The organism is Streptomyces rimosus subsp. rimosus, assembly GCF_000720725.1.
GTDB lineage: Bacteria > Actinomycetota > Actinomycetes > Streptomycetales > Streptomycetaceae > Streptomyces > Streptomyces rimosus_A.
This window is the reverse complement of sequence record NZ_JOCQ01000031.1, coordinates 1-115,343: the sequence shown is the minus strand read 5'-3', so window position 1 is coordinate 115,343 and position 115,343 is coordinate 1. Positions and strand designations below refer to the sequence as shown.

69 protein-coding genes and 2 pseudogenes (1 of these 71 running past the window's edge) are annotated in these 115,343 nt (G+C 73.5%); 42 read left to right on the top strand and 29 right to left on the bottom strand.

From position 1 onward, the window contains the following. Positions 1 to 504, bottom strand: the 5' portion of a protein-coding gene (locus IH45_RS0118080; RefSeq protein WP_030668810.1) for a TetR/AcrR family transcriptional regulator. Its footprint begins 96 nt before the window's first position; 504 of the gene's 600 nt are visible here — the first part of the coding sequence; the start codon lies at positions 502 to 504; its stop codon lies off the left edge, out of view. Between the two features lie 135 nt (positions 505 to 639). Between IH45_RS0118080 and IH45_RS0118075 the strand changes: the two genes are divergently transcribed. From IH45_RS0118075 to IH45_RS0118065, 3 genes are read left to right on the top strand one after another with little or no spacing between them, the layout of a single operon-like run. Next, positions 640 to 1,338: a hypothetical protein gene (locus IH45_RS0118075; protein ID WP_030668807.1), complete on the top strand. Its 699-nt coding sequence runs from the start codon at positions 640 to 642 to the stop codon at positions 1,336 to 1,338. A 40-nt stretch (positions 1,339 to 1,378) separates the two neighbouring features. Continuing rightward, the gene (locus tag IH45_RS0118070) at positions 1,379 to 2,302 is read left to right on the top strand and encodes a DeoR/GlpR family DNA-binding transcription regulator (RefSeq protein WP_078897632.1); all 924 of its coding nucleotides are present in this window, start codon (positions 1,379 to 1,381) and stop codon (positions 2,300 to 2,302) included. A 39-nt stretch (positions 2,303 to 2,341) separates the two neighbouring features. Next, the gene (locus IH45_RS0118065) at positions 2,342 to 2,773 is read left to right on the top strand and encodes a RidA family protein (protein ID WP_050514954.1); all 432 of its coding nucleotides are present in this window, start codon (positions 2,342 to 2,344) and stop codon (positions 2,771 to 2,773) included. Positions 2,774 to 2,881: 108 nt separating this feature from the next. On the opposite strand, the gene IH45_RS0118060 is transcribed toward IH45_RS0118065, so the two are convergent. The 8 genes from IH45_RS0118060 to IH45_RS0118025 all read right to left on the bottom strand — a co-directional run bounded on the left by IH45_RS0118060 (position 2,882) and on the right by IH45_RS0118025 (position 11,008). Then, positions 2,882 to 3,721, bottom strand: coding sequence for an arylamine N-acetyltransferase family protein (locus tag IH45_RS0118060; protein WP_030668801.1), 840 nt, complete (start codon positions 3,719 to 3,721; stop codon positions 2,882 to 2,884). A 72-nt stretch (positions 3,722 to 3,793) separates the two neighbouring features. Next, positions 3,794 to 5,422: a hypothetical protein gene (locus IH45_RS0118055; RefSeq protein WP_030668798.1), complete on the bottom strand. Its 1,629-nt coding sequence runs from the start codon at positions 5,420 to 5,422 to the stop codon at positions 3,794 to 3,796. A gap of 50 nt (positions 5,423 to 5,472) precedes the next feature. Further along, positions 5,473 to 6,351, bottom strand: coding sequence for an ATP-binding cassette domain-containing protein (locus IH45_RS0118050; protein ID WP_030668795.1), 879 nt, complete (start codon positions 6,349 to 6,351; stop codon positions 5,473 to 5,475). Beyond that, positions 6,348 to 6,827, bottom strand: coding sequence for a hypothetical protein (locus IH45_RS0118045; RefSeq protein WP_050514953.1), 480 nt, complete (start codon positions 6,825 to 6,827; stop codon positions 6,348 to 6,350). The genes IH45_RS0118050 and IH45_RS0118045 overlap by 4 nt, the downstream gene beginning before the upstream one ends. A gap of 137 nt (positions 6,828 to 6,964) precedes the next feature. After that, on the bottom strand, positions 6,965 to 8,290 hold the full coding sequence (locus IH45_RS0118040) for a sensor histidine kinase (RefSeq protein WP_234440577.1): 1,326 nt from the start codon (positions 8,288 to 8,290) through the stop codon (positions 6,965 to 6,967). Next, positions 8,284 to 8,988, bottom strand: a complete 705-nt coding sequence (locus IH45_RS0118035) for a response regulator (protein ID WP_030668789.1) — start codon at positions 8,986 to 8,988, stop codon at positions 8,284 to 8,286. Before IH45_RS0118035 ends, IH45_RS0118040 begins: the two co-directional genes overlap by 7 nt. A gap of 54 nt (positions 8,989 to 9,042) precedes the next feature. After that, a complete protein-coding gene (locus tag IH45_RS0118030) occupies positions 9,043 to 9,936 on the bottom strand; it encodes a glycerophosphodiester phosphodiesterase (protein ID WP_030668788.1) in 894 nt (297 codons plus the stop codon). A 172-nt stretch (positions 9,937 to 10,108) separates the two neighbouring features. Next, positions 10,109 to 11,008 (bottom strand): MBL fold metallo-hydrolase, encoded by a 900-nt coding sequence (locus tag IH45_RS0118025; RefSeq protein WP_030668786.1) that lies wholly within the window; start codon positions 11,006 to 11,008, stop codon positions 10,109 to 10,111. Positions 11,009 to 11,214: 206 nt separating this feature from the next. Between IH45_RS0118025 and IH45_RS01000000143755 the strand changes: the two genes are divergently transcribed. Together IH45_RS01000000143755 and IH45_RS0118015 are read left to right on the top strand one after the other, a co-directional pair. Beyond that, complete coding sequence (locus IH45_RS01000000143755) at positions 11,215 to 11,439, top strand: hypothetical protein (RefSeq protein WP_032917718.1); 225 nt, start codon at positions 11,215 to 11,217, stop codon at positions 11,437 to 11,439. Next, positions 11,436 to 12,869 (top strand): Asp-tRNA(Asn)/Glu-tRNA(Gln) amidotransferase GatCAB subunit A, encoded by a 1,434-nt coding sequence (locus IH45_RS0118015; RefSeq protein WP_030668784.1) that lies wholly within the window; start codon positions 11,436 to 11,438, stop codon positions 12,867 to 12,869. The genes IH45_RS01000000143755 and IH45_RS0118015 overlap by 4 nt, the downstream gene beginning before the upstream one ends. Before the next feature lie 24 nt (positions 12,870 to 12,893). On the opposite strand, the gene IH45_RS0118010 is transcribed toward IH45_RS0118015, so the two are convergent. The 9 genes and pseudogenes from IH45_RS0118010 to IH45_RS01000000143740 form a co-directional block, all read right to left on the bottom strand. Further along, entirely contained in the window at positions 12,894 to 13,418 is a 525-nt protein-coding gene (locus IH45_RS0118010) for a TetR/AcrR family transcriptional regulator (RefSeq protein ID WP_030668782.1), read from the bottom strand. A 99-nt stretch (positions 13,419 to 13,517) separates the two neighbouring features. Continuing rightward, positions 13,518 to 14,330 (bottom strand): NAD(P)-binding domain-containing protein, encoded by an 813-nt coding sequence (locus IH45_RS0118005; protein WP_050514952.1) that lies wholly within the window; start codon positions 14,328 to 14,330, stop codon positions 13,518 to 13,520. A gap of 49 nt (positions 14,331 to 14,379) precedes the next feature. Then, a complete protein-coding gene (locus tag IH45_RS0118000; protein WP_030668778.1) occupies positions 14,380 to 15,402 on the bottom strand; it encodes an SAM-dependent methyltransferase in 1,023 nt (340 codons plus the stop codon). 86 nt (positions 15,403 to 15,488) lie between these two features. Further along, complete coding sequence (locus IH45_RS0117995) at positions 15,489 to 16,181, bottom strand: thioesterase II family protein (RefSeq protein WP_050514951.1); 693 nt, start codon at positions 16,179 to 16,181, stop codon at positions 15,489 to 15,491. 198 nt (positions 16,182 to 16,379) lie between these two features. Then, positions 16,380 to 16,598 (bottom strand): MbtH family protein, encoded by a 219-nt coding sequence (locus IH45_RS0117990; protein WP_030668772.1) that lies wholly within the window; start codon positions 16,596 to 16,598, stop codon positions 16,380 to 16,382. Between the two features lie 46 nt (positions 16,599 to 16,644). Further along, positions 16,645 to 26,007 (bottom strand): annotated as a pseudogene (locus IH45_RS1000000150645) (amino acid adenylation domain-containing protein); the annotation flags it as partial. Then, on the bottom strand, positions 25,946 to 30,463 hold the full coding sequence (locus IH45_RS1000000150640; protein WP_050514949.1) for a condensation domain-containing protein: 4,518 nt from the start codon (positions 30,461 to 30,463) through the stop codon (positions 25,946 to 25,948). The pseudogene IH45_RS1000000150645 and the gene IH45_RS1000000150640, both read right to left, overlap by 62 nt. Positions 30,464 to 30,477: 14 nt before the next feature. After that, positions 30,478 to 32,847: a condensation domain-containing protein gene (locus IH45_RS1000000150635; RefSeq protein ID WP_050514948.1), complete on the bottom strand. Its 2,370-nt coding sequence runs from the start codon at positions 32,845 to 32,847 to the stop codon at positions 30,478 to 30,480. Further along, positions 32,844 to 57,872, bottom strand: coding sequence for a non-ribosomal peptide synthase/polyketide synthase (locus IH45_RS01000000143740; protein WP_078897630.1), 25,029 nt, complete (start codon positions 57,870 to 57,872; stop codon positions 32,844 to 32,846). The genes IH45_RS1000000150635 and IH45_RS01000000143740 overlap by 4 nt, the downstream gene beginning before the upstream one ends. Positions 57,873 to 58,559: 687 nt before the next feature. On the opposite strand from IH45_RS01000000143740, the gene IH45_RS0117970 reads away from it, so the two are divergent. The 9 genes from IH45_RS0117970 (at position 58,560) to IH45_RS0117930 (ending at position 71,574) form a co-directional block, all read left to right on the top strand. Beyond that, complete coding sequence (locus IH45_RS0117970; protein WP_030668767.1) at positions 58,560 to 60,248, top strand: ABC transporter ATP-binding protein; 1,689 nt, start codon at positions 58,560 to 58,562, stop codon at positions 60,246 to 60,248. Beyond that, positions 60,223 to 62,742 (top strand): penicillin acylase family protein, encoded by a 2,520-nt coding sequence (locus IH45_RS0117965; RefSeq protein ID WP_199810682.1) that lies wholly within the window; start codon positions 60,223 to 60,225, stop codon positions 62,740 to 62,742. Before IH45_RS0117970 ends, IH45_RS0117965 begins: the two co-directional genes overlap by 26 nt. Positions 62,743 to 62,848: 106 nt before the next feature. Further along, entirely contained in the window at positions 62,849 to 64,621 is a 1,773-nt protein-coding gene (locus tag IH45_RS0117960; RefSeq protein WP_030668761.1) for an acyl-CoA dehydrogenase, read from the top strand. Then, complete coding sequence (locus IH45_RS0117955) at positions 64,618 to 65,493, top strand: 4'-phosphopantetheinyl transferase family protein (protein WP_050514945.1); 876 nt, start codon at positions 64,618 to 64,620, stop codon at positions 65,491 to 65,493. The genes IH45_RS0117960 and IH45_RS0117955 overlap by 4 nt, the downstream gene beginning before the upstream one ends. Positions 65,494 to 65,623: 130 nt before the next feature. Further along, positions 65,624 to 66,229 (top strand): response regulator transcription factor, encoded by a 606-nt coding sequence (locus IH45_RS0117950; protein WP_030668756.1) that lies wholly within the window; start codon positions 65,624 to 65,626, stop codon positions 66,227 to 66,229. A 118-nt stretch (positions 66,230 to 66,347) separates the two neighbouring features. After that, the gene (locus tag IH45_RS0117945) at positions 66,348 to 67,553 is read left to right on the top strand and encodes a nucleotide disphospho-sugar-binding domain-containing protein (RefSeq protein ID WP_030668754.1); all 1,206 of its coding nucleotides are present in this window, start codon (positions 66,348 to 66,350) and stop codon (positions 67,551 to 67,553) included. Positions 67,554 to 67,613: 60 nt separating this feature from the next. Then, a complete protein-coding gene (locus IH45_RS0117940) occupies positions 67,614 to 69,035 on the top strand; it encodes an NDP-hexose 2,3-dehydratase family protein (RefSeq protein ID WP_030668750.1) in 1,422 nt (473 codons plus the stop codon). A 134-nt stretch (positions 69,036 to 69,169) separates the two neighbouring features. Further along, on the top strand, positions 69,170 to 70,384 hold the full coding sequence (locus tag IH45_RS0117935) for a nucleotide disphospho-sugar-binding domain-containing protein (protein WP_050514944.1): 1,215 nt from the start codon (positions 69,170 to 69,172) through the stop codon (positions 70,382 to 70,384). A gap of 101 nt (positions 70,385 to 70,485) precedes the next feature. Continuing rightward, positions 70,486 to 71,574, top strand: a complete 1,089-nt coding sequence (locus tag IH45_RS0117930) for a polysaccharide pyruvyl transferase family protein (RefSeq protein ID WP_030668744.1) — start codon at positions 70,486 to 70,488, stop codon at positions 71,572 to 71,574. Positions 71,575 to 71,596: 22 nt separating this feature from the next. Here the strand turns inward: IH45_RS0117930 and IH45_RS1000000145855 are convergent, their stop codons facing one another. The 4 genes from IH45_RS1000000145855 to IH45_RS1000000148755 all read right to left on the bottom strand — a co-directional run bounded on the left by IH45_RS1000000145855 (position 71,597) and on the right by IH45_RS1000000148755 (position 77,164). Then, on the bottom strand, positions 71,597 to 73,897 hold the full coding sequence (locus tag IH45_RS1000000145855; RefSeq protein WP_158813135.1) for a sensor histidine kinase: 2,301 nt from the start codon (positions 73,895 to 73,897) through the stop codon (positions 71,597 to 71,599). Between the two features lie 134 nt (positions 73,898 to 74,031). Further along, positions 74,032 to 74,706 (bottom strand): hypothetical protein, encoded by a 675-nt coding sequence (locus IH45_RS1000000147895; protein WP_158813133.1) that lies wholly within the window; start codon positions 74,704 to 74,706, stop codon positions 74,032 to 74,034. Between the two features lie 8 nt (positions 74,707 to 74,714). Next, on the bottom strand, positions 74,715 to 77,009 hold the full coding sequence (locus IH45_RS0117915) for a TOMM precursor leader peptide-binding protein (protein ID WP_030668735.1): 2,295 nt from the start codon (positions 77,007 to 77,009) through the stop codon (positions 74,715 to 74,717). Then, positions 77,009 to 77,164 (bottom strand): hypothetical protein, encoded by a 156-nt coding sequence (locus IH45_RS1000000148755; RefSeq protein ID WP_158813131.1) that lies wholly within the window; start codon positions 77,162 to 77,164, stop codon positions 77,009 to 77,011. Before IH45_RS1000000148755 ends, IH45_RS0117915 begins: the two co-directional genes overlap by 1 nt. A 305-nt stretch (positions 77,165 to 77,469) precedes the next feature. Here IH45_RS1000000148755 and IH45_RS0117905 point away from each other — a divergent pair, with 305 nt between their 5' ends. From IH45_RS0117905 to IH45_RS0117875, 7 genes are all read left to right on the top strand, one after another. Then, the gene (locus IH45_RS0117905) at positions 77,470 to 78,288 is read left to right on the top strand and encodes an AfsR/SARP family transcriptional regulator (protein WP_030668732.1); all 819 of its coding nucleotides are present in this window, start codon (positions 77,470 to 77,472) and stop codon (positions 78,286 to 78,288) included. A gap of 183 nt (positions 78,289 to 78,471) precedes the next feature. Further along, complete coding sequence (locus tag IH45_RS0117900; protein WP_030668728.1) at positions 78,472 to 79,245, top strand: cyclase family protein; 774 nt, start codon at positions 78,472 to 78,474, stop codon at positions 79,243 to 79,245. Beyond that, positions 79,242 to 80,060 (top strand): thioesterase II family protein, encoded by an 819-nt coding sequence (locus IH45_RS0117895; RefSeq protein ID WP_050514943.1) that lies wholly within the window; start codon positions 79,242 to 79,244, stop codon positions 80,058 to 80,060. Before IH45_RS0117900 ends, IH45_RS0117895 begins: the two co-directional genes overlap by 4 nt. A 55-nt stretch (positions 80,061 to 80,115) precedes the next feature. Continuing rightward, positions 80,116 to 81,396, top strand: coding sequence for a beta-ketoacyl-[acyl-carrier-protein] synthase family protein (locus tag IH45_RS0117890; protein WP_030668722.1), 1,281 nt, complete (start codon positions 80,116 to 80,118; stop codon positions 81,394 to 81,396). Further along, entirely contained in the window at positions 81,396 to 82,640 is a 1,245-nt protein-coding gene (locus IH45_RS0117885; RefSeq protein ID WP_050514942.1) for a ketosynthase chain-length factor, read from the top strand. The genes IH45_RS0117890 and IH45_RS0117885 overlap by 1 nt, the downstream gene beginning before the upstream one ends. 60 nt (positions 82,641 to 82,700) lie before the next feature. Then, the gene (locus IH45_RS0117880; protein ID WP_030668717.1) at positions 82,701 to 82,964 is read left to right on the top strand and encodes an acyl carrier protein; all 264 of its coding nucleotides are present in this window, start codon (positions 82,701 to 82,703) and stop codon (positions 82,962 to 82,964) included. Between the two features lie 84 nt (positions 82,965 to 83,048). Next, positions 83,049 to 84,212, top strand: a complete 1,164-nt coding sequence (locus IH45_RS0117875) for a nucleotide disphospho-sugar-binding domain-containing protein (RefSeq protein WP_030668715.1) — start codon at positions 83,049 to 83,051, stop codon at positions 84,210 to 84,212. Between the two features lie 120 nt (positions 84,213 to 84,332). On the opposite strand, the gene IH45_RS0117870 is transcribed toward IH45_RS0117875, so the two are convergent. Continuing rightward, positions 84,333 to 84,782, bottom strand: coding sequence for a nuclear transport factor 2 family protein (locus tag IH45_RS0117870; RefSeq protein WP_030668712.1), 450 nt, complete (start codon positions 84,780 to 84,782; stop codon positions 84,333 to 84,335). Positions 84,783 to 84,948: 166 nt separating this feature from the next. Here IH45_RS0117870 and IH45_RS0117865 point away from each other — a divergent pair, with 166 nt between their 5' ends. From IH45_RS0117865 to IH45_RS0117850, 4 genes are read left to right on the top strand one after another with little or no spacing between them, the layout of a single operon-like run. Continuing rightward, a complete protein-coding gene (locus IH45_RS0117865) occupies positions 84,949 to 85,734 on the top strand; it encodes an SDR family NAD(P)-dependent oxidoreductase (protein WP_030668709.1) in 786 nt (261 codons plus the stop codon). 32 nt (positions 85,735 to 85,766) lie between these two features. Further along, positions 85,767 to 86,726, top strand: coding sequence for an aromatase/cyclase (locus IH45_RS0117860; RefSeq protein WP_030668706.1), 960 nt, complete (start codon positions 85,767 to 85,769; stop codon positions 86,724 to 86,726). Beyond that, on the top strand, positions 86,719 to 88,893 hold the full coding sequence (locus IH45_RS01000000143735) for an AMP-binding protein (RefSeq protein ID WP_063763012.1): 2,175 nt from the start codon (positions 86,719 to 86,721) through the stop codon (positions 88,891 to 88,893). The genes IH45_RS0117860 and IH45_RS01000000143735 overlap by 8 nt, the downstream gene beginning before the upstream one ends. Beyond that, on the top strand, positions 88,890 to 90,152 hold the full coding sequence (locus IH45_RS0117850; RefSeq protein ID WP_050514941.1) for an FAD-dependent monooxygenase: 1,263 nt from the start codon (positions 88,890 to 88,892) through the stop codon (positions 90,150 to 90,152). The genes IH45_RS01000000143735 and IH45_RS0117850 overlap by 4 nt, the downstream gene beginning before the upstream one ends. 66 nt (positions 90,153 to 90,218) lie before the next feature. On the opposite strand, the gene IH45_RS0117845 is transcribed toward IH45_RS0117850, so the two are convergent. The 6 genes from IH45_RS0117845 to IH45_RS0117815 form a co-directional block, all read right to left on the bottom strand. Then, on the bottom strand, positions 90,219 to 91,379 hold the full coding sequence (locus tag IH45_RS0117845; RefSeq protein WP_030668698.1) for a nucleotide disphospho-sugar-binding domain-containing protein: 1,161 nt from the start codon (positions 91,377 to 91,379) through the stop codon (positions 90,219 to 90,221). A gap of 135 nt (positions 91,380 to 91,514) precedes the next feature. After that, positions 91,515 to 93,110: an MFS transporter gene (locus IH45_RS0117840; RefSeq protein WP_050514940.1), complete on the bottom strand. Its 1,596-nt coding sequence runs from the start codon at positions 93,108 to 93,110 to the stop codon at positions 91,515 to 91,517. Further along, positions 93,107 to 94,192, bottom strand: coding sequence for a nucleotide disphospho-sugar-binding domain-containing protein (locus IH45_RS0117835; protein ID WP_030668694.1), 1,086 nt, complete (start codon positions 94,190 to 94,192; stop codon positions 93,107 to 93,109). The genes IH45_RS0117840 and IH45_RS0117835 overlap by 4 nt, the downstream gene beginning before the upstream one ends. A gap of 288 nt (positions 94,193 to 94,480) precedes the next feature. After that, entirely contained in the window at positions 94,481 to 94,756 is a 276-nt protein-coding gene (locus IH45_RS0117825; protein ID WP_030668693.1) for a phosphopantetheine-binding protein, read from the bottom strand. 40 nt (positions 94,757 to 94,796) lie between these two features. Beyond that, positions 94,797 to 96,338, bottom strand: coding sequence for a class I adenylate-forming enzyme family protein (locus IH45_RS0117820; RefSeq protein WP_050514939.1), 1,542 nt, complete (start codon positions 96,336 to 96,338; stop codon positions 94,797 to 94,799). After that, positions 96,332 to 97,360 (bottom strand): ketoacyl-ACP synthase III family protein, encoded by a 1,029-nt coding sequence (locus tag IH45_RS0117815; protein WP_030668689.1) that lies wholly within the window; start codon positions 97,358 to 97,360, stop codon positions 96,332 to 96,334. The genes IH45_RS0117820 and IH45_RS0117815 overlap by 7 nt, the downstream gene beginning before the upstream one ends. A gap of 198 nt (positions 97,361 to 97,558) precedes the next feature. Between IH45_RS0117815 and IH45_RS0117810 the strand changes: the two genes are divergently transcribed. The 17 genes and pseudogenes from IH45_RS0117810 to IH45_RS1000000148750 form a co-directional block, all read left to right on the top strand. Next, positions 97,559 to 98,689 carry a MupA/Atu3671 family FMN-dependent luciferase-like monooxygenase gene (locus tag IH45_RS0117810; RefSeq protein ID WP_050514938.1) on the top strand — a complete coding sequence of 377 codons (1,131 nt, stop codon included), beginning with the start codon at positions 97,559 to 97,561 and terminating at the stop codon, positions 98,687 to 98,689. 65 nt (positions 98,690 to 98,754) lie between these two features. Next, positions 98,755 to 99,327 carry an NADPH-dependent FMN reductase gene (gene ssuE, locus IH45_RS0117805; protein WP_032917714.1) on the top strand — a complete coding sequence of 191 codons (573 nt, stop codon included), beginning with the start codon at positions 98,755 to 98,757 and terminating at the stop codon, positions 99,325 to 99,327. A gap of 206 nt (positions 99,328 to 99,533) precedes the next feature. Beyond that, positions 99,534 to 100,601, top strand: coding sequence for a glucose-1-phosphate thymidylyltransferase (locus IH45_RS0117800; RefSeq protein WP_030668683.1), 1,068 nt, complete (start codon positions 99,534 to 99,536; stop codon positions 100,599 to 100,601). Continuing rightward, a complete protein-coding gene (gene rfbB, locus IH45_RS0117795) occupies positions 100,598 to 101,584 on the top strand; it encodes a dTDP-glucose 4,6-dehydratase (protein ID WP_030668680.1) in 987 nt (328 codons plus the stop codon). Before IH45_RS0117800 ends, rfbB begins: the two co-directional genes overlap by 4 nt. After that, positions 101,581 to 103,326 carry an FAD-dependent oxidoreductase gene (locus IH45_RS0117790; RefSeq protein WP_063763011.1) on the top strand — a complete coding sequence of 582 codons (1,746 nt, stop codon included), beginning with the start codon at positions 101,581 to 101,583 and terminating at the stop codon, positions 103,324 to 103,326. The genes rfbB and IH45_RS0117790 overlap by 4 nt, the downstream gene beginning before the upstream one ends. Positions 103,327 to 103,401: 75 nt before the next feature. Then, positions 103,402 to 104,175 (top strand): NAD-dependent epimerase/dehydratase family protein, encoded by a 774-nt coding sequence (locus IH45_RS0117785; protein WP_030668676.1) that lies wholly within the window; start codon positions 103,402 to 103,404, stop codon positions 104,173 to 104,175. A gap of 79 nt (positions 104,176 to 104,254) precedes the next feature. Continuing rightward, entirely contained in the window at positions 104,255 to 104,983 is a 729-nt protein-coding gene (locus IH45_RS0117780; protein WP_050514937.1) for a VC0807 family protein, read from the top strand. 153 nt (positions 104,984 to 105,136) lie between these two features. Further along, complete coding sequence (locus tag IH45_RS0117775) at positions 105,137 to 106,111, top strand: NAD-dependent epimerase/dehydratase family protein (RefSeq protein ID WP_032917713.1); 975 nt, start codon at positions 105,137 to 105,139, stop codon at positions 106,109 to 106,111. 140 nt (positions 106,112 to 106,251) lie between these two features. Continuing rightward, the gene (rfbH, locus tag IH45_RS0117770; protein WP_030668666.1) at positions 106,252 to 107,556 is read left to right on the top strand and encodes a lipopolysaccharide biosynthesis protein RfbH; all 1,305 of its coding nucleotides are present in this window, start codon (positions 106,252 to 106,254) and stop codon (positions 107,554 to 107,556) included. 45 nt (positions 107,557 to 107,601) lie between these two features. Then, positions 107,602 to 108,363, top strand: coding sequence for an SDR family NAD(P)-dependent oxidoreductase (locus IH45_RS0117765; RefSeq protein WP_030668664.1), 762 nt, complete (start codon positions 107,602 to 107,604; stop codon positions 108,361 to 108,363). Further along, on the top strand, positions 108,360 to 109,781 hold the full coding sequence (locus IH45_RS0117760) for an NDP-hexose 2,3-dehydratase family protein (protein WP_030668661.1): 1,422 nt from the start codon (positions 108,360 to 108,362) through the stop codon (positions 109,779 to 109,781). The genes IH45_RS0117765 and IH45_RS0117760 overlap by 4 nt, the downstream gene beginning before the upstream one ends. After that, positions 109,774 to 110,799: a Gfo/Idh/MocA family protein gene (locus IH45_RS0117755; protein ID WP_050514935.1), complete on the top strand. Its 1,026-nt coding sequence runs from the start codon at positions 109,774 to 109,776 to the stop codon at positions 110,797 to 110,799. The genes IH45_RS0117760 and IH45_RS0117755 overlap by 8 nt, the downstream gene beginning before the upstream one ends. Next, the gene (locus tag IH45_RS0117750) at positions 110,796 to 112,439 is read left to right on the top strand and encodes an acyl-CoA carboxylase subunit beta (RefSeq protein ID WP_030668652.1); all 1,644 of its coding nucleotides are present in this window, start codon (positions 110,796 to 110,798) and stop codon (positions 112,437 to 112,439) included. The genes IH45_RS0117755 and IH45_RS0117750 overlap by 4 nt, the downstream gene beginning before the upstream one ends. Before the next feature lie 16 nt (positions 112,440 to 112,455). Beyond that, a complete protein-coding gene (locus tag IH45_RS1000000146560; RefSeq protein WP_078897624.1) occupies positions 112,456 to 112,680 on the top strand; it encodes an acyl-CoA carboxylase subunit epsilon in 225 nt (74 codons plus the stop codon). Positions 112,681 to 113,092: 412 nt separating this feature from the next. Continuing rightward, positions 113,093 to 113,371: a hypothetical protein gene (locus IH45_RS0117745; protein ID WP_030668649.1), complete on the top strand. Its 279-nt coding sequence runs from the start codon at positions 113,093 to 113,095 to the stop codon at positions 113,369 to 113,371. 204 nt (positions 113,372 to 113,575) lie between these two features. Further along, positions 113,576 to 114,889: a type VII secretion integral membrane protein EccD gene (eccD, locus tag IH45_RS0117740; protein ID WP_394298681.1), complete on the top strand. Its 1,314-nt coding sequence runs from the start codon at positions 113,576 to 113,578 to the stop codon at positions 114,887 to 114,889. Between the two features lie 63 nt (positions 114,890 to 114,952). Continuing rightward, positions 114,953 to 115,343 (top strand): annotated as a pseudogene (locus tag IH45_RS1000000148750) (MinD/ParA family protein); the annotation flags it as partial.

The window sequence follows — 115,343 nt, the reverse complement described above, 5'->3', positions numbered from 1 at the left end:
GGCAAGCCCGTAGAGGGAGCTGCGGATCGCCTCGCCGAGCGGTTCCAGCTCGGCTTCCGGCAGGCCGGGGACGTACTCGCGCAGGAGCGTCACATCGGTGGCGCGCTGGCGGCGTTGCAGTTCGCGGTGGAATTCCTGCACCTCCGGGTCGCCGGTGGTGTCGCGGAACATCATGCGCCAGGTGTACGGGTGGCTCCGCACATGCCCGAACCACGCGTCGTACATCGCCTCCATGCGCGTGAGCAGGTCGCCCTCGCCGTGCAGGAGCTGCTGGACGGGCGCGGCGGCGAGTTCGTCGCGGTGGCGTTCCAGGAGGGCGAGGTGGAGTTCCTTCTTGGAGTCGAAGTGGCGGTAGAGCATCGGTTTGCTCAGGTCCGCCCCGGCGGCGATGTCGCCGATGGTGGTGGCGGCGTAGCCGCGCTCGGCGAAGAGGCGGGCGGCGGTGTCCTCGATGCGCCTGCGGGTCTCGGCGCGGGCCGCGCGCGTCCGGTCGATGTCGCTCATGGGCTCGCCTTCGCGGTGACTTCGGCGGATACTGGGGCGTGTACTCAAGCGTGTAACGATGAGTATACGCAGTAGTAACTACGGCTGAGGGGGATCGGACCAAGGGTCCGGCCGCCCCTGGAACGGGGTACGAAAGTGATCGTTTCCGTGCATCTCGCCGACATCGGCCTCCGCGCCGCCCGCGACGTCCTGCGCTCCCGCCCGCGCCCCGGCGCCCTCCCCGGACTGCGGCACGCGCAGACCGCGCTGACCGGCGACATCGCGGCCGGGCTGCCGCGGCTGCGCCCGGGGCGGGCCGCGCTGATCGCCTCGTGGGACGACGACGCCGCCCTGGACCGCTTCCTGGCGGACCATCCGCTGGCCGGTCACTTCGCCTCCGGGTGCCATGTGCGCCTCGAACCGCTCGGGGTACGGGGTTCCTGGTCCGGCCTGCCCGTCGAGGTCGCGCCCGACACCCGCCCGGCGGACGACGACGAGCAGGTCGTGGTGCTCACCCTGGGCGAGACCCGGCTCCGCCGCCTGGGGCCGTTCCTGCGCGCCAACTCCCGGGCGTCCGGGCCGGCCGCCGCCGACCCGGCCATGACGGTGTCGGCCGCGCTGGCCCGGCCGCCGCGCTTCGTGGGCACCTTCTCCGTATGGCGCAGTCTGCGCGAGATGACGGCGTACGCCTACGGTGACCGGCGTCCGGAGCACCGGGAGACGGTCGCGGCGCACCGGGTACGGCCGTTCCACCACGAGGCGGCGTTCGTCCGCTTCCGCCCGTACGCGGCGCGCGGAACGCTCGACGGCCGGGCCCTGTGCGAGGCGGCGGCCCCGGGCGTGACCACGCCATAGACTCGGCGGACAGCCGAGCACGTACGGAAAGGGATCAGCGTTGGCCGACACCGGAGCAACTCCAGACGCCTCGGCACCGGCCACGGGAGCGGACCGGTCCGCGAAGAGCGACGACAGGGGCGACGGCAAGCCCGTCGGCAAGGCCGGTGACAAGCCCGGCGGGGCCGCGGTTCCCGAGGGGAAGCTGAGCCCCAAGGACCGGCGCAAGCGGATCGCGGACCGGGTGCTGGCCGAGGGGCAGGTCAGCATCGAGGACCTGGTCCAGGAGCTGGGCGTCAGTCAGATGACGGTCCACCGCGACCTGGACTCGCTGGAGCACCAGGGCTGGCTGCGCAAGGTGCGCGGCGGGGCGACCGCCGCGCCCAACGCCCTGTTCGAGTCGAACGCGCGCTGGCGCGGCAATGAGCAGGTGGCGGCGAAGGAGGCGATCTGCGCGGCGGCGCTGGCCATCGCCGAGCCCGGCCAGGCCGTGATCATCGACGATTCCAGTACGGCGCTGCCGCTGGCCCGCTCGCTCGCCTCACGCGGCGCGTACACGGTCATCACCAACTCGCTCCAGGTGATCAACGAGCTGGCCGAGGAGCCGGACATCCGGGTGATCGCGCTGGGCGGCGAGTACCACGCGGCCTTCAACGCCTTCCTCGGCATGTCCACGGCCGACATCGCCCGCAGCTTCCGCGCCGATGTGGCCTTCCTGTCCACCTCCGCCGTCGACAACGGCCACTGCTACCACCAGGCGCAGGAGAACGTGCTGGTCAAGCGGGCGCTGATGGCGGCGGCGCGGCGCCGGGTGCTGCTGGTGGACCACTCCAAGTTCGGCCGCCAGGCGCTGTACGAGCTGGCGCCGCTGGCCGATTTCGACCTCGTCATCTCGGACGAACGGCTTCCGCAGGAAGAGCGGGACGCGCTGCAATCCCTGGGAGTGCGGTACGAGTTGGCCGCGGAGGGCGCACACCGGGCCTGAAGCGCGGAGGGGCACACCGGACATGAAGGGGGCACATCGGTGACGAGTGGGGAACAAGGGCCCGGCGGGACCGGCGGCTTCGAGCGGGTGAATCCGCCTGACCTGTCGCCGCCGACCGGCTTCAGCCACGCCGTACGGGCCACGCCCGGGACGATCGTGTTCCTGGCCGGGCAGACCGCGCTGGACGGGACGGGCCGCATCGTCGGTGACGGCGTCGTCGAGCAGTTCGAGCGAGCGCTGAGCAATCTGCTGACCGCCGCCGGGGCCGCCGGTGCGGGCCCCGGCGACCTGGCCAAGCTGACGGTCTACGCCGTGGACGTGGCCGACTACCGCAGCAACGCGGCGGCCATCGGGCAGGTGTGGAAGCGGCTGGTCGGCGGCGACTACCCGGCGATGGCGGTGATCGGCGCGACGCGGCTGTGGGACGAGGCGGCGCTGGTGGAGATCGAGGGGTTCGCGGTCGTACGGTAACCGCGCCCGGCCGCTCACCGGGGCCTGCCCTCGGCCCGCACCGAGGACCTGCGGGCCGAGGACCTGCGGGCCGAGGACCTGCGGGCCGATGACCCGCATCGGCCTGCCCTACGCCACCGGCTGTTCCCGGTGCAGGGCCACCAGATCGGCCGCGTCCCGCCCGTCCAGTACGAGGCCGAAGTCCGACTCCAGTACGGCCGGCAGTTCCTCGGCCGGGACCTGGCGCACCACCCGGGACCAGTCGGGGCGGGTCAGCGTCAGCTCCGTGCCGATCAGGGTGCGCCGCAGGTCGGGGCCGGGCTGCTGGACCACCAGCCGGCCGGTGAACGGCGAGCGCGGGTGGGTGGAGATGTAGTAGTTGAAGACGCCGTAGTCGGCCGGGTAACGCGCCTCCGTGCCGAAGGCGTACAGGTCGAACCAGCCGTCCTCGTGCCGCGACCGCAGCACCCAGGTGCCGTCCGCGCCTTCCCGTACCAGGCCGAACGTCCAGCCGCCCTGCCGCGCCTCGATGCCCTCGCGCAGCGGGAGCGGCGCCAGCAGCGCCTCGCCGCCGAAGCCGACATCGGTGATCCAGTCCTCGCCGTCCAGCCGCACCCTGAGCAGTGCGTGCGTGACCGGCCGGATCTTGGCATCGCCCATGCGGATACGGGCGCCCAGCCCCGAGACGTCGAAGCCGAGCCGGTCCAGGGCGGCGGCGTACAACAGGTTCTGCTCGTAGCAGTAGCCGCCGCGGCGGCGGCCGACCATCTTCTCCTGGAGGGACTTCAGGTCCAGCAGGACCGGCCGTCCGAGGACGATCTCCAGGTTCTCGAAGCCGAAGGTGGCCGCGTGGCGGGCGTGCAGTTCCCGCAGGGTGGCCTCCGTCGGCGTGCGCTCGCCCGCGTATCCGATGCGTGCCAGGTACGCGTCGAGGTCCAGCTGGTCCCCGCCCCAGACGGTGTCGCTCATGGTCGGTCTCTGCTCCTTAGGTGCCCTGGGGCGGCCGCTTCCGTACGGTCGGCAGCGTGCCGCCCTTCGACCCTACGAGACGGCCGGGGCCCGGCGCAGAGGGCCCGCCGCTGCCACGACCCCGGCCAGCAGCAGGGCGGCGAGCCCGGCGACGAGCAGGGGGGAGAGCGCGGCCGGCCGGCCTTCGGCCCGGGTCGCGCCCATGTAGTCGAGCAGCGGCAGCCCGTTGAAGACGCAGTACCAGAGCGGGAGGTACAGGGCCTGGAAGAGGCGGTGGGTACGGGAGAGCGAGCCCAGCGCCAGGGCCAGCGCTGGAATGAAGAGCGCACCGCCCGCCCAGGAGGCCACGCCCGGCCAGTCCCCCGCCATCGCCAGCCGCAGCAGCGGTACGGACCCGGCTGCCGCCGTGAGGGCGAAGCCCGCGGACCACTCGGCCAGCGCGCGGCGGCGGCCGGCCGGGTAGCTGCCGAGCAGGGCCTGCACCCCGTGCTCGTGGCGCTGGGCGCCGAGCCGGGACCAGATCAGTACGGGCCAGATCCAGGCCAGCGGCAGGACCACCCGGGCCGCGCCCGCCGTGGGCACACACAGGCCCACGATGGAGATCAGGGCGGCGCCGGTCCACCACCACCAGGCGACGCCTTGGAGAAGGATGCGGAGTTCGCCCAGGAGAAGGCCGTGGAAGGTAGCGCCGGGGGGTGTGGCGGAGGCGAAGCTCAGGGACGGAAGAGGCCGGTGGGCAGGGGAGGGGGGTGCCGTGGTGGGGCCGTGGGGCGGGGGCGGCCCCGGGACGATCCCCGGGGCCGCCGCCTGCACCCTCCGGCCGGCCGTCGCGCCGCGCGCTCCCCCGCGCGCCGGATCGAAGCGGCCGAACCAGAGGGCGGGCAGCAGGGCCAGCGCCGCGGCGGCGAGGACAAGGCCCGCCCGGCCCAGCACGAAGCCCTGCTCCGGCGTGAAGCCGTGCCACACGAACGTGCGCAGCGGCTGGTCAAGGTAGGTGAACCCGAGGCTGAACTCGCCTGTCACGTGGGCATGTTGGGCGGCCAGGTCGCCCGCCATCGAGGCCACCGCGCCGTGTACGCCGATGCCGCCGAGCGGGGCGTCCGGCCGCTGGCCGCCCAGGACCAGCACCATCCACACGAAGAACCAGACGACGTTGCCCACCCCGCCGCGCAACACCGGCAGCGACTCGAACAGCAGCGCAGCGGCCCCGGTGACGACCATCAGCGGCAGCGCGACCACCACGAACGGCTTCAGCAGCGCCACCGGATCGATGCGGTACGACTCGCCGCGCGCCAGCTGCATGACCACCGCGGTGACCGCCAGCACGCCCAGCATCGAGACCAGCACCAGCACGTTGCTCAGCAGCTTCGACGCGAAGTAGCCCGTGGTCCGCAGCGGGGTGGCCGCCAGCAGCCGCCCCACACCCGAACGCTCGTCCCTGGCCAGGGCGTTGCGTACGACGTAGAACCCGGCCAGCGGCAGCCACAGCGCCGCGGCGAGGGCGGTGGCGACACCGACATACGCGCTGTTGTACGTGCCCCGGAAATCGCCGATCTGGAGGATGACCCAGTGCGATGCGGGCTGCGGAACGGCGAGGTAGCCCAGGAGGACGGCGGCCAGCAGCGTCACCGCGTACGCAGGGCGACGCACCCGGTCACGGACGTCGCCCAGCGCCAGCCGGCCGAGCCTGCCGATGCCCATCGGAACCGGAAGCCTGCCGATGCCCGTCGAAACCGGAAGCCCGCCGACGCTCATCGGACGCCTCCCGCGCCGACCGTCGCCAGGTACGCGTCCTCCAGGTCGGGTGTCCGCTGCACCGCACCCTCGTACGGCCGGACCGGCGACAGCAGCCGTACCCGTACCCCTTCGGGTGCCCGGACCATCCGGCTGACGACGTGCCGCGCCTGCACCGCCGCCACGTCCTGCGTGCCGACCAGCACCTCCCACACCTGCCCGGCCACCTCGGCGAGCAGTTCCTCCGGCGTGCCGCGGCGCAGCAGCCGGCCGCCCGCGACGACGGCGATGTCCCCGGCGACCGACTCGATGTCGGAGACGATGTGGGTGGAGAGCAGCACGACGCGCTCCATGGCCAGTTCGGCGAGCAGATTGCGCAGCCGGGCCCGCTCCTCGGGGTCCAGGCCCGCGGTCGGCTCGTCTACGATGATCACCTTGGGGTCGGCGAGCAGGGCCTGCGCGATGCCGACGCGGCGCAGCATGCCGCCCGAGTACGCGCCCAGCGGGCGGCGGGCCGCCTCCGTCAGGTTGAGCAGTTCCAGCAGTTCGCCGATGCGGGTGCGGGCCCGGCCCGCGGGTACGCCCTTGGCGGCGGCGAGGTAGGCCAGGAACTCGCGGGCCGTCAGGTTCGGATAGACGCCGAAGTCCTGCGGGAGGTAGCCCAGGGCGGCGCGCAGCGGCCCGGGGCGCCGCACCGCGTCCTCACCGTCGTAGCGGAGCTGTCCGGCGGTGGGCCGGGTGAGGGTGGCGGCGATGCGCATCAGGGAGGACTTGCCGGCGCCGTTCGGGCCGAGCAGGCCCAGCAGGCCGGGGCCCATGCGGAGGGTCAGGCCGTCCACGGCCTGCTTGCCACCGCGGTAGACCTTGCTGACACCGAGGAGTTCGAGGGTGGTCATGCGCGGGTGTGGTCCTTGCCGTGCGAGGTGTTCCGGCCGTCCTGCGGGCCCTTCTTCACGCCGCCGTCCCGTTCCTTCTTCGCTCCGCCGTCCAGCTCCGTCTTCGCGCCGTCGCGCAGGACGGCCACGCCGCGCGGCACCTCGACCTTGAAGCGCGCGTCGCAGATGGCCAGGCCGGTGCACCCGGCCTGGAGGTCGAGGGTGTCCCCCGTCAGCTCCCACCGCAGCGTCTTCGTGCCGCTCTTCGCGTCGAACCAGCGGGTGACCTTGATGTCCTTGCGGTCGGTGGCGACCAGGTCGGCCGGGATCTCGTGGGTCTTCACGTTCAGCGTCCGGCCGGTGAAGGGGAACGTCTTCACCGCGGGTGCGGCGGACTTGGCGTCCACGGAGCAGCCGGTCAGGACGAGGGCGGCCAGCGGGGCGGCGACGGCCGCCGCGAGGCGGAAGCCGGTCGTACGGGTGCTGCGTGGAACCACCGGAATCGCTCCTCCGAGGTGCGGGAATGGGTGCACCTCCGAGGATCGGGGGCCGGCGGCCGGGGCACATCTGCCGTTCGGCAGATATCGCGCGGCGGTCCGGAGAGCGGCCTCGGCGGACCGTCCGGCGTCCCGGTTCAGGCCGTCGGGAGTACGGCGCGCACCCGCCAGCCCGCCCCGTGCCGCCCGTACGCCAGCGTGCCGCCGAGCGCTTCGACGCGTGCGGTGAGGGCGGCGAGGCCGGTGCCGCCGCCGTGCCGAGGGAGGCCCAGCGGTCCCGCCGGACGGCCGCCGCCGTCGTCGGTGACCGTCACCGCCACCCCGCGGCCGTCCCCCGGCCCGTCACCGGCCGGTGCGCCGGTGACCTCCACGCTCACCAGGCCCGCACCGGCCGCGTGCCGCCGGATGTTGGTCAGCGCTTCCAGTACGACCCGGTGTACGGCGTCCTCGGCGGCGCGGGGCAGGGTGCCGGGCAGGGCGTCGTCGAGCGTGAGCGACGCCTGTACGCCGGTCGCCCCGAACCGTTCGACCATCTCGGCCAGGTCCGCCAGCCCGTACAGCCGGGTCGGCGGAAGCTCGCCTCCGTCGGCCGCGCCGCCGTGCCGGTGAGCGTCCGGGCCGTCGGCCGCCGCCTGGCCCTCCGGGTCGCGCAGGGTCCGTACCGTACGGTCCATCGAGTCCAGTGCGCGCAGGCCCGCGTCCTCCAGCCGGGCCAGCAGCTCCGCCGTCTGCTCCCGGTCGTACTCGGCGAAGCGCGCGGCCTGCACCTCCAGCACGATGCCGGTGATCTCGTGCGCCACGAAGTCGTGCAGGTCACCGGCGACTTCGAGGCGCTGGTCGCGGCGGGCCTGCGCCACCGCGCGGTGACGGCGGTCCTCCTGGGCCCGCAGGTACAGCGCGAGGCCGCCCACGCCCACCGCGACGAACAGGGCCAGTGCGCTCACCAGGACGGCCGCCCCGCTCTTCACGGGCGGATCGGCGTGCAGGAACCGCAGCGGCAGCAGGACGAACGCCGCCACCGCCAGGAACCCGCCCACGGCGGCCTGCCGGGCCGGTGCGCGGCGGATCTGCCGGGCGGCCAGCAGGAGCAGCGCCGGAGCCTCGGCGAACTCCCACAGGGCCGCGTAGCTCTTCGGCCCCCGGTAGACGAGGTCGACGGTGAGGGACAGCACGGCCGCGGTGACCACGGCGGCGGTGAGGGTGATCCGGCCCCACGGCCGGCTCCGGCCCCACGGCCGGCGCATCGGCGCGACGAACGCGGCCACGACGGCGGGCAGCGCCGCGACCAGGGCTTCGAGCGGTGCCCCGCCCCGGACCAGCGGCACCGGCAGGAGCAGGCACAGTGCCCCGGCAGCGGACCAGGCCGTCCGCCGCCCCGACACCACGCCGCCGTCCGGCGTCCCGGCCCCCGGCGTCCCGGCCCCCGGTGTTCCGGGCCTGCGTATCCCGCCGAAGCTCACCACCGCGGAGCCTCCCGCCCCGCGTATCCCATCTCCCAGGCGTGCACCGCGATGCCGACCCGGTTCCGTACGCCCAGCTTGCGCTGGATGCTGGCGACGTGGGTCTTGACCGTGCCCGGCGAGATGAACAGTTCACGGGCGATGTCGGCGTTGGTCAGGCCCGCGGCCACCTGCCCGGCGATCTCGGTCTCGCGCTCGGTCAGCGCCTCCAGGGCGCGGGGCGCGGCGGGCCGGGAGCCGGTGACGTGCTTGAGCAGCCGGACCGTGATCGAGGGGCTGATCAGGCTGTCCCCGGCGACCGCGGCGCGCACGGCTTCGACCAGCAGCGTCGGGCCCGAGCGCTTCAGCAGGAAGCCGCAGGCGCCGTGCCGCAGCGCGGGGTACACATACTCGTCCAGGTCGAAGGTGGTCACGACGACGACCCGGACCTTGGGCAGCGGCCCGGCCGTACCGTCCGCCGGGCCGGGGCCCGTTCCGGTACCGCTGCCGGCCAGCCTGCGGGTGACCTCCAGACCGTCCATGCGCGGCATACGGATGTCCACGAGGGCCACGTCGGGCCGCAGGGCGCGGGCCGCCTCCAGGGCCGCCACACCGTCCGCCGCCTCGCCGACCACCTCGATGTCCGGCCGGCTCTCCAGTATCCGCCGCAGCCCCCGGCGGACCATCTCCTGATCGTCCGCGATCAGCACCCGAATCGTCACGACCGGTCATCCTGTCATGACGGCCGTCGGCGGCCCCGGGTAAGCCCCCGCGGATCAGACGATGACCCCGTCGAAGCCGTAAGCCGCGGCGATCCGGTTGTAGTTCCGCGGCGGCACGTCCCAGGCGAAGACCTCCATCCGGTCGCCGTGCACGCCGTGCAGCCGGTGGACGGCGGCCACGTACTGCGCGTTCACCTTGGAGAGCTGGGGATTGATCTGGTCCGCGTAACGCGCGTACGAGGCCAGGGAGTTGACCGGCGGGTTACCGAGGAAGCCCGTGCGGACCTGGGGCACGAGGCCGTGCACCGTGCGCACGCTGCCCGCGCTGAAGCTCTGCACCACCAGCTTGCGGCGTACGTGGCCGCGGTCGAGCCAGCCCGCGCCCGCGAGTTCCCTGACGATGCGGGACTCGATGCCGGGGTACTGCTGCGGGCTCTTGATCTCCAGGAGCAGCCGCAGGTCGCGGTCCTCCATGCGCCGCAGGAACTCCCTGAGCGTCGGCACCCGTTCCCGCGCGAAGCGCTTGCCGAACCAGCTCCCGGCGTCCAGCCGCGCGATCTCGGCGGCCGTGAAGTCCCGTACCCGCCAGGGCGAGCGCTGGGGGAAGACCTGCTCGACGTTGGTGGTGCGGGCCAGCGTGGTGTCGTGCACCACCACCAGCTTCCCGTCCCGGGTCTGCTGTACGTCGTTCTCCACCCACTCGAAGCCCTGGCGCTCCGCCGCGTCCACCGCGGCGAGGGTGTTCTCCGGTGCCGCCCGGGAGGCGCCGCGGTGCGCCACGACGACCGGGCCGCCGAACCAGGGGAACCGCACGGCGTCGGCCAGCGGAGCCGCCACCCGGCCCACCGTCGAACTGGCATTCGCCGTCCCCGTGCTCAGGGGGGTCAGGGCCGCGAGCAGCAGTGCGCATCCGGTGGCCGCCACGACACGGAACGATCTCTGGTTCATCGAAGGGCCTCCCGGGCACGCAACCGCAGTCGGGGAACGACTGCGGCGGACAGCAACGACTGCGACAGCCTTGCCCCGATATGCCCTTAAGCATTCAAAAATGCCGCCATGCGGGGCGCGCACTCCGGGTAGCGCACGCCCCGGCGCGCGAGGCGATCGCGGGGCCGCCCCCTCACCTCTCGCCGGCCACCAACCGGTACGCCCCCTCCTCCGTACCGTCCCGCCGCACCAGGCCGCCGGTCGGCGCGGAGAAGTGGCTGCCGAGCAGCAGGGCCCCGGTGCGCGCCACCTCGTCGAGGAGGCGCCGGCGGGTCCGTACGGCCTCCTCCGGGTCGATGTCCACGCTGCTGCACAGGCCGGGGTGGGCGAGTTGTACGGGGTGGTGCACGCAGTCGCCGGTGATGAGGGCCGACTGCCCCTGGCTGCGCAGGGCGACCGCGCTCTGGCCGGGAGTGTGGCCGGGCGCCGGGACGAGGGTGAGCCCCGGAACGATCTCCGTGCCGGGCCCGTCGACATCGATCAGGTCCAACTGGCCGTGATCTCGTACGGGTTCGACCGAGTCGCGGAACATCTGGCGGCGGCTCTCCTCCATCTCGACGCCGGACCAGTAGGCGTACTCGGCGCGCGCGGTGAGGTAGCGGGCGCGGGGGAACGTCGGGCGCCAGCTGCCGTCGGGGGCGAGGCGGGTGTTCCAGCCGACATGGTCCGCGTGGAGGTGCGTGAGGATCACGTAGTCGACGCTCTCCGGCGGGAAACCGGCGGCGGCCAGCCGGTCGAGATAGGGCGTGTCGAGCTGGTGCCAGGCCGGGTTGGCGCGCGTCTTGCCGTTGCCGATGCCGGTGTCGACCAGGACGCGCAGGCCGCCGATCTCCAGCGCGAAGGTCTGCACGGCGGCGCGGAGGGTGCCGTCGGAGCGCGCGAACGCCGGCGCGAGCCAGGGCACGTCGGTGACGAGATCGGGCGTCGCGCCGGGGAGCAGCCAGGCGCCGGTCTCGGGCGGCAGCGCCACCTCGTCGATGCGGTGCACGACGATGTCGCCGATGTGCCAGGGGGATTGGGGCCGATCGGTCATGGGGGTCTCCGTACGGGCGGGAGCAGGAAAGGGATGAGGCCGAGGCCGGGGAGGCGCGCGACCGGCACCCCGTAAAAGCTAAGCATTTGCGTTTGGCGAGCCTAGCGCCCTACGCTCACCAAACGCAAAGCCTTTGCTTTAGTGCGCCCCGCAAGGGCGCCGCGCGCCGCCCCCTCCCCGCCCCTCCCCCTTCCCACGGAGGCCCCGTGTCCAGCCCCGCACACCCGCCGCTCCCGCCCGACCACCTCGCCCACCTGGCCCGACGCGCCGGACTGCCGCTCCCCTCCGGCCGCCTGGCCGATGTCGCGGCGACCGTGCACGCCATCGACACGGTTCTCGGCTCGCTGCGCGACGTACCGCTGGGCGAGACCCCGCCCGCACCCTCCTTCACCGCCGTGCCCGGCGCCCCCGCCTCCCGGAGGACCTCATGAGCCACCTGCCCTCCGAGCCCTACCGGCTCTCGCTGACCGAAGCCGCCCGCCTCATCGCGAACCGTTCCCTCTCCCCCGTCGAACTCACCGCCTCCGTCCTCGACCGGGCCGAGGCCGTGGAACCGAAGCTCGGCGCCTATGTGTCGGTGGCCCGCGAGGCGGCGCTGCGGTCCGCCGCCGAGGCCGAGCGGGAGATCGCCGCCGGGCAGCTGCGGGGCCCGCTGCACGGCGTCCCGGTGGCGCTGAAGGACCTGATCGACGTCGCGGGCGTACCGACCACGGCCAGTTCCCGGGTACGGGCGGACCACGTACCGGACGCCGATGCCGCCGTGACGGAGCGGCTGCGCGCGGCCGGCGCTGTGCTGACCGGCAAGACCCACACCCACGAGTTCGCGTACGGGCTGACCACCCCGCAGACCCGTAACGCCTGGTCGCCCGAGCACATACCCGGCGGCTCCAGCGGGGGTTCCGCGGCGGCCGTCGCCGCCGGGGCGGCCACCTTCGCCCTCGGTACGGACACCGGCGGCTCGATCCGCGTCCCCGCCGCCCTCAACCACGTCGTCGGACTGAAGCCGACGTACGGCCTGGTCCCCCGGCACGGCGTGACGTCCCTGTCGTGGTCGCTGGACCACGTGGGCCCGCTCACCCGTACGGCGGGGGACGCGGCGCTGGTCCTCCAGGCGCTCGCCGGACCCGACCCGCGTGATCCGGCGTCCCTCGCCCACCCGCGTGAGGACTACACCCGCGCCCTCGGCACGCCGGTCGCCGGACTGCGCGTCGGCATCCCCGCCAACTACTACTTCGAGCGCGTACAGCCGCAGGTCGCGACGGCGGTCCGGGCCGCCGTCGACGCGCTCACCGCACTCGGCGCCACCGCCGTGCCCGTACGCGTACCGCTGACCGAGTACGTGCACGCCGCGCAGTGGGGCCTGATGGTCCCGGAGGCCACCGCGTACCACCAGGACATGCTGCGGGCCGCGCCCGACCTGTACGCCGACGACGTGCGCATCCTCCTGGAGGCGGGCGAGTTCGTCCCGGCGACCGACTACATCCGCGCCCAGCGCACCCGGACGCTCATGCACCAGCGGTGGCTGGCACTGTTCGACGGTACCGACGACGCCGCGGGCCATGGCGGTATCGACGCGATCGTGGCCCCGGCCGTCCCCGCCACCGCCGCCCGTGCCGGGCAGTCGGAGTTCACCTGGCCCGACGGCTCGGCCGAGTCGGTCTCCGACGCCTACGTACGGCTCTCCGCGCCCGCCAACCTCACCGGCTTCCCGGCGCTCTCCGTGCCCGTCGGCCGCGACGCCGATGGCTTGCCGATCGGCATGCAGCTGATCGGCCGTCCACTGTCCGAAGCCACCCTGCTCCAGCTGGCGCACGCCTACGAGACCGCCCACCGGCCGGTGCCGGAACTCGCGCCGCTGTAGCCGTCAGGCGGGCAGCTGTAGCCGTCAGGCGGGCAGCAGCCGCTCCACCAGGCTCCGGGCGTAAGCCGCCGCGCCCGCCCCCGTCTCCGGTCCGGGGCGGAACAGGATGCGGTACATCATCGGCGCCACGAGGTGGTCCATGACCGCCTCCGGCTCCGGTGCCGCCTCGCCCCGGGCGAGCGCCCGGTCCAGGACGATGCGGACCTGATCGGCGGCGTAGCCGGAACACTGCCCGGCGTTGCCGCCGTCCGGGTCGCCGGCCAGCGCGTCCCGGATGTACGCGCGGCCGGCCGCGGACGCCATCTCCTCCAGGAAGCGCTCGGCCCAGTCACCGAGATCGGCCCGCAGCGAGCCGTGGTCCTCCGGCGGCCCCTCCGGCCGCAGCCGCTCCACCGCCACGTCCGACAGCAGTTCCTGGAGGTCGCCCCAGCGCCGGTACACGGTGGACGGCGTCACCCCGGCGCGCGCCGCGATGACCGGCACGGTCAGCCCGTCCCGGCCCCGCTCCGCGATCAGCTCCCGTACGGCCCGGTGCACCGACTCCTGCACCCGCGCGCTGCGGCCACCGGGGCGGGCGGCCTTGCGGGCGCCGCCCTGGGCGCCCGCCGTCCCGCTTCCCGTGTTCTTGCTGGCATTCACCAGCCCACCTTAACGCGAATTATTTGCGTCAAGGCTGTCCGGCGTCCGCTGCCCGGCGCCTCCCAGGTGCGCGAGGAGAGCGTCGAGCGTTTCCTTGAGCGCGTCGGCGTTCTTCTCGTCGAACCAGGTCGTGCGGACGCGCTCGTTGCTCCCGTTCGGCGTCTCGTGGTCGGCCACGAGCCGGGGCAGCGGCCGGGAGCCGTCGCCCAGGGCCCGTCCGACGTCCTGGAACAGACTGCGCAGGTACTGGTCCGCGTCCTCGGCCGGAATGCCCTGGCCCGCGGCCCACTCGGTCAGCGTGGCGAGGTACGCGTAGTGGCTGGTGATGGTTCCCGTAAGGGCGGAGAAGACGTTGAACGACGCCTCGTCCGCCAGCGGCAGTGCGCCACCGAGCGTGCCGAAGAGCGCCGCGGCGGCGGGGTGGTCCGGGCAGACGACGGTGACCGAGGTGCGGCTGCGGACGGCGGGGAGCGGGATCGCCCGTACGACCGGCGCCGCGGTGCCGAGGGTGCGGCGCACTTCGTCGATCGCCACCCCGGCGACCACGCTGACCACGACCCGGTCCGCCGGAACCGTGAGTCCGGCGAGGGCTTCGGCGCACTGGCCGGGGCGGACGGCGAGGACGATCAGCGTGGCGCGGTCGATCACGTCCTGGTTGCCGGAGCAGACCCGCACGGTGGGGTGGCAGCCGGCCAGGTCGGCTGCCGTGCCCGCCCCCCTCGGCGAGAGGAAGATCTCCGGCGGGGCGCCTTCCCCCGCGCACAGCCCCTCCACCATGGCGCGGGCTATCTCGCCCACACCGATGATCCCGATGCGCGCCATCACGGCTCCGTCCTTCGCTCGATCACGGTGGCGGCACGGCCCCCGGCCCTCAGCGCAGCCGCGCGACGACCGTGACCTCGTGGCGGTTGTGGTGCAGCTGCCGGGCGTGCAGGATCTCGTACTTCTTGCGCAGCCGGGCCAGGCACTTGTGCACGACCTCGACGACGTTGCCGTGCGCCAGCTTCAGGGTGACCACGACCGTGCCGCCGGGGCGCAGCCGTTGCGCGGCGGTGAGCATGGTGTCGCAGGTCAGGCGCGGGTCCATCTTCATGTCGTTGACGACGACGTCGAAGCGCGTCCTGTTGGACGCGAAGAAGTTGCCGGCCGTCGTCCTGGCGTGGTGGACGCCGGGGTCGGCGAGCAGCCGGGGGTCGATGTCGCCGGGGTCCACGGCCCAGACCTTCAGGCCGTGGGTGCGCAGGATGCGGGTCCAGCCGCCCGGGCTGGCGCCGAGGTCGGCGGCCACCCCGGCGCGGGGGAGGTCGAGGCCGAAGACCTTGATCGCCTCCTCCAGCTTGAACTCGGCGCGCGAGATGGTGTCGGGGCTGCGCGAGAGCCGCACCCGGCCGCCCGGCCAGTCCGAGAGGCTGTCGGTGGGGTTCCCGATCCCGAGCAGGACGCCCGCACGGGTGATGCACGCGGACAGGACCGCGGGCGCGCCGGAGCGGACGGCCTCGAAGCCCTGCTTCTCCAGGGCGTCGGCCAGGCCGCGGAAGAGCTGCGCCGAGCCGTAGTCGGCGGGGTTCTGGCCGCTCACCCAGGCCTGGACGGCCAGCGGGCCCGGCGGGAGGTCCCGGGGGAGGGCGGCGAGCGCGCGCCGGGTCACGGCGTCGAGGTCCCGTGCCTCGTCGAAGGGGACGCGGTCGATCTCGGCCGTCAGGTGTTTGACGAAGGTCACCGGCCGGGTCCGGCACAGCTCGGACACGTCCCGCAGCGAGGCGTCGGGCACGGTCAGCGCGCCGACGTCCGGACCGAGGCGTTCGACGGACGCGCGCTTGCCCCAGATGTCCGTCAACTCCCGCCGCGCTGCGGGGAGATACTCCTCCGAGGTGGAGAATATGCTGGTGGGCATCGCGTGGTCGCTTTCGAAGGGGCTTCGTCCGGGCGGGCCGGGCAGGCCGGGCCCGGGGCAGTGTACCGAAGCGCCGGTCCGCGGCTTCACATATGCGTACGGTCCCGGAGGGGCGTCCGGTCCGCGATCGCCGTGAGCAGGTCCGCCTGCCGGTCCCGGAGGTAGAAGTGGCCGCCGTCGAACCGTACGCAGTCCGTGTCCGCGGTGGTGGCTTCGGCCCAGGCGGACGCGTGCGACGGGTCCACATACGGGTCCGCGTCCCCGTACAGCACGGTGACGGGGCAGGTCAGCGCGGTGCCCGTACGCGGCCGGTAGGCGTCCACGGCCCGGTAGTCGCTGCGCATGCCGGGCAGCAGCAGTTCCAGGAGTTCGGGGTTCGCCGTGATCGCGTCATCGGTGCCGCCCATCTCCCGCAGTTCCCGTACGAGCGCGTCGTCGGAGGCGTGGACCGGCTCGCCCGTGGGCCGTCGTCCGGGCGCGTTCTGAGCGGACGCGAACAGGCGCGCCGGGGTCCGGCCGGCCCGCTGCATGCGCAGCGCGACCTCGTAGGCCACCAGGGCTCCCATGCTGTGCCCGAACAGCACACAGGGCCGGTCGGCGGTCCGCAGCAGGTCCTCGGCCGCCAGGTCGGCGAGGCGGTGGAGGTCGTGGACGGGGTCGTCCGGCAGGCGGTCCTCACGGGCCGGGTACTGGGCCACCAGGACTTCGATGCGGGCGGGAAAGGCGTGGGCCCAGTCCCGGTAATAGCTCGCGGCTCCCCCGGCGTGCGGGAAACACACGGCCTGGAATTCGGCGTCCGGCCTCGGGGTATATCGGCGGAACCAGGTGGAGTGCGCGACTGATCGGGTGTGCAAAACGGGCGGGTCCGTTCTCTCAGGAGGAGGAGGCTCAGGAGGAAGAGCGGGGGTTCGGCGGGCGGCTGCCGGCTGTACGGGAAGCCGCCCGCCGAATCCCCGTGGGGAACGGTGCCGAAAGGGTCAGGCCGCCTCGCCGTCCATGGCGTCGGCGAGGCTCTTGGGGCGCATGTCCGTCCAGTTCTCGTTCACGTAGTCCACGCACGCCTGGTGGCTCTCCTCGCCGAAGCGGACCTCCCAGCCCTCGGGGATCTCGGCGAAAGCGGGCCACAGGGAGTGCTGGTTCTCCGCGTTGACCAGGACGTAGTAGGTGCCCTCGGGGTTCTCGAACGGGTTCTGCATGGTGGTCTCCTCGTCCTTGTTTCTTCTCGGGTGTTCTCGGGTGTTCTCAGGTGAGCTTTTCGGACAGAACAGCAGTGATCTTCGTGAGAGCGGCCCGCTGTTCGAGCATCTCGGAATGGGCGCAGTCGACGGGATGCACCTCGATGTGCCCCTCGGTGTACGGCCCCCACGCATCGGGGAGCAGGTCGGCGGCGCGGTCCTCGGTGGCCTGGAAGAACACCGGGTCGCCGCGGAAGACGGCGGGGCGGAATTCCCGGCTCGCCCGGACGCCCCGGCCGATGATCCGGCCGATGGCCAGCAGCCGTTCCGTACCCAGCGCCGCATAGGTGGTCGGATCGTCCGCCAGGAGCCGGGCCAATTCCTCCGGAGCGGGGGCCGTCCCGCCGAATTCGGCGGGGTCGATGCCGAGGAATTCCAGCAGGGCCGCCTGTTCCTCTTCCTGGTCGGCGGCGGGCGGTGCCGCTCCCGGCACCGGCGGGTAGCTGTCCAGGAGGGCCAGCAGCGCGACCTCCTCCCCGTCCTCCTGGAGCCGGGTGGCCATCGCGTGCGCGATCAGCCCGCCGAAGGACCAGCCGAGCAGGTGGTACGGGCCCGTCGGCTGTACGTCGCGCAGCCGCGCCACGTACGCACGGGCCATCTCCTCGATCGTGTCCGGCAGGCCGGCCTCCCCGTCCATGCCGCCGGCATCCATGCCGTCGGCCTGGAGCGCGTGGACGGGCCGGTCCGGGGCGAGGCCGCGTAGCAAGCCGAAGTAATCCCAGCCCAGGCCGCCCACGGGGTGGACGCAGAACAGCGGGGCGCGGTCGCCGCCGGTCCGCAGGGGCAGCAGCGGCTCGAACCCGCCCGGCCCGCCGTCCAGGCCGGATTCCGCGAGCCGGGCCACCGTCGGGTGCTCGAAGAGGCTGCGCAGCGGGAGCCGCACGCCGAGCGTCCGCTCGACGCCGTTCACCACCTGGAGCACCAGCAGCGAGTGGCCGCCCAGCTCGAAGAAGTTGTCGTCGACGGTCACCGTGTCGACGCCGAGCGCTTCCGCGAAGACCTCGCACAGGGCGCGTTCGACGGGGGTGCGCGGGGCCCGGCCGCCCGAGGAGACGTAGGCCGGTGCGGGCAGGGCCTTCACGTCCACCTTGCCGCGGGAGGTGACCGGCAGGGCGGGCAGCGCGACGAAGGCCGCGGGGACCATGTAGTCGGGCAGCCGCTCGCCGGCGAACTCCCGCAGGGCGGCGGTGTCGGCGGCGGACGCGCCCACGAGGTAGGCGACGACACGCCGGTCCCCCGGCACGTCCTCGCGGACCGTGACCTTGACCTGCTCGACCGAGGGGTGCCCGGCCAGCACGGTTTCGATCTCGCCCGGCTCGATACGGAAGCCGCGCACCTTCACCTGGTCGTCGGCCCGCCCGACGAACTCCAGCTCGCCCCGGGCGTTCCACCGCACCACGTCACCGGTGTTGTACATCCGCGACCCGGGCGGGCCGTACGGGTCGGCGACGAAGCGCTGGGCGGTCAGCCCGGGGCGCTTCCCGTATCCCCGCGCCAGCCCGGCGCCCGCGACGTGGAGCACTCCGGGCACGCCCGGCGGGACCAGCCGCAGGGCCGGGTCGAGCACGTACAGCCGGGTGTTCACGACCGGTCCGCCGATGGGGACCGTGTCGCGGGGGCCCGGCGCGCAGACCGCGATGCTGGCGTCCACGGTGGTCTCGGTCGGCCCGTAGGAGTTGATCACGCGGTGGTGGGCGGCCCAGCGCGCCACCAGGCCGGGGCCGGACGCCTCACCGGCGACGATCACCGTACGGCCGGACGGCAGCCGTGCCGGGTCCAGCCGGGCGAGTACCGCGGGCGGGATCGTCGCGTGGGTGACGGCCTGCTCGGTGAGCAGGCGGACCAGCGGCTCCCCCGGACCGCGCTCGTCGTCGGACGCGACCACCAGGGCTGCGCCGGTGAGCAGGCCCATGGTGATCTCCCACACCGAGGTGTCGAAGGAGACCGCCGCGAACTGGAGCACCCGGCTGCCCGCACCGGCTTGCAGCCACCGGCGGTGGGTGGCCACGAGGGAGGCGATGCCCGCGTGGGAGACGACCACGCCCTTGGGGCGGCCGGTGGAGCCCGAGGTGTAGATCGTGTAGGCGGCGTGCGACGGCAGCAGCGGGGCGTTCCGGTCGGTGTCCGTGACAGTGTCCGTGATGTCGTGCGCGGACTGCTCCCCCGGCTCCGCCGACTGCTCGTCCTCGTCGAGGAGGACGACGGGGATCGGGCGGCCTGCTCCGTCCAGCACCCCGCTGACCTCGCCGATGCTGACGGCGAGCAGCGGAGCGGTGTCGCGCAGGATGAAGTCGATCCGCTCCTGCGGGTAGGTCAGGTCCAGCGGGAGGTAGGCCGCGCCGGTCTTCAGCACCGCCAGCAGGGCCACGAACAGGTCGGTGCCGCGCGGCAGCGCCAGGGCGACGAACTGTTCCGGTCCGGCTCCCCGGGCGATCAGCAGCCGCGCCAGGCGGTTGGCGCGGGCGTTCAGCTCGCCGTACGACAGCGTGTCGCGACCCCCGCCGTCGCGGGCCGGGGCGACGAGCGCCGGGGCGTCCGGGTCGGCCGCCACCACGCTCTCGAACAGCGCCGGGAACGTCGTGGGCACGGTGCCGGGATCGGCGTGCCGCCCCTGGTCGAGCAGGCGTGCCGTCTCCTGCCCGGACAGCAGGTCGATCTCGCCGACCGGCCGCGCCGGGTCCGCGGTCACCGCGGCGAGCACGCGCGACAGCCGGTCGGCCAGCGACCGGGCCGTGGACTCGTCGAAGAGGTCGGTGGCGTATTCGAGTTCGCCGTCGATGCCGGACGGCTCGCCGCCGGGGTCGTGGCTCTCCGCGAGGTTGAAGGTGAGGTCGAACTTCGCCGCGGTGTTGTCCACGGCGTACGGCTCGGCCTCGGCGCCCGGCCAGTCGGCCGCCGGGTCCGCGGGGCCGCCGTTCTCCATGGCCAGCATGACCTGGAAGAGCGGGTGGCGCGCCATGGAACGGGCCGGTTGCAGCACTTCCACCAGCCGCTCGAAGGGCACGTCCTGGTGGGCGTAGGCGGCGAGGCCGGTCTCCCGCACGCGGCGCAGCAGTTCGGCGAAGGACGGGTTGCCGGTCAGGTCGGTCCGCAGGACCAGGGTGTTGACGAAGAAGCCGACGAGGTCGTCCAGGGCCTGGTCGGTGCGGCCTGCGACGGGGCTGCCGATCGGTACGTCCTCCCCCGCGCCCAGCCGGGACAGCGCCGTGGCCAGCGCCGCCTGGACGACCATGAACACGGTCGCGTCGTGCGCCCGCGCCAGCTCGGCCACCTTGCCGTGCAGCGCGGCGTCGAGACGGACCGCGACGCTGCCGCCCGCATGGCTGCTGACCGCCGGGCGGGGCCGGTCGAAGGGCAGGGCCAGCTCTTCGGGCAGGTCGGCCAAAGCGCGCTGCCAGTAGGCGACCTGCTTGCTGATCGGACTGTCCGGGTCCTGCTCGTCTCCGAGCACGCGCCGCTGCCACAGCGTGTAGTCCGCGTACTGCACCGGGAGCGGAGTGAATGACGGCTCCGTACCGGCGGCCCGTGCCGCGTAGGCGGTTTGCAGGTCGGCGGCCAGCGGGGCCAAGGATTGCCCGTCACCGGCTATGTGGTGCAGTACGAGCGCGAGGACTGCCTCGTCGAGGGCTGCCTCGTCGAGGGCTGCCTCGTCGGGGGCCGCTTCGTCGGGGGCCGCCGTGAACAGGGCGGCGCGCACCGGGAGCTCGGTGGTCAGGTCGAAGGCATGGTCCACGAACCGGTCGACGGCGGCGGGCAGTTCCTCCTCAATGGTGTGGACGACCTGCCAGCCCGGCACATCGTCCACACCGCGGACGGCTTGCTGGGGAGCGCCGTCCACCTCCGGGAAGACCGTACGCAGGCTTTCGTGCCGGACCAGCACGTCCAGCAGCGCCGCGCGCAGGGCCGCCGGGTCGATGCTGCCGCGCAGGCGCACCACGAGCGGCAGGTTGTAGGTGGCGTTCGGGCCGTCGAGGCGGTTGAGGAACCAGAGCCTGCGCTGCGCGAAGGACAGCGGAACGCGCTCCGGCCGCGGCACCGGGACCAGGGCGTCCCGTGCCGCCCCTGCCGGGTCCAGGCGCTGTGCGAGGCCGGCGACGGTCGGCGCCTCGAACAGCGCCCGGATCGGCAGCTCCGCGTCCAGGAGGGTACGCACCCGGCCGATGAGCCGCGTGGCCAGCAGCGAGTGGCCGCCGAGGTGGAAGAAGCTGTCGTCGATGCCGACTTCGGGTACGCCCAGCACCTCGGCGAATGCCTGGCACAGGACGCGTTCGGTGGCGGTGCGGGGGCCGCGCCGGGCCACCCGCGGTGCCCCGGTGTGGCCGGGCGCGGGCAGCGCCTTGTGGTCCAGCTTCCCGTTCACGGTCAGCGGCAGCCGCTCCAGCGGTACGAACGCCGAGGGCACCATGTACTCCGGCAGCCGCCCGGCGGCGCACTCCCGTAGCGCGTCGTGGTCCGCGCCGTCCGCGGCCGGCACGATGTACGCGACCAGCCGGTGGTCCCCGGGATCGTCCTCGCGGGCGACGACCGCCGCCTGTGCGACGGCGGGGTGGGCCTCCAACGTGGCTTCGATCTCGCCCAGTTCGATGCGGAACCCGCGGATCTTGACCTGGGTGTCGGCCCGGCCCAGGTACTCCAGCTCTCCGGCCTCGTTCCACCGCACCACGTCGCCCGTGCGGTACATCCGGGTGCCGGGCGCGCCGAAGGGGTCGGCCACGAAGCGCTGCGCGGTCAGGCCGGGGCGGCCGAGGTAGCCGCGGGCCAGGCCGGCACCGGCGACGTACAGCTCGCCGGCGGCTCCCGGGGCGGCGGGCCGCAGCCCGGCGTCCAGCACGTAGGTACGCAGGTCCGGGATGGCCTCGCCGATGAGGCTGCCCGCTGCCCGCTCGGCCGTCTCCCGGTCGAGCGGCAGGTGGGTGACGTGGACGGTGGTCTCGGTGATGCCGTACATGTTCACCAGGCGGGGCGCGTCGTCGGCGTGCCGGGCGTACCAGCCGGCCAGGCGGCGCAGTTCCAGCGCCTCGCCGCCGAAGACGACGTAGCGCAGCGCGAGCGGTACGTCCGGCTCCTGCGTCTCCTCGTCGGCCTGCATGAGCTGGTAGAAGGCCGACGGGGTCTGGTTGAGGACGGTGACCCGCTCGCGGGACAGCAGCCGCAGGAAGTCGCGCGGCGAACGGCTCACCTCGTGCGGGACCACCACCAGGCGGCCGCCGCTCAGCAGCGGCCCCCACAGCTCCCACACCGAGAAGTCGAAGGCGTAGGAGTGGAACAGCGTCCAGGCGTCGTCGGCGCCGACGTCGAACCAGTGCCGGGTCGCCGAGAAGAGCCGTACGACGTTGGCGTGCGGTACGACCACGCCCTTGGGCCGCCCGGTCGAGCCCGACGTGTAGATCACGTAGGCCGGGTTCTCCGGCAGCGGCCGCACGGCCGGTCCCGCCGCAGGCACCTGGCTGTCGCCTTCCCGGGCCCGCAGCGCGTCGAGCGTCAGCCTGCTGCCGGGCGCGCCGTCCAGGTCCTGCGCGGTCTCGGTGACCGTGACCACCGGTGCGGTGTCGGCGAGCATGTACGCGATGCGGTCCGCCGGATAGCCGGGGTCCACCGGCACGTACGCGGCGCCGGACTTGAGCACCGCGAGCAGGGCGACGACGAGGTCCGCCGAGCGCGGCAGCGCGACCGCGACGAAGGTCTCGGGCCCGGCGCCGTGCGCGGCCAGCGCCCGCGCCCAGCGGTCCGCGCGGGCGTCCAGTTCCGCGTAGGTCAGGCGCTCGTCCTGGTGGACGACGGCGACCGCGTCCGGCACGGCCCGCGCGCGGGCCGCGAACAGCTCGGGCAGCGTCGTGTCCGGGGCCCGGTGCGGCACCGGCGCCGGGATCAGCCGCCGCAGCTCCGCGTCGGAGAGGACCCCGATCCGGCCCACCGGCGCGTCCGGCCGCGCCGTGAACGCCTCCAGCACGCGCAGCAGCCGCCCGAAGAGCCGGTCGATCCACGCCGCGTCGAAGAGGTGCGGCTGATAGTCGGCGCGGAACTCCAGCCGGTCGCCGGGCAGGGCGGCGACGCTGATCGGGTAATGCGCCGCGTCCGAGCCGTGCGCGTCGGCCAGTTCCACGTCGCCGACCGCGGCTTCCAGCGCCTCATGGTCGATCGGGAAGTTCTCGTAGACCAGCAGTGTGTCGAAGAGATCGCCGGTGCCGGCGAGTGCCTGGAGGTCGGCGAGGCCCAGGTAGGCGTGGTCGAGCAGGTCGGACTGCTGGTGCTGGATGCGGGCCAGCAGGTCCGCGACGGATTCGGTGGCATCGAGCGTCACCCGGACCGGCAGGGTGTTGATGAACAGCCCGACCATGTCCTCGATGCCGGGGATCTCCGCGGGGCGCCCGGAGACCGTGGTGCCGAAGACCGCGTCGTCGCGTCCGGTCATCCGGCTGAGCACCAGTGCCCACGCCCCCTGGAGCACGGTGTTGACCGTGACCCCCAACTGCCGTGCCAGCGCGTCCAGTTTGCGCGTCAGCTCGGCGGAGGCGCTGACCGCGTACTGCGCGGGCTGCGCCGGGGGCGCCTGTTCCGCCGTCGGGGGCGCGAGCAGGCAGGGCTCGGCGCCGGACAGCACCTCCCGCCAGACCCGCTCGGACGCCGTGCGGTCGCGTCCCGCCAGCCAGGCGAGGTAGTCGGCGAAGGGGCGGACGGGCGGCAGGGCGGAGGCGTCACCGCGCTTCCCGTACAGCTCGAAGAGTTCGCCGGTGACCAGCGGCACCGACCAGCCGTCGAGCAGGATGTGGTGGCTCGTCCACACCAGGCGGTAGCGGTCGCCGCCGAGCCGGATCAGGGTGAAGCGCATCAGCGGGGGCGCGGCCAGGTCGAAGCGGCGTACCCGGTCGTCCTCGACGAACCGGTCCGCGTCCTCCTCCGAGAGCGTCGTCTCCTGCCACGGGGAGGCCACGGTCCCGGCGATGAACTGCACCGGCTGGTCGAAGCCGTGCTGCCGGAAGCCGGCGCGCAGTACGGGGTGGCGCGCGACCAGCGCCTCCACCGCGGCCCGCAGGGCCGGTACGTCGACCTGTCCGCGCAGCTCGAAGATCTGCTGGGTGTTGTAGACGTCCACGCCGTCGGTGTCGTACCGGGCGTGGAAGAACAGGCCTTGCTGGAGCGGCGACAGCGGCAGTACGTCCGTGACGGTCGGGTGCTCGGAGCGCAGGTCGTCCAGCTGCCGCTGGGTGACGGCGACGAGCGGCGCGTCGGACGGGGTCAGGCCGCCGCTGCCGGGCCGCGCGGCGTGGGCCACCAGCGCCTTGAGCGCTTCGAGCCACGCCTCGGCCAGCTCGCGTACGTCCGCCTCGGGCAGGAGACGGGTGGCCCAGCCCCAGTTCGCGACGAGGTACGGGCCGTCCGGCCGGTCCTCGGTCACCGCGTTGACGTCCACGACGTGCGGCAGGGCCATGTCCGGCTCCGCACCGCCGGCCAGGCCGGTGGCTTCGGGAGCGGCCTCCCAGTAGGACGGCCCGTCCGACGGGTCCTCCCCCGAGGCCGCGAACCGGCCGAGGTAGTTGAAGCCGATCTGCGGCTGCGGCAGTCGCGCCAGGGCGTCGGCCGTCCCGGCGTTGAGGTAGCGGAGCAGCCCGTAGCCGATGCCCCGGTCGGGGACGGCGCGCAGCTGTTCCTTGATCTGCTTGAGGGCGGCTCCCGCCGCGGCGCCGCCCTCGGCGGCGTCGGCCGGATCGATGCCGTCCAGGTCCAGCCGTACCGGGTACAGGCTGGTGAACCAGCCGACCGTACGGGACAGGTCGGCGCCGTCGACCAGCTCCTCCTCGCGGCCGTGGCCTTCGAGATCGACCACCACCGCGGGGATGTCGGGCAGGCCACGGCGCCGCCGCCAGGTCAGGACCGCCAGTGCCAGGCCGGTGAGCAGCACATCGTCCACGCCGGCGCGGAAGGCCGCGGGAACCGAGGTGAGCAGCGGGCCGGTCCACTCGGCGGGCAGGGTCACGGCGAGTTCGCCGCCGGTGGCGACGGTGTCCCGCGCCGGGTCGAGCGCGCGGGAGGTGAGGGCGGACGCGGGTCCGCCGAGCGTCCGCTCCCAGAAGTCCCGCTGCCCGGGGTCGGCGGCGCGCTCGGTCAGCTCCCGGGCCCACGTACGGAACGAGGTGGGTACGGGATCGAGGACGCAGCCGCCATCGCCGTCCGACGCGCTCTGCTCCCAGGCGGAGGCCAGGTCGGGCAGCAGGATGCGCCAGGACACGCCGTCCACGGCGAGGTGGTGGATCACCAGGAGGAGCCGTCCCGTGGCGTGCGGTCCGGCGTCGAACCAGACCAGGCGGACGAGCCGGCCGTCTTCGAGGGACAGGGTGCGCTGTGCCGTGGCGGCCGCGTCCTCCAGGGCGTCCAGGAGCCCGTCGGCGTCGGCCGTGGAGACATCCACCCGCTCGACGCACGCGCCCGCGGGCACCGTGCCCCGCGGCGCGATCTCCCAGCTGTCCCCGCGCAGGCGGGACCGGAGTACGTCATGGTGGTCGAGCACCGCCTGGAGCGCGGCGGTCAGCCGGTCGAGCCCCAGCCCGGCGGGGACCTCGACCAGCATCGACTGGTGGAACCCGGCGTAGTGGCGGGACTCCTGGACCATGGAGGCCACGATCGGGGTGAGCGGCACCGGTCCCGTACCGGCGTCCCGGTCCTCGGCCACGCCCAGCGGGCGGTCGCCGGCGATCTGCGCCAGGGCACGCGGGGTCCGGTGCCGGAAGACGTCCCGGGGGCTGAGCACGAGCCCGGCCTTGCGGGCGCGGCCGACGAGCTGGATGGAGACGATGCTGTCGCCGCCCAGGTCGAAGAAACTGTCGTCGATGCCCACCTCGGGAACGCCCAGCACCTCGGCGAACACCTCGCACAGCGCCCGCTCCGTCGCGTCGCGCGGGCCGGTCAGCGGCCGGTCGCCGGTGGTGTCCTGGGCGGGCGCGGGCAGCGCCTTGCGGTCGATCTTGCCGTTGGCGGTCAGCGGCAGCTCGTCCAGCGCCACGACCACGGCCGGAACCATGTAGTCGGGCAGCCGTCCGCCGAGGAAGGACCGCACCTCGTGCCCGTCCGCCGTCCCGACGACATAGCCGACCAGCCGGGTGACGCCCGGCCGGTCCTCCCGTACGGCCACGGTCGCCCGGCTGACTCCGGGGTGCGCCGCGAGTGCCGCCTCGACCTCGCCGAGTTCGACGCGGAAGCCACGGATCTTGACCTGGTCGTCGGCCCGGCCCACGAACTCCAACTGACCGCGCGCGTTCCAGCGCACCACATCACCGGTGCGGTACATGCGCGTGCCCGGTACGCCGTACGGGTCAGCGACGAACCGTTCCGCCGTCAGCCCCGCACGCCCCAGATATCCGCGCGCCAGACCCATCCGCGAGCGCGGTGGACGTCACATCCACCGTCGCCTCCGTCGGCCCGTAGAAGTTGTGGACGGCCACGCCCTCCAGCGCCGCCAGCCGCTCCCACAGTGCCGCACCCAGCGCCTCACCACCGACCAGCAGGGCTTCCGGCCGATGCCCCGTCCCCGTGAACAGCCCCGAGTCCAGCAGGTGCTGCGCGAACGTCGGCGTCACATCCAGCAGATCCAGCTCTTCGGCCACCGCGTACGCACGGAGCAGCTCCGGGTCCCGGCGCGTGGTCTCGTCGATGAAGTGCAGCTCATGGCCCGCCCACATCCACAGCAGCTCGTCCCAGGCCGTGTCGAACGACAGCGACGCCGTCAACGCCACCCGGAAACGCCGCCCGCCCGACACCGGACCGAAGAACTCCGCCTGATGAGCGCGGAGCAGATTCACCACGCTGCGGTGCTCCACCACGACACCCTTGGGGCGGCCGGTCGAACCCGACGTGTAGATCACGTAAGCCGGGCTGGACGGCGACACCGGCGCCACCCGGTCGGACTGCGCCAGGTCCGTGGCGGGGAGTGCGGCGAGCGCCCGTACGGTCTCGGCGTCGTCCAGCAGCAGACGATCCGCTCCGTACGGCAGCTCCCCGGATGCACACGTGGTCAGGGTCAGTACGGGGCGGGAGTCGGCCAGCATGTACGCGATGCGGTCCGCCGGGTACTCCATGTCGACGGGTACGTAGGCGGCGCCGGACTTGAGCACCGCCAGCAGGCCGACGACGGCCTCGCTCGTCCTCGGCAGCGCCGACGCCACCGAGGTCTCCGGTCCGGCGCCCCGCGCGACCAGCAGGCGCGCCAGCCGGTTGGCCCGGGCGTTCAGCTCGGCGAAGGTGAGCCGGCCGCCGGCGCCCACCAGCGCCGTCGCCTCGGGAGTGGCCGCGGCCTGCTCCTCGAACAGCTCGGCCAGGGTGGCCGGGGCGGTCCGGACCTCGGCGCCGCGCCCGGTCTCCAGCAGGGCGGCCCGCGTGTCCGCCGAGTGGATCTCGATGTCGCCGACCGCTGCCCGCGGGTTGTCGGCCATGGCGTCCAGGACCCGCAGCAGGCTGTCGAGCAGCTGGTCCACGCGCTCGGCGTCGAAGAGGTCGGGCCGGTAGTCGGCGCGCAGTTCCAGCTCGGTGCCCGGGATCGCGGCGAGGCTGACCGGGTAGTGCGCGGCGTCCTCGCCCTCGACGCCCCGGATGGACAGTCCGCCGGTCTGCTCGTCGAGGGCCGTGCCGTCCACGGGGTAGTTCTCGAAGACCAGCAGGGTGTCGAAGAGCGCGCCGGTTCCGGCCAGGGACTGGAGCCGGTTGAGGCCGAGGTACTGGTGCGGCATGAGTTCGGTCTGCTGGTGCTGGAGGCGGGACAGCAGCGTGGCGACCGGCTGTTCCGGGTCCGCCGTGACGCGGACCGGCAGCGTGTTGATGAACAGGCCCACCATGGTCTCGACGCCCGGGACCTCGGGCGGGCGCCCGGAGACGGTGCTGCCGAACACCACGTCGTCGCGGCCGGTCAGCCGGCTCAGCAGCACCGCCCAGGCGCCCTGCACGACGGTGTTCAGGGTCAGGCCGTGCCGCCGTGCGAAGGCGGTCAGCGCCTCGGTGCACTCCGCCGTCGCCCGTACCGAGCGCTGTGCGGGCAGTACCGGCGTGTGCCGGCTGTCGTCCGGTACGAGGAGGCAGGGCTCGACGCCCGCGAGCGCCTGCTGCCAGGCGTTCTCGGCGGACTGCCGGTCCTGCTCCGCCAGCCAGGCAAGGTAGTCCCGGTACGGGCGGACCTTCGGCAGGGCGGTGGCGTCCCCGCCCGATGTGTAGAGCTCGAAGAGCTCGCCCACCAGGAGCGGTGTCGACCAGCCGTCCAGCAGGATGTGGTGGCTGGTGAACAGCACCTTGGCCCGGCCACCCGGCAGTGTGATCACGGTGAAGCGCACCAGCGGCGGCTCGCCGAGGTCGAAGCGGCGCAGCCGGTCGGCCTCGACCGCCTCCCCGGCCCGGGCTTCGGCCTCCTCGGCGGGGAGGTGGCTGAGGTCGAGCTGTTCCCAGGGCAGATCGACCCGCGCCGGGACGATCTGGAGCGGCCGGTCCAGGCCGTCGTGCCGGAAAGCGGCACGCAGGTTGGCGTGCCGGTCCAGCAGGATGTGCGCGGCGGTGCGCAGCGCGTCGGCGTCGAAGTCGCCTTCCAGGTCGAAGACGAGCTGGGTGTTGTAGATGTCGGGGCCCTGCTCCTCGAATACGGCGTGGAAGAGCAGGCCCTGCTGGAGAGGTGCGAGCGGCAGTACGTCGGACAGCTCACCAGGGACGGTCGCGGCGAGCGCGTCCAGCTCCTGCTGGCCTAGTCCCGCCAGGGGTACGTCGGAGGGGGTGAGCCCGCCGGCTCCCGGCTGCGCGGCGTGCGCCGCCAGCGCCTTGAGCGCGTCGAGCCACGCCTCGCCGAGGGCTTTCACGTCCGCCTCGGACAGCACCTCACCGGCCCAGCCGACGGTGGCGACCAGTCGCGGGCCGTCCGCGCGGTCCTCGGTGTGGGCGTTGACCTCGATCAGGTGCGGCAGCGGCATGTCGTCGTTGGTGCCGCCGCCGATGCCGGTGGCCTCGGGCGCGGACACCCAGTACGCGTCCCCGGCGGCGTCCTGCGGGCCGCTCGCCGCGAACCGGCCCAGGTAGTTGAAGCCGATCTGCGGCACGGTGCCGCCCGCCAACTGCTCGGCCGTACGCGGGTCGAGGTGGCGCAGCAGGCCGTAGCCGATGCCGTTGTCCGGTACGGACCGCAGCTGTTCCTTGATCCGCTTGAGGGCGGCCCCCGCCGAGGCGCCGCCCTCGGCGGCGTCGGCCAGGTCGATGCCGCCCAGGTCCAGGCGGACCGGGTACAGGCTGGTGAACCAGCCGACCGTACGGGACAGGTCGGCGCCGGGCACGGCCTGCTCCTCGCGGCCGTGGCCCTCCAGGTCCACCAGGACGGCACGCCCGGCGCTCCCCTGGCCCTGCCGCTCCCGCCAGTTGGCAACGGCGATCGCCAGGCCCGTGAGCAGCACGTCGTTGACCCCGGCCCGAAACGCGGCGGGCACCCGGGTGAGCAACGGCGCGGTCCACTGCGCGGGGAGGCTGAGCGTCAGCTCGGCCCCCGTGGTGACGGTGTCGACGGCCGGGTCGAGCGCGCGGGCGCCGAGGAGCGGCTCGGGCTCGGACACCATGGCGCGCCACAGGCCGAGTTCGCCGGACCGCTCCCCCGCCGCCGTCTCCAGGGCACGCGCCCAAGTGCGGAACGACGTACCGACCGGGTCGAGTTCGATTTCCCCTCCCCCGGCGGTCTGTTCCCATGCGCTGCGCAGGTCGGGTAGCAGGATGCGCCAGGACACGCCGTCCACGACCAGGTGGTGAATGGCCAGGAGCAGGCGTCCGGAGGCGTGCGGGCCGGCGTCGAACCATACGGCCCGCACCAGGTCACCGGTCTTCGGGTTCAGCGAGCGCTGCGCCGCCTCGGCCTCGTCCGCCAGGACCGCCAGTAGTGCGTCGGCGTCCGTTCCGGTCACGTCCACGCGCCGTACGGCAGCCCGCACCGCGCCCCGCGGCGCGATCTCCCACGTACCGCCGTCGAGCCGGGACCGGAGTACGTCATGGTGGTCCAGCACCGCCTGGAGCGCGGCGGTCAGCCGGTCGAGCCCCGGTTCGGCGGGGACCTCGACCAGCATCGACTGGTGGAACTGGCCCCAGGGCCCGGCCTGATCGGTCACGGCCACGATCGGCGTCACCGGCACCGGCCCGATGCCCGCCCCGGCCTCCTCCACCACGACCGCGTCCCGGGCGGTGTCCGCGACCGCGGCAAGCGCCTCGACCGTACGGTGGGTGAAGACCTCGCGGGGGCTGAGCACGAGCCCGGCCTTGCGGGCGCGGCTGACGAGCTGGATGGAGACGATGCTGTCGCCGCCCAGGTCGAAGAAGCTGTCGTCCAAACCGACTTCGGGGACGCCCAGCACCTCGGCGAAGAGTCCGGCCAGCAGCCGTTCGGTCTCCGTACGCGGCGCGCGCCCGGAGCGGGTGGCCGATCCGGCGTAGTCCGGCGCGGGGTGGTCCGCGAGGAGGGCCTTGCGGTCGGTCTTGCCGTTGGCGGTCAGCGGCAGCTCGTCCAGCGGGACGACGGCGGCCGGAACCATGTAGTCGGGCAGGCGGTCGGCGAGTGCCTGCCGCAGCCGCGGCCCGTCCGCGTCCCCGACGACGTAACCGACCAGCCGGGTGACATCGCCGTCGGTACGCACCACGACGGCGGCCCGGTCCACACCCGGCAGTGCGGTCAGGGCCGCCTCGACCTCGCCGAGTTCGACGCGGAAGCCACGGATCTTGACCTGGTCGTCGGCCCGGCCCACGAACTCCAGCCGGCCGTGGGCATTCCAGCGCACCACGTCACCCGTGCGGTACATACGGGCACCCGCCGTACCGTACGGATCGGCCACGAACCGTTCCGCCGTCAGCCCCGCACGCCCCAGGTAACCGCGCGCCAGGCCCTCGCCCGATACATACAGCTATCCGCGAGCGCGGTGGACGTCACATCCACCGTCGCCTCCGTCGGCCCGTAGAAGTTGTGGACGGCCACGCCCTCCAGCGCCGCCAGCCGCTCCCACAGCGCCGCACCCAACGCCTCCCCACCGACCACCAAGACGCTCGGCCGGTGGCCTGAGCCGGTGAGCAGCCCGGAGTCCAGCAAATGCTGGGCGAACGTCGGCGTCACGTCCAGCAGGTCGAGGGACTTGTCGAGGGCGTAATCGCGTAGCGCGTCGGGGTCGCGCCGGGTGCGGTCGTCGATGAAGTGCAGTTCGTGGCCTGCCCACATCCACAGCAGCTCGTCCCAGGCCGTGTCGAAGGACAGCGACGCCGTCAGCGCCACCCGGAAACGCCGCCCACCCGACACCGGACCGAAGAACTCCTCCCGATGGGCACGGAGCAGATTCACCACACTCCGGTGCTCCACCACCACACCCTTGGGACGGCCCGTCGAACCCGACGTGTAGATCACGTATGCCGGGCTGGACGGCGACACCGGCGCCCTGTCCTCGCGCCGCACCGCGTCCGTGGCGGCAAGCGCCTGCACGGTCCCGGCGTCATCCAGGACGAGTTCGGTGACACCGGTACCGGATACGGCCTTACGCGTGGCAGCCGTGGTCAGGGTGAGCACCGGGGCGGCGTCGGTGAGCATGTAGCCGATGCGCTCGGCCGGGTACTCGATGTCCACGGGCACGAACGCGGCGCCGGACTTCAGCACTGCCAGCATCGCCACCAGGGCCGAGGAGTCGCGCGGCAGCACGAGGGCGACGCGGGATTCCTGCCGTACTCCCCGGGCCACGAGGAGAGCGGCCAAGCGGTCGGCCCGGACGTCGAGTTCGGCGAAGGTCAGCTCGCCGTCGGCGCAGACCAGCGCGGTGGCGTCCGGCGTGGCCGCGGCCTGCTCCTCGAACAGCCCGGCCAGGGTGGCCGGGGCGGTCCGGACCTCGCTGCCCCGTCCCAGCGCCAGCAGCCGGGTCCGCTCCGGGGCGGGGAGCACGTCCACCCGGCCGACGTACACGTCCGGGTCCTCGGTGATCGCCACGACCGCCCGGACCAGGCGGTCCAGCACCTCCTGGGCCTGCTCCAGCCGGAAGAGGTCGGGGCGGTAGTCGAAGCGGATCTCCAGGTCGTGGCCGGGGACGACGGAGACGCTCAGCGGGTAGTTGGTCGCGTCGTCCGCCGCGACGGCGGAGACCCGCAGGCTGTCCTCCGTGTCGTCGAAGGCGTCCTCGTCGATCGGGTAGTTCTCGAACACCATCAGGGTGTCGAAGAGTTCGCCGCCCGCGAGGGACTGGAGCTGGTTGAGGCCCAGGTACTGGTGGGCGAGCAGCTGGGCCTGCTCGTGCTGGAGGCGCGTGACAAGCTGGGCCAGCGTTTCGGCCGGGTCCAGGCGCAGCCGGACCGGCAGGGTGTTGATGAACATGCCGACGATGTCCTCGACACCGTCCAGCTCGGGCGGGCGGCCCGAGACCGTGGCGCCGAAGACCACGTCGTCGCGGCCGGTGAGGGAGCCGAGGACCAGCGCCCAGGCCGCCTGCACCACCGTGTTGACGGTGACGCCCAGCCCGCGGGCCCGTTCGCCGAGGGCCTTGGTCTCCGCGGCACTCAGTACGGTCACGCACTTGCCCGGCACCACCGAGTCGCGCAGCGCGCCGGCGGGCGCCACCATGCAGGGCTCGGCGCCCGACAGGGCGTGCCGCCAGGCCGCTTCTGCCTCCGTGCGGTCCTGCGCGGCGAGCCAGGACAGGTAGTCCTTGTACGGGCGGACGCCGGGCAGCCCGGACACGTCGCCGTCGCGTGCGTAGATCTCGAAGACCTCGCCGAACACCAGCGGCATCGACCAGCCGTCGAGCAGGATGTGGTGGTGGGTGAAGACCAGCCGGTGCAGCCCGTCCGCGAGCTTGAGGAGCGTGAAGCGCAGCAGCGGGGGCCGGGTCATGTCGAACCGGCGTGTGCGGTCCGCCTCGGACAGCCGCGCGGCCTCGGCCTCGGCCTGTGCCGCCGGGCGGCCCGAGAGGTCGGCCTCCTGCCACGGCACCCGCACGGCGCGGGCGATGAGCTGTACGGTCTCGCCGCTCTTGTTCTGGCGGAAGGCGGCGCGCAGCGCCGGGTGCCGCCGTACGACGGCCTCCACCGACCTGCGGAGCCGCCCGGCGTCCAGTTCGCCGTGGAAGTCGAGGGTCAGCTGGACCGCGTACAGGTCCGCTTCCCGCTCGTCGTACAGGGCGTGGAAGAGCAGCCCCTCCTGGAGGGGTGACAGCGGAAGGAGGTCTTCGATCTTCGACTGCTGCTTCACTCCGCGGTCCCCCAGTCGTCTTCCATGTCGCTTTCGAACTCATCGATGTCGTCCTGGTCCACCTCGACGAGCGAGACGTCGGACGGGGTGAGGCCGCCCGCGTCGGGGCGCTCGGCGTGGCCGAGGAGGGCGCGCAGGGCCGCGAGCCAGCCGTCGGCGAGCCGCCGGACCTCCGTCTCGGACAGCAGCTCGGCGGCCCAGGTCCAGGTGGCGACCAGGACGGGGCCGTCGGGCCGGTCCTCGGTCATGGCGTTGATGTCGATCACGTGGGCCAGTGGCATGTCCGGTTCGCTGCCGCCGCCGGGTTCGCCGATCCAGTACGCGTCCTCGGGCCGCTCGGCCCCGGCCCCGTCCGCCCCGTCCTCGTCCCCGGCGGCGAACCGGCCGAGGTAGTTGAGGCCGATTTCCGGGCGGGCCCGGTCGGCCAGCTGCTCCCCGGTCGCGGGGTTGAGGTGGCGCAGCAGGCCGTAGCCGACTCCGTGGTCGGGGATGGCCCGCAGCAGTTCCTTGACCTGCTTGAGCGCGGTGCCCGCCGCCGGGCCGCCGGCCAGCGCGTCCGCGATGTCGACGCCGTCCAGGGTGAGGGTTACGGGGAAGAGGCTGGTGAACCAGCCGACGGTGCGCGAGAGGTCGGCGCCGTCGACGATGTGCTCCTCGCGGCCGTGGCCCTCCAGCTCGACCGCCACCCCGCCGGGGCCCCGCCAGTCGGCGACGGCCAGGGCCAGGGCGGCCAGCAGCGCGTCGTTGACGCCCGCGTTGAAGACCGAGGGCACCACCGTCAGCAGGGCTTCCGTCCAGCGGGTGGGCAGGGACAGGGTGAGGTCCCGGCCGGTGGCGGCGGTGTCCACCGCCGCGTCCAGCGGGCGGGCGGCCAGCGGCCGGCCTTCTTCCGCGTACTGCTGCCACAGCGGCAGTTCGGTCTCGACGCGTCGCGGGTCGGCGGCGGCGACCCGCAGCTTGGTCGCCCAGGTGCGGAACGAGGTGCCCACCGGCTCCAACGTCACCGCGCCGTCACCGGCCTCCCCGGCCTGTTCCCAGGCGCTGTGCAGGTCGGGCAGCAGGATGCGCCAGGACACGCCGTCGACCACCAGGTGATGGGCGAGGACGAGCAGCCGCCCGGGCCGGTCGGGCCCGGCGTCGAACCAGACGGCCTGGAGCACGCGGCCGTCGGCGGGCGAGAGGCGGCGCTGTGCCGCCAGGTTCTCCCGCTCCATCGCGGCGGTCAGTGCTGCCGCGTCCAGCCCGGCCACGTCCACGCGCGACACGCATGCGTCGGCCCGTACCGCGCCACGGTCCTGGACGGTCCACCGCCCGTCCTCCGCCAGCCGCGACCGCAGTACGGCGTGGTGGTCGAGCAGCGCGTCCAACGCGCGGGCCAGCCGTGCCGCGCCGAGCCCGCCGGGCACGCTCATCAGCATCGACTGGTGGAATTGGGCGTGCGGGCCGCCGTCCGCAAGCATTCCGGTGACGATGGGCGTCAGCGGTACGTCGCCGATCGCGGCGGCGGGGTCCTCGGCCGTGGCGGCGCGCTCGGCCCGGGCGGCGCGGGCCAGTTCCCGGGGCGTCTTGTGCGTGAAGACGTCCCGCGGCGAGATGCCGATGCCGGCCTTGCGGGCGCGGCTGACCAGCTGAATCGAGACGATGCTGTCCCCGCCCAGGTCGAAGAAGCCGTCGTCGGCCCCGACCTCGGGGAGCTTCAGCACCTCGGCGAACAGATCGCACAGGACCCGCTCGGCCCGGGTGCGCGGCGGTTCGCCGGAGGCCGTGACGGCCCCGGCGGGTTCCGGCGCGGGCAGCGCCCTGCGGTCCACCTTGCCGTTCGGGGTCAGCGGCAGCTCCGGCAGGACCACGACCACCGGGGGCACCATGTAGTCCGGCAGCCGCTCCGCCAGGTACGCGCGCAGCTCGGCGGCCTCGCACGGTCCGCCCGCGTAACCGACCAGCCGCCGCTCCCCCGGGCCGTCCTCGCGGACCACGACAGCCGCGTGGGCCACCTCGGGATGTCCGCTGAGCACCGCCTCGATCTCGCCGAGTTCGATGCGGAAGCCGCGTACCTTCACCTGGTCGTCGACGCGCCCGGCGTACTCCAGCCGCCCGCGGTGCCAGCGGACCAGGTCACCGGTGCGGTACATGCGGGTGCCCGGCGCGCCGTGCGGGTCGGCGACGAAGCGCTGGGCGGTCAGGCCGGACCGGCCCAGGTAGCCGCGGGCCAGCCCGGCACCGGTGAGGTACAGCTCGCCCAGCACGCCTTCCGGCACCAGGCGCAGCCGCTCGTCCAGCACGCGGACGCCGGCGCCGGGGATCGGGCGGCCGATCGGCAGCGCCCCGGGCGCGATCTCCTCGTCGGGTTCGACGCGGTGCACGACGCAGCCGACGGTGGCCTCCGTCGGGCCGTACTCGTTGACGACAGCGGCGCCCGGGTGGGCCGTGCGCCACTGGTCCAGCACCTCGCCCACCAACTGCTCGCCGCCTACGACCAGTTCACCGGTCGGCGAGAACGGCCGGGGCAGCACGGTGAGCAGCGGCAGGTGGGCGGGCGTCGCCTTGACGAAGGTCGCGGCGGGACGCCCTGTCACGCCGTCGGTGTCGTCCAGCGGCCCGACGTGCACCCTGCCCCCGCTGATCAGCGGCCCGAACAGGCTGGTGACGGTGAGGTCGAAGGACACCGAGGAGTGCAGCAGGGCCGTCCCGGCGAGCGAGGGGTAGGCCTCGGCGGCCCAGCGCACGTAAGCGGCGAGGGAGTGGTGTTCGATGACCACGCCCTTGGGGCGGCCGGTCGAGCCCGAGGTGTAGATGGTGTAGGCGGGGTGCGCCGGGTGGGGCGCGGGCCGGTCCAGGGCCGTGCCGTCCAGGCCGTCCGCATCCGCCGGACGGACCGCCGGGGGCGCGCCGTCCGCCGGCGGCGGGGTGCCGTCGTCGGTCACGGCGAGCACCGCGGCGGAGTCGGCGAGCATGTAGGCGATGCGCTCGGCCGGGTAGGTGGTGTCGACCGGTACGTACGCGGCGCCGGTCTTGAGCACCGCCAGCGCGGCGACCACCAGGTCCGCGCCCGGCCGCAGGGCCAGGGCCACGAAGGTCTCCGGCCCGGCGCCGCGCCCGGTGAGCAGCCGCGCGAGCCGGTTGGACCGCGCGTCCAGCTCCGCGTAGGTCAGTGCCGCTTCCGGCGTGGACACCGCGACGGCGTCGGGGGCCGCCGCCACCCGGGCCGCGAACAGCTCGGGCACGGTGGGCCGCCGGTCGGCGGGCTCGGGCAGGGCGGTGCCGGTGCCGTCGGCCAGCAGCCGTCCGCGTTCGGCGTCGCCGAGCACGTCGATCCCGGACAGGGGCCGGTCCGGTGCGTCGGTGACGGCGGTGAGCACCCGCTCCAGGCGGTCCAGGACGCCCTGGACCGTGGCGCGGTCGAAGAGGTCGGTGCTGTATTCCAGTTCGCCTTCGATACCGGCCGGGCCGGTGTCGCCCTGGGTCTCCATGACGTGCAGGGTCAGGTCGAACTTGGCGGTACGGGTGCCGAGATCGACCGGTTCCGCGGTCAGGCCGGGCAGATCGAGGTCGGCCGCACTGTTGTTGTCCATCGACAGCATGACCTGGAACAGCGGGTGCCGGGCCATGGACCGGACCGGTTGCAGCACTTCCACCAGCCGCTCGAACGGCACGTCCTGGTGACCGTGCGCGGCGAGGTCACCCTCCCGCACGCGGGCCAGCAGCTCGGTGAACGTGGGGTCGCCGGACAGGTCGGTCCGCAGCACCAGGGTGTTGACGAAGAAGCCCACGGCGTCGTCCAGGGCCTGGTCGGTGCGGCCGGCCACCGGCGTGCCGATGGTCACGTCCGTACCGGCGCCGAGGCGGGACAGGACAGTGGCCAGGGCGGCCCGCAGCACCATGAACACCGAGGCGCCGTTGGCGCGCGCCAGCTCGCGGAGGGCGCCGTGCAGCTGAGGGCTGATGCGGACCGGGACGGTGGCACCGCGATGGCTGAGCACCGCGGGCCGCTGCCGGTCGAAGGGCAGGGTCAGCTCTTCCGGCAGCCCGGCCAGCGCGCCGCGCCAGTGGGCGACCTGCCGGGCGATCGGGCTGTCCGCATCGTCCTCGCTGCCGAGGGTCCGCTGCTGCCACAGGGTGTAGTCGGCGTACTGGACGGGCAGCGGCCGGAACTCCGGCCGCTCGCCCGCGGCCCGCGCGGTGTAGGCGGTGGCGAGGTCGGCGGCCAGCGGCGTCAGCGACCAGCCGTCCGCGGAGATGTGGTGCAGGACCAGGACGAGGACGCAGGTGTCGGGGCCGGTGGTCAGCACCCGGGCCCGTACGGGGATGTCGGTGGTGAGGTCGAAGGCGTGGCCGGCCGCCTCCTCGGCGTACCGCTCCACCTCGCTCTCCCCGACGTCCAGGAACTCCACCTCGGCCTCCGCCTGTTCGGGCGCGAGGACGAGCTGGTACGGGTTTCCGTCGTCGTCCGGGAAGACGGTGCGCAGGCTCTCGTGGCGGGCCACCACGTCCTGGAGCGCGTCCCGCAGCGCCTGCTGGTCCAGCCGCCCTGTCAGCCGCAGTACCAGCGTCAGGTTGTACGTGGCGCCGGGACCCTCGATGCGGTGCAGGAACCACAGCCTGCGCTGCGCGAAGGACAGGGGTGTCCGCTCGGGCCGGGCGACGGGGCGCAGCGGCTCGTGCGTGCCGGTGGCGTCGCCGCAGCGTTCGGCGAGCGCGGCCACGGTGGGCGCTTCGAAGACCGCCCGTACCGACAGGTCCACCTCCAGCGCCGACCGGACCCTGGCGGCCAGCCGGGTGGCGAGCAGCGAGTGGCCGCCGAGGTCGAAGAAGTTGTCGTCGATGCCGACCTCTTCGAGCCCCAGCACCTCGGCGAACGCCTGGCACAGGGTGCGTTCCGTGGCGGTGCGCGGGGCCCGGCGGGCGGTGCCCGTACCGGCGGCGTAGTCGGGCGCGGGCAGGGCCTTGGCGTCCAGCTTGCCGTTCACGGTCAGCGGCAGCTCGGGAAGGGTGATCAGGGCCGCGGGCACCATGTAGTCGGGAAGCCGGGTGGCAGTGAACTCCCGTAGTCCGGCCGTGTCGAGGTCCTCGGTGCCCTGCGGTACGACGTAGCCCACCAGCCGCTTGTCGCCCGGCGCGTCCTCCCGCGCGAGCACGGCGGCCCGGGCGACGCCGGGGTGCGCCTCCAGCGCGGATTCGATCTCGCCGAGTTCGATGCGGAAGCCGCGGATCTTGACCTGGTCGTCGGCGCGGCCGACGTACTCCAGCTCGCCGTCGAAGTTGCGGCGGACCACGTCACCGGTGCGGTACATCCGGGTGCCCGGCGCACCGTACGGGTCGGCGACGAAGCGCTGCGCGGTCAGGTCCGGGCGGCCCAGGTAGCCGCGGGCCAGGCCCGCCCCGGCGACGTAGAGCTCACCGGCCACTCCGGGCGGTGCCAGCCTGAGGTGGCTGTCCAGGACGTAGGCGCGCAGGTCGGGGATGGGCTCGCCGATGAGGCTGGCGGTGGCGTCGGTGACGGCGCGGCGGTCCAGGGCCCGGTAGGTGACGTGCACCGTGGTCTCGGTGATGCCGTACATGTTGACCAGGCGCGGAGCGTCCTCGGCGTGCCGCTCGTACCAGCCCGCCAGGCGCCGCAGGTCGAGCGCCTCGCCGCCGAAGACGACCTGGCGCAGCGCCAGCCGGTCCCCGAGGGCGGGGTGCTCCCGGTCGGTCTGCACCAGCTGGTAGAAGGCGGACGGGGTCTGGTTGAGCACGGTGACGCGCTCGCGCACCAGGAGCTCCAGGAACTCCCGCGGGGCGCGGCTCACCTCGCGGGGGACGACCACGAGACGGCCGCCGGTCAGCAGCGGGCCCCACAGCTCCCATACGGAGAAGTCGAAGGCGTAGGAGTGGAACAGCGTCCACACGTCGCGCGCGTCGAAGCCGAACCAGTGGGCCGTGTGCGTGAACAGCCGGACGACGTTGCGGTGCGGGACCATCACGCCCTTGGGGCGGCCCGTCGAGCCGGATGTGTAGATCACGTACGCCGGGTGGTCCGCTCCTGGTCCGCCGTGGCATTCCGCCGGGTCGAGGTCGTGCCCGTCCAGTGCGGCCAGTTCAGCGGCGGCCTCCGCGCTGTCGAGCACGAACGCCGGTGTACCGCCGGCCACATCCGCGGTGGCCTCCACGGTCAGCGCCAGCACCGGCCGGGTCTCGCCGAGCATGAACGCGATGCGGTCGGCCGGGTAGTCCGGGTCGACGGGCACGTACGCGGCACCGGTCTTGGCCACCGCGAGCAGGGCGACGACGAGGTCCGCCGAGCGCGGCAGGGCGACCGCCACGAAGGTCTCGGGACCGGCGCCGCGCCCGATGAGCAGCCGCGCCAGCCGGTTGGCCCGCGCGTTCAGCTCCGCGTAGGTGAGCGAGACGTCTTCGCAGGTCACCGCGGTGGCGTCGGGGGTTTCCGCCGCCCGCTCCTCGAACAGTCGGGCCGGGGTGCGCGTGTCGGTTCCGGGCAGCTCCGGGCCGGGCGCGGCCAGCAGCTCTTCCCGCTCGCCGGGCAGCAGCGTGTCCAGCGTGCCGACCGGGGCGTCCGGGTCGGCGGTCAGCGTCTCCAGTACGCGGACCAGGCGCCGGACCAGCCGTCCGATCTCCTCCTCGGTGAACAGGTCCGCCCGGTAGTCGGTACGGAACTCCAGCCGTTCGCCGGGGAGGGCCGCGAGGGTGACCGGGTAGTGGGCGGCGTCGCTGATGTCGATGCCCGCCACGGCCAGGCCGTCGTCCGGGCCGGGCTCCAGGACCCCGTCGCCGTCCAGCGGGTAGTTCTCGAACACGAGCAGCGTGTCGAAGAGTTCCGCGCCGCCGACCAGCGACTGGAGTTCGGCCAGCCCGAGGTACTGGTGGTTCATCAGGTCGGACTGTTCCCGCTGTACGCGGGTCAGCAGGGCGGCGACCGACTCGGCGGGGTCGAGGCGCACCCGTACCGGCAGGGTGTTGATGAACAGGCCGACCATCGTCTCGATGCCGGGGATGTCGGCCGGGCGGCCGGAGACGGTGGTGCCGAAGACGATGTCGTCGCGGCCGGTCAGCCGGCCCAGCAGCAGCGACCAGGCGCCCTGGACCACGGTGTTGACGGTGATCCCCAGGCGCCGGGCCAGCTGCCCGAGCCGTACGGTCAGCTCCCGGGACGCGGTGTGCGCGAAGCTGTGCGGAGCGACCTGGGCGTGCTCCGTCGTGGACGGGGCGAGCCGGACCGGCTCGGCACCGGCCAGGGCCTCGCCCCACACCTTCTCCGCAACCGCGCGGTCCTGCCCGGCCAGCCAGGCGAGGTAGTCCGAGAACGGCGCGACCGGCGGCAGGGCGGACACGTCCGCGCCGGAGCGGTAGAGCGCGAACAACTCCTCGACCACGAGCGGCATCGACCACCCGTCCACCAGGATGTGGTGGTTGGTGAACATGAACCGGTGATGGCCGTCGGACAGCCTGGCCAGGGTGAAGCGCACCAGGGGCGGGGTGCTCATGTCGAAGCGGGCCGTGCGGTCGGCCTCGGCCAGTTCCTCCGCCGCCTCGGCGCGCGCCTCCTCGGGGAGGGTGCTCAGGTCCGCGTCCCGCCACGGGAGCGGGGCCTCGGCGGGAACGATCTGGACCGGCGCGTCCAGGTCCTGCTGCCAGAACGCGGCGCGCAGGTTGGGGTGGCGGTCCAGCAGGGCCCGGGCGGCGTCCTTCAGGGCCGCGGCGTCCAGCGGGCCCCGCAGGTCGAAGACGACCTGGGTGTTGTAGACGTCCACGCCGTCCTCGTCGTACGAGGCGTGGAACAGCAGGCCCTCCTGGAGGGGGGACAGCGGCAGCACGTCCACCGTGCCCGGGCGGGCCTCGGCGATGGTGTCCAACTGGTCCTGTGACAGTCCGGCCAGCGGGACGTCCGAGGGGGTCAGGCCCGCGGAGGCCCCGCCCCGGGCGTGCTCCACGAGGGCGCGCAGCGCGGCGAACCAGCCGTCGGACAGCCGCCGGACATCCTCCTCGGCCAGCACGTCCTTCGCCCACGCCCAGGAGGTGACCAGGCGGGTGCCGTCGGAGCGCTCCTCGGCCGTGGCGTTGATCTCGATGAGGTGCGCGAGGGTGAGCCGGGCCGCGGTGGCGGTGCCGTCCCCGTCGCTCCGGTCCGCCGCGGTGTCCTCCTCGGACACCGGCATCCAGTACGTGTCCGCCTCGGCGCCGCTCTCCACGGCGAACCGGCCCAGGTAGTTGAAGCCGATCTGGGCCTGCGGCAGGGCGGCGAAGACCGGGGAGGTCTGCGGGTTGAGGTGGCGCAGCAGCCCGTAGCCGATGCCGTTGTCGGGGATCTGCCGCAGCTGTTCCTTGACCGTGCGCAGTGCGGCACCGGCCGCCGGGCCCGCCGTCAGGGCCTCGGCGACGTCGATGCCGTCCAGGTCGAGGCGGAGCGGGAAGAGGGTGGTGAACCAGCCGACCGTACGGGACAGTTCCGCGCCGTCGGCGACCTGCTCCTCGCGGCCGTGGCCCTCCAGGTCGACCAGCAGCGCCCCGCCGTCCTGCCGCCAGGCGGCCAGCGCCAGGGCGAGGGCGGTCAGCAGCACGTCGTTGACCGAGGCGTTCAGCGCTGCCGGTACGTCGGTGAGCAGCGGCTCGGTCCAGTCGGCGGGCAGCACGTGGCTGGTCTCGACGGCGGGCGTGCCGTCGGGCACCGGCCCCTGGTGCAGCGGCCGGACGCCGGTCAGCTGCTGTTGCCACATCGGCAGCTCCGCACCGATACGGCCGATGTCCGAGGCGGCCAGCTGGAGTTGCTGGGCCCAGGTACGGAAGGACGTGCCGACCGGCTCCAGCGTGATCGCGCCACCGGTCGCGGTCTGTTCCCAGGCGGCGGCCAGGTCCGGGAGGAGGATGCGCCAGGACACGCCGTCCACCGCCAGGTGGTGGATCACGATCAGCAGTCGTCCGGCGGCCTGCGCGCCGGCGTCGAGCCACACCGCGCGGACCAGCGAGCCCTGTTCGAGGGACAGCTGTTGCTGGGCGGCCTCGGTGTGCTCGTCCAGCAGCCGGGACAGGTGGGCGGGGTCCGCTCCGGACACGTCGATGCGGGTGACGCAGTCCCGCGCCTGGACGCTGCCGCGCGGGGCCACCTCCCACAGCGGGATGCCGGCCACCGTCACCAGCTTCGAGCGCAGCACGTCGTGGTGGTCGAGGACCGCCTGCACGGCCCGGGCGAGCCGGTCCGTGCCCAGCTCCGGCGGCACGCTCACCACCATCGACTGGCTGAACCGCGGGAACCACGCGGCCCCGGTGAACGCCTGCACGATCGGGGTCGCGGGTACGCCCCCGATGCCGGCGCCCGAATCCTCGCTCACCGTCTGCTGCTCCTCGTTCGTCGCTACCGCCGCCAGTGCTTCGACGGTCTTGTGGGTGAACACATCGCGCGGGCTGATCACCAGTCCGGCCTTGCGGGCGCGGCTGACCAGCTGGATGGAGACGATGCTGTCGCCGCCGAGGTCGAAGAAGCTGTCGTCGATCCCCACCTCGGGGACGCCCAGCACCTCCGCGAACACCTCGCACAGGGCCCGCTCCGTCGCGTCGCGCGGCCCCCGTCCCGAGCGGCCCGCTTCGGCTGCGAAGTCCGGGGCGGGCAGCGCGGCGCGGTCGAGCTTGCCGTTGACCGTCAGGGGCAGCTCGGGGAGCGCGACGAACGCGGCGGGCACCATGTGGCGCGGCAGCCGGGCCGCGGTGGCGTCCCGCAGTCCGGCGGACGCGGCGGTGCTGCCGGGGGCCGGCACCACGTAGGCGACCAGCCGCTTGTCGCCGGGGCTGTCCTCGCGCACCACCACGGCCGCCTGCGCGACCTCGGCGAGCTCGCCGAGCACCGCCTCGATCTCGCCGGGCTCGACACGGAAACCACGGATCTTGACCTGGCCGTCCGCCCGGCCGATGAACTCCAGCTCGCTCTGTCCATCCCAGCGGACCAGGTCACCGGTCCGGTACAGCCGGGCTCCCGGCGGCCCGAACGGGTCGGCCACGAAGCGCTGCGCGGTCAGGCCGGGGCGGCCGAGGTAGCCGCGGGCCACCCCGGAGCCGCCCACGTACAGCTCGCCCACGGTGCCGTCGGGCACCAGCCGCAGCGCGTCGTCCAGGACGTACACCCGGGTGTTGGCCACCGGGTGGCCGATCGGCACCCCGCCGTCGGCCGCCAGGGGCGCGCTCATCGTGGCGCAGACCGTGGTCTCCGTGGGCCCGTAGGCGTTGATCAGGGTGTGCTGCCGCGTCCAGCGGGTGACCAGGTCCGGCGCGCAGGCTTCACCGCCGACGATCAGGGTCGTACCCGCCGGGACCCGGTCGGTGCGCAGCTGGGCCAGGACGGCCGGCGGCAGGGTCGCGTGGGTGATGCGCTGCTCGGTCAGCAGCCGCTCCAGCGGCTCGCCCGGGGCGCGCTGCTCCGCGTCGGCGACGACCAGCGTCGCTCCGGTCAGCAGCCCCATGCAGGTCTCCCACACCGAGGCGTCGAAGCTCGCCGAGGCGAACTGGAGCACCCGGCTGCCGGGTCCCGCGGTGAGCCGTTCGGCGTGGGTGGCTGCCAGGCTCGCGAGACCGGTGTGCTGCACGACGACGCCCTTGGGGCGGCCGGTGGAGCCGGAGGTGTAGATGACGTAGGCCGCGTCGGAGGGCCGGGCGGGCGCGCGGCGGTCGGCGTCGGTCAGGTCCGTACCGGCGAGGCCGGCGAGCGCTTCGGTCACCTCCGGCGCGTCCAGGACCAGGCGCGGTACGCCGCCGAGGGCGTGGTCCGTGCCGTCGAGGGCGATGTCCGCGCCGTCGAGCGCGGCGGCCGTGGCGGAGGCGGTCAGCACCAGGTGCGGGCCGCTGTCCTTGAGCAGGTAGGCGATGCGCTCGGCCGGGTAGTCGGGGTCGACGGGCACATAGGCGGCGCCCGCCTTGAGGACCGCGAGCACGGCGACGGCCAGTTCGCTGCCGCGCGGGAGGGCGAGCGCGATGTGGCGGCCCGGTCCGGCGCCCCGGCCGACGAGCAGCCTGGCGAGCCGGTTGGCCCGCGCGTTCAGTTCCCCGTACGTCAGCTCCTCCGCGGAGAAGACGAGGGCCGTGGCGTCCGGCGCCTCCGCTACCCGGGCCTCGAACAGCTCGGGCAGGGTCGCCTCCGGCACCGCGAGTGCGGTGGCGTTGCGCCCGGTCAGCAGGGTGCGGCGCTCGTCGTCGGCGAGCAGCCCGAGCGCGGCCAGGGGGATGTCCGGCGCGTCGGTCATGGCCCGCAGCACCCGCAGCAGGCGCCCGATCAGCGTGCCGACGGCCTGCCGGTCGAGTACGTGCGGCTGGAAGTCCACCCGGAACTCCAGCTCCGCGCCGGGGATCACCGCGACGCTGACCGGGTAGTGGGCGGCGTCCTCGCCGCCCACCGCGGACACCGCGAGGCCCGGTACGGCCTCCTGGAGCGCCGCCCCGTCCAGCGGATAGTTCTCGAACACCATGAGGGTGTCGAACAGCTCGCCCGCGCCCGCCAGGGCCTGCAGCCGGGGCAGCCCGATGTGCTGGTACGGCATGAGCGCGGTGTGCTGCTCCTGGAGCTGCCGCAGCAGGTCGCCGACCGGACGGGACGGGTCGATGTCCACCCGTACCGGCAGGGTGTTGATGAACAGGCCCACCATCGTCTCGACGCCGGGCAGTTCGGCCGGACGCCCGGACACCGTCGAGCCGAAGACCACGTCCCGGCGTCCGGTGTACCAGCCGATCAGCACGGCCCAGGCGCCCTGGACCACGGTGTTGACCGTGACGCCGAGGCGCCGGGCCAGTTCCTCCAGCGCCCCGGTCAGCCCGGTGTCCGCGGTGGCCAGGTACTGGGCGGGCACGGCGGGCGGCTGCTCGTTCCCGGGGGCGAGCAGGCACGCTTCGACGCCGGCAAGCCGCTGCCGCCAGGCGTCCTCGGCCGCGTCCCGGTCCTGCCCGGCGAGCCAGGTCAGGTAGTCCTTGAACGGACGCACCGCGGGCAGCAGATCGGCCCCGGCCGCGTACAGGTCGAAGAGCTCACCGAACAGCAACGGCATCGACCAGCCGTCGAGCAGGATGTGGTGGCTGGTGAACAGCAACCGGTGCCGGTCGGAACCCAGTTGGAGAAGGGTGAACCGCAGCAAGGGCGGCTCGGTGACGTCGAAGCGGCGGGCGCGGTCGGCCTCGGTGAGGGTACGGGCCTCGGCCTCGGGGTCCGGGTGTCCGGTGAGGTCGATCTCCTGCCACGGAACGTCGATTCGGTCGGGAATGAGCTGCACCGGCCGGTCGAGGTCCCGCTGCCAGAAGGCGGCGCGCAGGTTGGCGTGCCGTTCGAGCACGATCCGGGCCGCGTTCCGCAGCCGGTCCCGGTCCAGCTCCCCTTCGATGTCGAGTTCCAGCTGGGTGTTGTAGAGGTCGACACCCTCGCTCTCGTAGAGGGCGTGGAAGAGCAGCCCCTCTTGGAGGGGTGACAGCGGCAGCACGTCGGCGGTGGTGGCGGGCAGCGCCTCCAACTGGTGCTGGGTGAGACCGACCAGCGGTACGTCGGAGGGGGTCAGGCCGCCCGCGCCCGGCTGTCCGGCGTGCTCCACCAAGGCGCGCAGCGCCTCGAAGAACACCTCGCCCAGGCGCTGCACCTCCGGCTCGGACAGCAGCCCGGCCGCCCAGCCCCAGTCGGCCACCAGGACCGGGCCGTCGGCACGGTCCTCGGTGTGCGCGTTGAGTTCGAGGGCGTGCGGCAGCGGCATCGCGTCGTCGGCGCCGCCGCCGATGCCGGTGGATTCGGGGGCGGTGACCCAGTACTGGGGCGCGTCCTGATCGGTGGCAGCGTCGAAGCGTCCGAGGTAGTTGAAGCCGATCTGCGGGGCCGGGGCCGAGGACAGGGCCTCAGCGGTTTCCGGGTTCAGGTGGCGCAGCAGCCCATAGCCGATGCCGTGATCGGGGATGGCCCGCAGCTGCTCCTTTACGCGCTTGAGCGCCACCCCGGCCGCCGCGCCGCCCCGGAAGGCGTCCTCGACGTCAACGCCGTCCAGATCCAGGCTTACGGGGAAGAGACTGGTGAACCAGCCGACCGTACGGGACAGATCCGCGCCCGCGACCAGCTGCTCTTCGCGGCCGTGGCCCTCCAGGTCCAGCACGAGGCCCGAACCGGCACCCCGCCACCGCACCACGGCCAGCGCCAGCGCCGTAAGCAGCACGTCGTTGACGCCCGCCCGGAACGCCGCCGGAACCGTCGTCAGCAGCGGCTCCGCCCACCGGGCCGGCAGCGAGAGCTCCAGCTCCCGGGCGGTGGCGACGGTGTCCCGTGCCGGGTCCAGCGCCCGCGAACCCAAGGGCACACCGGCATCCGTCAACTGTGTCGTCCAGAGCGGCAGTTCAGAGGTGAGGCCAGCCGCAGCCTGCCGCAACCCCCGCGCCCACGTACGGAACGACGTACCGACCGGGTCCAGCACCACCGGCCGGCCGGTCCCCGCCTGCTCCCACGCGCTCTCAAGATCCGGCAGCAGAATGCGCCACGACACCCCGTCCACGGCCAGGTGGTGGACGGCCACCAGAAGACGGCCCGAACGCAGCGGCCCGGCATCGCACCACACGAACCGGACAATGCGGCCGTGGGCCGGGGACAGCCACTGCTGCGCGGCCCGCCCCTGCTCCTCCAGTACGGAGGCCGGAGACGCGCCGTCGGCTTCGGGCACCTCGACGCGGACCACGCAGTCACGGGCCCGGACCGCCCCGCGCGGGACGATCTCCCACACCCGGTCGTCGCCGAGCCGGGAACGCAGCGCGTCGTGCCGGTCCAGGAGCGCCTGTACGGCGGTGAGCAGCCGGTCGTGGCCCAGCTGCGCGGGCACCTCGACCACCATCGACTGGTAGTAGTGCGCGAAGGTGTGCGCCGCCTGTCCCGTCTCGGCCAGGGTCGCGGCGACGATGGGGGTCAGCGGTACCTCGCCCAGGGCCGCGCCCGGGTCCTCGGCACCGGTCTCCGGCACCGGCCGCGCGACGGGGGCCAGCCCTTCGACGGTGCGGTGGGTGAACACCTCGCGCGGGCTGATCACCAGCCCGGCCTTGCGGGCGCGGCTGACCAGCTGGATGGAGACGATGCTGTCGCCGCCGAGGTCGAAGAAGCTGTCGTCGATGCCGACCTCCGGCACCCCCAGCACCTCCGCGAACACCTCGCATAGCACCCGCTCCACCGCATCGCGCGGCGGCTTGCGCACACCCGAGAGCACCGCACCGTAATCCGGCGCCGGGAGCGCCCTGCGGTCGAGCTTGCCGTTCGCCGTCAGGGGGAGGACGGGCAGCGTGACGAAGGCCGCCGGGACCATGTAGTCGGGCAGCACGTCCGCCACCGCCGCGCGTACGGCGGCCAGGTCCGGTTCCGGTGCCGCGGGCACCAGGTAGGCCACCAGCCGCCGGTCCCCGGGGCCCTCCTCGCGGACGGTCACCGCGGCCTGCGCGACCGCGTCCAGGCCCGCCAGGACGGATTCGATCTCGCCGGGCTCGATACGGAACCCGCGGATCTTCACCTGGTCGTCGGCGCGGCCCAGGAACTCCAGGTGGCCGCGTTCCGTCCAGCGCGCCAGGTCGCCCGTACGGTACATACGGGCCCCCGGCCCGCCGAACGGGTCGGCGACGAACCGTCCCGCGGTCAGCCCGGGACGGCGCAGATAGCCGCGGGCCAGGCTCGCGCCCGCGACGTACAGCTCGCCGGTCACCCCCGGCGGCACCGGACGCAGGGCCGCGTCCAGCACGTAGGCGCGGGTGCCGGTGACCGGCCGGCCGATCGAGGGCCAGTCGGACGCGCGCAGTTCGGTGACGACGGAGTCGACCGTCGCCTCGGTCGGGCCGTAGCAGTTGTACGCCGTCACGTCGGGCAGCCCGGCCAGCTCCGCCCACAGCGCCTCGCCCAGGGCCTCGCCGCCCAGGCTGAGCACGGACGGCCGGTGCCGCGGGTCGCGCAGCAGACCGCTGTTGACGACGTGCTGCGCGAAGGTCGGGGTCAGGTCCAGGAAGTCGATCTTCTCGGCGACGACATGGGCGGTCAGGGCCGCCGGGTCGCGCCGTACCTCGTCGTCGATCAGGTGCAGTTCATGGCCGAGGAGCAGCGCCAGCAGCTGGTCCCAGGAGGTGTCGAAGGAGATGGAGGCGGTCAGCGCCAGCCGGAGCGGTCCGCCGCCCGGCGCGGCGAGCAGTCCCCCGCGGTGCGCGTGCAGGAGGTTGGCCACGCTGCGGTGCTCGATGACCACGCCCTTGGGGCGGCCCGTGGAGCCGGAGGTGTAGATGACGTACGCGGGGTGCTCCGGGCGCAGCGGGCGAAGCCGGTCGGTGTCACCCGGGTCGGTGTCCGCGAGCGCGCCGAGCGCGTCGGCCGTGCCGGGGCCGTCGAGCACCACCTGCGGCACGTCCGGCACCAGAGCGCTCGTCTCCCCGGTGACCAAGGCCAGCACCGGCTGCGCGTCTTGGAGCATGTACGTGATGCGGTCCACCGGATAGTCGGTGTCCACCGGCAGGTAGGCCGCGCCGCTCTTGAGTACGGCCAGCAGGCCGACGATCAGGTCCGTGGTCCGCGGCAGGGCGAGCGCCACCACAGTCTCGGGTCCGGCGCCACGCTCGGCCAGGAGCCGGGCCAGGCGGTTGGCGCGGGCGTTCAGCTCGGCGTAGGTGAGCCGCGCCGTACCGTCGGCCGCGGTGTCGCCGGAACCGGCCGGTGCGACCAGGGCGGTGCTGCCGGAGTGCCCGGCCGCTGCGGCCTCGAACAGTTCCCCGACGGTGGCCGCGGACGCCGGTGCCCCGGCACGCGTCCAGTCCGCCAGCCGCCGGGTCTCCTCGTCCGTGAGGATGTCGATGGCGCCGACCGGCCGCCCGGCGTCGGCCGTCATCGCCTCCAGCACCAGCAGCAGCCGCTGGAAGATCAGGTCCAGCTGACCGGCGGTGAACAGATCGGGCCGGTAGTCGACCCGGAACTCCAGCTCGTCGCCGGGCAGTACGGCGATGCTGACCGGGTAGTGCGCCGGGTCCTCCCCGTCCACGTACGACAGGGAGAGGTCACCGGTCGCCTCTTCGAGCGCGGCGGCGTCCAGCGGGTAGTTCTCGAAGACGAGCAGGGTGTCGAAGAGGTCGGGCGCCGGGCCGCCGGTGGTGCCGCCGGCCGCGGCCAGCGACTGGAGCCGGGCCAGGCCCAGGTGCTCGTACGGCATCAGCTCGGCGCTCTGCGCCTGGAGGCGGCGCACCAGGTCCGCGACCGGCTCGGCCGGGTCGATGAGCAGCCGGACGGGCAGGGTGTTGATGAACAGCCCCAGCATGTCCGCCACCCCGTCGATCTCGGCGGGGCGTCCGGAGACGGTGGTGCCGAAGACGACGTCCTGGCGGTGGGTGAGCCGTCCCAGCAGCACCGCCCAGGCGGCCTGCACCAGCGTGTTGGGGGTGACGCCCAGCCGCCGGGCCTGTTCGCCGACCGCCGCCGTGAGTGCGGCCGGGGCGCGGGTGACGTGATGCTCGGGCAGTACGGGCGTCAGCGGGCCCGCCTCGGGCGCGACGAGGCAGGGCTCGGCCCCGGCCAGTGCCGTACGCCACGCCGCTTCGGCGGCCTCGGCGTCCTGCCCGGCCAGCCAGCCCAGGTAGTCGGAGAACGGGCGGACCTGGGGCAGCGCCGAGGCGTCGGCGCGCTTGCCGTACAGCGCGAACAGCTCGCCCACGAGGAGCGGGGTGGACCAGCCGTCGAGCAGGATGTGGTGGCTGGTGAGCAGCAGCCGGTGGTGCTCGGCGGCCAGCTTGAGGACGGTGAAGCGGATCAGCGGCGGGGCGTCCATGGAGAACCGCCGGTGCCGGTCGGCCTCGATGACACGGGCCGCCTCGGCCCCGGCGTCCGGCGCGGTGGTCAGGTCGATGTCCTGCCAGGGGACCTCCGCCTGCCCGAGGACGACGGAGACGGGGTGCTTCAGGTCGCGCTGCACGAAGCCCGCCCGCAGGTTCGGGTGGCGGTCGAGCAGGCCCTGCGCGGCGCGCCGCAGCAGGCCGGTGTCCAGGGCGCCGTGCAGGTCGAACACGAGCTGGGTGTGGTAGATGTCCACGCCCTGCTCGTCGTAGAGGGAGTGGAAGAACATGCCCTCCTGGAGCGGGGACAGCGGCAGCACGTCGACGGTGCCGGGCACCTCGGCGGTGATCGCGTCCAGCTGCCCGGAGGTCAGCCGGACCAGGGGCACGTCGGAGGGCGTCAGACCGCCGGCGCCCGGCTGTTCGGCGTGGGTGACCAGCGCCTTGAGCGCGTCGAACCAGTCCTCGCCGAGCCGGCGCACCGCGGCCTCGGGCAGCAGCCGGGAGGCCCAGCTCCAGTTGACGACCAGGCGCGGCCCCTCGGCGTCGTCCTCCGTGAGCGCGGTGATCTCGACGGTGTGCGGCAGCGGCATCGCGTCGTCGGCGCCGCTGCCCTCCAGGCGGGTGGCCTCGGGCGCGGTGACCCAGAACTGCGGTGCGTCCTGGGCGGAGGGCGCGTCGAAGCGTCCGAGGTAGTTGAAGCCGATCTGCGGGGCGGGGGTCGAGGACAGTACGTCTTCGGTTTCCGGGTTCAGGTGGCGCAGCAGCCCGTAGCCGATGCCGTGATCGGGGATGGCCCGCAGCTGCTCCTTTACGCGCTTGAGCGCCACCCCGGCCGCCGGACCGCCCCGGAAGGCGTCCTCGACGTCAACGCCGTCCAGGTCCAGGCTTACGGGGAAGAGGCTGGTGAACCAGCCGACCGTACGGGACAGGTCCGCGCCCGCGACCACCTGCTCCTCACGCCCATGCCCCTCCAGGTCCAGGACCAGGCCCGAACCGGCACCCCGCCACCGCACCACGGCCAGCGCCAGTGCCGTAAGGAGCACATCGTTGACGCCCGCGCGGAACGCCGCCGGAACCGTCGTCAGCAGCGGCTCCGCCCACCGGGCCGACAGCGAGGTCAGCCACTCCCGCTCGGTGTCGGCGGTGTCCACCGCCGGGTCCAGGGCCCGGTCCCCGAGCAGCGGGTCGGGCAGTGCGGTCTGCCGCTGCCAGAGGCCCAGTTCGGCCGCCACGCGCTCCGGTTCCGCCGCGGCCCGGCGCAGGCCCTGCGCCCACGTACGGAAGGACGTGCCGACCGGGTCCAGGACGACCGGACGGCCGGTCCCCGCCTGCTCCCAGGCGCTCTCAAGGTCCGGCAGCAGGATGCGCCACGACACGGCGTCCACCACGAGGTGGTGGAGGGCGAGCAGCAGCCGCCCGGTCGCCCGGTCCCCGGCATCGAACCAGATCGCCCGGACGGCCCGACCGTCCTCAAGGGAGAACCAGTCGTGGACGGCCGAGGCATGCGTCTCGATGAAGGAGGTCAGGTCCTCGCCCGGGACGCCGGTGATGTCCACCCGCTCCAGGCAGTCGGCGGCCCGTACGGTGCCGCGCTCCCCGACCGTCCAGACCGGGCCGTCCGCGGTGTGCGTCAGCCGCGACCGCAGGACGTCGTGGTGGTCGAGCACCGCCTGGAGGGCGGTGACGAGCCGGTCCTCGCCCGCGTGCGCCGGGATCTCCACCAGCATGGACTGGTGGAACCGCGCCCAGGGCCCGGCCTGGTCGGTGGCCAGCACGATGGGGGTGAGCGGGACCTGGCCCAGGGCCGCGCCCGGGTCCTCGGTCCGGGCCTCCGCCACCGGCTGCGCGACCGGCGCCAGCGCCTCGACGGTGCGGTGGGTGAACACCTCGCGCGGGCTGATCACCAGTCCGGCCTTGCGGGCCCGGCTGACCAGCTGGATGGAGACAATGCTGTCGCCGCCGAGATCGAAGAAGCTGTCGTCGATGCCGACCTCAGGCACCCCCAGCACCTCCGCGAACACCTCGCACAGCGCCCGCTCCACCGCAGTGCGCGGCGGCTTGCGCACACCCGAGAGCACCGCACCGTGATCCGGTTCCGGCAGGGTCTTGCGGTCCACCTTGCCGTTCGCCGTCAGCGGCAGCTCGTCCAGCGCGACGAACGCGGCCGGCACCAGGTAGTCGGGCAGCCGGGAGCGCAGGAAGGCGCGCAGCTCGTCGCCGGTCGGCGTGCCGGGCTCGCGGGGTACGAAATAGGCGGCGAGGGAGGTGCCGGACGGGGACGGCAGCGCCAGTACGGCGGCCTGCGCGACCTCCGGGTGGGCCGCGGCGGCCGTCTCGATCTCGCCCAGTTCGACGCGGAAGCCGCGTACCTTCACCTGGTCGTCGGCCCGGCCCAGGAACTCCAGCTGACCGCGTTCCGTCCAGCGCACCAGGTCGCCCGTACGGTACATACGGCTCCCCGGCCCGCCGAACGGGTCGGCGACGAACCGCCCCGCGGTCAGCCCGGGACGGCCCAGGTAGCCGCGGGCGAGCCCGGCCCCGGCGACGTACAGCTCACCCGGCACGCCCTGGGCGACCAGGTTGAGCGCGGCGTCCAGCACGTACACCCGCGCACCGGCCACCGGGCGGCCGATGGTGAGCCGTCCCTCCGTGGCCAGTTCGGCGAAGGTGGCGTCCACGGTGGTCTCGGTGGGGCCGTAGAAGTTGAAGACGGACAGGCCGTCGCAGTCCGCCAGCCGCTGCCGCAGCGGCTCTCCCAGGGCCTCGCCGCCGAGGACCAGCGTGCCGGGGCGGTGGTCCCGGCCGTCGAAGAGGCCGGTGTCCACGACGTGCCGGGCGAAGGAAGGGGTGAGGTCGAGCAGGTCGATGCGGTGGGCGGTGGCGTAGTCGCGCAGCGCGTGCGGGTCGCGGCGCGTCTCGTCGTCGATCAGGTGCAGTTCGTGCCCCGCCCACATCCACAGCAGCTCGTCCCACGAGCTGTCGAAGCCGACGGCCGCCGTCAGCGCGATCCGGTGGCGCGGGTGCCCGGAGCGGGCCACCAGCGGGCCGAAGAACTCGGCCTGGTGGGCGTGGAAGAGGTTCACCACACTGCGGTGCTCGATGACCACGCCCTTGGGCGTGCCCGTGGAGCCGGAGGTGTGGATGACGTACGCGGGGTGGGCCGGTGCCAGGGGCGCGGTGCGGTCGGTGTCGGTGAGGTCGGAGCCGTCCAGGGCCGCGAGGCGGCGTACGGTGTCCGGCTCGTCGAGTACGAGGTGCGGCAGGCCGCTGCCGGCCAGCGCACCGGCCGTGGCACCGCAGGCCAGTACGGCGACCGGCGTGGTGTCACGGACCAGGAACTCCAGGCGTTCCGCGGGCTGTCCGGCGTCGATCGGCAGGTAGGCGGCGCCGGACTTCAGCACCGCGAGCAGGCCGACGATCAGGTCGGCGGAGCGCGGCAGGTTCAGCGCGACGGTCCGTTCGGGCCCGGCGCCGTGCTCGGCCAGCAGCCTGGCCAGCCGGTTGGCACGGTCGTTCAGCTCCCTGAAGGTCAGCCGGGTGTCCGCGCAGACCACCGCGGTCGCGTCGGGGTCCCGGGTCACCGCGGCTTCGAAGAGGGCGGGCAGCGTTCCGGTGGGCACGGTGCGCGCGGTGCCCTGCCAGTCGCCCAGCAGCACCGCGCGCTCCTGAGGACCGAGCAGGTCGAGTCCGCTGAGCGGCGTGGCGGGCTGCGCGGCAGCATGCGTCAGGATCCGTACGAGGCGGTCGAGCAGCGCGCGGGCGGTGGACTCGTCGTAGAGGTCGGTGGCGTACTCCAGCTCACCGTGCAGGCCCGCGGGGGCGCCGTCCGGACCGTGGGTCTCGGCGAGGCTGACGGTGAGATCGAACTTGGCCACCGTGTTGGCGAGCGGGTACGGGCTCACCTCCAGCCCGGCGAGGTCGGCGCCGGTGTCCCCGGTCGTCTCCCAGGACAGCATGACCTGGAAGAGCGGGTGCCGGGCGGGTGAGCGGACCGGGTCGGCGAGTTCCACCATGCGCTCGAAGGGCAGCTCCTGGTGGGCGAAGGCGGCGAGGTCGGCCTGCCGGACGCGGTCCAGGAGCTCGGTGAAGGCCGGGTCGCCCGAGGTGTCGGTACGCAGCACCAGCGTGTTGACGAAGAACCCGACCGCGTCGTCCAGCGCCTGGTCCGTACGGCCCGCGACGGGGCTGCCGATCGGGATGTCGTCCCCGGCCCCGTGCCGGGACATCAGCCCGGCCAGGGCCGCCTGCACCACCATGAACACACTCGCCCGGCGGCCGCGGGCCAGCTCCGCGAGGGCGGCGTGCAGCTCGGCGCCGAGCGCGATGGGCAGACTGCGGCCCCGGTGCGAGGCGCGGGCGGGCCGCGGCCGGTCGGCCGGCAGCGTGACCTCTTCGGGCAGCGCCCGCAGCGTCGCGTCCCAGTAGTCGGCCTGCCGGGCCAGGGTGCTGTCCGGGTCGTCCTCGGTGCCGAGCGCGGCGAGCTGGGCGAGGGTGTGGTCGGCGTACTGGAGCGGCAGCGGAGTGAAGGCGGGCTGCTCACCCCGTACGCGGGCGGCGTAGGCGGTGGCGAGGTCGGCCGCCAGCGGTTCCAGGGACCAGCCGTCGGCGGCGATGTGGTGCAGCACCACGGCCAGCACGGCCTGCCGCGGGCCGAGCACGCCGAGCCAGGCGCGCAGCGGGGTCTCGGTGGTCAGGTCGAAGCCACGTCCGGTCACCTCCCGCAGCAGCTCCGGCAGCGCTTCCTCGGTGGCCGCCGCGGTCTCCAGGACGGGCGTACGGTCGGTGACCTGCTGGCAGGGCTCGCCGTCGGAGGTCTCGGGGAAGACGGTGCGCAGGATCTCGTGCCGCCGTACGACATCGGCGATCGCGCGGCCCAGCGCCTCCTGGTCCAGGTCGCCGTCGAGCCGCAGCACCCACGGCATGTTGTAGGTGGCGTCGGCGCCGTCGAGGCGGTTGAGGTACCACAGGCGGCGCTGCGCCAGGGAGAGCGGAATGCGCTCGGGCCGGGCGGCCGGTGCCGCGGCGCGGACGGTACGGGTGGCCGCCTCCGTGCAGCGCGGTGCGAGCCGGGCGACGGTCGGGGCCTCGAAGACCGACCGTACGGTGAGTTCCGCGCCCAGCGCGGTGCGGATACGGGCGATGAGCCGGGTGGCGGACAGCGAGTGCCCGCCCAGGTCGAAGAAACTGTCGTCGATGCCCACCTCGGGCACCCCCAGCACCTCCGCGAACACCTCGCACAGCACCCGCTCGGTCGCGTCACGCGGGCCGCGCCCCGAACGGCCCGCGTCCGCCCCATAGTCGGGGACGGGCAGCGCCTTGCGGTCCACCTTGCCGTTGGCGGTCAGCGGCAGCGCGTCCAGCACGACGAAGGCGGCCGGAACCATGTGGTCCGGCAGCCGCTCCCCGGCGGCCGCGCGCAGCTCCGTGACGTCGGGTGCGGGCGAGCCGGGCGCGGGCACCACGTAGGCGACCAGCCGCTGTTCGCCCGGCGCGTCCTCGCGGAGGACGACCGTGACCTGCCCGGCGGCCGGATGGCCCGCCAGTACGGTCTCGATCTCGCCCAGCTCGATGCGGAAGCCGCGCACCTTGACCTGGTCGTCGGCCCGGCCCAGGAACTCCAGCTGCCCCCGCCCGTTCCAGCGCGCCAGGTCCCCCGTGCGGTACATACGGGTGCCCGGGCCGCCGTACGGGTCCGCGACAAAGCGCCCCGCGGTCAGCCCGGCGCGGCGCAGGTAGCCGCGCGCCAGTCCGGCGCCGCCGAGGTAGAGCTCTCCCGCGGTGCCCGGGGGGACCTGCCGCAGCGCGCCGTCCAGTACGTACGCGCGCACGCCCGCCACCGGTCGGCCGACCGCGGGCCAGGCGGCGTCCGCGAGCCGGACGTAGGCGGCGTCGACCGTCGCTTCGGTCGGGCCGTAGAAGTTGTAGACCGCCGTCGGGCCTCCTGCCAGCCGGGACCACAGTGGTTCGGGCAGGGCCTCGCCACCGACGACGAGCACGGCGGGCGGTGCCGTCTCGAACAGCCCCTCGTCCAGGAGGTGCTGGGCGAAGGCGGGCGTGACGTCGAGCAGGTCCAGCCGGTGGGCGCGGGTGTAGCGGTGCAGCGCGGCCGGGTCGCGCCGGGTGTCGTCGTCGATGAGGTGCAGCTCGTGGCCCGCCCACATCCACAGCAGCTCGTCCCAGGAGGTGTCGAACCCGATCGACGCGGTCAGCGCGACCCGGAACCGGCGCCCCGCCGTCACGTCGCCGAAGAACCCGGACCGGTGCGCCGCCAGAAGGTTCAGCACGCTGCGGTGCTCGACGGCGACGCCCTTGGGGGTGCCGGTCGAGCCGGAGGTGTAGATGACGTAGGCGGTGTGGAAGGGGAGGAGGGGGGTGGTGCGGTCGGCGTCGGTGAGGTTGTCCTCGGCTCCGCCCTCCGTACCGGTTTCGGCCGAGCGGTCGAGCAGCAGCGTACGGGGAGCCGCCGCGCCCAGGGTGTGCGCGGTGGCCGAAGTGGCCAGGGCCAGTACGGGCCGGGCGTCGCGCAGCATGTGGGCGACGCGCTCCGCCGGGTGGTCCAGGTCGATGGGCAGGTAACCGGCCCCGGCCTTGAGCACGGCCAGCAGGCCCACCATGAGATCGGCGGTGCGCGGCAGGGCCAGGGCGACCAGGTCGTCCGGACCGGCACCGGCGGCGACCAGGGACCGCGCCAGACGGTTGGCGCGCGCGTTCAGCTCGGCGAAGGTCAGCTCGGTGAAGGGCAGCTCACCGTCGGGACCGGCCAGGGCGATGGCGTCCGGGGTGGCGGCGGTCCGGGCCTCGAAGGCGTCGGCCAGGGTGCGGTACGCGGGCTCGGGCCCGGCCTCCGTCCCGGGCGTCTGCGGCGCAGCCGACTGCCACTGGTCCAGCCGTCCCCGTTCCTCCTCGGTCAGCAGGTCCAGGTCCGCGACCACGTCCGTGTCGGCGGCGCGGACGAAGCCGGTGAGCACGGACCGGAACCGGTCGCGGTGCGCGGCGAGTTCGTCCGCGCCGTACCGCTCGTCGGCCGCCTGGAAGTCGATCTCCAGCCCGGCGCCGTCGCCCCGGTCGCAGATCACCACGGCCAGGTCCTCGATCGGGCCGATCGACAGGTTGTGGGTGCGGGCCGGGGCACCGGCGAAGCTCAGGCCGTAGTCGAAGTTCATGATGTTGACCGTGGGGCCGGTCAACTGCCGCCCCTCGCCGAGCAGGTTGAGGTCGCGGCGGAGGTCCTCGTAGCGGTAGCGCTGGTGCCGCAGCGCCCCGCGCATCTGGTCGGCGGTGTGCCGTACCAGCTCCGAGAGCCGCGTGTCCGGGCGCACCGTGAGCCGCAGCGGCACCTCGTTCGACATCATGCCGGGGGTGCTGCGCACGGTGGGGCCGCTGCGCGCGGCGACCGGCAGGCCGAGCACCACGTCGGTGGCCCCGGACATCCGGTGCAGGTGGACGGCGAGGGCGGCGACCAGGACGGGCTGCCAGGGGGTACGCCGCTGCCGGGCCCCGGCCTTCAGTTCGGCCAGTTCCCCGGCAGGCAGCCGGTCGCGGGAGTGCCGTACGCCTGCTGACCCGGCGGCCGTTGACCCGGCGGCTGTTGCCCCGGCGGCCGGGGCGCCGGCGAGGGTGACCGGTTCGGGCCGGCCGGCGAGCGCCTGCGTCCAGTACTCGCGGTCGGCCTCGTAGCGATCGGAGTCCCGGTACTCCCGGTCGCTGTCGGCCAGCGTACGGAGGGGGCCGAAGGGACTGGCTCCCACCGGATTCCCGGTGACGCGGCCCGTGTAGAGCTCGGCCACGCGCTGGGCGACCAGCGATCCGGTGAAGCCGTCCATCACGAGGTGGTGGTAGCGGTGGAGCCAGATGTGCCGGTCCGGCGCAAGCGTGAGCAGGGCGAAGGTGAACAGCGGCCCGGCGCCCGGGTCGAGGGGCCGCCGGACCTCCGCTTCCAGCCAGGCCCGGGCCGCGGCCCGGGGGTCGGCCTCGGTGCGCAGATCGATCCGCCGCAGGGTGACGGGCACGGACGGCTCGACGGTCTGCACCGGGCCGTCCCCGCCGTCCTCGAAGCGGGCGCGCAGCGCCTCCGCCTCGCCGACCACCTGCCGCAGCGCCGCCTCCAGGGCGTCCGCCTCGACGGCACCGCCGATTTCGAAGTATTCAGCGATGCTGAAGAGCGGATTGGCCGGGTCGAGGTGCTGCGCGTACCAAATTCCCAGCTGGGCGGCGGTCAACGGAAGTCGGGTTGTCCCCAGGGCAGACATACTTCCCCCTTGCGCGCGCTCTTTTCTGGAAAAGCGCACGCGAAAATCGGCATTACGCGCGGAACCGGGTGCGCAGTGCACCGGGATGAAAAGAGAACGAGAACGCCCGGCAAACCATCTGGTACTTAAAAGGAAAACCAAAGCCGGGCAGTCCGTATCAACGTCCGACTGCGGGACTCAACGTCTGACTGCGGCGACGCGACCCTCGGTAGCGGCGGCGACAGGATGGCACCATCCCGGACACATGCCTCGAAACCCCCAAACAAGAACGCCGCAGCCAGGCTTCCCCCATGCCGCAGGCAGCGTAAGCGCGCACCGCTGGTCAGGCAAAGTGCAGCTAAAGCAGTGCGCTGCGGGCCCGCAGCAATTGCGGCCCGCGTGTGGTCACCGGAAGCCTATTTCAGGACGTTCACAGTGCGCAGTGATCCAGGTCACAACAAAGATCCAGTGGCGTGGTTGCGACGCCGGGCCACTCTCTGTGATGCTCGGGATCCACGGGGGCACGAAATACAGCCGCGTCGACATGCTGAACGCAGACGGATAACTGCGGTGACAGTCCGATGAATGCGCGCCTTCGCCGAATTGAACGGCTGAATAAGACGTGGTGTCCCGCCGGCAGGCGCACCGGAACGGCAGGAGTAAGTCGTGGGCAGGTCGGCCGAAGATCGATCGAGATCGTCACTACAGGTGCTGGTGAGCCTCCTCAATCCGTTCCGCTGGGTGCTGGTCGGCGTCTTCGTCCTGCAACTCGCGGCGCACGGGACGGCGTTGGTCCAGCCCTTGGTCGCCAGCAGCGTCGTCGAAGGCGTCCGGGAGAACGGCGGCCTGTGGGGCCCGGTGACCGCCCTCGCGGTGATCGCCGTGGTCGGCATGGCGCTCAACTACGTGGGGGTGTACGTCCACGGGCGCGTCGGCCAGAGCTTCGTGCTGCGGGTACGCAACGACCTCGCCCGGCGGATCTTCGGGGCGCGCGTCCCGGAGGTCGAGGGCGCGTCGACCGGCGACATGCTCTCCCGCGTGGGCGCCGACACCACGCTGCTCCAGCAGACCATCATCCGCAGCACGATCGAGCTGCTGATCGTCCCGTTCACCATCGTGATCACGGTCGTCCTGATGCTGGTCATCGACCCGCTGCTGGCCGTCCTCGTGATCGTCATGCTCACCGTGGCCACCGCGGTGGAGAGCTGGGCGTTCCAGCGGGTCACCGTGCAGTCCGAGCACGCGCAGAACTACCTCGGCGCGATGACCGGCGTCCTCCAGCGCGTCCTGCTGGCCTTCCGTACGGTCAAGGCGTCCCGCACCGAGAAGGCCGAGGCCGCCGCCTTCGGCAAGGAGGCCGCGGGCTCCTACCGCGCCGGGGTCAAGGCCGCGCGCACGGAGGCGGTGGCCGAAACCGCCGCGCTCGGCTCGGTCGAAGTGACCTTCCTGCTGGTTCTCGGCATCGGGGCGATCCGGGTCAGCGCGGGCGCGCTGTCCATGGGCGACCTCGTGGCCATCCTGCTCTACGTCGTCTACATCCAGGAGCCCATCGGCTCGCTGGTCGCCTCGGCCGGCCGCCTCTCCGAGGGCCTGGCCGCCGCGCGCCGGGTGGACGAACTGCTCCAGCTCCCGCCGGAGGCCACCGCCCCCCGCGCCGCGGCCCCGGCCGACGGGCGGCCGGTGCCCGGACTGCGCCTGGACGACGTCACGTTCGGCTATCCGAACCGCGAGGTGCTGCGCGGCGTCACCATCGACGCGCCCAAGGGCATCACCGTGCTGGTGGGGCCGTCGGGCACCGGCAAGACCACCGTCCTCAGCCTGATCGAGCGGTTCGTCGAGCCGAGCGGCGGACGGGTCCTGCTGAACGGCACGGACATCCGCGAACTCGAACTCGCCGAGCTGCGCGGGCGGGTCTCCTACGTCCAGCAGGAGGCGCCGCTGCTCGGCGCGACCGTCCGGGACGCCGCCTCGTACGGGGTGGACGACGTGGACCCCGTACGGCTGGAGAAGATCCTCGACTCGGTGGGCCTGATGGAGTGGGTCCGCAGCCTGCCCGACGGCCTGGACACCGAGGTCGGCGAGCGCGGTGTGCACATCTCCGGCGGGCAGCGGCAGCGGCTGGCGGTCGTCCGGGCCCTGCTGCGCGACAGCGAGGTACTGCTGCTGGACGAGGCGACCTCGCAGCTGGACCCGCACAACGAGCGCACCCTGCTCGACTCGCTGGCCGTGCACGCCAAGGACAAGATCGTCATCGCGGTGACCCACCGGATGCCGATCGCCCTCCAGGCCACCCAAGTGATCATGATGGAGGACGGCCGGGTGCACGCGGCCGGCCACCACACCACGCTTCTGGAGACCGAGGACAAGTACCGTGCGCTTATCGCGGCTTCGACGTGAGAAGGGCGCGCGGCGCCTCCCTGTGCCGGAGGCGTCACCGGCCTCCGGCCACGGGACGCCGCGCCGCACGCCCGCCGGGTCATCGCCCCGTAACCCCGGCAAGTTATCGATCACGGCCCTCGCCGCCGTCCTCACCCTTGCCCTCACCCTGACCGGGTCCGCCCCTCCGGGGGCGGAGCGTCCCGGCACCGCGGCCGACATCCGCTACACCGCGTACGGCGTGCCGCACATCATCTCCGACACCTACCGGGGCGTCGGCTACGGCTACGGATACGCCCAGGCCAAGGACAACCTCTGCGTCCTGGCCTCGGTCTACCTGACCGTCGGCGCGCAGCGCTCGCGCTATCTGGAGCCGCAGGCCGCGCCCCAGCAGGGCCCCGCCGACCCGACGTTCGCCACGGCCCGCACCAACCTGGACAGCGACCTCTACTACCAGCAGGTCAACGACTCCCGCACCGTCGAGCGGGCCCTGCGGTCACCGTCCGGCCCCCGCGCCGAAGTACGCGAGATGGTCCGCGGCTACGTGGCCGGCTACAACCGCTACCTGCGCGACACCGGAGGAGCCGCCCGGATCTCCGACCCCGTCTGCCGGGGCGCGGCCTGGGTACGGCCCATCTCCGAACTCGACTTCTACCGGCACTACCACGCGCTGGCGACCGTCAGCGGCCAGGGCACGATGATCAGCGGCATCGCCACGGCCCGCCCCGACTCCCCCGGCGCACCCTCCGGCACGTCCCCGCACGCGTCCGCGAAGCCGCGCCCCGCACTCGGCAGCAACGCCATCGCCCTCGGCTCGGCGGGCTCCGCCAACGGCCGGGGCCTGCTGCTGGCCAACCCGCACTACCCCTGGCAGGGCGCCGAGCGCTTCTGGCAGGTCCAGTTGACGGTACGCGGCAAGATGAACGTCTCCGGAGGAAGCCTGCTGGGCGTACCGCTGGTACAGATCGGCCACACCGCGGACGCCGCCTGGAGCCATACGGTCTCCACGGCCACCACGTACGGCCTCTACCGCCTGCGCCTCCAGCCCGGCTCGCCGACGACCTACCTGGTCGACGGCCGCCCGGAACGCATGAAGAGCCGACGGGTCACCGTCCAGGTCACCCACCCCGACGGCAGCACTTCCCGCACCCACCGCACCCTGTGGACCACCCGCTACGGCCCGGTCACCCTGGGGACCGCCGAGAAGCCCCTCCCCTGGGACACCACCACGGCCTACGCGGTACGCGACGCCAACACCGGCAACTTCCGCGGCCTGAACACCTGGTTCGACCTGGACCACGCCCGCAGTGCCCGAGCCGTGTCCGAGGCGCTGGCCGGCAGCCTGGGCCTCCCGTGGGTCAACACCGTCGCCACGGACCGGCACGGCACCGTCCTCTTCGCCGGTTACCAGGCCGTCCCGCACATCACCGACGCCCTGGCGGCACGCTGCGCCACCGACCACGCGGCCTTCCGGAACACCGGCCTCGCCACACTGGACGGCGCACGCTCCTCCTGCGCCTGGGGCAAGGACCCGGACGCCCCCCACCCCGGCCTCCTCGGCGCCTCCCGCCTCCCCCATCTGCTGCGCACCGACTACGTGGCGAACTCCAACGACAGCGCCTGGCTGACCAACCCCGCCACCCCGCTGACCTCGTTCCCGCGCATCGTCGGCCCCATCGGCACCGAACGCACGATGCGCACCCGCATGGGCATCACCGCAGTACAGGAAGCGTTCCGTACCGAAGGCCGCATCTCACCCCACACCCTGCAATCCCTCCTCACGAACAACCGGAGTCTGACCGCCGAACTCGCCGCCCCCGCCATCGCCCGCCTCTGCACCGCCCTACCCGGCGGCGAGGCCCCCACCTCGGCCGGCGGCACCGTCCCCGTCGGAACGGCCTGCAAGGTGCTCGCCTCCTGGAACCAGCGCTTCACGGCCCACAGCCCCGGCGCCCTCCTCTTCGCCACCCTCTGGACCCGCATCATCCTGACCGCCGACGAAGACGCCCTCTGGCGCACTCCCTTCGACCCCGACCACCCGGTGACGACACCCCACACCCTCAACACCGACCTGCCCGAGGTACGCAACGCCCTGGGCGACGCGATCCAGGAGTTGCGCGCGGCGGAGGTGCCCCTGGACGCGCCAGTCGGCACCCGTCAGTACGTCTCCAAGGACGCCCCCGCCGCTCAGCGCGTCCCCGCTCCCACACGCGTCCCCACGCCCGGGGCGGACGAGCCGCTGGGCGTACTGAACCTGATCGTCACCGACCCGGCCTCCTCCGGCGACCAGCCCATCGTCCACGGCTCCAGCTTCATCCAGCTCGTCTCCTTCAACTCCACCCCCTGCCCCACCACCCGCTCCCTCCTCGCCTACTCCCAGTCCACGGACCGGACGTCTCCCCACCACGCGGACCAGGCGGAGCTGCTGGGGCGGGGGGAGCTGCCCCGGGAGAAGTTCTGTGAGGAGGAGATCCTGGGGGCGGAGGGCGTGCGGGTGGTGCGGGTGGCGGAGTGAGCTGACGCTCCAGGCAGCGTCAAGGCCGGGGGCACAGACTGACCAGGCACGTCATGGATGGACTCCACCCATGTGCGATCTGGACAGCCGACCCGGAAGTTGAGGGATGCCAGCACCCACGAGCACCGGGCAAGCCCTGGTGGAGGAATCCGTAGACGACCGCGTGGCACGCCTGGAGCGCCGTTTCGGCGACCCCGCCGATCCTGCCAACCCGCTGGGCTTCCGGGCTCTGCTCGCCGCCGACGAACGGCACGAACTCCTCGGCGCGGCCGGGGAACTGCTCGACGCGGAGGGGTTCGGCGCCGAGCTGGTACCGGCCGCGCTCGGCGGGCGGCTGGTGCGGGCGGACACCCTGGCGCGCTTCCTGCGGCCGGTCTTCCGGCGGGACATCGCGCTCGGCTTCGGGCACGGCATCACCTCGCTCTTCGCGGCCTCCGCGGTATGGGTCTCGGGCAGCCCCGAACAGCAGCGGTCGATGGCCCGGCTGCTGCGCGGCGGCGGCCGGGCGACCATCGTCCACCGCTCGCTGGCACACGGCAGCGGCCTGCTCGCCGGCGAGGTCACCGCCTCGCACCGGGACGGCGGCCACCGGCTCACCGGCAGCAAGGACATGGTGATCAACGCGCACCGTGCCGACGCCATGGTGGTGTACGCGCGCGACGACCCGGCCGGGCGGCCCGGTACCGGCACCCACTCGGTGCTGGTGCTGGAGCCCGGCCAACTGCCGCCCGGGCGGCTGCTCATGCTGCCGCGCAAAGCGACCAACGGAATGCGGGGCTGCTATTTCGGCGGTTACGCGTTCGAGGACTGCCGGATTCCGGACGGCGCGCTCGTCGGCGCGCCCGGCGACGGCGTACGCCTGGCCCTGCGCACCTTCCAGCTGAACCGCTCGCTGATCCCCGCCGCCGTCATCGCCTCCGTCGACACGGTGCTGCGCACCGCGGTACGGGCCGCGCTCGCCGGGCGCGGCGGCGGAATCGGGGGACGGCACCGTCCGCTGCTCGCCGGGGTCTTCGCCGACCTGCTGGCCTGCGACGCGATGGCGACCGCCGCGCTGCGCTCGCTCCACCTCGTACCGGAGGGAGCCCATCTGGCGGCGGCCGGGACCAAGTACCTGGTGCCCGACCTGCTCCGCGACGACCTGGAGGAGCTGGCCACCGTGCTGGGCGCCACCGGCTACCGCCGGGACGGCAGCCCCGGCGACGACGAGCGCGGCGCGCTGTCGAAGCTGCTGCGCGACCTGCCGGCCGCGGGGCTCGGCCATGCGGGCACCGCCGCCTGCCAGGCCGTGGTGATACCGCAGTTGCCGCTGCTCGCCAGGCGGTCGTGGTTCCGCGCCGCCGAACCGCCCGACGCGGTCTTCCGCCCCGGCGCGCCGCTGCCGCCGCTCGACCTGGGCGGACTCGGCCTGGCAGGCGGCGACGACTTCCTCGCCGCCGCCCTGACCGCCACGGCACGCCGGATCGGCGACCGCCGGGACCTCGGTGAGCACGGCTTCGCGCTGAAGACGCTGGCGCAGGCGTTCACCGGCGAGCTGTGGAAGCTGCACGACCGGTGCCGGGAGCCGGCCGCCGGTGACCGGGCGGCGCTCTCCAGCCCCGAGATGTGCGCCCTGGCCGACCGGCACGCGCTGCTCTCGGCGGCCGGCGCGGTGCTGGCGGTGTGGGAACGGCAAAGCGGTGCGGACACCTTCCTGGCCGACCCGGCCTGGGCGGTGCTCGCGCTGTCACGCCTCGGCGGCCGGCTGGGCCTCGCCCTGCCCGGGCCGCCGGAGGCTTGTGTGGACGCGGTGCTGCGCGAGGCGGTCGGGCGATTCCGTGCGGGGATCTCCTACGACCTCTACGCGGCACCGCTCGCGGAGGAAGGAGGCGGACCATGACCGGTGGGACGGCACGGCAGGCGGAACCCGGCACGTGGGAGCCGGCCCGTACGACCGTGGCGGAGCCGATCCTGATGCCCGGCATCGACGGGCCGTGGAGCAAGGTGCGGCAGTCGGTCAGCTGGCGAGGGCACGCGGTGGTGCACGGCTACTGGCAGCAGTGGCTGCCGGCCGCGCTCGCCGACCCCGAGCTGCGCAACCTGCTGGGCAGCCGCGACTGGCAGCGGTTCAGCGGGCTGACCGACCCGGAGGCCCGGTCGCGGTTCGCCGCGTCCCGGCTGATGGTGCGGTACGCGGCCGGAGCCGCCCTGCATGTACCGCCGGACAGCGTCGAGCTGGCCTACAAGCCCGGCGGGCGCCCGTATCTGCGCGGCTGCGACCAGGTGGACGTGAGCCTGAGCCACACCAAGGACCTGATGGTCGTGGGGCTCAACAGACGCGGGCGGATCGGGGTCGACACCGAGGTGGCGAGCCGGCGCGTGCGCTATGCCTCGGTCGAGCGGCAGTTGTGCACGCCCACCGAGCGCAGGCACCTCACCGCGCTGCCGGAGCCGGAGCGGGAGCGGGAGCTGCTGCGGATCTGGACCCTCAAGGAGGCGTACACCAAGGCGCTCGGCCAGGGCATGCGGATGGGTTTCAGCCAGTTCGGCTTCGGCCCCGACGGCACCACCCTGCGCACCCCGGACGGCCGCGAGGTCGGCGAGGGCGAGTGGTCGTTCGGCACCTTCTGGCTGCCCGACAGCTATCTGATCAGCGTGGCCTGCCAGGACGCCGGTCTGGAGAGCGGCGGCGACACCGCGGTGGGCACCATGCTCGACGAGGGCTTCCTCGGTGAGGTCGTGGACCTGCTGAGCCACCGGGACGGGCGGTAGCCGAACGGCGGGGCGGCCCCTCGTCGCCCGCACGCCCGGCGGGGTGATAATCGGATCACGGCCAAAATCCGACCGTCCGTGCGACACGTCACGCGCGCCGCACGGCCGGAACTCGCACAACGGGGGACATGTGATCCGGATTCTCATAGCGGAAGACATGCACATGCTGCGCCGGGCCCTGGTGGCGCTGCTGGAGCTCGAAGAGGACATGGAGATCGTCGCCGAGCTGTCCTCCGGCGCGGAGATCGTGCCCGCGGCGCAGTCGCTGCGGCCCGACGTCGCGATCCTCGACATCGACCTGCCGGGCACCGACGGCATCACCGCGGCGCAGGCGCTCTCCGCCGCGGTGCCGGAATGCCGCACGCTGATCCTCACCAGCCTCGGCCGCCCCGGCAACCTGCGCCGCGCGCTCGCCGCCCACGCCTCGGGGTTCCTGCTCAAGGACGCCGAGCCCGAGCAGCTCAGCGCCGCGATCCGGAAGGTGGCGGCGGGAGAGCGGGTGATCGACCCGCAGCTGGCGCTGGCGGCGCTGGACACCGGGGATTCGCCGCTGACCGACCGCGAGCTGGAGGTGCTCCGGTTCGCCGCGGACGGCGAGGAACCCGCGCAGATCGCGGCGAAGCTCTACCTCTCTGCCGGTACGGTGCGCAACTACCTCACCACGGTGGTCACCAAGCTCAACGCCCGCAACCGCGTCGACGCGATCCGCATCGCCCGGGAGGCCGGCTGGCTGTAGGGCCCCTCCCCCACGCTCCCTGCGGGCCCTGGGGTGTTCGAGACGGGCTCCAGCGGTTCTCCGGACCGGGTTCCTAGCGTCGTACGGCCAGCAGCCGGACGCGAGGGAGCCCGTTCAGATGCGCATCTTGTTCACCACCTACGCCGCCCGACCCCACCTCTATCCGCTCGTACCGACCGCGTGGTCGGCCATCGCGGCCGGCCACGAGGTACGGGTGGCGAGCACGCCGTCGCTGGCGGACGCCGTCGAGCGGACCGGCATTCCCTCGGTCACCGTCGGGCGCGACATCGACGCCGACTCCTGGTACTCCCGGAACGCCTTCGTGCCCCGCCGGGCATACGACGGCGAACCCGAGGACGCCGCCTGGGTGCGGGTCACCGACCAGCTGGCGCTGAAGCAGGCCGCCGTCGCGGAGGCGATGGCCGACGGCCTCGTCGACTACGGCCGGAGCTGGCGGCCGGACCTCGTCGTCCACGACCCGGTGACCTTCGCCGGCCCCGTCGCCGCGCAGGTGCTGGGCGTCCCCAGCGTCTGCCACCTGTACGGGATGGCGCGCCACCTCCGCCTGGAGATCGCCGACCGTACGGGCACGGAGCCGAACCCCGCGTTCCTCTCGCTCTTCGACCGCTTCGGCGTGGCACCGCGTGTCGACCCGACGCTGTGGATCGACCCCTGCCCGCCCAGCCTGCGCTGGCCCGGCCAGCGGGAGATCAGCCGCCGGCAGATCCGCTACGTCCCGTACAACGGGCCCGGTGCCGAGCCGGAGTGGCTGCGCACCCCGGGCCGCCGGCCGCGGGTCTGCGTCACCTGGGGCACGTCGCAGCAGAAGAAGATGGGCGTCGGCGTCATCGAGCTGTTCGGCCGGATCGTCCGGGCCGTCGCCGAACTCGACGTCGAGGTGCTGGTGACCGTCGGCGCCACCGAGCGGGAGCACCTGCGCCACCTCGGCGACCTGCCGGACAACGTCCGCCCGGTCGGCTGGGTGCCGCTGAGCGTCCTGGCGGACGGCTGCGCGGCCATCGTCCACACCGGCGGGACCGGAGTGATGCTGACGGCCGCCGCGCGCGGCGTGCCCCAGCTGGGCATCACCAAGATCCCGGAAGGGCGGTTCAACGTCGAGCGGCTGGCGGCCGTCGGCGCCGGCCTCCAGGTCGACCAGGACCGGGCGGACGCCGCGACCGTCAAGGACGCGGTCGCCCGCCTCCTCGACGACCCGCGCCACGCCGCCGCGGCCGCCGAGTTGCGTGCCGACATCGAGGCGCAGCCGCTGCCGGCCGACGCCGTGCCGGCCCTGGAAGAGCTGGCCGCCGCGGTCGCGCGGTAGGCCACCGGCCACCGCACCCGCCTGGTCACCCGTCGCCCTGTCGCACCGAGGAATTCGCCCATGACGAGAGCAGCGTTGCCCGAGGACGAGGCGGACCTGACGGCGGCCTTCGCCGCGTCGGCGCTCGCCGTGGACAGCCCGGTCACGCCCAACGACACCTTCGACACCTGGTTCGCCGAACGGCGCCACCGCAACGGCTTCACGGTGCGCCGCGTCCCCTTCAGGGAACTGTCCGGCTGGCGGTTCGCGCCCGGTACCGGGGACCTGCGGCACGACAGCGGGCACTTCTTCGCCGTCGAGGGGCTGCGCGTACGGACCGGCCGGGAGCCCGGGGCCACCTGGGACCAGCCCGTCATGAGCCAGCGGGAGATCGGCGTACTGGGCTTCCTGACCGCGGCCTTCGACGGGATACCGCACTTCCTGGTGCAGGCGAAGATGGAGCCCGGCAACGTCAACACCGTGCACCTCGCGCCCACCGTGCAGGCCACCCGCAGCAACCTCACCGGCGTCCACCGCGGCCGCGGCACCCATCACGCGGAGCACTTCGCGGCCCCGCGCGGCGGCCGGGTGCTCGTCGACAGCCTCCAGTCGGAACGCGGCTCGTGGTTCCTGCGCAAACGCAACCGGCACATGGTCGTCGAGGCCGCCGGGGAGGTCGCCGAGCACGAGGACTTCCGCTGGCTGACGCTGGGGCAGCTGCGCCGGCTGCTCTCGCGGAACAACCTCGTCACCATGGAGGCGTGCTCCGTGCTCTCCTGCCTGCCGCCGCTGCGGATACCGGAGAGCCGCGCACGGGACGCGTACGGCGCCGCGCTGCTCCGGTCGCTGTCCCCGGCCGCCCGTACGGTGCACGGCATCCACGAGGTGATCAGCGGCATCACCGAGCTCAAGGCCCGCTACCAGGTCGGGCAGCAGACCATCGGGCTCAACGAGGTCGGCGGCTGGGAGGCCGGCGAGGACGCGCTGCGGCGGCCGGACGGCAGGTACTTCGAAATCATCGGCACCGAGGTGTGGGCGCACAACCGCGAGGTGGCGCACTGGACCCAGCCGCTCCTGACACCCGCGCCGGGCGGCGTGTCCGCGCTGGTCACCAAGGTCATCGACGGTGTCCTGCACCTGCTGCTGCACGCCCGCACCGAGGCCGGCCTCATCGACGTCGCCGAACTGTGCCCGACCGTCCAGTGCACGCCCTCCAACTACCGCGACGTACCGCCCGGAGAGCGCCCGCGCTACCTCGACGACGTGCTCGCCGCACCGCCCGGACGCATCCGCTACGACACCGTCATCTCCGAGGAAGGCGCCCGCTTCTACCGGGCGGAGAACCGCTACCTGGTGATCGAGGCGGGTGAGGAGTTCGACACCCGTGTGCCCGACGACTTCATCTGGGTCTCCCTGGCCCAGGTGAGCCAACTCCTGCGGCACAGCTACTACTTGAACATGCAGGCACGCACGCTGATCAGCGCGCTGCACGCCGTCTGGTGAACCCCGGCCGACCGGAAGTGCAGCGGCGTTCGAGCGGCGCGGAACAGGATCCCGGCATGGAGTTTGCACAGGCAGTATCCGGATCGGCGACTCGGCGGGCACGCGGCACCGCGGCCCCGTCGGGGCGTGCCCGCGTGCTCTTCGTCACCTGGGCCGCGCCCGGGCACCTCTTCCCGATGGTGCCGCTGGCCTGGGCCCTGCGGAGCGCCGGCCACGACGTACGCGTCGCGGCGCCCCCCTCGTGCGAGCAGGCGATCACCCATGCGGGCCTGCCCGCGGTGCCCGTCGGACACCCGGTCGACCTGAAGTCGGCCGGGCGGCGCGAGGACTTCAAGGCGTGGTACGACAGCGACTGGGCGGCCGGCTGGGCGTCCCGGCCCGAGGTGCTGAGCGACGCCCAGGCCCGTACGCTGCGCGCGGCCACCACCCGGCAGCTCGTGGTGGCCGACGCCATGCTCGGCGACCTCGTGGAATTCGCCACCCGGTGGCGGCCCGACATCGTCGTGCACGATCCGCTCTCCTTCGCCGGGCCGGTGCTCGCGGCCGTCCTCGGAGTGCCGAGTGTCGCCCACGGCTGGGAGGTCGGCACGGTCATCGGCACCGAGCTCGCCGACCGGCGCGGCACGGCGTATCTCCCCGGCTACCTGGAGCTGTTCGCGTCGTACGGCGCCACGCCGCGGCCCGCCACCCGCACCCTGATCGACCCGACACCGCCCGGCATGCGGCTCGGCGACACCGTCGAAGTCGACCGGCTCCCCATCGGCTACGTGCCCTACAACGGTCCCGGGGCCGTACCGCGGGGCCTCCCGGGGCCCGCCGACGGCCGGCGCAGGCCGCGGATCTGCTTCACCAGCGGCATCGCGCTGAGCAGGTCCAGCGGCGAGACCGTCACCCGCGCCATCGGCGACATGGCCGCCATGACCGACGGCGTCGACGCGGAGGTCATCCTCGCGATCGGCCCGGGACAGCGGCACCTGCTGCCCGAACTGCCGGACCGGATGAAGGTCGTGGAGTCGGTGCCCTTCCACCTCCTGCTGCCGCTGTGCGACGCGGTGGTGCACCACGGCGGCGCGGGCACCGCGATGACCGCCGTGCACTGCGGGGTGCCGCAGCTCGTGCTCCCGCAGTCGCCGGTCTACTCCGAGACCGGCCACGGGGTCGCCGCGGGCGGCGCGGGCATCACGCTCACCGGTGCGGGCCGGCGCCCCGACACGGCCGCGCAGGCGCTCGCCGAACTGCTCGCGGACGGGCACCACCGCACGGCGCTGGACACACTCCGCGACCAGATCGCGCAGGCACCGTCCCCGGCCGAGTTCGCGGGCCGGCTGCTGGACCGCATCCGCGGGTGACACCGGCGCCGCCGGGCCGCACCGCCCGGCGGCGGTGCCACCACCGAACCGAACGCACACCCTCACCGGCGGAGGAGTCCGCCGACCGGAAGGAGCCGACCATGGGCGCGGTCCACTACCTGATCGCCGCGGCGGGGATACCGAACTACGGCGACGAGGTGATCGCCGCGGGCTGGCTGCGCCACCTGGCCCGTACCGCGCCCCGGGACGAGGTGGTCCTCGACTGCGTCGGACCGCGGCGGGCACGGGAGGTTCTGGGAACGCTGCACCCCCGGGTGCGGTTCACCGACACCCTGTGGCGGCTGTCGCGGGCGCCGGGCCGGCCCGGCCCCGACGAGGCGGTCTCGCGGGTGGCCGACGCGGTCCTCGCCCCGCGGGCATCCGACGACCCCGGGCTGCGCACGCTGCTCGGCGCCGACGTGGTGCACCTGCTCGGCGGCGGCTATGTCAACGGCCTGTGCCCCGGCCATCTCGGGCTGCTCGCCGGCGCCGGCGCCGCCGCCCGCCGTACGGGCAGCCGGGCCGCGCTCACCGGCCTCGGGCTGTGGCCGGCCTTCAGCGACGAGGGGGCGGCGCTGCGGCGCGCCGTGGAGCCCTTCTCCGTACTCGACGTACGGGACGAGGTGTCCGCGGCGAGCCTCGGCCGGGACGACGTCAGCTGCACCGGTGACGATCTCTTCCTGGACCTGGGCGAGCACCTGTACCGGGACGGCGACGTGCCGGGCGTGATGGTCTGCGCGCAGAGCATCGAGCTGCTGGACTTCATGCACAGGACCGTCGAGTCGTGGGGAGTCCGGGAGGACGGCCTCGGGATCGTCGAATGCGATCCGGGCGACGACCACGAGGTGTTCGCCGAGGCGGCCCGGCGCTGGCCCGCGGCCCGTCGCTACACCGCCGGGTCCCTGCTCACGGAGGGCTTCCCGGCGGCCCCGGGGCAGGTGTGGATCACCTCGCGCTTCCACCCGCACCTCGTCGCCGCGGCGGCCGGCGCCGCGGGCGTCGCGGTGGACCACGGGCCCGCCGGCTACTACTCCGTCAAGCACCGCTCGCTCATCGACCGCGGCTCGGGCTGGACACTGCTGACCACGCGCGACCTGCCCGTCCGGCCCGGCGCGGGCGGGTACCGGCTGGAACTTCAGGCGGAGTACCGGGCGGTCAAGCAGCGCATCGCCGCCGCGATCCACGGCTGACCTGCCGCGCGGCGGTGGTGGCTCACGCGTCGGCGGTCGCGGGAGTGCGGTCGAGCGGTACTTCCGCGGTGAGGTGGAACCACTGGTCCTGGTGGGTGGCGGTGAGGGTGCCGCCCAGCCCGGTCACACGGGTGGTGAGATTGCCGATCCCGCTGCCGCTGTCGTCGGCGGCAGCGGCGGTGACCGGGGGCTGGGTGGCTCCGTCGTTGGTCAGGCGGAGCCGGATGCTGTGCGGGGTATGGGTCGTGGTGATGATGCACCGCTCGGCTCTGCTGTGGCGGAGCATGTTGGTGAGGCCTTCCCGCAGCACGGTCGCAAGGACGGTGTCGGCCTCCGGAGACAGCGGCGCGGTGGCATCGATGTCGATGGTGGTGTCCACACCGGTGGTGGCGAGCATCGTACGGGCGGAGTCGGCCTCGTCGGCCAGCGACATCTGCCGATAGCCCCGCGCCACCGTACGGACATCCGCCAGCGCCTGACGACTGGTGTGCAGCACCTCGACCAGCTCCTGCTGCGCACGCCCCGTGTCCCGCGGAATCAGCCGATTGGCCAGCTCACACTTCAACGTGATCGTCGACAGGCTGTACCCCAACAGATCATGCAGATCCCGCGCGAACCGCAAACGCTCACCCGTAACCGCCAACCGCGTCAGCTCCGCCCGCGACCGGTGCACCTCCGCCACCAGATCCGTCAACCGCGACAGCCCGAAGACCACCAGGCCCGTCATGGCCGTCATGAAGCCGGTGTAGAAGACGATCGTGAACTGCGTGATGCCCAGGTGGACCAGCAGGATCTCGTTGCCGACCGTCACGGCGGCGAAGACGGTCCATGCGGCGGCGCGCGGCAGCACCAGCAGCGCGGTGCCGGCGACGAGCCCCGGCACGCCCATCCAGTTCTGCCCGTACCAGGCGTACGGCACGAAGGCGAGCACGGCCTGAAGCGCCAGTGTCCAGTGCCGGTGGCGCAGCGGCAGCCGGGGCAGCATGCGGGGGAAGGTCTGCCGCGCCTGGAGCGCGATGCCGCAGGCGAGGAGGACCGTGGCGACCGGCAGCTGCGCGGGCGTGAGAGGGGCCACCGCCATGTAGACGACGCCCTGGAGGAGGTACATGACGAGGGCGGCCACGGTCAGGGCGTTGGCCGTGCGGGGTGCCAGGGTGGGGCGGGGCCCGGGCGGCGCGTATCCGTCGGTGTCGCTCTCACCGCGTCGGCCCGGTGCCGGGTCCAGCGGTACTTCCGCGGTGAGGTGGAACCACTGGCCTTGGTGGGTGGCGGTGAGCGTGCCGCCCAGCCCGGTGACGCGGGTGGTGAGGTTGCCGATCCCGCTGCCGCTGTCGTTCCCGGCGGCCGTGGCCGACGGCTCGGTGGCCCCGTCATTGGTCAGACGCAACCGAACCGAGTGCGGGGTGTGGGTGGTGGTGATGACACACCGCTCCGCCTTGCTGTGGCGGAGCATATTGGTCAGCCCCTCACGCAAAACCGTCGCAAGGACGGTGTCCGCCTCCGCGGACAACGGCGCGCTGCCATCGATATCGATCGTGGTCTGCACGCCGGTGGTGGCCAGCATGGTGCGGGCCGAGTCCGCCTCGTCGGCCAGCGACATCTGCCGATAACCCCGCGCCACCGTCCGCACATCCGCCAGCGCCTGACGACTGGTGTGCAGCACCTCGACCAGCTCCTGCTGCGCACGCCCGGTGTCCCGCGGAATCAGCCGATTGGCCAGCTCACACTTCAACGTGATCGTCGACAGGCTGTACCCCAGCAGATCATGCAGATCCCGCGCGAACCGCAAACGCTCACCCGTAACCGCCAGCCGCGTCAGCTCCGCCCGCGACCGGTGCACCTCCGCCACCAGATCCGTCAACCGCGACAGCCCGAAGACCACCAGCGTGTTGAGGACGAACTCCACGCACCCGTACACCGCGTCCCAGCCCTCGCCGAGCAGGAACGTGACGCCCAGCGTCACCCCGGCCACCGCGGCACACAGGGGGATTCCCGCGACCGCGGGCAGCACGAGCAGCACCGAGGCGCCCAGCAGCGGCGGCATGCCCATCAGCGCGTCGCCGAAGAGCGGGATGGGGGCGAAGGCCAGCAGGGCCTGGAGGGCCAGCGTCCAGTGGCGCGAGCGTTGCGGCAGCCGCAGGAGCCGCGGGAACGAGTGGCACAGCTGGAGGGCGAGGTTCCCGGCGAGGAAGGCCGCGGCGAGCACCAGCCGCCACGCGGGCGGCTGCCCGCTGATGACGAAGGCGGCGTCGATGACACAGAACCCGACGACCACCGCGAGGGTGGACGCCATGGCCAGCCGCGTGGGCAGGTCGTCCCGCATGGCTCTCAGCGAATCCGACGCCCGGATGCCGAACCGTATGGCCTTCAATGCTCCCCCCAGCGTTTACAGAAGGCGATCTGTTCCCGCCGGAAATCTACCCGAGAGCATGGGATACGGAAGACCGGACGGTTCGCTCAGATTTGGTGGTCTTCGCTGCTCACCGCGGTGGGCGCCGCGTCCACCAGGCCCGCGGCGGCGAGGTACGCCATGGCCGCGGCGACGACCGGGGCCGGAAGCGGAACCGGCTGCGGGGCGGCGGACCCGGGCCCCTCGGCGCCGCCGGCCCCCAGCAGGTCCAGCACCCGCAGCGCCTCCGGCCCGTGCAGCTCGGCCCGGTAGTGCGCCCGCGGCGACTCCAGCACCAGTCCGCCCCCCGCCCGCCGCACCACCGCCGACCGCGCCAGGCGGCCGGCCCGTACGGCGGGCATCGGGCGCGGGGCCAGCCGGGCGTCCCGGTCCAGCGGGACCAGCGACAGCAGCGGGCGCGCGCCGACGGCGAGCGTGCGCACCGTGATCTCCTGGAGCCGTTCCAGCTCGGCCAGCAGGCGCCGGGACTCCCCGTCCAGCGACTCGGGGGGAGTGTCGTAGGCGGGGAAGTCCGCGACCACGTTGCGCAGCGACACCGCGCCCAGCAGCATGCGGCGCACCGCGTCGCGCAGCAGGCCGCTGGGCCGGTCGACGCGGTGCAGGCCGTCGGGTGTCGTGAGCACCAAGGGGCTGCCGGGATCCGTGCCGAAGTCCACGTGGGTGTCCTCGCGCAGCGAGTAGTACTCGTACAGATCGAAGGCAGCGAGTCCGTTGATGCTCATGCGGGCCGTCACAAGAAGAGTGGGATGGGATTGAGTTCGTCGTAGGGGGTCGGCCGGTCGGTCCTGCCGAGTGCGACGGGTACGTCGAACAGGCGGCCCGGCGCGAACCGGGGCCAGTGCGGACGCAGCCCCGGCACGATGACCTTGACCACCGGCAGCCCCACGTCGGGCCGGGTCTGGTCGAGCACGAGCAGTTCCAGCCCGCGCCCGCGGACCAGCTCCTCGACGGCGGCGAGGTCGTCGTACAGGTCCGCCCGCGGTGTGTAGGGGTGGTCCTGCGGCCGGGTCGCGGCCCGGCCGGGGTCCGGCACGACGTAGGGCTGGTTGTCGACCGTCGCGGTACGCATCCAGCGCAGCGCCCCCGGGTCGGAGATGCCGTAGCCGGAGCCGTCGGCGGCGGCCGACACCACGTTCGGCAGCAGCTGGTTGAGCTCGGTGAGCGCCCGCCGCAGTGCCGTCCGCGGATCGAAGTGCGCGCCGAAGCCGAAGACGATGTCCTGCTCGGGCTTGTCGGTGCGGCGCGATGCGGCGGCGAAGACGGGGATGCCGAAGTCCGTGGTCAGGTCGAGCGCCCACACCTCGCGGTGCAGCGAGGCGTGCACCTCCCGCAGTTCGCCGGTCCACGCGTCGCCGAAGGCGGTGAGGTCCACCCCGGGCAGGCGGGAGCGGTTGTACCACCACAGCGCGACCGCGTCCCGTTCGACGAGTTCCAGGAAGCCCTGGAGCACGGCGTCCTCCAGGCTGCCTCCGGCAGCCGCGCCGTTGGAGGTTCCCATGCAGTACGCGCGGCCGCGCGGCTGCGGGACGTTGTAGTAGAGGAACGCGGTCGGCAGCAGCTTGTGCCGCTGCTCGGTGAGCGACCACACCGGCGTCCAGTCGATCTCGGCGTCGTCGTCGAAGGGGTCACAGACCTGCTGGGCCGGCCCGTGCTCGGCGTTCCAGCCCTCCCGCTGCTCGAACTGCCGCCGGTCGTAGAGCTGTACGGCGTCGGGGTGGACCGCGTCGGCGGCCAGCGAGCGGTAGGTTCCGCGCACCGTCGGCTCGTCGCCCTGGAAGTACCCCGAGTGCCGCTCCAGTGCCTCCGCCAGCGCCCCGGTACGGGCTTGGAGCGCCGTGGTGCCCTTTCCGCCGCTGGTGCTGCGCAGGCAGGCACGGACGGCGCCGATGCCGCGCGGATCGGAGACCGGATTGAGGCCGGCGTGGAAGGAGTTGAGGAACGCCGGGCCGCGCGAGTCCTGTCGTATTTCCTTGACCAGCCCGGTCACGGGGTCGAGCAAGTGGCCGTACGTGTCGAGGAGTTGCTGCGGAGTGAGGGCGCGGTGGCCGCCGCCCGCGGTGTCCCGCTTGAGGCGCGAGGTGAGCCGTAGCGGCGCGTTGACACGTGCGGCGACCAGGCCGGAGTCACCGCAGTGGTCGCACTGCGGGCGCCGGTGCACCGGGTGGCGGCCGCCCTCCAAGGTGAGGGTGTCGAGCGTCCACAGGGTGTGCTGGTCCGGGTGCCGCCGGCCGGCGAGCCACTTGGCCGCCTCGGACGCGGCGAGGTGCATGCCCGCCTGCCGGGTGGCGGGCAGGGCGCACTGCGGGCGCGGCACGGGCCCGGTGCGGCGCAGCGAGTGCTGTACGTGCGCCTCGACCTGGCGACCGCGCCACAGCCGGTCGGCGAGACACGCCCAGCAGGCCTGCCCGGAGCGGCCGAAGAACGGGCCGATCCACAGCCGGGTGCCGTCCGTCATCACCGGCAGCCAGGGCCGTCCGGCGGCGCGGTGTTCGGCGTCGACGGTGCGCAGCGCCGGGTTGAGGTAGTCGTCGCACAGGACGACGGTGAGATCGGCGGTGTCCGCCCGGCCCGCCGGCACCGTACGCAGTCCGGTGCCCCGCAGGGCCCGCCGGAGCGCGGCGAGGTCCGTGCCGCCGACGGCCGCGGCGTGCACGGTGGCGGCGGCGCGCGCCACGGTGGCGGCGGCACCGTCGAGCCCGGCGGCCTCCCAGTACGCCGCTTCGGCGGCCGTCCCGCCGGCCGCGGCCCCGTCCGGGCGGGTGGAGACCAGCCCGGCGTCGGAGAGCCGGGCGATGAGCCGGGCCGTCTGTTCGGCGGGCAGCGCCGCGGCGGCGTCCTCGACCACCTGGTCCAAGGACCGGGTGCCGTCCAGCAGCGGGGCGAGGCAGGCGATCTGCTCGCCGTGCAGCGCGGTGGCCCGCTGGTCGGAGAGCACGTACACGGCTTCGCCGGGCACCTGCTCCACACACAGATGCGGTCTGAATCCCAGCAGCCCGGTGCTGCCGTCCCCCGTGGTGGCGACCATCAGAGCGCGATGCCGCTGTCGGCGCCCGGCGCGACGGTGAGCAGGCCGACTTCGCAGAAGCAGACACTGGCGTCGCTGACGGCCAGGTCGTGGTTCAGCTCTTCGATGACCAGGTCATCGAGTCCCGGCGCGGTCCCGGCGTGCATCGCGTTCATCGTCGTCTCCCGTTGTGTACCCGTCGAAGTGTCCGCCCGCCGCTGGTCGGACGGCGGCGTCCGGTGCCGCCGTGGTGAGCGGTGCCGGGCAGGACAGAGTCTGCTGACCGGCGCGGGAGCGGGCCAGTGTCGGCCTCACGAGGCGCGGGTGAAAATCTCATGCCCGGGACCGGTGGAAACACATGCCCGGTTCGGGAGTCCGGCACTGTCGGCCGGCGGGGCCCGGATGGCACTTTCGAGAGGCTCTGGAATCCGGACCGAATCGATCGGAGTATCCGGCGGGCCATGCTGTCTCGGAGGAACCAATGGACATCAAGCTCTTGGGGTCGCTCAGCGCGGAGACCGGCGGTGTCTCCATCGTCCCCACCGCGAGCAAGCCCAGGCAGATCCTGGCGCTGCTCGCCGTCTGCGCCAATCAGGTGCTGCCGGTCCCCACGCTGATGGAGGAGATCTGGGGCGCGGACATGCCGCGCAGCGCGCCCACCACACTGCAGACCTACATCCTCCAGCTGCGCCGGCGCATCGCCGCGGCCCTCGGCCCCGACTCCCCGGTCGGCAGCAAGGACGTGCTGGTCACCCGGTACGGGGGATATCTGCTGGGCATCGACCCCGAGGCGGTCGACGTACACGTCTACGACCGGCTCGTCGCCGAGAGCCGCACCGCCGCCGACGCCGGTGACGCGGCGGCCGTCGCGCGGCTGTGCCGGCGGGCGCTGGCGCTGTGGCGCGGTCCCGCCCTGGTGGACGTGCAGACGGGTCCGACGCTTGAGGTCGAGCTGGTGCGCCTGGAGGAAAGCCGCCTGGGCGTGCTGGAGCGGCGCATCGACGCCGAGCTGCAACTCGGCATGCACAGCCACCTCCTCGCCGAACTGCGCGCCCTGACGGTGCGCCACCCCCTGCACGAGGGCCTGCACGCACAGTTCATGATCGCCCTCTACCGCTCCGGCCGGCAGTGGCAGGCGCTGGAGACCTACCAGGCGCTGCGGGGGCGCCTGGTCGACGAGCTCGGCGTGGACCCCTCGCCCCGGCTCCAGCGGCTCCACCGGACCGTGCTGGGCGGCGACCCGGCGCTCGACCACACCGGCGGACACCGCGGCCCGGCCCTCGGACTCTTCGCGGGCTGACCGGCCCGCCCGCCGCCCCGCCTCTCCCGGTCACTGCCCCGTTCGTACACCGCGGTGTCGAGCGGGGCAGTGCCGTGACTCGATCACGCCTCCAGCACCGGACCGCACAGTGGCCCGCATGTACGGACGTTCCGCCGCTGTGACCGCACAGCGCGATCCGAGCCATGCCGTTGGGGGTTCACTGTGCCCGTCATAGACCTGTCGTCCCCGGTCGACGCGTCCGGCTGGGAGCCGGACCCGGTCGTCCACGAGATCATGACGCCCGCGGAGGGCGCCCGCCACATGGCCGAGGAGATGAAAGTCCACTTCGGCCTCGACTTCGACCCGGCCGACCTGCCCGGCGGAGAGCTGCTCTCGCTCGACACCCTCACCCTCACCAGCCACACGGGCACGCATGTCGACGCCCCCTCGCACTACGGCTCCAGGGGCGAGTACGGCGTGCCCCGCACCATCGACCGGATGCCGCTGGACTGGTTCCTGCGCCCGGCGGTCGTGCTGGACGTGCGGGACGCGGGGGCCGGCGTCATCGGGCGCGAGCGGATCGAGAAGGCGCTGGCGGACATCGGCTACACGCCGCGGCCGCTGGACATCGTGATCCTGCACACCGGGGCCTCCCGGCACGCCGGCACCCCGCGGTACTTCACCGACTTCGCCGGACTCGACGGGCCCGCCACCGACCACCTGCTGGACCTCGGGGTGCGGGTGATCGGCACGGACGCGTGGAGCCTGGACGCGCCCTTCACCGACATGATCCGCCGCTACCAGGAGACCGGTGACCGCTCGGTGCTGTGGCCCGCGCACTTCGCCGGCCGCCGCCGCGAGTACTGCCAGATCGAACGACTGGCCAATCTCGACGCCCTGCCCGGCCCGTACGGCTTCCGGGTGGCCTGCTTCCCCGTGAAGATCACCGGCGCCGGCGCCGGGTGGACGCGGGCCGTGGCCCTGGTGGACGAATGAGACGCCCGGCGGAGCCCCCCTGGCTGATCTGCTTCCACCACGCCGGAGCCGGCGTCTCGTGCTTCGCGCCGTGGCAGGGCGTCATCGGCGACGCCGCCGAGGTCGTACCCGTACTGCTGCCGGGCCGCGAGCGGCGCGTCCGCGAGGCGCGCATCACCGACCCGGACGAACTCCTCGTCGAACTGGAGGACATGCTCGGCGGCCTGCTGACGGACCGCCCGTACATCCTCTACGGCCACAGCCTCGGCGGCCTCGTCGCCTACACCTTGGCGCGGGCCCGCGAGCGGGCCGGGCTGCCGGCGCCCGCGCTGGTCGCGGTCGGCGCCGTACAGCCGCCGCACCTGCGCTCGCCGGTGCTCCGCGGTGCGCATCTGCCCGACGCGGAGCTGCTGCGGCTGCTCGTCTCGTACGGGACGCTGCCGCCCGAGGCCGCCGAGGGGGGCCGGCTGTGGGAGCGGCGCGTCCTCCCGGCGCTGCGCGACGACCTGCGGCTCGCCGAGGCGCTGTGCGCCACCGACCGTACGCCGCTCAAGGCGCCGCTGCTGGCGCTGGCTGCCCGCCAGGACCCCATCTCCCCGCTGGTCGGCATGGCCGAGTGGGCCGACTACGCGCCGTCCGGCTTCACGCTGCGCACGATGCCCGGCACGCACTTCTTCGTACGGCTGCGGGACACCCCGCTGCTGCTGCGCGAAGCGGCGCTGCGGCTCCGGGACGAGCACCGGGCGGAGTTCCGGGCCGAGTTGAGTGCGCGTCGAGAGACGGAAGCGACAGTCGTGGAGACCGATCAACGCAGTGAAGAGGTGATGCGGCCGTGAACACAGAACTCGACCGGACCCGGGCCGGGGCGCCCCGGCCCGTCGGGAGGCGGCGATGAGCCGGCGCGTGGTCATCACCGGCATCGGCGTGGTGGCGCCCGGCGGTGTCGGCACCAAGGAATTCTGGACGCTGCTCACCGACGGGCGGACCGCCACCCGGAGCATCTCGCTCTTCGACGCCGCCCCGTACCGCTCCCGGATCGCCGCCGAGGCCGACTTCGACCCGGTCGCGGCGGGGCTGACCCCGCAGCAGGTCCGGCGGATGGACCGGGCCGCGCAGTTCGCCCTGGCCGGTGCCCGCGAGGCGATCGCCGACAGCGGGATCGCGTTCGACCGGGGGGACCCGTTCCGCACCGGGGTCACCATCGGCAGCGCGGTCGGCGCCACCACCGGCCTCGACAACGAGTACGCGGTGGTGAGCAACGGCGGCGCCGACTGGCTGGTCGACCACCGCTACGCGGTGCCGCACCTGTTCGACTACTTCGTGCCCGCCTCGTTCGCCCGGGAGGTCGCCTGGGAGGCCGGTGCGCAGGGGCCCACGGCGGTGGTCTCCACCGGCTGCACCTCCGGGCTCGACGCGGTGGGCCATGCGGTGGAGCTGATCCGCGAGGGCAGCGCCGACACCATGATCGCGGGCGCCACGGAGGCGCCGATCTCCCCGATCTCGGTCGCCTGCTTCGACGCGATCAAGGCGACCTCGCCGCGCAACGACGACCCGGAGCACGCGTCCCGCCCCTTCGACCGGACCCGCAACGGCTTCGTCCTCGGCGAGGGCTCGGCGGTCTTCGTCCTGGAGGAGCTGGAACGGGCCCGCGCGCGTGGCGCCCACATCTACGCGGAGATCTCCGGGTTCGCCTCGCGCAGCAACGCGTACCACATGACCGGACTGCGCCCGGACGGCAAGGAGATGGCGGAGGCGATCCGGGTCGCCCTCGACGAGGCGCGGCTCGACCCCACCGCGGTCGACTACGTCAACGCGCACGGCTCCGGCACCAAGCAGAACGACCGCCACGAGACCGCGGCCTTCAAGCGCAGTCTCGGCGAGCACGCCTACGCCACGCCCGTCAGCTCCATCAAGTCGATGATCGGCCACTCGCTGGGCGCCATCGGCTCCCTGGAGATCGCGGCCTGCGCGCTGGCCATCGAGCACAACGTGCTGCCGCCCACCGCCAACCTGCACGAGCCCGACCCGGAGTGCGACCTGGACTACATCCCGCTCACCGCCCGGGAGGCCCGCACCGACACGGTCCTGACCGTCGGCAGCGGGTTCGGCGGGTTCCAGAGCGCGATGGTGCTGACCCGCGCCGAGAAGCGGGCGACCGGGAAGGAAGCGTGATGACCGAACTGCTGGAGCGCCCCGTCGGGACCGCTCGCCGTACCTGCGTCTTCACCGGCATCGGGGTCACGGCCCCGAACGGTCTGGGCACCGCGGCCTGGTGGGCGGCGACCCTGGCCGGGCGGAGCGGTATCGCCCCGGTCACCCGGTTCGACGCCACCGGGTACCCGTCCCGGCTGGCCGGCGAGGTGCCCGGCTTCGACCCGGCCGAACACATCCCCTCCCGGCTGCTGCCGCAGACCGACCACATGACCCGGCTCGCGCTCGCCGCCGCCCAGGAGGCCATCGCCGACGCCGGCGTCACCCCGGGCGACCTGCCGGAGTTCTCCGCGGGCGTGGTCACCGCCAGCTCGGCGGGCGGCTTCGCGTTCGGGCAGCGCGAGCTGGAGGCGCTGTGGAGCAAGGGCGGGCAGCACGTCAGCGCGTACCAGTCCTTCGCCTGGTTCTACGCGGTCAACAGCGGCCAGATCTCCATCCGCCACGGGATGCGCGGGCCGAGCGGCGTGCTCGTCAGCGAGCAGGCCGGCGGTCTCGACGCGCTCGCCCAGGCGCGGCGCCAGCTGCGCAAGGGCAGCGCCCTGATCGTCTCCGGCGGTGTGGACGGCGCGATCTGCCCGTGGGGCTGGACCGCGATGCTGTCCGGCGGGCGCCTCAGCCCGGTGAACGAACCCGACCGCGCCTACCTGCCCTTCGACGCGGACGCCCGTGGCCACGTACCCGGCGAGGGCGGCGCCCTGCTGATCCTGGAGGACGCGGCCGCCGCCGAGGAGCGCGGCGCCCGGGTGTACGGGCGGCTGGCGGGGTACGCGGCGACGTTCGACCCGGCGCCCGGCACCGGCCGGGAGCCGGCCCTCCGCAAGGCGATCGAGCTCGCCCTGGCCGACGCCGGTGTGACCCCGGAGGCGGTGGACGTCGTGTTCGCCGACGCCGCCGGGGTGCCTGAGCTCGACCGCGCGGAGGCCGACGCGATCACCGCCGTCTTCGGCGCCGAGGCGGTCCCCGTCACGGCCCCGAAGACGATGACCGGACGGCTCTCCGCGGGCGGCGCCTCGCTCGACGTGGCCGCCGCGCTCCTCTCCGTACGGGACGGGATCATCCCGCCGACCGTCAACGTGCGCGGTCGCGGGGAGGGCATCCGGCTCGACCTGGTGACCGGCGCGCGGTCCGCGCCGGTGCGCACCGCGCTCGTGGTCGCCCGCGGTCAGGGCGGATTCAACTCCGCCGCGGTCGTCACCCACGCCTGACCCGGCCCCCGGGCCGGCCCACCACCACGCGTCACCGATGACGAACGAAAGGTACCGACCATGACACTGCCCGAACTGACCGCCCTGCTCCGCGAGTGCGCCGGCGAGTCCGAGGGGGTCGACCTCGACGGCGACGTCCTCGACGTGCCCCTCGACGAGCTCGGCTACGACTCCCTCGCCGTGCTCCAGACCACCGGGCACATCGAGTGCGAGTACGGCATCCGCCTCTCCGACGACGTCGTCGCCGAGGCCCACACGCCGCGCCTTCTGCTGGAGTTCATCAACGAGAGCCTGGCCCAGGCGCAGGCCGGCCTCGCCGCCTGATCACCGCCGGTGCCCCGGAACAGCGCCCGCTGTGCCGGGGCACCGGCCTCTACCCGACAACCACCGAGAGGGAGGGGAACGGGCGTGCGTGTGCTGCTCGTGGTGACCCCCGTCAACAGTCATCTGCTGCCCATCGTCCCGCTGGCCTGGTCGCTCGCCGCGGCCGGGCACGACGTGTTGCTGTGCGGCGAGCCGACGGCCGTCGAGACGGCCCGCGCGGCCGGGCTGCACACGGTCGCCGTACGCGCCGAACCCGCCCCGCCCCGGCCCCCGGCGCGCGAGCGGCCCCCGGCGCCCGCGACCGGCCCTGGCTGGCAGCCCGACTGGGACAAGCTCGCCGCCAACTGGCGCCGCCGGGTCGGCCGGGTCCTCGACGGCTACCTGGAGCTGGGCCGCGAGTGGCGGCCCGACGTGGTGGTCTGCGACCCGCTGGAGTTCTGCGGCCCGATCGTCGCGGGCGCGCTCGGCGTGCCCGTGATCGTCCACCGCTGGGGTCCCGACCTGCTCACCACCCAGGCCCGGGAGCCCGCCGCGCGAGCGCTCAAGGACCTGGCGGAGAGCGCCGGTTCGCACGGCGGCCTGCCCGAGCCCGCGCTGCTGCTCGACCCTTGCCCGCCGAGCCTGCTGGCCCCGGGGACCGCGCCGGGACGGCCGGTGCGGTTCGTGCCGTACAACGGCGCCGGGCAGTACCCCGCCCGGCGCGCCGGGGACGGCGACGGGCGGACGGTCTGCGTCTCCTACAGCGCGCGCACCGTGGAGGAGTGCGGCGTCAGCGGCATCTCCGCGCTCGCCGAGGCGTTCGACGGGCTCGACGGCGTAACCGCGCTGATCACCCTCGGTGAACCGCATGCCGGGCAGCTCGGTCCGGTGCCCGCCAACGTGCGGGTGGTGCCGCCCGCCCCGCTTTCGCTGCTCCTCGACGGCTGTGACGCGCTGATCCACCACGGCGGCGCCGGCACCGGGCTGACCGCGCTCGGCCGCGGCCTGCCCCAACTGGTGCTGCCCCAGGCGCTGCCCGCCCTGGAGGTGTACGGGGAACGGCTCGCCGCCGCCGGCGCCGGACTGCGCGTCGGCCCGGGACAGCAGAACGACCCGGCCGCCCTGCGCGCCGCCGTCGGTGACCTGCTGAACGATCCTGCCTACGCGCGGAGCGCACGGGCCTGCGCGCGGGAGATGCGGGACATGCCGCTGCCCGCCCACATCGTCCCGGAAATCGAGGAGTTGGCGGCCGGGCCTCTCTTTGCGTGAGGGGGAGCTCGCCGCGACGCGCTCGTACGGCGGCCCCCACTCGTAGGACACACACACGCGTGCGGGCCGCCCAGCAGGTGCCGGGCGGCCCGCACGCGTGTGCCGTCGTGGCGAGCGACGTCAGACCAGGTCGTCGCGGGAGATGAGGCGGTGTTCGACCAGCCACCGGCCGCCCACCCGGACCAGCACGTCCTCGCAGGTCGTGCTGGCCTTGATGTACGGCTTGCCGCCGTGCTTCGTCTCGATGACCAAGGCGTACGAACGGGCCTTGACGCGGTCCCCGTTCACCCCGTCGATCGCCACCATCCCCATCCAGTGGCGGCGCTGCACGCCCATCCTCGCGTACTCGTCCGTCACCTGCCCGGCGACGGCGGCGATCGCCGTGCGGCCCGTGGTGGGCTCCGGCTTGGCGTTGGCGGCGAAGACCCCGCCCTCGGTGAACGTCTCGGCCCACTCCCCGACCCGCCCGGAGTCGAGCAGCTGCATCTGCTGCGCGTAGAACTGCTGCACCTGCTGGTACAGCTCGGCGGAGCCGACGGCCGGCGCGTTCTCCGTCTCCGTCACGGTCATGGCGGTCCCTTCTGCCTGCGGCTGTGCTGTCCCGGCCGAGCCTCGCCGCCCGTCCTCGCGGTGCGCTGGAAGACCGGCGGAGCGCGCGCTGTCCACCGCTGCTCGATCTCCTCACAAGCGCTCGTCGGCAGGTTGGCCGCAACGACAGTCGAGAGGAGTGCACGACATGGCGCACGAGCAGCAGCGCGTTGCCCTGATCACCGGGGCCACCAGCGGGATCGGGCTGGAGGCGGCCAGGGCCCTGGCCGAGGCGGGGCTGGCGGTGTTCATCTGCGCGCGCGGTCAGGAGGCGGTCGAGCTCACCGTCAAGGAGCTGCGCGCCGCCGGCCACCGGGCGTCCGGCACCGCCGCCGACGTCCGCAGCCCGGAGTCGGTCAAGGCCCTGGTGGCGGCGGCCGTCGAGACATACGGCCGGCTCGACGTCCTGGTCAACAACGCGGGCCGCAGCGGCGGCGGCGTCACCGCGCAGATCGGGGACGAGCTGTGGGACGACGTCATCAACACCAACCTGAACAGTGTCTTCCGGGTGACCCGGGAATTCCTCACCCAGGGCGGCGCGCAGGAGCGCGGCTGGGGGCGGATCATCAACGTCGCCTCCACGGCGGGCAAGCAGGGCGTCGTCCTCGGTGCCCCCTACTCGGCCTCGAAGCACGGCGTCGTCGGCTTCACCAAGGCGCTCGGCAACGAGCTGGCCCCGACCGGCGTCACCGTCAACGCCGTGTGCCCGGGCTACGTGGAGACCCCGATGGCCCAGCGGGTCCGCCAGGGGTACGCGGCGGCGTACGACACCAGCGAGGACGCGATCCTCGCCAAGTTCGAGGCCAAGATCCCGCTCGGCCGCTACTCGACCCCGCAGGAGGTCGCCGGCCTGATCGGCTACCTCGCCACCGACACGGCCGCCTCCATCACCGCGCAGGCCCTCAACGTCTGCGGCGGCCTGGGCAACTTCTGACCCCCGTACGGAACCTGGGAGGCGACACCGCCATGACAGCACCGGTACAGCAGCTGACGCAGTACGAGACGACCCACGCGACCGAGATCGCGGCGCCCGCGGCGGCGGTCTACGCGATCATCGCCGACGCCCGCCGCTGGCCGCAGCGGTTCAAGCCCAACGTCCACGTCGAGCACCTGGAGGAGGAGCCGGGCCGGGAGCGGATCCGCATCTGGGCGACCGCGGGCGGCAGGGTAAAAACCTGGTCCTCGGTGCGCACCCTGGACCCGGAAGGACTGCGGGTCACCTTCCGGCAGGTCGTCTCCGCCCCGCCGGTCGCCTCGATGGGCGGCGAGTGGATCGTCACCGCCCTCGGCGAGGACCGCAGCAGGCTGGAGCTCAAGCACGACTTCAGCGCGATCGACGACGCCCCGGAGAACGTGGCGTGGATCCGGCAGGCCCTGGACGTCAACAGTGCGCAGGAACTCGCCGGGATCCGGGAGATCGCCGAACTCGGTGACGCGCTGGCCGCGCTGGAGTTCTCCTTCGAGGACACCGTGCACATCGAGGGCGACGGCGCCGACGTCTACGCGTTCCTCGACCGGGCCGACCTGTGGCCCGAGCGCCTCCCGCACGTCGCCGCCCTCGACCTCACGGAGGACGATCCCGGCGTGCAGGTGATGCGGATGGACACCAGCACCAAGGACGGCTCCACCCACACCACCGAGTCGGTGCGGGTCTGCTTCGCCGCGGACCGGATCGTCTACAAGCAGACCACCGTGCCGCTGCTGATGACGGCGCACACCGGCGCCTGGACCATCGTGCCGTCCGGCACCGGCGTCGACGTGACCTCCCGGCACGACGTCACCCTGCGCACCGACACCATCGAGCGCGTGCTGGGCGAGGGGAAGACGGTCGCCGACGCCCGCGCGTATGTGCACCGCGCCCTGAGCACCAACAGCACCGCCACGATGAACCTGGCCCGCCAGTACGCGGAGAGCCGCCGTGGCTGACGTCCTCGACCCGCCGCCGTCCGCCGCGGACGGCGTTCCCCGGCCGGCCGCGCCCCGCGTCGACGGGCTGCTCGCCGCCGCCGCGGAACGCCACGGCGACCGCACCGCGATCGTCGCCGAGGGGCGCGCGATCGGCTTCGCCGAGCTGGAGCGGCGGGTCTCCTCGGTCGCGGCCGGGCTGCGCGAACTGCTCCCCGAGCCCGGCGGCACGGTCGCCGTGGCATCGGTCCTGCACCCGGACTTCGCCGTCGCCTACTACGCGGCGATGCGCGCCGGGCAGGTCGCGGCCGTCGTCAACCCGCTGCTGCGCGAGGAGGGGCTGCTGCACGTGCTGTCGGTCAGCGGGGCACGGGTCGCCCTCGTCGACACGGTGGTCGCCGAGCGGCTGACCACCCTGCGCGACCGGCTGCCCGAGCTGCGGCACGTCGTACTCATCGGCGACACCCGCGGCGCCTGCGGCCCCACCCTGGAGACGCTGGCCGACGGCGCGCCGGAGCCGGGCGGGCCCGCGCCGGACGGCGTGGCGGCGCTCCAGTTCACCAGCGGCACGACGGGCCTGCCCAAAGCGGTCCCGCTCACCCACCGCAACCTGACGGTGAACGCCGCCCAGACCGCCGCCGCCCACCAGCTCGACGCCGCCTCGGTCACCCTCAACCACCTGCCGACCTACCACCCGATGCACCTCAACTCCGCGGTCCAGGCCGGGGCCACCCAGGTGCTGTTCGCCGGGCCCGACCCGGCCGACGCGGTGGCGGCGGCCAACCGGTACGGCGCCACGCACTACTACAGCCTGCCGGTCCGGCTCGCCCGGCTCGCCTCCGATCCGTCGCTGGAGAGCCTGGCGCTGCGCACCGTGGCCCGGATCGCCTCCGGCGGCTCGGCTCTGCCGGTATGGGCCGCGACCCGCCTCACCGAACGGTTCGGGGTGCCCGTCTTCCAGGGGTACGGGCTCGCCGAGACCTCGCCGCTGACCCACAGCGACGACCCCGGCCACCCGGTGCACGGATCCGTGGGGCGGCCGGTGCCGGGCACCGAATGCCGGATCGTCGACGTCGACACCCGCGCCGTGCTCGGCACCGGCGAGGCCGGCGAGGTCCAGCTGCGCGGGCCCCAGGTCATGTCCGGCTACCTCGACGGCACCGGCCTGGAGGACGGCGGCTGGTTCTCCACCGGCGACGTCGGGCGGATCGACCAGGACGGCAGGCTGTTCCTGGTCGACCGCCTCAAGGACGTCTTCAAGTGCGACAACTTCCTCGTCGCCCCCTCCGACGTGGAGCGCGCGCTGCTCGCCCACCCGGCCGTCAAGGAAGCGGTCGTCGTGGACCTGCCCGACGCGTACTCCTCGGCCGTCGCCGGGGCGCTGCTCGTCCTCGACGCCGGTACGGCGAGCGCGGCCGGCGTCCTCGCCGACGTCAACCCCGGGCTCCCGTACTACCAGCGGGTCCGGCACGCCGCGGCCGTCGGCGCCATTCCGCGCAACGGCAACGGCAAGATCCAGCGCCGGGAGCTGCGCGACCTGCTGATCCGGACCGTCCACCCCGAACCCACCACGCAGACCCCACGGAAGGCAGCGGACATGCCCGAGTTCACCGTCGTCAACACCTTCACGCTCAAGGACCCGGCCGGGGCCGACGCCTTCGAGGAGCAGTTCCTGGAGCACGTCGGGTGGATGCGCGCCCGCGACGGCTTCCTCGCCCACCAGGCGGTGCGGGACACCGAGCGGGCCGGCACCTACGTCAACCTGGGCTGGTGGGCGACGCCCGAGGACTTCAAGCAGGTCCTCGGCAGCGAGACCTTCCAGGCACACGCCGAGGAGTTCCACCGGATCGTGGACGTCGAGGCCGATCCGTCCATGGGCGTCTTCCGCGTGACCGGCACCGCGTCCAGCACCTCGGCCGTGACGGTCATGTTCATCGAGGCGAACGGTGACGCGGGCGAGTTCGAGGCCGCCTTCCGCGCCTTCGCCGACGCCGCGGCGGACACCGGCGCACTGGGGTGGCTGGACCTGGCCCGCTCGCTGCCCCGCCCCGGCCACTACACCGCCGCCGCGAGCTGGACCGACCGGGCCGCCGCCGAGCGGGCCGAGGCGCTGCCGCAGTACGCGGCGCTCGCCGAGCTCGCCACGATCCGCAGGGTGACCGCGAAGCCGGTCGCCGGGACCCGATGAGCGCCGACCGGCCGCGGACCGCCGCCGACCGGGAACGCGCCGGGCTGCACACCGACGTCTGCGTCGTCGGCGGCGGCCCGGCCGGTCTCGTCCTCGCGCTGCTGCTGCTCAAGTCGGGTGTACGGGTCGCGCTCGTGGAGCGGTCACGGGCGCACCGGCGCGAGTTCCGCGGCGAGATCCTCCAGCCCGGTGCGATGCGGCTGCTCGACGAGCTGGGCGTGCTCGCCGGGGCGCGTGCCCGAGGCTGCCACGAGCACTCCCGGTTCCGGCTGGTCGAGCGGGACCGGGTGCTCCTGGACATCGACTACCGCGCGCTGCCGGCGCCCTACGACCACCTGCTGTCCATCCCGCAGGCCCACGTCCTGGACGAACTCCTCGCCCACTGCGCGAAGTTCGAAGGCTTCGACCACCTCGCGGGAGAGCGCGCCGACGGGCTGCTCAAGGACGACACGGGCGCCGTCACCGGCGTGACGACCGGCGGCCACGAGGTGCGGGCGCACTGCGTGGTCGCCGCCGACGGCCGCTTCTCCAAGCTGCGCCGCCTGGCCGGCATCGACGCGGGCCGCGAGGACTCCTTCGACCTCGACGTCCTGTGGTTCAAACTGCGGGTCCCCGAGGCGCGGGTGCGCGACACGGTCAGGGACGTACGGGTCTTCCGGCACGGCGGCAGTCCGCTGCTGGCGTACGAATCCTGGCCGGACCGGGTGCAGATCGGCTGGACCCTGCCGCACGGCGGTTACCAGGAGGTGGCGAGCCGCGGCCTCGCCCACGTCAAGGAGCAGCTGGCCGCCGCCGCCCCGCCCTACGCGGACCTGATCCGCGAGCAGATCACCTCGTTCAAGGACATCACCCTGCTCGACGTCTTCTCCGGACGGGCCGAGCGGTGGGCGGTGGGCGGCATGGTCTGCATCGGGGATGCCGCCCACACCCACAGCCCGATCGGCGCCCAGGGCATCAACCTGGCGGTCCAGGACGCCGTCCTGCTCCACCCGCTGCTGGTCGGGTCGCTCGCCGACGGCGACACGAGCGCCGCGTACCTCGGCCGGTTCGAACAGCGCCGCGGGCCGGACATCGCCGCGGTGCTGAAGACCCAGCGCATCCAGAGCAGCGCCATGCTCGGCCAGGGCGTTCTGGCCACCCGGCTGCGCCCGGCGCTCGCCGCGCTGCTCAAGCGCACTCCGCTGTACGGCAAGGTGCTGCGGCACATCGCGTACGGCAATCCGTCGATCCGCATCGCCGAGGAGCTGTTCACCGGCTGAGCCCCGGACAGCGGAGAAGGGCCGGACTCCCCCACGGGAATCCGGCCCTCGGGCGTTGTCCGCCGCTCACCGCAGGGTCGCCAGGTCCTCCGCGACCCGCGCCGGGGACGGCATCGATCCCATCGAGGCGGCCAGCTTCCCGGCGCGCAGCCGGTACTCCGGGACGTCCAGCAGCCGTGCCACGGCCGCGCCTGCCGCCGCGGGGTCGTCCTGCCCGGCCGCGTCGGCCACGACGATCCCGGCGCCCGCCGCCGCCAGCGCGTCGCCGTGCGGGAACTGGTCCATGATCTGCGGGAGGACGAGCTGCGGCAGCCCCGCCGACGTCGCCGTCATCATCGTGCCGGCCCCGCCGTGGTGGACCACCGCGTCGCAGGTGCCGAGCAGCGGCTGCAGGGGGACCGGGTCGATCAGCCGTACGCCGTCCGGGAGGTCACCGAGCGTGTCCCGGTACTTCGCGGGCACGGTGGCGAGCGTCTCGGTCCGCGGCAGGCCGGCGAGGCCGCGCAGGACGTTGCCGAGCATCGGCAGCCCGCCCAGCTCCAGGGTGCTGGTCCCCAGCGACACGACCACCCTGCGCAGGCCCGCGGGCTTCGCCTCGTACAGCCATTCCGGCAGCTTCCCGGGGCCGTTGTACGTGACGTAGCGGATCGGCGTGCCCGGGGCGGTGCCGGGCAGCCGCAGTTCGTCCGGGCTCGGGTCGAGCAGCACGGCCGGATCGGGCAGACCGTCCAGGCCGGCGCGCCGGCAGGTGGCGTGCAGTGTGGTCCGGGCGGTGTCGCGGGCGCCCGTCGAGATCGGGTCGAGCCCCCAGCGGTGGTGCACCACCGGCACGCCCAGCACCCCGCCGATGATCAGTGAGGTGTACTCCAGCATGTCGGCCACGATCAGGTCGGGCCGGTAGGCGCGGGCGAACGCGAGGTGCTCGGGGAGCAGGTATTTGGCGTGCATCATCCACACCCTGGCGCCGCCCGCGAGGCCCTCGGGCCCGGGCCGCTCGCGCACCTCCCGCAGCCGCTTCCCCGCCGGCAGCCCGCCGCCGAGCAGGTCGTCGACGTAGTACGGATCACCGATCGGGACGGTGTGCAGCCCCGCCGAGAGTGCCGCGGGCACGACATCGGGCTGTACGGCGGCCACCACCTCGTGCCCCGCCGCGCGCAGCGCCCAGGCGAGCGGCACCAGCGGGGTGAAGTGGGTCGGTACGGGGGTGTTGAGCATCAGGACGCGCATGCGGACTCCCAACGGACGCAAGGGGCGGGAACGGGTCGGGTGGCGAATCGGTGACGCCCCGCCCCAACGGGGGCGGGGCGGGGCGTCACGGGAGGGGCGGGTGCGGATGGTTCGGGGGTGTCGCACCCGCCCTGGCTATGGGACGGGGACGTAGCGGTCCGGCACCGTCGGCGCGGGCACGGGTCCCGGCGCCGGTCCGGCCGCGGGCTCCGGCGCGTCGTCCTCCTCCTGGGGATCGGGCTTCAGCGGCACATCCGGGATGGCGAGCGCCAGGGCCAGCCCGACGAGCATCACCCCGGCCGCCACCAGGAACGTGGTCGCGGTCGCCGAGGCGTAGGCCCGCGTCACCGCGGCGTGCCCGGCGGACGGGGTGCCGCCGGGCAGCAGCGCGGCGAACCGGTGGGAGAGCACTTCGCCCAGTACGGCGGCGCCGAAGCCGCTGCCGAGCGTCATGAAGAACCGCGCCCCGGAGGTGACGACGCCGAGCCGGTCCGGTTCGACCGCCGCCTGCACCGTCTGGAGCACCACCTGCACCACTCCGCCGAGGCCGAAGCCCAGCGGCACGAGCAGCAGGCTGATCTCCACCGTGCCGGTGTGCGCGTCGACGAGGCCGAACAGCGCGAGCGCGACGACGGCCACCGTGGTGTTGAGCACCAGCACCGGCTTGAACCGCTGCAGCCGGGTGATCATCTTGCCCGAGTACGTCATGGCGATGACGACGCCCAGTGCCATCGGGGCGAGCCGCAGGCTGGAGCCCTGGGTGCTCGCCCCGCGCGCGATCTGCAGGTACGTGATCACGTACACCGGCACCGCCAGCACCGCGAACCCGCCGATGAACTGCAGCGGCGCGGCGGCCCGGAAGACCCTGTGCCGGAAGAGCGACATCGGCAGGATCGGCTCGGCCGCCCGGGTCTCCCACCAGACGAAGACGACGATCAGCACGGCCGCGCCGCACGCCGTCCACACGATCTGCGGCGAGCTCCAGGCGTAGGTGCTGCCGCCCCAGCGGGCGATCAGCAGCAGGGCCGAGGCGCCCGCGGTGACCAGCGCCGCGCCCAGCAGGTCGATCCGCCGTACGCTGCTCTCGCGCGGCCGCAGCCGCAGCGCGTACACCGCCATCGCCAGCGTGAACAGCCCCAGCGGCAGGTTGACGTAGAAGATCCAGCGCCACGACAGGTACTGGCACAGGACCCCGCCGAGCAGCGGGCCCACGACGATGCCGAGGGCGACCAGGCCGCCGCCCACGCCCGTGCCGCTGGACCGCTTCCGCGGCGGCATGACGGTCGCCATGATCACGAGCGTGATGCTCATCAGCCCGCCGCCGCCGAGCCCCTGGACGGCCCGGAAGGCGATCAGCTCCCCCATGGTCCCGGCGAGCCCGCACAGCGCGCTGCCCACGAGGAAGAGCGAGATCGCGCACACGTAGACCGGTTTGGGACCGAACAGGTCACTGAGCTTGCCGTAGAGCGGCTGGCTCGCGGTGGCGGCGAGCACGTAGGCGGTCATCAGCCAGGGCATCCGGTCCAGCCCGTGCGCCGGGTCGAGCTCCTTGGTCAGCTGCCAGGCGGCGCTGGTGACGATGTTCTCGTCGAGGAAGGAGAGCAGCATGGCCGCGAGCGCGCCGAGGATGAAGAGCTTGAAGTGCTTGCGGCCCATTCTGTGCGGGGGCAGGGCCGCGGGTCCCGCGTCCGGCGCGGCGGCCGGCGCCTCCTTCGTGCTGCCGTCGGTCATGCTGCGTTCCTCCGTCGGGTTCGGTGAGTGGTGGCGAGCTGGTGCACTTCGGCCACGAGCCGGTCGGGCGCCGGCATCGCGGCGGCCTGCCGCGCGAGCCGGCCCGCGGCGGCGCCGAAGCCCGGCTCGCCGAGCAGCCGGCGCAGCCCGGACCCGATCCGCGCCGGGTCGTCCTGTGCCGCCGCCGAGTCGAGGATGATCCCGGCGCCCGCCGCGGCGACCGCGTCCCCGGTCGCGAACTCCTCCATGACCTGCGGGAGTACGAGCTGCGGCAGTCCCCGCGAGGCCGCCGCCAAGGCCGCCTGCGCGCTGCCGTCGTGGACGACCGCCGCGCATCCGGCCATGGACGGGGCGAAGCCGACGCCGTCCGGTCCGCCGACCGCGGCCTCGACCGCGGGCGGCAGCGCACGGCCGTACAGCGCCCGGGTCCGGTCGGAGAGGTCGACGTACACACCCCGCCGCCCGGCGTGCTCCCCGCCGGTTTCCAGGGGCTCGGGGCCGATCGGCAGGCCGGGCGCGGCGCCCGCGTGCTGGAGGGCCGCTGGGCACGGGTCGAGTACGAGGTCCGGGGCGGGCAGGCCGTCGACACCGAGCCGGCGGCACAGTCCGGTGAGGAAGAACGCGGCCATACCGCGCAGGCCTGCCGACAGCGCGTCGACGCCGGAGCGGTGGGAGACCGCGGGGACGCCCAGCACGGCGGCGACCACCGGTGAGGCGAACTCGTACTGCGAGCCGACCACCACATCGGGGCGCCACTCGCGGGCCAGCTCCAGGTAGCGCGGCACCATGTACCGGGCGTGGCCGGCGAACCCCTTCACTCCGGCGGCGAGTTGGGCCGAGGAGGGGCGTCCGGAGATCTGGAGCGGGCGGCTGCCGGGCGGCAGTCCGGTGAAGAGGTCGTCGTCCGCGTGGTACCAGCCGCCGACGCAGACCGCCGCCAGCCGCGCCGCGCGTGCCGTGGGCTGTACGTCCGGCTGCCCCGCGACCAGCACCTCGTGCCCGGCCGCGCGCAGCGCGCGGGCCAGCGGCACCATGGCGGCCAGGTGGGCCGGCACCGGAACGGTCGTCATCAGTACGCGCATCCGTGCTCCTCGCGGCTCGGACTCGGACGTGGATCACTGCACGACCCAGCGTGCCGCCGGGGCATGGAGTGCGCCTCGCGTCCCTCTTGAGCTGCGGCGGCCTGCCGGGAAGCGCGCGGGGGCGGGCCCCACACCGTGGAACCCGCCCCCGCGCCGTGCCGTCGTCAGCCCTTCCGGCGGGCCACCACCTTCACCAGGAAGCCGATGAGGGCGGCGGCGCCGATGCCGATGGCGATGTGGACAAAGTTCATGGTGTCTCTCCTGTGGGGTGGTAGCCGGGTGCGGGGGTCAGGCGGCGGACGGCAGGGCGGCGGGCCGCGCCCCCTGCTCCTGGAGGACCTGCCAGAGCGCGGCGGGCGTGGCGAACGTGGCGCTGGTCAGGGCGGATTCGGGGATCTCCACCCCGTACTCGTCCTCCAGCGACACCAGCAGTTCGATCGTGGCCAGGGAATCGAGTCCGGCCTTCTTCAGGTCCAGGTCCGGGGGGACCGGGGCGGTGCGGGCGCCGGCCGGCAGCACCGAGGTGAGCAGCGCCGTGAAGCGCTCGTCCCACTGTCTTGTCATGAGAGAGGTCTCCTTCGTCGGTTCGGCGGTTGTCCGGTGGCTATTCCGGCGGCTGTTCCGGCTCCTGTACGGCGGTACGGTGACGCAGCGCCTGCCGGTCGGTCTTGCCGTTGGGGGTGAGCGGGAGGGCGGCCAGGACCCGGCACTCGGCCGGCACCTTCTCCGCCTCCAGGCGGTCGGTGAGCCCGGCCACGACCTCGTCGGGCGCGAGGGCGGTGACGGCGTAGAGGGTGAGGTCGTGCCCCTCCCCCGGCGGGACCGCCGCGGCGGCCTCGACGCCCTCGATGTCCAGGGCGGCGCTCTCGATCTCCAGGACGCTCATCCGGGTGCCGCGCCGCTTGAACATGTCGTCGCGGCGGCCCTGGAAGTACAGGTGCCCGTCGGCGTCCAGATGGCCGTAGTCACCGGTGTGCAGGGTGACTTCGCCCGTCACCGGGTCCGTGCGGAAGCGCTGGGCGGTGATCTCCGGGGCGCCCCAGTAGCCCGCCATGACGTGCGGGCCGCGGACCGCGATCTCGCCGGTCTCTCCGGCGGGCAGCGCGCGCCCCTCCTCGTCAAGGATCAGCACCTGGGTGCCGGGCAGCGCCGGCCCCAGTGAGCCGGGCTTCGCCAGGTCGCCGTCGGGTTCGAGCACGGTGACCCGCTTGCATTCGGTGATGCCGAACATCGGGGCGACCCGGGCGTGCGGGAAGGTCCGGCGCAGCGCTTCGATGACGGGCGCGTTGAGCGCGGCGCCGGTGTTGGTGAACAGCCGCACCGGGGGCGGCTCACGCCGGTCGCGGGAGGCGAGGCGCAGCAGCATCTCGGCGAGCGACGGCACCACCGGGACGACCGTCGCGCCGTGGTCGTGGAGCGTGCTGAGCAGCCGCAGATGGCCCTCGGGCTCGGTGAGCGTGACCTGCGCACCGGCGAGCACGGAGAGGAAGACCTGGTAGAGCCCGTAGTCGAAGGAGAGCGGAATGGCCACCAGGACCACGTCGTCGGCGCGGTAGCGCAGGACTTCGTCGATGGCGCGGGTGGCGAACAGGATCGCTGCGTGCGGGCCTGCCACGGCCTTCGGGGCGGAGGTCGAGCCCGAGGTGTAGATGAGCAGCCCGAGGTCGTCGGGGGCGACCTCCTGGTCCGCGGCCGGGGCGCCGAGCAGCCCGGCCACCTCGCCCCACACGCGGGTGAGCCCGTGCACCGGGCGGTCCGTCAGCTCGCCGAAGAGCGGTACGTCCTCGTCCCGGGCGACCACCAGCGCCGGATCGCTGTCGGCCGTCACCGACGACAGGTGGAAGCGCTTCATCGCCGGGTTGACCGGCACGCACACCGCGCCGATACGCAGCGTGCCGAAGAGCGCTGCCACGAACTCCCGGGTGTTGCCCGCCCGCAGCAGCACACGGTCGCCGCGGCACACCCCCTCACGAGCGAGCCAGGAGCCGAACGCCCGGCTCTGCGCGTCGAGTTCGGCGTAGGTCCACGACCCGTGCCGGTCGCGTACCGCCGGGGCTCCGGGGTGGGCGGCCACCGCGGCGGCCAGCAGCCCGGGAACGGTCCCGGCGGACAGCGCCGCCGCGGGGCGCTCGACCGCGGTCACCATTGCGGCACCTCACTGATCTCCAGGACGGCCACGGTGCAGGTGTAACCCGCGCCGCCGCCGAACAGCATCACCTTGTCCCCGGGCGCGACCGCCCGGGTCTCCACCAGATGGGCCAGACCGGCCGCCCAGTCACCGGCGCCCACGTGCCCGGTCGTGCGCCCGTAGTCCCACGTCGTCTGCTGCTCGGTCACGCCGAGCATGTGGTGCAGCTGGTGGTCTCCCTTGCGGCGTCCGGTGGCCGGTGTGACGATCTTCGCGAGGTCGGCGGTGGTGAGCCCCGCGTCCGCGAGGGCCTCCTTCTTCGCCCTGATCATGGTCCGGGCGATCCGCATGGTGATCTCGCTGTCGTCACCCGCGCTGATGTACGCGTGCGAGCGGAGCGTCAGGTCGACGGGGGTGGCCGCCGCGGCGGAGGCGGTACGGAACGGCTCGTCGCCGCGGGCCAGCCCCTCCAGCGAGTTGTCGGCCGCGGTCGCGGTCGCCAGCAGCCGGGCGAAGCCCCCGCCGCGGGTGACCACGACGGCCGTTCCGCCGTCCCCGTAGACGCTCATGTCGTGCAGGGCCCAGCGGTTGACGCCGGGCCCGGACCAGCGGTCCGCGGTGGTCAGCATCACTGCGCGGCCCCCGCGCAGGCCGGAGGTGAGATGCGCGGCGGCCAGCTCCATGCCGCTCACGCCGACGTTGCAGCGCTGCTGCACATCGAGGGCGGGCACATGGCGGCCGACGGTCCGCTGCGCGATGTACGAGGCGGTGGGCCAGATGTCCAGGCCCTGGAACCACAGGCTGCCGTGGATCAGCAGGCTGAACTCCTCCGGGTCCACCCCGGAGCGCTTCAGCGCGGACCCGGCGGCGTGCACGGCCATGTCCGGCGGGGCGAGTTCGGCCGTCCGCAGCACCGACTCGTAGCCGAAGGTCTCGTACCGCTCCCGCGTGTACCGCCCGTCCCGCACCGCGTCGGCCGCGGAGACCGGCTCCGGCAGCCAGGTGCCCACCGCGGCGACGTGGATGTCGTCCCAGCGCATGAACTCTCCTCCCGTTGGACCGGTGCCGATCGTCACCGGCCGCTCTGGAGCAGAGCTGGAGCGCAGCTACAACTGCCCGCGCCGCCGGGGCGCGATCCCCGTTCCAGCGTCTGTCGAGCACGCCGGACCAGGGTGCGGGCACCACTGACGACGCGACCGAGGCCGGGCGGTGCTCCGCCGGCCTCATGGAGGCGGCCAATGCTGCGAATTCAGGACGGGGGCGGACCCGGCGGGGGCGGAAGGCTCGACTTCGGCGTGTTCTTCTTCGCCGCGCTGGGCGACCGGGTGCGGGAGACGTACGGACTGATGCTGGACTGCGCGCGCCGCGCCGACGCGCTCGGCCTCGCCTTCGTCTCCACCCCGGAGCGCCACTTCCACCGCTTCGGCGGTGCCTTCCCCAACCCCGCGGTGTCCTCGGCGGCCATCGCCGCGGTCACCGAGCGGGTGCAGATCCGGGCCGGCAGCGTGGTCACCCCGCTGCACCCGACCGCCCGCGTCGTCGAGGACTTCGCCATGGTCGACGGCCTGTCCGGCGGCCGGGCGGCGATCTCGGTCGGCTCGGGCTGGAACGTCAACGACTTCGTGCTCGCCCCCGACCGGTACGAGGGGCGGCGGGAGCGGATGACCGCCGACGTCACCGCGATCCGCGCGGCGTGGCGCGACGGCACCTGGACCGGGCCCGGCCCGCTCGGCGGTGACGTCACCCTGGAGATCTTCCCGCGGCCGGTGCAGCCGGAGCTGGAGATCTGGGTGACCGCCTCGCGCAGCGAGGGCACCTTCCGCGAGGCCGGCCGGCTCGGCTGCAACGTCCTCACCCACCTGGAGAACCAGGATCCCGACTCCCTCGCCGAGAAGGTCTCGGTCTACCGCGCCGCGCGCGCCGAACACGGCTGGGCGGGCCCCGGGAAGATCACCGTGATGATGCACACCTACCTCGCCGAGGACGCCGGGCAGGCCCGCGCGACCGGCGGCGCCTGGCTGCGCGACTACCTGCTCACCGCCATCGACCTGGAGGCGAGCGCGGTCGGCGCGGGCGGGCGGATGAGCGGCGGCAAGCCGGGCCGTGACGTGCTGGCCGCGCAGGGGGCCCGCCGCAAGCTCGCCGACCTCGCCGTCAACCGCTATCTGTCCGGCAACTCCCTCATCGGCTCCGTCGACGAGGCCGCCGCGGTCGCCGAGCGCGTCCGCGCCGCCGGCGCCGACGAGATCGCCTGCCTCGTCGACTTCGTCGGCGACCCGGACCAGGTGCTCGCCTCCCTGGAGCACGTCGGCGCGCTCAGCGGGCGTTTCGCCGCGGCTTCGCGCGACGGCGCGGGCGCCGGTGTCTGACCACACGGACCGACCAGCGGCGGGCGCGGCCCCGACAGCGCCGGCCGACCGCAGAAGGGCCCACCATGCCGACCATCATGGCTGTCTCCGGCAGCCCTTCCCCGGCCTCCTTCACGCAGGAAGTGCTCGCCCTCACCGCCCGGCGGCTGCGCGCGGCGGGCCACCGCGTGGACACCCTGGCCGTACGGGACCTGCCGGCCGAAGCGTTGCTCGGCGCCGACACCGGCCATCCCGCGATCGCCGACGCGGTGGCCCGGCTGGCCGCCGCCGACGCGGTCGTGCTGGCCACCCCCGTCTACAAGGCCGCCTACTCCGGCCTGCTCAAGGCGTTTCTCGACCTGCTCCCGCAGTACGCGCTGGAGGGCAAGGTCGTCCTCCCGCTCGCCTCGGGCGGCTCGCCCGCCCACACCCTCGCCATCGACTACGGCCTGCGGCCCGTGCTGGCCTCGATGCGGCCGGCCGCCATCACCGGCGCGGTCTTCGTACCGAGCAACGAAGCGCGGCGCGGGCCGGACGGCCGGCGCGAGGTGGACCCGGCGGTGTCCGCGCGGCTGGCCGAGGCCGCGGACCGCTTCGAGAAGCTGCTCGCCGCGCTGGCCCCGGCCGCCCGTTCCGTCCCCGTACGGGAGGCGGCGTGACGGTTTCCGGCGGGCAGCCGGAATCGAGGGGTCCTCGACCGGCACCGCCCATCGTCGCCCCAGCCGCGCGCCGCGGGCACCGCGCACAATCTCGTACGTCCCCCACACCCCGCACACCCCACACACCCCACACACCCCACACACCCCGTACGTCCCCTAGACACAGACAGATCCACAGAGATCCACGGTGAGGAGAGGAGCCCCCGATGAAGGCTCTGGTGCTGTCCGGCGGGACGGGTACCCGCCTGCGTCCTTTCAGCTATTCGATGCCCAAGCAGCTCATCCCGATCGCCAACAAGCCCGTGCTGGAGCACGTGCTGGACAACATCCGCGCCATCGGCGTGACCGAGGTCGGCATCATCGTCGGCGAGCGCGAGCCGGAGATCCGGGCGGTGCTCGGCGACGGTGCGGACCTCGGTCTGCACCTCACCTACCTGCGGCAGGACGCGCCGCGCGGGCTCGCGCACTGCGTGCAGGTCGCCCGGGACTTCCTCGGCGACGACGACTTCGTGATGTACCTCGGCGACAACATGCTGCCGCAGGGCGTCGCCGAGGCCGCCGAACGGTTCCGCCGGGTGCGGCCGGCCGCACAGGTGGTGGTGCAGCGGGTCGCCGACCCGCGCGCCTTCGGGGTGGCCGAGGTCGGCCCGGAAGGCCGGGTGGAACGGCTGGTCGAGAAGCCGGAGGAGCCCAGGACCGATCTGGCGCTGATCGGCGTGTACTTCTTCACCCCCGCCATCCACGAGGCCACCGACGCCATCGGGCCCAGCGGGCGCGGCGAGCTGGAGATCACCGACGCCGTGCAGTGGCTGGTCGCCCGGGGCGCCGACGTGCGCGCCGAGGAGTACACCGGCTACTGGAAGGACACCGGCAGGGTCGAGGACGTCCTGGAGTGCAACCGCGAGCTCCTCGACCACCTGGTCCGCTCCGTCGAGGGCACGGTGGACGAGGAGTCCGTGCTGATCGGCCCGGTCGTCGTGGCCCCGGGGGCGCGCATCGTGCGGTCGTTCATCGAGGGCCCGGCGATCGTCGGCGCCGACAGCCTCGTCGCGGACAGCCGGATCGGCCCGCACACCGCGATCGGCCGGGACGTACGGCTGCGCGGCACCCACATCGACTACTCCATCGCCCTGGACGGCGCCTCCGTCTCCGGCGTGCACGCCGTGCACGGCTCCGTCATCGGGCGCTCCGCCGCCGTCAGCAGCGGCGACAACGGCATCCGCAAGCACCGGCTCGTCGTCGGTGACCACACCGAGATCGAGGTCGCGGCATGAGGCTCCTGGTCACCGGCGCCGCCGGATTCATCGGCTCCCACTACGTCCGTACGCTGCTCGCCGACGGCCATCCCGGTTACGAGGGCGCGCACGTCACCGTCGTGGACAAGCTGACCTACGCGGGCAACCGCGACAACCTCCCGGCCGCGCACCCGCGGCTGGAGTTCGTCCAGGGCGACATCTGCGACGCCGGACTGCTGAACGAGCTACTGCCCGGCCACGACGCGGTCGTCCACTTCGCCGCGGAGTCGCACGTCGACCGGTCCGTGGAATCCGCGGCCGAGTTCGTCCGCACCAACGTCGGCGGCACCCAGACTCTCCTCGACGCGTGCCTGCGCACCGGCGTGCAGCGCGTCGTGCACGTCTCCACCGACGAGGTCTACGGCTCCATCGCGGAGGGCTCGTGGACGGAGGAGTGGCCGCTGCTGCCCAACTCCCCGTACGCGGCCTCCAAGGCCGCATCCGACCTGATCGCCCGCGCCTACTGGCGCACCCACGGCCTGGACGTGTCGATCACCCGCTGCTCCAACAACTACGGCCCGTACCAGCACCCGGAGAAGCTGATCCCGCTCTTCGTGACCAACCTGCTGGAGGGGCTGGAGGTCCCCCTCTACGGCGCGGGCGACAACATCCGCGAATGGCTGCACGTCGACGACCACTGCCGCGCCATCCAGCTCGTGCTGGCCAAGGGCCGGGCCGGTGAGGTCTACAACGTCGGCGGCGGCAACGAGCAGACGAACAGCGCGATCACCGGGAAGCTGCTGGAGCTGACCGGCGCCGACTGGCGCAGCGTGCGCCGCGTCGCCGACCGCAAGGGCCACGACCTGCGCTACTCGCTCGACGAGTCGAAGATCCGCGACGAGCTCGGCTACCGGCCGCTGATCCCGTTCGAGCGGGGCCTCGCCGACACCGTCGCCTGGTACCGGGACAACCCCGGCTGGTGGAAGCCCGTCAAGAGCCGGACCGGGAAGGAGCAGGGATGACCGCCGAGCGCCCGGCGCCGCAGAACGCCCCCGACGTGCTGGTGGTCGGCGCCGGCCCCGTCGGCCTGACCGCCGCCCACGAACTGGCCCGGCACGGCGTGCGGGTACGGCTGGTCGACGCCGCCGACGGCCCGGCCACCACCAGCCGCGCCCTCGCCACGCACGCGCGCTCGCTGGAGACGTACGAGCAGATGGGCGTCCTCGACGACCTGCTGCCGCGCGGGCAACGCGTCGAGCACTTCACGCTGCACCAGAACGGCCGCAGGCTCATCCGGTTCGACACCGACTACAGCCGGCTGCCCACCCGCCACCCCTTCACGCTCATGGTCGACCAGGTCGTCACCGAGGAGGTGCTGCGCACCGCCGCCGCCCGGCGCGGTGTCGAGGTCGAATGGCGCACCCGGCTCACGGAGTTCGAGGACACCGGCGACGGCGTCACCGCGCTGCTCGCGCACGCCGACGGCACCACGGAGACGGTACGGGCCGGCTGGCTGGTCGGCACCGACGGCGGCCACAGCACCGTGCGCAAGCGGCTCGGGCTGCCGTTGCGGGGCGACAGCAGCGAGACCTGGCTGATCGCGGACGCCGTCGTCCACTGCGACCTGCCGCGCGACAGCATCCACTGGATGCGCACGCCGGAGGGGACCGTGATGCTGGTGCCGTTCCCCGAGCCCGGCAAGTGGCGGCTGCTCGACACCCGCGACGCGACGTACCACGGTGACGACGAGGCGATCGCCAGGCGCTTCGCCCGCAAGATCCGGGCCGGTACCGGGACCGCGGTCACCGTCGAGGCCCCCACCTGGGTCTCGGTCTTCACCATCCAGCAACGCATGATCCCCGAGATGCGGGCGGGCCGCTGCTTCGTCGCCGGTGATGCGGCGCACGTCCACAGCCCCGCCTCCGGCCAGGGGATGAACACCGGTGTCCAGGACGCCTACAACCTCGCCTGGAAGCTCGCCGCCGTCATCCGCGGCCAGGCCGGTGAGGCGCTGCTCGATTCCTACAGCGCCGAGCGCGTCCCGGTCGGCGCGAGCCTGCTCGCCTCCACGAAGTTCGCCACGGTGCTGGTGCAGCTGAAGAACCGCTACGCCGCCGCGGCACTGCGCGGACTGTTCACCTTCGTACGCTGTCTGCCGCCGCTCAAGGGCAGGATCGAGCGGAAGATCATGGGCGGCATGTCCGCGCTGGACCTGCGCTACGAGGACAGCCCGGTCACCCTGCGCGCGGAGGGCACGGCCGTAGGCACCGTGCCACCCGGTTCGCGGCTCTCCCGGGTCACCGCCGCGGGCACGGAGCGCTCCACCGGCTGGCGCGAACTCCTCGCCGAACTGCGGGAAAGCGGCTGGACACTGCTCGCCTTCGCCCGCGAGACGGACCACCACGCGCTGAGCCGGCTCGCCGAGGAGTACGCGGGCACCGTGCGGGTCCGCGTGGTCGTACCCGGCCCGGACTCCGACGGCCCGCCCGGCCTCCGGCCGCTCGCCGACCCGGAAGGCCGTCTCCGCGCGGATCTGCGGGCCGCGCCCGGCAGTTGGCTGCTGGTACGTCCGGACGGCTACGTCGCCGCGTCCGGCGCCGACCTCGCTGCGCAGCCTCCCCGACCGGCCCTCGACTCGCTCGGCATCCGGCCCGGTCCCGCTCCGGCCACGCCCGCCTCCACGCCCGCCTCCACGCCCGTCTCCACGGCCGGCGACACGGCGGCGTACGGTCCGGCGTCCGCGCCCGGCACCGCCGCGGCCTGAGGCCCGGACGGCACCTGCGCGCCCGTCGCCCGTCCCTCCCCCACCCGTCCCCCTCCCTCCGAGACAGGACTCAGCATGCACATCGTGGGAAGCGGGTTTCTCGCCCGGAGCCTCGGACCACTGGCCGACCGGCATCCGGACACCGTCGTCCTGGCCGCCGGCGTCTCGTGGGCGAGCGGCACCTCGGCCGCCGACTTCCGGCGCGAGTCGGACCTGCTGCGCGAGTGGTCCGACCGCTGCGCGGCGACCGGCCGGCGCCTGCTGTTCTTCTCCACCGCCTCCACGGGCATGTACGGGCGGGTGGCGGGGCGCGCCGCGGAGGACATGGCGGTCGAGCCCTGCACGCCGTACGGCAGGCACAAGCTGGCGATGGAGCGGCAGCTCGCCGACTCCGGCGCGGACTTCCTCGTACTCCGCCTCGCCCACCTGGTCGGACGCGGCCAGCCACCGCACCAGCTGCTGCCGGTGCTGGCACGCCAGGTGCGCGAGGGCGCCGTGCAGATCCACCGCGGCGCCAGCCGTGACCTGATCGCGGTGGACGACGCGCTGACCGTCATCGACCGGCTGCTCGCCCTCCGGCTGCGCGGCGAGACGGTCAACGTGGCCTCCGGCAGCGCGGTTCCCGTCGAGCGCATCGTGGACTGGCTGGAGCACCGGCTCGGCACCCGGGCCCGGCGCGAGTACCGGTCGGCCGGCGCCCGGCACTGCGTCTCCACGGCCAAACTGCTGCGCCTCGTACCCGAGGCGGCCGGTCTCGGCTTCGGCACCGACGCCTACCCCCTGAAGGCGCTCGACGCCTTCCCCCTCGGCCCGCCCCGCAGCGCCGGAACGGCCGCCGCCCCGTCCTGAACCACCGCTCAACCCCCGCTCAAGCCAGGGCTGCCATCGTGCCCCTGCGACCCCAGGCGATGTGAACAAGGAGACCCCCATGAGGAAAGCCGCGACCGCCGGCGGCCGGACGCCGCAAGCGCCGACGCCGAATAGCGGGCTCGGTGCCGCCCTCCGCCCTCTGATCATCGATGTCGCCGTTCCGCTGGCGCTGTTCTACGTCCTGAGCGACCTCGTGCATCTGAGCACCGTGAAATCCCTGGTCATCAGCGGCCTCGTACCCGCGGTGCGCACCCTGTTCGGCCTGGTCACCGAGCGCCGGATCAACGGCCTCGCGATCCTGATGCTGGTGGTGACCCTGGTCGGCGCCGGGATCAGCGCGATCACCGGCGACGCGCGGCTGATGCTGGCCAAGGAGTCGCTGGGCACCGGCCTCGTCGGGCTGTCCCTCCTGGTCTCCGCGTTCACCCCGCAGCCGCTGATGGCGAGCGCGATGCGCCCGTTCATGACCAAGGGCGACCCCGTCAAGGACGCCGCCTGGCAGCACCTCCGGGACACCTCGCCGCAGTTCCGCAGCGGCATCTCCAAGGTGACCCTGGTGTGGGGGATCGGGCTCCTCGGCGACTGCGTGCTGCGTGTGGTGGGCGCCTACACCCTGCCGGTGGACACCATGGTGTGGATGTCCAACGTCATCCTGCTCGGCGCCATCGCGGTGCTGGCCATCGTCGGCGGCAAGGTCAACGACAAGGCGGAGAAACTGCTGGAGGACGAGGCGGCCCGGCGCTCCCACCCGGCGCCGCCGCAGCGGACCGGCACCGAGGCGGCCTGACCGGGCCGCGGACCGCCGACAGCGGAACCACATCCATACGCCCCGGGGCAGGCAGGACACCCGGGGCAGGCATACGGAGCGCCGACAGGCCGCCACGACCGACGTGGCGGGCCGGTCGGCGCTTCTGTTCCGACCGCATCAAGAGGGGGAGACGTGACCGCCGACCGATCGGCAGCGCAAGCGGCACGGGCGGTGGTGCTCGGCAGTACGGGGTTCGCCGGGCGCCATATTCGCGAGACGTTCGAGGCGGCGGGCACACCGGTGATCGGGGTCGCTCGCAGTGAACGGGCTCCCGGCGCCCGCCGGCTGGACCTCTGCGGAGTGTCCGTGGCGTCGCTCGCCGCCCTCCTGCGCGACACCCGGCCGACCGTTGTCGTCAACGCGGCGGGCGCGGTGTGGAACACGGCGGGCGACCAGCTGTCGTTGCTGAATGCCGCACTGCCCGCGAAGCTGGCCGACGCCGTCGCGCTGCTCCCGGCAAGGCGCAGGCCCCGCCTGGTCCAGCTGGGTTCCGTCTACGAGTACGGGTCCGTACCCGACGGCACGCGCCTCACCGAGGACCGGCCACCCGCCACGGGTGGCCACTACGGCCACACCAAGCTGCAAGGAACCCGGGCGCTGCTCGACGCGGCCGGCGCCGGCGCACTCACCGCGGTCGTCCTGCGCGTCGCCAACATGGTCGGCCCCGGCGCCCCGCCCGCCAGCCTGCCCGGCATGGTCGCCGGGCACCTCACCGCTGCCCGCGCGGCCTCGGCGGCAACGGGCCGGGCCCCTGCGCTGCGCCTGACCCCGCTCGTCGCGCACCGCGACTACGTCGACGTCCGCGACGTCGCCGAGGCCGTGCTGAGGGCCGCGACGTGCGACGCCGCGGTACGGGACCGGCCGGGCCGGGTGTTCAACATCGGGCGCGGCGAGACCGTCGCCGTACGCGGTCTCGTACGGCGGATGATCGAGCTGTCCGGGCTGCCGGTGGAGCTCGTCGAGGAGGGGGACGGCGAGGCGCCGCGCGGCGACACGGGGGCGTACCTGCTCGACGTGGGAGCGGCCGGCCGGGAGCTCTCCTGGCGCCCGCGCCGCGGTCTCGACCAGAGCCTCGGCGATCTGCTGCGCGCCCCGGCCGCGGGCTGAGACGGCCGGGCCGGAAGGGCGCCGCCGTGGCCACTGCCCCGCGGCCCAGTCGCCGGTCTAGGAACGTTCAAGGCCGCCGGAGCAGGATCCGGCAGGACGGGCGCGGGCGCCGTGCCGGACCGATCACGGAGGTAACGGAGATGAGTGATCATCGGGAGCTTGTGCTCGACGAGGTGCGCAAGTACCACCAGGAGCAGCAGAACGACCGGCCGTTCGTGCCCGGTGTCACCGAGATCTGGCCCTCCGGCGCCGTACTCGACGAGGACGACCGGGTGGCGCTCGTGGAAGCGGCGCTGGACCTGCGTATCGCCGCCGGCCCCAGCTCCCGCCGGTTCGAGTCGCGGTTCGCACGCCGCCTCAAGCGGCGCAAGGCGCACCTGACGAACTCGGGCTCCTCGGCCAATCTGCTCGCGCTGACCGCGCTCACCTCCCGCCACCTCCAGGACCGGCGGCTGCGCCCGGGCGACGAGGTCGTCACGGTGGCCGCCGGTTTCCCCACCACCGTCAACCCGATCCTGCAGAACGGGCTCGTCCCCGTCTTCGTCGACGTCGAACTGGGCACGTACAACACCACGGCCGAACGCGTCGCCGCGGCCATCGGGCCGAAGACCAGGGCAATCATGATCGCCCACGCGCTCGGCAACCCCTTCCCGGTCGCCGAGATCGCCCAGCTCGCCGTCGACCACGACCTGTTCCTGATCGAGGACAACTGCGACGCGGTGGGCGCCACCTATGTCGGTCAACTGACCGGCACCTTCGGCGACTTCGCCACCGTCAGCTTCTACCCGGCGCACCACCTCACGATGGGCGAGGGCGGCTGCGTGCTCACCTCGAACCTCGCGCTGGCCCGCATCGTGGAGTCGCTGCGCGACTGGGGGCGGGACTGCTGGTGCGAGCCGGGCGAGAGCAACAAGTGCCTCAAGCGCTTCTCGTACCAGATGGGGACGCTGCCGGCCGGCTACGACCACAAGTACATCTTCTCCCACGTGGGTTACAACCTGAAGGCGACCGACCTCCAGGCGGCCCTGGGCCTGACGCAGCTCGCCAAGCTCGACCGGTTCGTCGAGGTACGCAACCGCAACTGGCGCCGGCTGCGGGACGGACTGGAGGGCGTGCCGCACCTGGTGCTGCCGGAGGCGACGCCGCGCAGCGAACCGAGCTGGTTCGGCTTCGTCCTCACCGTGGACCCGCAGGCGCCGTTCAGCCGCGCCGAACTGGTCGACTTCCTGGAGAGCCGGAAGATCGGCACACGGCGCCTGTTCGCCGGCAACCTCACCCGGCAGCCCGCCTACGTCGACCAGCCGCACCGCGTCGTCGGCAGCCTCCGCAACAGCGACGTGATCACCGAGCAGACGTTCTGGGTGGGGGTCTACCCGGGGCTGACGGAAGAAATGATCGACTACATCGCCTCCTCCGTCCGGGAGTTCGTCGCCGCCCACCGCTGACGCGGGCTCGGCGAGCCCGTCAGGCCCACACCAGAAAGGACAACCATGGACCTCGGACTGAGCGGCCGCACCATCCTGGTCACCGGCGCCACCGGAGGCATCGGCCAGGAGATCGCCCGCGCCTTCTCCCGGGAGGGCGCGCGCGTCGCGGTCGCCTACCACGGCGACCGCGAAGGCGCCGAGAAGCTCGCCGCGGAGCTGGGCTCGGCGGACGACCGCGCGTTCGCCCTGCGGTACGCCCTCGACGAGCCGGAGTCGGCGCGGCACGCCGTGGCCGCCGTCGAGGAGCGCTGGGGCGCGCTCGACGTGCTCGTGGTCAACGCCGTACGCCGCGGCGCGCGCCGCGCACCCGGCACCCGCTTCGAGGAGGTGCCCGAGGAGGACTGGCGCCCGGTGCTGGACAGCAACCTGGCCCCCGCGGTGCGCACCGCGCAGCTGGCGGTGGCCGGCATGCGCAGACGCGGCTGGGGCCGGATCGTGCTGATGTCGTCGCACAACGCGCTCGACGGCAACCCCGGCCAGGAGTTCTACGGCGCCGCCAAGGCGGGCCTGCACGGGCTGGCCCGCAGCCTGATGTGGGACCTGGGCGGCAGCGGCGTCCTCGTCAACGTGGTCTGCCCCGGCCTGACCGCGACCCGGCAGGTGCTGGACGTCCTGCCGGAGCCGGTACGGGCGCGGGAAGTGGCCGCGACGCCCACCGCCCGGCTGACCACGCCGGACGAGGTGGCACGGGCCGTGCTGTTCCTCGGCTCGGCCGCCAACGGCAACATCACCGGAGAGGCACTGACCGTGGCAGGTGGCCGATGAGCACCGCATTCCTGGAACCGGCGGTCCTGCCGTCCCGGCCGCCCCGCACACTGAGCGCCCGCCGTGACGCCGGGATGTCCGCCCGGTTCGCACGGTCGGCCGCGGTCACCGACGGGGCGCACCTCGCCCTCGCGGACTTCCCCGGCTGGCTCGCCGAACGCGGCCGGGCCGGCACCTTCCGCGTCGAGCGGATCCCCTTCGCCGACCTGGAGGGCTGGTCCTTCGCCCCGGACACCGGCAACCTGGTGCACCGCACGGGACGGTTCTTCTCCGTGGAGGGGCTGCACGCGACCAGCGACAGCGGCCCGTACCGCGACTGGTACCAGCCGATCATCAAGCAGCCCGAGGTCGGCATCCTGGGCATCCTGGTCAAGGAGTTCGACGGGGTGCCGCACTTCCTCATGCAGGCCAAGATGGAGCCCGGCAACCCCCACCTGCTCCAGCTCTCCCCCACCGTGCAGGCCACCCGGAGCAACTACACCAAGGCCCACCAGGGCGCCGACGTGAAGTACGTCGACCACTTCCTGCGGCCCGGGCTCGGCCGGGTGCTCACCGACGTCCTGCAGTCCGAGCACGGCTCGTGGTTCTTCCACAAGAGCAACCGCAACATGATCGTCGAGGCCCGCGGCGAGGTCCCGCTCCACGAGGACTTCTGCTGGCTGACCCTCGGCCAGCTCAACGCGCTGCTGCACCGGGACAACGTCGTCAACATGGACGCCCGTACGGTGCTCGCCACGCTGCCCACCGCCTACGGCCGCGAGCGGGCGCTGCACTCCGACACCGGGCTGCTGTCCTGGTTCACCGCACGGCGCGCGCGGCGCGAGATGACCGCGGAGCGCGTACCGCTGGCGGCGCTGCCCGGCTGGTCCCGCACCGACACCCGCATCACCCGGGACGACGGCAGGTTCTTCGACATCGTCGCGGTCCGCGTCGAGGCGGACAGCCGCGAGGTGGCCCGCTGGACCCAGCCGCTGGTCGAGCCGGTGGGCCGCGGCGTGTGCGCCTTCCTCACCCGCACCATCGACGGCGTCCGGCACGTCCTGGTCAGTGCCCGCGCCGAGGGCGGCTTCCTCGACACCGTCGAACTGGGCCCCACCGTCCAGTGCACCCCCGGCAACCACCCCGGCGCGGCCCGGCCCCCGTACCTCGACCAGGTGCTGGGCGCCGGCCGGGAGCGCGTCCGGTACGAGGCGGTGCACGCCGAGGAGGGCGGCCGTTTCCTCAACGCCGAGGCCCGCTATCTGATCGTCGAGACCGCCGAGGGCGAGCCGGGCCACGAGCTCGACCCGCCGGACGGATTCCGCTGGGCCACCCCCGCCCAGCTCACCTCCCTGGTCCGGCACGGGCACTACGTCAACGTCCAGGCCCGCACCCTCCTGGCGTGCCTCAACGCGAGGGAAGTCGGCGCCGGTGAGTGAGCAGGCACCCGTCCGCGTCGGTGTGCTGGGCTGCGCGGGGATCGCCCGGCGCCGGATGCTGCCGGCCCTGGCGGCCGCCGCCGGCACCGAAGTGACGGCCGTCGCGAGCCGCGACGCGGACAAGGCGCGGCGGACGGCGGACCAGTACGGCTGCGCGGCCTTCACCGGCTACGAGGCCCTGCTGGAGTCGGACGACGTGGACGCGGTCTACGTACCGCTGCCGATCGCGCTGCACGCCGAGTGGGTGGAGGCGGCGCTGCGCACGGGACGCCACGTCCTCGCCGAGAAGCCGCTCACCGCCGACCCGGCCACCACCGAGCGGCTGCTCGCACTGGCCGGCGAACGCGGCCTGGTGCTGATGGAGAACGTGCTGTTCGTCCACCACCCCCAGCACACCGCCGTACGGAAACTGGTGGCCGACGGCGAGATCGGCGAGCTGCGGACGGTCAACGCCACGTTCGCCATCCCCGAACTGCCGCCCGACGACATCCGCTACCGCCCCGAACTCGGCGGCGGCGCACTGCTGGACGTCGGCCTGTACCCCGTACGCGCCGCACTGCACCTGCTCGGCGGCGGCCTGCGCGTCGCGGGTGCGGTGCTGCACCGCGACGCGGAGCGCCGGGTGGAGACCTCCGGCGCCGCGCTGCTCCAGGCGCCGGACGGAGTGATCGCCAACGTCACGTTCGGCATCGGCCACGCCTACCGGTCGGCGTACGAGCTGTGCGGCAGCAAGGGCCGCATCCGGGTCGAGCACACCTTCACCCCGCCCGCCGACCACCGCCCCGTGCTGCTGGTCGAACACCCCGGCGCCACCACCCCCGTGGTGCTCGACGCCCACGACCAGGTCGCGGCAGCCGTGGAGGCGTTCGCCACCGCGGTCCGCACCGGTGGCCCCGGCACCGCCGGCCCGGTGGACGCCGAGGCATGCCGGGAACAGGCCCGCCTCCTCGCCGACATCCGCGACATCGCCACATCCGGGGCGGCCGCCGGCCCGGCCCCGGGGGAAGGACGTCCATGACCATCGTCGACGGGGCACCCCGCGCACACACCATGCCCGCACCAGCCGCACCACCGCCCCCACCCAATCCCCTCTCCCCGCCCACACCCCCCTCCACACGACGGCTCGCCGCCGAACTCACCGACCTGCGCGAGAAGGTGCACGACGGGCCAGGGGAACAGGCGACCCGGGCCCAGCACGCGAAGGGCAAGCTCACCGCCCGCGAGCGGCTCGGCCTGCTCTTCGACAAGGACACGTTCACCGAGATCGAGGGGTTGCGCCGGCACCGCGCGACGGGCTTCGGCCTGGAGGCGAAGAAGCCGCACACCGACGGCGTCGTCGTCGGCTGGGGCACGGTCGAGGGCCGTCCCGTCTTCGCCTACGCCCATGACTTCCGTATCTTCGGCGGCGCGCTCGGCGAAGCGCACGCCCAGAAGATCCACAAGATCATGGACATGGCCGAGGCCGCGGGCGCGCCCCTCGTGGGCCTGTGCGACGGCGCCGGCGCCCGCATCCAGGAGGGCGTCACCGCCCTCGCCGGCTACGGCGGCATCTTCCAGCGCAATGTGCGCAACTCCGGCGTGATCCCGCAGATCTCCGTGATGCTCGGCCCGTGCGCAGGCGGCGCCGCGTACAGCCCCGCGCTCACCGACTTCGTCTTCATGGTGCGCGGCACCTCGCAGATGTTCATCACCGGCCCCGATGTCGTACAGGCCGTCACCGGCGAGCAGATCAGCCACGACGGTCTCGGCGGCGCCGACGTGCACGCCGAGTCGACCGGCGTGGCGAGCTTCGTTTACGACGACGAGGAAACCTGCCTCGCCGAGGTGCGCTTCCTGCTGTCGCTCCTGCCCGCCAACAACCGGGAGCTGCCTCCCGTCACCCCGGCGGACGACCCCGCCGACCGTCGCTGCGAAGCCCTCCTCGACCTCGTTCCGGCCGACGGGAACCGCACCTACGACATGCGCGACGTCATCGAGGAGATCGTCGACCACGGCGACTACTTCGAGGTGCACGAGCGGTGGGCGACCAACGTCGTGTGCGCGCTGGCCCGCCTCGACGGCAACGTCGTCGGCATCATCGCCAACCAGCCCGCCTCGCTCGCCGGCGTACTGGACATCCGGTCGTCGCAGAAGGCGGCGCGCTTCGTCTCCTTCTGCGACGCGTTCAACATCCCGCTGGTCACCCTGGTCGACGTGCCCGGATTCCTGCCCGGCGTGGACCAGGAGCACGGCGGCGTCATCCGGCACGGCGCCAAGCTGCTCTACGCCTACTGCAACGCCACGGTCCCGCGCGTCTCGCTGGTGCTGCGCAAGGCGTACGGAGGCGCGTACATCGTCATGGACTCCCGCTCCATCGGCACCGACCTCTCACTCGCCTGGCCCACCAACGAGATCGCGGTGATGGGCGCGGAGGGCGCGACAGGCGTGGTCTTCCGCCGCGAGATCGCCGCCTCCGACGACCCCGAGCGCACCCGCGCCGAACGCATCGCGGAATACCGGCGCGAGCTGATGCACCCGTACTACGCCGCCGAGCGCGGCCTCGTCGACGACGTGATCGACCCGGCGGAGACCCGCTCCCGCCTGATCGACGCACTCGCCGTCCTGCGCGCGAAACACACCCCGCTCCCCAGCCGCAAGCACGGCAACCAGCCGCAGTGAAGCACAGGAGAAGCCGGTGCAGCCCGAATCCGAGATCCGCATCGTCCACGGCCGCGCGACCCCCGAGGAACTGGCAGCGATAACCGCCGTGCTCTACGCGGTCGCCAGGAGCCGCGCTGCCACCCACGCGAACCAACCAGCAAAATCCGTAGTTTTGCGCTGGCCCACCAACGGACGGGCTCATCATCCGCCCGGGGCCTGGACTGCCGGTCCGGGTCCTTGGTGGGGCCGGGCTGCTTGACACCGTGCGAGGCGCGCCCCGCACGACTTTCGAACCAACTCGAATGCCGAGCCCTGAATAGTCCCGCTTCGGCCGACGCGTCCCCGACCGGCGACAAAGGCCATCCATCTTTGGACCTTGTTTTCCAGGCGGCCGGAAAAGTCGGCCGGGCGTAACCGGCCCTGCTCACCGGGACGGTGCGACTCCGACCGCCCGTCCAGGTACTCCTGCGCGCCAGAGACGGCTGCGCTGATGTCGCCCCCAGGCCCACCCGGCCACGGGGGCGACAAGAAGACGGCCCCGCCGTTGTCAGTGGCTGGGAGTATCGTCGTCCAACCACGGTGCTTGCCGAGTGGCGGTCCGGCATGACCGTTGCCGGACCGGGGGCACACCGTGGCCGAGGCGACGGACGACTGAGGCGACGGACGACGAGATGGCGCGGGATTACGACAGTCAGCTGTTGGAGTCGGTGGCGGTACGCCGCCGCCGGATGCGGGATGCCCTGTTGTTCGGTGCGCAGCGGGGGCGCCGCACGGCGGACGAACGGCTGGGGAAGGTCTTCGCAGGGGTCGCGATCACGGCCGTTCTGTGCGCGGGCTGCGTGGGGTGGTCGTTTCTTCAGCACACGCTGGCCACACAGAAGGCCGAGCAGGAGAAACAGCAGCGTCAGATGCAGCAGCACGAACAGCCGGCCCGGTCCGCGAAATCGTAGAAGCCCGCATTCCGAATTCGGACAGAGCCGACGTCATTTCCGAGGATTTCGGAAAGAGTTCCCGGTGGTGGAGGAAAAGTTCCCTGAACACGGAGCCAGGACGGAGACATGCCCCATTTCGGCCGAGGAGTTCGTCAACTCCGCGATGATAGGCTGCGGTAAGTGGTGAGCAGAGGAGTAAGTTCCCGGGCGCAACTGAGCCGAGTGACGTTGGTCGGCGAGCGACGCCGGGCCGATGTCGTCCTGCTCTCCGATACGCCGATAGGCCAGCTGATCCCGGAGATCCTGCCGTTGCTGGGTGACCGGCCCGCACCGCGGCCGGTGGCGCGGCAGCTGATGACGTCCGATGGCTCCGTCCTGCCGCACGACAGCACGCTGGCGTCGGCCGGGGTGTCCGACGGCGCCGTGCTCCGGCTCGTCACCACGCACTCCGCGCCGCCGGCTCCCGTTGTGCACGACGTCACCGATCAGGTGGCCGACGACCTCGACCTGCGGGCTTGGCGCTGGCGCCCTGCCGCGCGCCGGGCCGGTGCGGGTGTGGCGGCCGTCGCCTTCGCCGTGATCGCCGCGCTGCTGGCCCGCCGTGAAATCCCGCTCGACTCCCTCGTCGGTGTCCTGGCAGTCGTATCGCCCGTGCTCCTGGCGGCCGGTGCGCTCGTCGCCAGGGTCGGGCGGGGAAACCGGGGACTGGCGACCGCGCTCCTGCTCACCTCCGGCGGGCTCGGTGTCCTCACGGCGTGGACGGCTGCCGATGCCTTCGGCTGGTCAGGCACCGGACGACTCGCTGCCGTCGCCGGTGTGCTGGTCGTGACACTCGTGTTTCTGGGTTACTTCTCTCCGCTGGGCAAGGGCGGACTGGTCGGTGCGGTGACCACCGCGGCGATCGCCGTGGTCTGGGAGGTGACGGCCGCGGTGCAGGGGGATCCGGCCCGGCTCGGTGCCGTGCTGGCCGTCTTCTCTCTGGTGCTGCTCGGCGTACTGCCGCGGCTCGCGCTGATGGCATCGGGGCTCAGCACGCTCGATGACCGCCGCTCGGGCGGCGCGTCCGTCAGCCGTCACCAGGTGGGTACCGCGCTTGCGGCGACGCACCGCGGCCTTGCCCTCTCGACGGTCGTCACCGCGATTTCGGCAGCCGCCGCCGGCTGGCTGCTCACGCTGGCGGAGAAGCCGACCGTGTGGACCGTGGTGCTGGCGGCGCTGGTTGTCGTGGTACTGGTGTCGCGAGCGCGAGCGTTCCCGCTGGTCGCTGAGGTTGTCGCGCTCCTCGCTGCCGCATCGTGCCTCGTGGTGCGCCTGGTGATGTGGTGGATGGAGCATGCGGGAGGTGTCGGACCGCTGGCCCTGCTGTGCGCGGCCGCGGTGCTGCCATTGCTCGTCCTGGCCGTGCAAGTGCCCGAGCATGTGCAGGTACGGCTGCGGCGCACGGGCGATCTGGTCGAGTCCATCGGCCTGGTGGTGCTCTTCCCGCTCGCCTTCGGCGTGTTCGGTGTCTATGGGCAGTTGCTCAACCAGTTCTGACAGTACTGAGTCGTCGTGCCGGCGCTCCGAGCGGGGCGGCAGGTTGGGGGGTGAGGGGCAGGCATGCCTAGCGGAGCCGACTGGCAGGGTGAGGTGCTGCGCGACCTGGGGAGTGGCGCCCGGCAAGGCACGCAGGACGCCGACGGGCAGGCGCTACGCTCCCCCGCGCCGGGCCCTGCCCAGCCTGCGGAGGGCCCCCGGGCGCCGGACGCCGTCCGGGTCAACGGCGCGCCGCAGCAGGCCGGTTACCCCTGTCTGGGTCAGGAGGAGCAGGCTTCGGCCATGCACTCGCCGGGACCTCGGCCTCGAAGTGCCCCCGACTCCCGGCCCGTAGCGGACGAGAGGCTGCTCGGATCGCTACGCAGCAAGCCGCAGCACGGCGAGTCCTTCGCCGCGCGCGCCACACGTACCCTGCGCCGTACGCTCTCCTCGTCCGCCGCGCGGGAAGTCGCCG

Excerpts from the sequence above, each read along its gene's own strand:
- IH45_RS0117845 (WP_030668698.1), bottom strand. The coding sequence starts at position 91,379 with ATGCGCGTCCTGATGCTCAACACCCCCGTACCGACCCACTTCACCCCG.
- IH45_RS0117890 (WP_030668722.1), top strand. The coding sequence starts at position 80,116 with ATGAGCCGGCGCGTGGTCATCACCGGCATCGGCGTGGTGGCGCCCGGC.
- IH45_RS0117820 (WP_050514939.1), bottom strand. The coding sequence starts at position 96,338 with ATGGTGACCGCGGTCGAGCGCCCCGCGGCGGCGCTGTCCGCCGGGACC.
- IH45_RS0117780 (WP_050514937.1), top strand. The coding sequence starts at position 104,255 with ATGAGGAAAGCCGCGACCGCCGGCGGCCGGACGCCGCAAGCGCCGACG.
- IH45_RS0117840 (WP_050514940.1), bottom strand. The coding sequence starts at position 93,110 with ATGACCGACGGCAGCACGAAGGAGGCGCCGGCCGCCGCGCCGGACGCG.
- IH45_RS1000000148755 (WP_158813131.1), bottom strand. The coding sequence starts at position 77,164 with ATGAACGCGATGCACGCCGGGACCGCGCCGGGACTCGATGACCTGGTC.
- IH45_RS0117765 (WP_030668664.1), top strand. The coding sequence starts at position 107,602 with ATGGACCTCGGACTGAGCGGCCGCACCATCCTGGTCACCGGCGCCACC.
- IH45_RS0117810 (WP_050514938.1), top strand. The coding sequence starts at position 97,559 with ATGCTGCGAATTCAGGACGGGGGCGGACCCGGCGGGGGCGGAAGGCTC.
- IH45_RS0117990 (WP_030668772.1), bottom strand. The coding sequence starts at position 16,598 with ATGCAGAACCCGTTCGAGAACCCCGAGGGCACCTACTACGTCCTGGTC.
- IH45_RS01000000143740 (WP_078897630.1), bottom strand. The coding sequence starts at position 57,872 with ATGTCTGCCCTGGGGACAACCCGACTTCCGTTGACCGCCGCCCAGCTG.
- IH45_RS0117955 (WP_050514945.1), top strand. The coding sequence starts at position 64,618 with ATGACCGGTGGGACGGCACGGCAGGCGGAACCCGGCACGTGGGAGCCG.
- IH45_RS0117885 (WP_050514942.1), top strand. The coding sequence starts at position 81,396 with ATGACCGAACTGCTGGAGCGCCCCGTCGGGACCGCTCGCCGTACCTGC.
- IH45_RS0117860 (WP_030668706.1), top strand. The coding sequence starts at position 85,767 with ATGACAGCACCGGTACAGCAGCTGACGCAGTACGAGACGACCCACGCG.
- IH45_RS0117940 (WP_030668750.1), top strand. The coding sequence starts at position 67,614 with ATGACGAGAGCAGCGTTGCCCGAGGACGAGGCGGACCTGACGGCGGCC.
- IH45_RS0117790 (WP_063763011.1), top strand. The coding sequence starts at position 101,581 with ATGACCGCCGAGCGCCCGGCGCCGCAGAACGCCCCCGACGTGCTGGTG.
- IH45_RS0117835 (WP_030668694.1), bottom strand. The coding sequence starts at position 94,192 with ATGCGCGTACTGATGACGACCGTTCCGGTGCCGGCCCACCTGGCCGCC.
- IH45_RS0118015 (WP_030668784.1), top strand. The coding sequence starts at position 11,436 with ATGAGCCACCTGCCCTCCGAGCCCTACCGGCTCTCGCTGACCGAAGCC.
- IH45_RS0117750 (WP_030668652.1), top strand. The coding sequence starts at position 110,796 with ATGACCATCGTCGACGGGGCACCCCGCGCACACACCATGCCCGCACCA.
- IH45_RS0117785 (WP_030668676.1), top strand. The coding sequence starts at position 103,402 with ATGCACATCGTGGGAAGCGGGTTTCTCGCCCGGAGCCTCGGACCACTG.
- IH45_RS0117815 (WP_030668689.1), bottom strand. The coding sequence starts at position 97,360 with ATGCGCTGGGACGACATCCACGTCGCCGCGGTGGGCACCTGGCTGCCG.
- IH45_RS0118000 (WP_030668778.1), bottom strand. The coding sequence starts at position 15,402 with ATGCCCACCAGCATATTCTCCACCTCGGAGGAGTATCTCCCCGCAGCG.
- IH45_RS0117850 (WP_050514941.1), top strand. The coding sequence starts at position 88,890 with ATGAGCGCCGACCGGCCGCGGACCGCCGCCGACCGGGAACGCGCCGGG.
- IH45_RS0117915 (WP_030668735.1), bottom strand. The coding sequence starts at position 77,009 with ATGGTCGCCACCACGGGGGACGGCAGCACCGGGCTGCTGGGATTCAGA.
- IH45_RS0117905 (WP_030668732.1), top strand. The coding sequence starts at position 77,470 with ATGGACATCAAGCTCTTGGGGTCGCTCAGCGCGGAGACCGGCGGTGTC.
- IH45_RS0118025 (WP_030668786.1), bottom strand. The coding sequence starts at position 11,008 with ATGACCGATCGGCCCCAATCCCCCTGGCACATCGGCGACATCGTCGTG.
- IH45_RS0117930 (WP_030668744.1), top strand. The coding sequence starts at position 70,486 with ATGGGCGCGGTCCACTACCTGATCGCCGCGGCGGGGATACCGAACTAC.
- IH45_RS0117865 (WP_030668709.1), top strand. The coding sequence starts at position 84,949 with ATGGCGCACGAGCAGCAGCGCGTTGCCCTGATCACCGGGGCCACCAGC.
- rfbB (WP_030668680.1), top strand. The coding sequence starts at position 100,598 with ATGAGGCTCCTGGTCACCGGCGCCGCCGGATTCATCGGCTCCCACTAC.
- IH45_RS0117945 (WP_030668754.1), top strand. The coding sequence starts at position 66,348 with ATGCGCATCTTGTTCACCACCTACGCCGCCCGACCCCACCTCTATCCG.
- IH45_RS0118060 (WP_030668801.1), bottom strand. The coding sequence starts at position 3,721 with ATGAGCGACACCGTCTGGGGCGGGGACCAGCTGGACCTCGACGCGTAC.
- IH45_RS0117895 (WP_050514943.1), top strand. The coding sequence starts at position 79,242 with ATGAGACGCCCGGCGGAGCCCCCCTGGCTGATCTGCTTCCACCACGCC.
- IH45_RS0117760 (WP_030668661.1), top strand. The coding sequence starts at position 108,360 with ATGAGCACCGCATTCCTGGAACCGGCGGTCCTGCCGTCCCGGCCGCCC.
- ssuE (WP_032917714.1), top strand. The coding sequence starts at position 98,755 with ATGCCGACCATCATGGCTGTCTCCGGCAGCCCTTCCCCGGCCTCCTTC.
- IH45_RS0117870 (WP_030668712.1), bottom strand. The coding sequence starts at position 84,782 with ATGACCGTGACGGAGACGGAGAACGCGCCGGCCGTCGGCTCCGCCGAG.
- IH45_RS0117880 (WP_030668717.1), top strand. The coding sequence starts at position 82,701 with ATGACACTGCCCGAACTGACCGCCCTGCTCCGCGAGTGCGCCGGCGAG.
- IH45_RS0117960 (WP_030668761.1), top strand. The coding sequence starts at position 62,849 with ATGCCAGCACCCACGAGCACCGGGCAAGCCCTGGTGGAGGAATCCGTA.
- IH45_RS1000000145855 (WP_158813135.1), bottom strand. The coding sequence starts at position 73,897 with ATGCGGGACGACCTGCCCACGCGGCTGGCCATGGCGTCCACCCTCGCG.
- IH45_RS0118050 (WP_030668795.1), bottom strand. The coding sequence starts at position 6,351 with ATGACCACCCTCGAACTCCTCGGTGTCAGCAAGGTCTACCGCGGTGGC.
- IH45_RS0117800 (WP_030668683.1), top strand. The coding sequence starts at position 99,534 with ATGAAGGCTCTGGTGCTGTCCGGCGGGACGGGTACCCGCCTGCGTCCT.
- IH45_RS0118055 (WP_030668798.1), bottom strand. The coding sequence starts at position 5,422 with ATGGGCATCGGCAGGCTCGGCCGGCTGGCGCTGGGCGACGTCCGTGAC.
- rfbH (WP_030668666.1), top strand. The coding sequence starts at position 106,252 with ATGAGTGATCATCGGGAGCTTGTGCTCGACGAGGTGCGCAAGTACCAC.
- IH45_RS1000000147895 (WP_158813133.1), bottom strand. The coding sequence starts at position 74,706 with ATGAGCATCAACGGACTCGCTGCCTTCGATCTGTACGAGTACTACTCG.
- IH45_RS0118005 (WP_050514952.1), bottom strand. The coding sequence starts at position 14,330 with ATGGCGCGCATCGGGATCATCGGTGTGGGCGAGATAGCCCGCGCCATG.
- IH45_RS0117825 (WP_030668693.1), bottom strand. The coding sequence starts at position 94,756 with ATGACAAGACAGTGGGACGAGCGCTTCACGGCGCTGCTCACCTCGGTG.
- IH45_RS0117745 (WP_030668649.1), top strand. The coding sequence starts at position 113,093 with ATGGCGCGGGATTACGACAGTCAGCTGTTGGAGTCGGTGGCGGTACGC.
- IH45_RS0118030 (WP_030668788.1), bottom strand. The coding sequence starts at position 9,936 with ATGAACCAGAGATCGTTCCGTGTCGTGGCGGCCACCGGATGCGCACTG.